Origin of the sequence: Stenotrophomonas sp. Y6, assembly GCF_022436665.1 — a bacterium.
Taxonomy (GTDB): domain Bacteria; phylum Pseudomonadota; class Gammaproteobacteria; order Xanthomonadales; family Xanthomonadaceae; genus Stenotrophomonas; species Stenotrophomonas acidaminiphila_A.
The window spans coordinates 223,789-338,189 of the sequence record NZ_JAKUKB010000004.1 but is presented as its reverse complement, the minus strand read 5'-3'; the positions used below and the strand labels follow the sequence as shown (position 1 = coordinate 338,189).

Below are 114,401 nucleotides of genomic sequence, written 5' to 3'. Positions count from 1 at the left end.
AACGAACTGCGGCTGATGGACCTGCTGGTCAACATCGTGCCGCACAACATCGTCAACGCGATGGGCGACGACAGCAAGAAGCTGGGCATCGTGTTCTTCGCGCTGATGATCGGCATCGGCCTGGTGATGAAGCCGACCGCGGGCACCACCGCGTTCAAGAACGCCGTGCAGGGCCTGTTCGAGGTGTGCATGCACCTGATCGGCATGTTCATCAAGCTGGCGCCGTTCGCGGTGGCGGCCTTCATGTTCAACCTGACCGCGCGGCTCGGCTGGGACGTGATCCAGAGCCTGATGTGGTTCGTGGTGACCGTGCTGCTGGCGATCGCCATCCATGGCTTCATCGTGCTGCCGCTGTGGGTACGGCTGCTGGGCGGCATGTCGGCGCGCAGCTTCTTCCGCGGCACCCAGGAAGCCACGCTGACCGCCTTCGCCACCGCCTCCTCGTCGGCCACGCTGCCGGTGACCCTGCGCGTGGCCGAGGAGAACCTGAAGCTGCCGCGCAAGGTCTCGCGCTTCGTGCTGACCGTCGGCGCCTCCGCCAACCACCACGGCACCGCGCTGTTCGAAGGCATCACCGTGCTGTTCCTGGCGCAGGTCTACGGCCTGCACCTGGGCATGCCGCAGCAGCTGATGGTACTGCTGCTGTGCATCCTCGGCGGCATCGGTACCGCCGGCATCCCGTCCGGTTCGCTGCCGGTGATCGCGATGATCTGCGGCATCATCGGCATCAAGCCCGAGGGCATCGGCATCATCCTGGGCGTCAACACCTTCCTGGACATGTGCCGCACCTCGCTCAACGTCACCGGCGACCTCGCCACCGCGGTGGTGGTCTCGCACCGCAGTGGCGTGACCGACGAGGAAGTGCCGGAAGTGGCGGACAACGCCGGCCGCCACTGAGCCGCCGGCGAAACGGATGCCACGAAGGCCGCCCAAGGGCGGCCTTCGCGTTTTTCCCCGCCTGCCGCAAGCCGGCGCCCGCCGCCGGCACCGGCATGCCGCCCGGGGCCTTGCGCGTGCCCCGCGCCGTGCCGCCGCCGGCCTGACCTGCTCGGTGCTCTGTGGGACAATAGGCCGCCCGCAGCTCCGCGGGAGCCTCCCGACCCGACGAACCATGACGCAGCCCACCCGCCGCCAGTTGGCGAACGCCATCCGTTTCCTCGCCGCCGATGCGGTGCAAGCCGCCAACTCCGGCCACCCCGGCATGCCGATGGGCATGGCCGACATCGCCGAAGTGCTCTGGAACGACTACCTCCGGCACAACCCGAACAACCCGAAGTGGTTCAACCGCGACCGCTTCGTGCTGTCCAACGGCCACGGCTCGATGCTGCAGTACGCGCTGCTGCACCTGAGCGGCTACGACCTGCCGATCGAGCAGCTCAAGGCCTTCCGCCAGCTCGGCAGCAGGACCGCCGGCCACCCGGAGCGCCATGAAACCCCGGGCGTGGAAACCACCACCGGCCCGCTGGGCCAGGGCTTCGCCAATGCCGTGGGCTTCGCGCTCGCCGAAAAGCTGCTGGCGCAGCGCTACAACCGCCCGGAATTCGAAGTCGTCGACCACCGCACCTGGGTGTTCATGGGCGACGGCTGCCTGATGGAAGGCATCTCGCACGAAGCCGCCTCGCTGGCCGGCACCTGGGGCCTGGGCAAGCTGGTCTGCTTCTGGGACGACAACAACATCTCCATCGACGGCGAAGTGGAAGGCTGGTTCACCGACGACACCCCGGCGCGCTTCGAGTCCTACGGCTGGAACGTGGTGCGTGGCGTCGACGGCCACGACCCGGAGAGCATCAAGGCGGGCATCGACGCGGCGCTGTCGCAGTTCGACAGGCCGACCCTGATCTGCTGCAAGACCACCATCGGGTTTGGTTCGCCGAACAAGGCCGGCCAGGAATCCAGCCACGGCGCGCCGCTGGGCAAGGACGAGCTGGACGCCACCCGCAAGGCGCTGGACTGGCCGTATGGCCCGTTCGAGATTCCCGAGGAGATCTACGCCGGCTGGCGCGCGGGCGGCACCGGCACCCTGCGCCAGGCCGAATGGGAGCAGCTGTTCGACAAGTACGCGGCGCAGTTCCCGGCCGAGGCCGAGGAGCTGACCCGCCGCTCGCATGGCGAGCTGCCGGCCGACTTCATCGCCCGCGCCGATGCCTACATCGCCCAGGTGCAGGCCGAGGCGCCGACCATCGCCTCGCGCAAGGCCTCGCAGAACGCGATCCAGGCGTTCGCGCCGCTGCTGCCGGAAATCGTCGGCGGCTCGGCCGACCTGGCCGGCTCCAACCTGACCCTGTGGAAGGGCGCGCATACCGTGGTCGGCGAGGACCCGCAGGCCAACTACGTGCACTACGGCGTGCGTGAGTTCGGCATGAGCGCGATCGCCAACGGCCTGGCGCTGCACGGCGGCTTCCTGCCGTTCGACGCCACCTTCCTGGTGTTCAGCGACTACGCCCGCAACGCGCTGCGCATGAGCGCGCTGATCCCGGCGCAGGTCATCCACGTGTTCACCCACGACTCGATCGGCCTCGGCGAGGACGGCCCGACCCACCAGCCGGTCGAGCACATCGCCTCGTTGCGCTACATCCCCAACAACGACGTCTGGCGCCCGTGCGACGCCACTGAATCGGCGGTGAGCTGGAAGGCGGCGATCGTGCGCCGTGACAACCCCAGCTGCCTGATCTTCAGCCGCCAGAACCTGGCCCCGCAGCCGCGCAGCGCCGAGCAGGTCAAGCTGATCGAACGCGGCGGCTACGTGCTGGCCGATGCCGCCGGCACGCCGGACGTGATCCTGATCGGCACCGGCTCGGAAGTGGGCCTGGCCATGGCCGCCAAGGCCGAGCTGGACGCGGCCGGCATCAAGACCCGCGTGGTGTCGATGCCGTCGACCAACGTGTTCGACCGCCAGGACGCGGCCTACCGCGAGTCGGTGCTGCCGCACGCGGTGCGCGCACGCGTGGCGGTGGAAGCCGGCGTCACCGGTTTCTGGCGCCAGTACGTGGGCCTGGATGGCGCGGTGGTCGGGCTGGACAGCTTCGGTGCCTCGGCCCCGGCCGACAAGCTGTACCAGCACTTCGGCATCACCACCGAGGCGGTGGTCGCCGCGGCCCGGGCGCAGCTGGCGCACTGATGCGTCGCATCGCCGGGCAGTGAGAAAAGGCCGGGATTTCCCGGCCTTTTCTTTTGCGCGCCACCCCGTGCGGCGGTGGCCCCGTACTTCGCCGCCGCCTGGGTCAGCACGTGGGTGCGATGGTCGCGCGGCGTTGTCGGGAGCCCCCTGGATGCGGCGCCACCGGCATGCGAGCATCGGCGCGTGCGCCCCGTCGCGGGTGGCCTCCGGAGAAGCACCATGAAGCGCGTGACCGGTATCGGCGGCATCTTCTTCAAGGCCAGGGACCCGGCCGCGCTGGCAGCCTGGTACCGCGACCACCTCGGGCTCGATGTCGGGGACTGGAACGGTGCGGTCTTCCCGTGGGGCGGCGAGGGCAGTGCGCCGGGCATGACGATCTGGAGCCCGTTCGCGGCCGACACGGCCTATATGGCGCCAGGCACGGCTTCCTTCATGGTCAACTTCCGCGTCGCCGACCTGGACGCGCTGCTGCCGGCGTTGCGTGCCGAGGGCTGCGATGTCGTCGACAGGACCGAAGTCTCCGAGCAGGGCAAGTTCGGCTGGGTCATCGACCCGGAGGGCAACAAGGTCGAACTGTGGGAGCCGCCGGCGGGGCAGTAGCGCGTCGCGGACAAGCCGAGGCAGGCGGCCCCTGGCGTCGCCACCTGCGCAGTGCTCCGCTGGACGCCGCCGACGCGTGCTGCCGCGCGGTTCCAGTGCGGGGGCCGGTCATGGACCACGGCTGGATCCGCACCTGGGCGGCGGCATCGCGCATGGCCACGCGGCAGAGCTTCGCCATCGAAGGCGGATCGGGGGCGCCGGTGCAAACCGATGACCTGGACGAGGCGCTGCGCGGCACCCGTGCCACCGGCATCGCCCTTGAACAAGCGCCGTCGCGCGAACCCCGGGACATGCGCCGGTTCGTCGTACGTGATCCGTCTGGCAAGCGGGTGAACATCCCCGCGGCACCCAACGACCGCCGCGGATGCCTGAGCGCGATGCGCGGTGGTCAGGCCCGTGCGGTGCGCGCCAGCGCCAGCCGCAGCAGGCGCGTGTCCAGCCAGCTGGCCGGACCGTCCGGCCGCTCAAGTCCCATGCGCTGCAGGTACATGGCATCGTTGTCGCCGCGTCGCTGGCGCAGGGCCGCAAGCACGGTGCGCAGCTTGCCACCGGTGCTGCCGGTGTTGCCCTTCAACCACTGCAGGGCGCGCAGCAGGTCCTGCTCGACCGGGGTGAAATCGCTGCCCAGCGGGTAGTCGGGCAGGCTGCCGTCGCGGCGGAACGGCGCCAGCGCCGCGGACAGGACAGCGGCGCGATTGCGCTGCCAGTGCGCGGGCGCGACGAAACCGGCCGCCAGCTTCTTCGCCCGCTTCGCCTGTTGCAGCAGGGGCGCCTGGAAGGCGGCGTCGGTGATGCCGGCCATCGCGACCACGCAGTCCTCGTCGGTGATGCCGCGCAGGTCGGCGATGCCGTACTCGTTGATGAAAATGTCGCGCAGGTGCCGCGGGATGGTGGTGTGGCCGTAGTTCCAGCGCACGTTGCACCGGGCAATCCCCGCATCATCGCGCACGGCGCGGAACATCAACACACTGCGCGCATCGGGCAGCGCGTGCGCCATGGCCACGAAGTTGTACTGGCCGCCGACACCGGACACCACGCGGCCATCCTCCAGCGCATCGGACACCGCCGCGCCGAGCGCGGTGGCCATCATGCAGGAGTTGAAGAAGCGCGCCTGTCGGCGCTGCAGCCGCTGCAGGGTTTCGTCGCCGCCATAGAGCTGGTTGATCTCGCTGATGCGGCGCATGCCGATGGCCCGGCATGCGTCGGCGGGCAGGTGCCGCAGCCAGTCGTAAAACTCCGGCGAGCCCAGATAGAACGCGCCGTGGAGATACTCGCCTTCCTCGGCCAGCCGGGCGTGGTCGGCGGTGTAGGCGCTGCCGTTGGCCATGCGCTGCATCAGCGCCAGGTCGTCGTGCACCTTGCGCCGGATCACGCCGCTCTGCACCAGCTTGCGGAAGCCCTCGTTGAGCATCTCGCTGCACCCGTACAGGCCGGTTTCGAACGGCTCCAGCCCGCCGATCTCGCGCACCAGCGGATGCTCCGCCAGCGTCGGATCGAGCGCGTGCAGCACCCGTCGGTAGCGGGCGTTGTCGGTGTGGCGCAGCACCAGCGCGTGACTGAGCGCGTCGGCCAGCGCGCCGATGCCGATCTGCAGGGTGCCGCCGTCGCGCACCAGCGTGCTGGCATACAGGCCGATGGCGTACTCGGCATCGTTGACCGGCTGCCGCGGCAGGCCGAACAGTTTCGGGTAGGGCCCGGGCGGGGTCAGCACCAGGTCGAAGAACGCCGCGTCGACCGTGGCGCTGCCGCCCAGCCAGGGCAGCTCGGGGTCGATCTCGGCGATCAGCAGCGGACGCGGCAGGCCACGCGCGATGACCGCGTCGATCGTGTCCTGGGTGAGATCGTTGTTGCACGACAGCGACAGCCGGGTGCTGCCCTCGCGCCGCGCGACCTTCTGCACGATGGCATGCGGTGCGCGCTGGGCCAGGGCGGCGGCGACGTGGGTGTAGTTGAGGCTGGTGTAGGCACGTTGTGCCTGCGATGAACCCAGCAGCGCCCCGGACTGCATGTAGAACTCTTCCACCTGCACATGCGCGGGCAGCGCATCACGCGCCATGTCGCGTGCATAGGCCAGGCGCGGGAAGTCCGCGCCGAAATGACGCGCCACGAACGGGCGCAGGAAGCGTGCCTCCAGTCCGTCGCCGGCGGCATGCGGCGGATCGAGCGAGAGCGCGGTGTACAGCTGCAATGGGCGCGACGGGTCCACCCCGACGCGCGCGTAGAGTGCGTTGAGCAGTCGGTGCGGCTTGCCCAGCGCCAGCGGCGCGGCGATGCGCAGCGGCCCTTCGACGCGGGCCAGCAACCACGCCGCGGCGGCATCGGGGTCGGTCACTTGGTGGGGCATGGCGGGGCGCCGTCAGGGGGGAGCCGCATTACAGCATCGGCGCGATGAACCCGTGGTCGGCCTGCTTGACAGGGCATGCGTTTACTCGTGTAATCGATAAAAATTACAGGCGTAAACGATGATTCGGATCAGCGAGGCCGAAGCGGTGGTGATGGAGGCCCTGTGGGAGTCGCACCCGCTTTCCGCCGAGGACGTGGTCGCCCGCCTGGGCGGTCGCAACGGCTGGGCCGAGGCCACCGTCAAGACCCTGCTCAACCGCCTGCTCAACAAGGGCGCGATCAGCGCGACGAAAGAGGGGCGGCGCTATCTGTATGCACCGCAGGTGGCGCGCGAGGCGTGGCTGCTGGAGGAAAGCAGCAGCCTGCTCGAGCGCCTGTTCGACGGGCGCGTGGCGCCGCTGGTGGCGCATTTCAGCCAGCACCGGAAATTGAGCCGCGACGACGTGGCCGAACTGCGCAGGCTGCTGGAGGAGCTCGACGATGATCAGTCTTGAAGGGTTGCGGGCCTTACTGGCCACCGCGCTGGCCGGCAGCGTGGCGATGGTGGCGGTGCTGGCGCTGCGTGGCATGGTGCGGCGCCGGCTGGGCGCCAGCGCGGCCTACCTGCTGTGGCTGGCGGTACCGGTGGCCATGGTTGCCGTGCTGCTGCCGGCACCGCGCGTGGCGGTACTGCCGGTGCACGCTATCGACGCGGTGCTGCCGGCCGCCCGCACCGTCCTGGAGCATTCATCGACGCTGTCGCTGCCCTGGACCTCGACGCTGGGCGGCGCCTGGCTGGCCGGCGCGCTGCTGGCGATGGCCGGATTGCTGCGCCAGCAACGGCGGTTCGTCCGTGGGTTGGGGACGCTGCGCCGACGCGACGATGGCCTGTGGCAGGCGCAGGCAACGGCCGGGCTGCCCGCCGTGCTCGGCCTGTGGCCGCCGCGCATCGTGCTGCCGGCGGATTTCGAACGCCGCTACACCGCGCAGGAGCAGCGGCTGGTGTTGCTGCACGAGCAGGTGCACCTGCGTCGCGGCGACATCGCCGTCAATGCGCTGCTGGCGGCCCTGCAGTGCGTGTATTGGTTCAACCCGCTGCTGCCGCTGGCGCTGCGTCGCTGCCGCGAGGACCAGGAGTTTTCCTGCGACGAACGTGTCATCGCGCGCAGCGACGGCGCGCGCCGCAGCTATGGCAACGCCATGCTCAAGACCGGGCTGGCGCTGTCGTCGTTGCCGCTGGGCTGCCACTGGCAGGACCGCCATCCGCTCAAGGAGCGCATCGCCATGTTGAAGCGTCCGGTACCCGGCAAGGGACAATGGTTCGGCATGCTGCTGTTGGCGGCGGGGGTGTCCCTTGCGCTGGGTTTTGCGGCCTGGGCCGCACAACCGGCGCCGAGCGACGCGCTCGCCACAAGCGCCGCGCCTGCGTTGGCGGCACCGCCGCGCGGTGACACGGAACCGACCGGGGTCCCGGCCGACAACATCGCGTTCGCCCGCCGGTCGCCTCCGCGCTATCCGCCAGGCACGCATGCCGGCAGGCTGCTGCTGCAGATCGACGTGGCGGCCGACGGCACCGCCACCGACGTCAGGATCGAACGTGGTTCGGGGCACGCCGACCTCGACGAAGCGGCGGTGGAAGCCGCGCGCGGATGGCGATTCCTGCCGGTCCGCAAGGACGGCAAGCCGGTGGCCGGCACGGTGCGCGTTCCGGTTCTTTTCGACCGGGGCGCGGGCCGCGCAGCCGGCAAGGGAGGCGTGCAGTGATGTGGTGCATGCGTGTCGGCGTCGTGTCGGCGGGATCGGTGCTGCTGGCCCTGGCCGGTTGCGCGACGCGACCGGCCGCCAGCGAAGACGTGGCGGACAGCAGCTACAGCATCGGCCAGCGCCTGCTGCTGCCGGAGCCGGCGGGCGGGCAGGCCGGGGACGTGCAGCCGTACACGCTGTCCGGGCGCGAGGTGTTCCGCATGCCCCGGCCGCTGCATGCGCCATTGCCGGAACTGCCCGATATGCCAGCGCGGCGATCAGTGCCGCCGGTGACGGTGTGCCTGAATGTCGTCCTTGATGCGCATGGGCAGGTGCAGCGGAGTTTCCCGCTGTTGACGCACAGCCAGTGCGGCGCCGGCAACGACGCGGAGAATGGCCATCTGCTGCAGGCCGCCGACGATGCCGTGCGGCAATGGCGCTTCGCGCCCGCGGCGATCTGCGGTTTCGCCCCCGGCACGGCGCCGGTTGCGCCGGACGACTGCACCGGCGCGGCGCAGGTGGAGGCGGTGCCGGTGACGCTGCCCTATGCGTTCACCTTCGAGATCGTGCAGGGGCAGGCGCGCGTGCGGCTGGGCCAGCCGCCGCAGCCGTAGGTGCCGGGCTCGCCCGGCACACGCTTTCCCGGCCCCCGCCCTGCGGGCAACCCCCCCCATCGACGAAAGGCGGCTGCGGCGGCCCCCGTAGGTGCCGGGCTCGCCCGGCACACGCTTTCCCGACGCCCCCAATGCGGGGCAAGCCCCGCATCGACGAAAGGCGGCTGCGGCGGCCCCGTAGGTGCCGGGCTTGCCCGGCACGCGCTTTCCCGACGCCCCCAATGCGGGGTAAGTCCCGCATCCCCGGAAGGCGGCTGCGGCGTCTCCTGTAGGTGCCGGGCTCGCCCGGCACACGCGTTCCCGGCGGACCCCAATGCGGGGCAAGCCCCGCATCTACGAAAGGCGACTGCGGCGGCCCCCGTAGGTGCCGGGCTTGCCCGGCACGGCTCTCACGACACGCCGCACCGCAGGCCGCTCCATGTGGCTGTGGCGCCTTAATCCAGCAGTTCGTTCAACAGCGCCGCCAGCCGCTCGCCGGCCAGGCGCAGCTGCGCCTCGGCCACCGGGCGCCAGGTGGAGGCGTAGGCGTCGCCGACCTTGCGGTTGCTGGGGTAGATGCCCGGGCGGGTGGCGATGGCGCAGCTCTGTTCGGCCCAGCCGGTGGCATCGCGCTGCAGCTGCGGTGCGCCGACGTCCGTCGGCGCGGGCAGTGCCTGCAGGCGCTGCAGGTAGTGCTCGTCGTCCAGCTGCAGGGCGTAGAACATGCCGCTGTCCCACAGCGAGTGCAGGTTGGTGCCGCGCTCGTTGAACTGCAGCTGGTAGGTGTTGCCGCCCTTGTCGTGGCCGTAGCCGGCGTGCATCGGCTGGTGCAGGTCGCCGGCCAGGTGCACGACGAACTTGAGCGCCTGCAGGCGCTCGGCGTCGCTGAGGCTGCGGTCGGCCAGGCGTGCGCTCTGCGCCTTCAGAGCCTCGACCACGCAGTCGCCGTCGCGGCAGTGTTTGGGCGGATCGTAGGTGCAGCCGTCCTCGGCCATGTTGATGTAGTGCCAGCCGGCCGAGCGCTTGCCCAGGTCCGGGTCGCCTGCCCGCAGCTGGTCGGCCCACGGTGCGATGCTGGCCAGGGTGGCGCCGGGCTCGGTGGCGAGCAGGCGCTGCACTTCCGCTGCCGCGGCCGGGTCCAGGCGGGTTTCGGCGATGCGCGCGACCAGGCGGTGGCCCTGCGCGCCCCAGGCGAAGGCGGGTGTGGAGACCAGGGAGCAGGCGGCCAGGGCGACGCCGGAGAAAAGCAGGGGAATGCGGGCGCGGATTTTCATCCGCCGCATTCTAGCGGCGCATCGGCGGCGGACGTGTGCCGAAAGTGGCGGGCCTGTCCACGACCCCACCGCGCTTGGCTCGCGGCGGGCCATGAACAGGCCCTGGGAACGTCCTTCCCCCTCGGTACCGGGGGAGGGCGGGATCAGAACGAGCGGACGTAGGCCACGCCGTACACCAGCGGGTCGATGTTGGCGGTGCCGAGCTTGTTGCCGTTGACCTTGACCTTGGTGTCGATGTCGGCCCAGCGCAGGTCGACGCGCAGCGCGTCCTTCTTGGTCAGCGCGAAGTCCAGGCCGGCATGCGCGGCCAGGCCCCACGAGTCTTCCAGCTTGAGCCGGGTGCCGGTCAGCGCGCCCTTGCTGTCGGTGCTGAAGAACTTGGTGTAGTTCACGCCCAGGCCGACGAACGGGGTGACCTTGCTGCTGTTGGCGAAGTGGTACTGCAGCGAGACCACCGGCGGCAGCTGCTTGGTGCGGCCCACGGTGCCGACGCCGTCGATGCTGATGTCGTGCTGGAACGGCAGCGCGGCCAGCACTTCAACGCCGACGTTGTTGGCCACGAAGTACTCGAACGTCACGGTCGGGCGCACGCTGCTGTCGACCTTGGTCGGCAGCGCGCCCAGGCCCAGGGCCGAGCCGTTGAGGTCGCCGGCGTTGGACTTCGGATCGACGTTGTGGACGCCGACGCCCAGGGTCCAGTCGCCCTTGGACTGCGCCATGGCGGGGGCGGCGGACAGGGCCAGGGCGGCGGCGAGGCCGGACAGCAGCAGGGCGGGGGTCTTGCGCATGGTGCGTTTCCATTTGCTTGGTGAGGATGGCGCCAGTCTCCGCGCGGCGGCGCATGCCCGCCTTGATCCGGATCAAACCCGTGTCCGCGCTCATGGCGCGTTCACGATGCGTGCTGCCGCGCACCGGTGCCGCCGGCGGTGCGGGCGCGGGCCGCCGCGGCCAGCGGGCGGGGCCCGGCTGCTACAATGAGCCCCCTTTCCACCCCCGCCGCAGCGGTCTGCGGCCGCAGGAGTTCGTGAACATGGCAATCAAGGTCGGCATCAACGGTTTCGGTCGCATCGGGCGCAACGTGCTGCGCTCGGCAGTGTTGAACTTCGGCAACGACATCGAGGTCGTGGCCATCAACGATCTGCTGGAGCCGGATTACCTGGCCTACATGCTCAAGTACGACTCCGTGCACGGCCGCTTCAAGGCCGATGTCGCCATCGAAGGCGGCCACCTGCTGGTCAACGGCAAGAAGATCCGCCTGACCCAGGAGCGCGACCCGGCCAACCTGAAGTGGGACGAGGCGGGCGTGGACGTGGTGATCGAATCCACCGGCCTGTTCCTGACTAAGGAAGCCGCGCAGAAGCACATCGATGCCGGCGCGAAGAAGGTGATCATGTCGGCGCCGTCCAAGGACGACACGCCGATGTTCGTGTTCGGCGTCAACGACAAGACCTATGCCGGCCAGGCGATCATCTCCAACGCCTCGTGCACCACCAACTGCCTGGCGCCGCTGGCCAAGGTCATCAACGACAAGTGGGGCATCAAGCGCGGCCTGATGACCACCGTGCACGCCGCCACCGCCACCCAGAAGACCGTCGACGGCCCGTCCAACAAGGACTGGCGCGGCGGCCGCGGCATCCTCGAGAACATCATTCCCTCGTCCACCGGCGCGGCCAAGGCCGTGGGCGTGGTGATCCCGGAACTCAACAAGAAGCTCACCGGCATGAGCTTCCGCGTGCCGACCTCGGACGTGTCGGTGGTCGACCTGACCGTCGAGCTGGAGAAGCCGGCCACCTACGCCGAGATCTGCGCCGAAGTGAAGGCCCAGAGCGAGGGCCCGCTGAAGGGCGTGCTGGGCTACACCGAGGACAAGGTCGTGGCCACCGATTTCCGCGGCGAGACCCACACCTCGGTGTTCGACGCCGAAGCCGGCATCGCGCTGGACTCCACCTTCGTCAAGCTGGTCAGCTGGTACGACAACGAGTGGGGCTACTCCAACAAGTGCCTGGAGATGGTGCGCGTGGTCGCGGCCTGATCCGCACCGCGGGGGTATGAAGGAAGGGCGCCGCGGGCGCCCTTCTTTTTGCCTGCGGCGGCACGGATGCGGCAGGGCGCAGGGCGCCGCCGTGGCGGTTGTGCGGCTTGCGTTTCGACGGGGCGTGGATGAAGGTGGTGCGGCACCTTCCGGTGACAGGGACGGCGAATGGACGACGAGATCGTGTTGTTGGGGTTGCTGCTGCTGGCGGTGGTGCTGGCGGTGCCGGTGCTGCTGGTCATGGCGCTGGTATCGGTGGCCTCGCTGAAGCGGCGCGTGGCCGCGCTCGAGGACGCGCTGGCGCGCGGGCAGGTCGGCGAAGCCGGCCGCGCCGCCGATCCGGGCGACGCGCGGCATGGGCTGCCGCAGGCGTGGGAGCTCCCGCCCGCGCCGGTCGAACCGGTGCCGGAACCGGTGATGGATGCGCCGCAGCCCCCACCGCCCATGGTTACGCCACCGTTGCCGCCGCTGCGTGAACCCGTCGCGCCGCGGCAGGTCCGCAGCGCGCCCGGTCCAGCGCCCGTGCCGGAAGCGACGGCAGCGCCCGGGCCGAACCTCATCGAGCGCGGCGTCGCGCGCATCAAACAGTGGTTCACCCGCGGCAACGTGCCGGTCAAGGTCGGCATGCTGGTGCTGCTGGCCGGCGTGGCGGCGCTGCTCAAGTACGGCAGCGACGCCGGCTGGTTCAGTTTCCCGCCCGCGTTGCGCCTGGCCAGCATCAGCCTGGTGGCATTGGCCGGGCTGGTGTTCGCCTGGCGCAAGCGCACCAGCCACCGCGCGTTCGCGCTGGCCCTGCAGGGCGGCGCGATAGGCGTGCTGCTGCTGGTGGTGTTCGCCGCGTTCAAGAACCACGGCCTGATCGACGCGCTGCCGGCGTTCGCGATCAGCGTGGTGCTGATCGCCGGGCTGTGCGTGATGGCGGTGCTGCAGGAATCGCGCACGCTGGCCATCCTCGGCGTGCTGGCCGGGTTCATGGCGCCGATCTGGCTGTCCGACGGCAGCGGCAACCATGTCGGCCTGTTCTCGTACTACGCGCTGCTCAATGCCGGCATCTTCGCCATCGCCTGGGTGCGGCCGTGGCGCATCCTCAACCTGCTCGGCTTCGCTTTCACCTGGGGCATCGGCACGCTCTGGGGCGTGCTGGACTACACGCCGGCCAAGTTCGCCAGCACCGAGCCGTTCCTGGTGCTGTTCTTCGCGTTCTACCTGCTGCTGCCGCTGCTGTATGCGCGCCGGGCGGCGACGCCGGGCGGCGCGCGCATCGACGGCTGCCTGCTGTTCGGCACGCCGCTGGTGGCCTTCTCGCTGCAGGCCGGCCTGTTGCAGGGCGAGCGCATGCCGCTGGCCCTGTGCGCGCTCGGCGTGGCGGCGGTCTATGCACTGCTGGCGCGTGCGTCGTGGCATCGCGAGCGGCTGCAACTGCTGGCGCAGGGCCATGCCATCCTGGCGGTGGGTTTCGCCACGCTGGCGGTACCGCTGGCGTTGTCGGCCAAGGCCACCGCCTCGGTGTTCGCGCTGGAAGGCGCCGGCCTGCTCTGGCTGGGCCTGATGCAGCAGCGCCGGCTGGCGCGCTGGACCGGCATCGGCCTGCAGCTGGCGGCGGCGTTCGCGCTGGCGGTGGGCATCGACGGCGCCCACGGCGTGCGCGACGCCGCGGCATCGGCGGTCGCCAACGCCGCCTTCATGGGCGCGCTGCTGATCGCATTGGCCGCCTTCGCCAGCGCCTGGCTGTTGCGTGACGCCGGCAACCGGCTGTTGGCGGCGATCGCCTATGCCTGGGGCCTGGTCTGGTGGATGGGCAACATCGGGACCGAGGTCGCGCGCTTCGTCGAGCCGCGCAGCGTGCTGCATGGCCTGTTGCTGCTGCTGGGCATCAGCGGCTGGCTGGCGGCCGAGGTGCACCGGCGCCGCCCCGCGCTGTCACTGTCGCTGACCACGCTCGGCTGCCTGGTACTGGCGTTCCCGTTGGCGTTCCTGCAGCTCGGCGCGTATGGCCAGCCGTTCGCCGGCCATGGCGCCTGGGCCTGGCCGCTGTTCGCCGCGCTGGGCCTGCGCAGCCTGCTGTGCCTGCGCGCGGCGGGCGACGCCATCGCCGGTGCGGCGCAGTTTGCCTGGTGGCTGCTGTGGCCGACGGTGCTGTCGCTGTTGTCCTGGCACCTGGGTACGCGTTTCGAACTGGCCGGCGGCTGGGTCGGCATGCTGTTGGCGCTGCCGTGGCTGCTGCTGGCGGCGCTGTCGATCCGCCGCTGGCACTGGCTGGCGCAGCCGCTGGGTACCGCGTTCGACCGCTACCGCACGCCGCTGCAGGCGGCGATCTTCGCGGTGCTGGGCCTGTGGTGGCTGGTGTCGCTGGGCAGTGCCGGCGCGTCGGCGCCGTTGCCATGGATCGCGCTGTTCAATCCGCTGGACCTGGCGCAGTGGGCGGTGCTGGTGCTGGCGGCGATGTTGTTGTGGTCCGAGCCGGCGGGGCCGCGCGCGGCCGGACTGCGCCGCGGCCTGCTGCCACTGGCGGGGCTGCTGCTGGTCAGCGTCATCACCCTGCGCGGGGTGCATCACTGGGGCGGCGTCGACTGGAACGGGCGCCTGATCGGTACCAGCCTGGCGCAGACCAGCCTGACCGTGGCCTGGAGCCTGCTGGGCGTGATCGGCTGGGTCAGCGGCTCGCGCCGCGGGCAATGGGGCGTGTGGCTGGCCGGCGCGATCCTGATGGGCGTGGTGCTGGCCAAGCTGCTGTTGATCGACCGCGGCAACCTGGGCGATCTGCTCGGCATCGGCGCCTTCATTGCCTACGGACTGCTGTGCACGCTGGTCGGCTGGCTGGCGCCGGCACCGCCGCGTGGTCGCGGCAACGAACCGCAACCAGAGGAAGCATCCGCATGATCAGGCGTTTGTGGTGGATGGCGCTGCTGCCGCTGGCGGCGCAGGCGGCCGACGATTTCGCCCTGCAGTGGCCGCTGCAGCCGGCCCAGGCCGATGCCGGCGCCTATCGGGTTACGTTGGATGCGGGCGTCTACCGCGCCGCTTACTGGCGCGATCTGCGCGACGTGCAGGTGCTCGACGCCGACGGCAAGCCGATGGCCAGCGCCCTGCAGGCCGCGGCCATCCCGATCGCCGCGCCGGCGCGGCAGGTGCAGCTGGACTGGTTCGCCATGCCCGCCGCCACGGCCACCACGGCGGGCGGCGACCTGAGCGTGGTGGTGCAGCGCGACGCCGGCGGCAACGTGGTGTCGGTGCGCAGCGCGACGGGCGCTGCCGGCGTGTCCGCCGGCGATCCGTCGTGGCTGGTGGACCTGGGCCGGCGGGCAGGGCAGGTGCAGGCGCTGCGCGTGGAATGGGACGACCAGCCACAGCCGCTGGACCTGGGCTATCGGCTGGAAGGCAGCGATGACCTGCGCCGCTGGCAGGTGCTCGACCCGGAAGTGCGGCTGGTACGGCTGCGCAACCAGGGCCGGCAGCTGGACAGCGACCGCGTGGCGCTGTCCACGTCGCTGCGCTACCTGCGGCTGGTACCACTGCAGCGCGAAGGCGCGCCGCCGCTGCGCGCGCTGCGCGGCGAGCTGGCCGGCGACGCGGCGGCGGACGACTGGCAGTGGCTCGAACTGGCCGCCTCGACGCCCGACAACGCCGCGCCGGCCCGTTTCCGTTACCGGCTGCAGGGCCGCTTCCCGGTGCAGCGGGTGGACGTGGCGATGCCGCCCAACACCGCGGTGGCCTGGACCGTGTCCAGCCGCGACGACGACCGCAAGGCGGACGCCGCGGAGCCGGCCTGGCAGGTGCGCGCCACCGGCTGGAACACGTGGACGCTGCAGGAAGGCGGGCGCAGGCAGGCGTCGGCGCCGCTGGAACTCGGCCAGGAAAGCGCCGACCGCGAATGGCAGCTGCAGGCCGAACCGGCCGTGGCCGGCACGCCGGCGCCGGTCCTGAAACTGGGCTATCGGCCGGGCAGCGTGGTGTTCCTCGCCCAGGGCCGGGCGCCGTACCGGCTGGTGGCCGGCAATGCACGCGCGACCGCCCGCGAAAGCCACCTGGAACCGATGCTGGCCGCGCTGCGCGCGCGCAACGGCGCGCAGTGGCAGCCGGCGGCGGCCGCCCTCGGGGAGCCGAGCGTACGCGCGGGCGACGCGGCCTACGTGCCGGCGGCACCGGCGCGCGACTGGAAGAGCCTCCTGCTGTGGGCGGTGCTGGTGGCCGGCGCGCTGGCCGTGGCCGGCTTCGCGCTCAGCCTGCTGCGCGGCCAGCGTCCGGCGGGCGACTGACGCCGTTGCATGGCGGTGGCGCCGGTGGCGGCGATGGGAGTGGCTGGGCGCAGCCGGCCCGCGCGCGGCCGCGGGCAGGCCGGTGCGCCCCGTTGCGCAGGCCGCTGCGCGGCTACGGCGGGTCGATGAAATCGCGGCGCAGCAGCCCGTACAGCGCGCTGTCGGCGAGCTCGCCGTTCACGTCCCAGCGTTCGCGCAGCACGCCTTCACGGACGAAGCCGAGCCTTTCGACCAGCCGGCACGAGGCCTGGTTGCGCGGGTCGATGTCCGCTTCGATCCGGCGCAGTCCCAGGCCGTCGAACAGGTGGCGCAGGATCAGGCGCAGCGCCTCGCTGGCCAGCCCGCGCCCCTGCCAGTCCGGGTGCAGGCTGTAGCCGATCTCCGCGCGGCCCTGCCCACGCTGCATCGCGAACACCGCGCTGGTGCCGATCAGCCGGTCGTCGTGCGCGTCGGCGATCGCCCAGACCAGCATCTCCTGCTCGCGGCGCTGGCGCTGGATGTCGGCCACCTTGCGTTCGGCCTGGGCCAGCTCGGTCCACGCCGGGTAGCTCCAGTAGCGCATCACCCGCCGGTCGCTGTGGATGGCGAACAGCGCGGGCGCATCGTCCGCGCGCACTTCGCGCAGGCGCAGCCGGGGGCTGCACAGCTCGGGTTGTGGCACGTGGGGCGGCATGCGGTGCACCTCGGGTTTGCCCCGCCTGCGGGGGCGGGCGAGAATTGCGGTTTCCCCACAGTCTTCCGGAGCCGACCCCGCCATGTCCATCGTCCGCATGACCGACCTCGACCTCGCCGGCAAGCGCGTGCTGATCCGCCAGGATCTGAACGTGCCGATCGACGAGAACGGCAGGATCACGTCCGAACAGCGCATCACCGCCTCGTTGCCGACGCTGAAGCGGGCACTGGCCCAGGGCGCGGCGGTGATGGTCACCTCGCACCTGGGGCGGCCGAAGGAAGGCACGTGGAGCCAGGCCGATTCGCTGGCGCCGGTGGCCGCGCGCCTGTCCGAACTGCTGGGCGTGGACGTGCCGCTGGTCAGGGACTGGGTGGACGGCGTGGAGGTGGCCCCGGGCAGCCTCGTGCTGCTGGAGAACTGCCGCATGAACGTGGGCGAGGGCAAGGACGATGAAGCCCTGTCGAAGAAGTACGCCGCGCTGTGCGACGTGTTCGTGATGGACGCGTTCGGCACCGCGCACCGCGCGCAGGCCTCGACCCATGGCGTGATCCGCTTCGCCCCGGTCGCCGCCGGCGGGCCGCTGCTCATGGCCGAGCTGGATGCGCTGGACAAGGCCCTGGCCAACCCGGCGCGGCCGCTGCTGGCGATCGTCGCCGGCTCCAAGGTCTCGACCAAGCTCGAACTGCTCTCCAGCCTGGTCGGCAAGGTGGACCAGCTGATCGTCGGCGGTGGCATCGCCAATACCTTCATCGCCGCCGAAGGCCACGGCGTGGGCAAGTCGCTGGTGGAGAACGACCTGCTGGAAACGGCGCGCGGCATCGACGCCGCGGCCAAGGCGCGCGGCGCCGAGATCCCGCTGCCGGTCGACGTGGTGGTGGCGCCGGCCTTTGCCGCCGACGCGCCGGCAACGGTCAAGGCGGTCGATGCGGTGGGCGCCGACGACATGATCCTGGATATCGGCCCGCAGACCGCCGCGCACTACGCCGCGCTGATCGCCAGGGCCGGCACGGTGGTATGGAACGGCCCGGTCGGCGTGTTCGAGTTCGATGCCTTCGGCAAGGGCACCGAAGCGCTGGCCCGCGCCATCGCCGCATCCGACGCGTTCTCCATCGCCGGCGGTGGCGACACCCTGGCCGCGGTGGACAAGTACGGCATCGCCGACAAGGTCAGCTACATCTCCACCGGCGGCGGCGCGTTCCTGGAATTCCTCGAGGGCAAGACCCTGCCGGCCGTGGCCGCGCTGGAGGCCCGCGGGGCGTGAGCCGCGATGTGCTGTTCTTCGATCTCGACGGCACGCTGATCGATTCGGCCGTCGGCATCACCCGCTGCGTGGCCTACGCGCTGGAGCGGATGCAGCAGCCGGTACCGCCGCCGGCCGAGCTGCGCCGCTGGATCGGCCCGGCGCTGCGCACCAGCTTCGCCCCGCTGTTCGGCGACGCGCAGCGGGTCGAACAGGCGGTGGCGCTGTACCGCGAACGCTTCGAACTGCACGGCTGGCAGGAGCATGACGTCTACGCCGGCATCGGCGGGGTGGTGCAGGGGCTGCATGCCGCCGGCCATCGGCTGGCGGTGGTCACCGCCAAGAACGAGCCGCACGCGCGGCGGATCGTCGAGCACCTGCCGTTCGGTGGCTGCTTCGAGGAGGTGATCGGCGCCACCGCCGACGGCGCGCGCAGCCACAAGCCGGAACTGATCGGCGAAGCGCTGCGGCGGCTGTCGCTGGCGCCGGCGCGGTGCTGGATGATCGGCGACCGGCGCATGGATATCGAAGGCGCGCGCCACCATGGCATGCGCAACATCGGCGTGCTGTGGGGCTTCGGTGGCCGCGAGGAACTGACCGCGGCCGGTGCCGGTTCACTGGCCGGCACGCCGGCCGAACTGGAGCAGCTGCTGTCGCGCTGATGCGATGGCGGCGATGCAGGCCGCGCGGCGTGCGTTGAACCCGCGCGCGCCGCGCACGCGTTGCGCTGGGCGCGGTCCACGGGCTGCGCGTCGCAGGTGCCGGTGGTTGCCGGCGCGTTGTCCTGGCTGGCCACCAGGCTGTCCCTTGCTGACAGTCCGCGACCGATCCATGTCCGCTTGTGCATGGGCGGGCGGACAGCGCCGGGCAACGCGCGGGCGATGTCCGGACATGCTGTCCGCCCTGTCTGCGGGACAGCGTTGAAAGTGTCTTCTGAAATCGTATGCGACATCGTTGTCATGCACTGGATATGCTAATTTCGGCGGCCTTTCAGGGAGTTTTCGCACCATGATCGAACGCCAGCGCCGCACCAAGATCCTCGCCACCCTCGGACCGGCCACCGATGCGCCGGGCGTGCTCGACGATCTGTTCCGCGCCGGTGTCAACGTGGTCCGCCTGAACTTCTCGCATGGCGATCCGTCCGGCCAGGCCAAGCGTGCCGCCGAAGTGCGCGCCGCCGCCAACCGGGTCGGCGTGGAAGTCGGCATCCTCGCCGACCTGCCGGGCCCGAAGATCCGCATCGAGCGCTTCGCCGAGGGCAGGGTGCAGCTCAAGGTGGGCGACCGCTTCGACCTCATCGCCAGGGCCGACGCGGCGCCCGGCGACGCCACCCAGGTCGGCGTGAGCTACCTCGGCCTGCCGCAGGACGTGGGCCCCGGCGACGTGCTGCTGCTGGACGACGGCCTGATGCAGCTGCAGGTGGTGGAAGTGCAGGGCGAGCGCATCGTCACCAGCGTGCTCAACGACGGCGTGCTGTCCGACCGCAAGGGCCTGAACAAGCAGGGCGGCGGCCTGTCGCTGGGTGCGCTCACCGAGCGCGACAAGGAACTGATCGGCATCGTGGCGAAGATCGGCGTGGACTTCATCGCTGTCTCGTTCTGCCGCAACGCGCAGGACATGAACGACGCCCGCGCGATCGCCCGCCAGCACGGCTGCGACGCGGCGCTGGTGTCCAAGATCGAACGTACCGAGGCGATCGAGAACCTGGAGGAGATCGTCGAGGCCAGCGACGTGGTGATGGTCGCCCGCGGCGACCTGGGCGTGGAGATCGGCGATGCCGAACTGCCCGGCCTGCAGAAGAAGATCATCAAGGCCGCGCTGGCGCAGAACAAGGTGGTGATCACCGCGACGCAGATGCTGCAGTCCATGGTCGAAAGCCCGATCCCGACCCGTGCCGAAGTGCTGGACGTGGCCAACTCGGTCATCGACGGCACCGACGCGGTGATGCTGTCGGCCGAGACCGCGGCCGGCGCCTACCCGGTCAAGGCGGTCGAGGCGATGGCGCGCATCTGCCTGGGCGCCGAGCGCCAGTTCCAGACCGAGACCGATTTCAATGCCTCGCCGCGCAACCTGGAGCGCGCCGACCAGGCCATCGCCATGGCCACCATGTTCCTGTCCCAGCACGTGGGCGTGCGCGCGATCGTGGCGATGACCGAGTCCGGCGGCACCGCGCGCTACCTGTCGCGGTTCCGGGCCAAGGCACCGATCTATGCGGTCACCCGGCATGACGGTGCGCGCCGGCAGATGGCGCTGATGCGCGATGTGTTCCCGATCAATTTCGACAGCCGCGGCTTTACCCCGCGCGAGGCGGCGCGCGGCAGCATCCGCCTGCTGGTCGAGGCCGGCCTGCTGCAGGCCGGCGACCGCGTGGTGTTCACCAGCGGCGAGCACATGGAAACCCATGGCGCCACCAATACCCTGCGCCTGCTCGAAGTGGGCAGCGACGGCCGCGCCAGCGGGCTGGGCGAGCTCTGACGGATCTGCGTGCACGGGCCACCGCGATGGCCCGTGCATGACTGCAGTGGACAGGATTTGTCCTGGCGGACGGATTGAAACCGGTTCCAGCGCGTCCTCACGGCCGGGCAACGACGGCCGCGGGCTATAATCCGGGTTTTCCCGCACCCCGTCACAGGAACTTCATGAGCATCGAACTGCTGGCTGAAACCGCCCAGGCCATGGTCGCCCCGGGCAAGGGCATCATCGCCATCGACGAATCCACCGGCACGATCGCCAAGCGCTTCGCCAGCGTCGGCATCGAGAACACCGAAGAGAACCGCCGTGCCTACCGCGAGCTGCTGCTGACCACGCCGAAGCTCAACGAACATATTTCCGGCGCGATCCTGTACGACGAAACCATCCGCCAGAGCACCCGCGACGGCGTGCCGTTCGCCAAGTACATGGCCGACCACGGCATGATCCCGGGCATCAAGGTCGACAAGGGCGCGCACCCGCTGGCCGGCTGCCCGGGCGAGCTGGTCACCGAAGGCCTGGACGGCCTGCGCGAGCGCCTGCAGGAGTACTACAAGCTCGGCGCCCGCTTCGCCAAGTGGCGCGCGGTCATCAACATCGGCGAGAGTATCCCGTCGGGCACCTGCATCGAGTCCAACGCGCACGCGCTGGCCCGCTATGCCGCGCTGTGCCAGGAATGCGGCCTGGTGCCGATGGTCGAGCCGGAAGTGATCATGGACGGCGACCACGACATCGAGACCTGCTACGAAGTCACCGAAGCCACCCTGCGCTCGCTGTTCGACGCGCTGTACCAGCAGAACGTGCTGCTGGAAGGCACCATCCTGAAGGCTTCGATGGTCATCTCCGGCAAGGACTGCGACGAGCAGGCCGACGTCGAGGAAGTGGCCGAAGCCACCGTGATGTGCCTGAAGAGCACCGTGCCGGCGATCCTGCCGGGCGTGGTGTTCCTGTCCGGCGGCCAGAGCGACGAACAGTCGACCGCGCACCTGAACGCGATGAACCAGCTCGACAAGCTGCCGTGGCCGCTGAGCTTCTCCTACGGCCGCGCCATGCAGCAGGCCGCGCTGAAGCTGTGGGCCCAGGACATGCAGGGCAACTACGCCGCCGCGCAGAAGACCGTTTACGAGCGCGCCCGCGAGAACGGCCTGGCCGCGCTGGGCAAGTGGGAAGGCTGATCGCCGCCTGACGCTGATGGACGTGGAAACGCCGGCCCTGCGCCGGCGTTTTCCTTTGCGCGCAGGTCCAGGGCCAGACATGACCGATTCGGCGGTGTGCCGATGGCGCAGCTTCTGCGGCCATGCGCCAGCGGCGCACCCGCCCACGTCTCCGCGGGGCGCCGTAGCGCCAGGCAACGCCCAGCGGGCCTTCGCAGGGAAGGCTCCATGCGGGGCAAGCCCCGCATCTACCACACGCGGTTGCAAGGTTCCGCAACGTTGGGGATCGCCCGCGGTGGCGTTGCCGGAAAGGTCCGGCGGGGCGTTGCCTCGCTCTCCAGGAAATGCACTGCAGCGGCGGGCGATGGCATGGGAACGATCCCGCGGCCGGTCAGCGCGCGAACGACGGCAGCGGATCGTCCATCGACGGGAACGCCGGCCCTGCCTGCGCCGCGACCGCCAGCGCCTGCTGGTAGGCCTTGAAGGTGGCGGTGTTGTAGGCCACCAGCACGATGCGCACCGGCCGCGCGTGGCTCTTCTGCCAGGTCACGGTTTCGGTGACGGCGATGGCCGCGGCCTGGTGCATGGGGTAGCCGTAGACGCCGCAGCTGATTGCCGGGAAGGCGATCGATTCCAGCCGCATCTGTTCGGCCAGCCTGAGCGACTGCCAGTAGCAGTTGGCCAGCAGCGCGGCTTCGTCGCGCTGGCCGCCCTGCCAGACCGGGCCGACGGCGTGGAACACATGGCGCGCCGGCAGCGCATGGGCGCCGGTGGCGCGGACTTCGCCGGGCGGGCAGCGCACGCCCGGGCGCAGCTCCGGCAGGCGCGTGCATTCGGCCAGCAGGCCCGGCCCGGCCGCGCGGTGGATCGCGCCGTCGACACCGCCGCCGCCGAGCAGGCTCTCGTTGGCCGCGTTGACGATGGCGTCCACGTCCAGGGTGGTGATGTCGCCGTGCCAGATGTCGATGTTCATGCCCGCGATCTTCCCTTTCCATGTATGAGCAAAACGTGACGGGTGCACGGCTTGCGCCGGCCCGCGGCAAAGTCTGAGGAAAGCCCGTCTCCACGGCTGCGACGCGGCGCCCGCAAGCAGCAAGGCCGCCCGGGGGCGGCCTTGTGCGGGGGGCGGGAGGCGGGGCGCCGGGCTTACGGCAGGCCGGCCAGCCAGTCGTCGTCGCTGCCTTCGTTGATGTCGGCGAACAGCGGGGTGGAGAAGTAGCGCTCGCCGGTGTCGGGCAGCATGGCCAGGATCACCGAGCCGGCCGGTGCCGTGGCGGCCACTTCCAGCGCGGTGGCGGCGGTGGCGCCGGCCGAGATGCCGACGAAAATGCCTTCCTCGGCGGCCAGCCGGCGCGAGGTCTCGATCGCGCGCTCGTCCTGCACCGCATACAGCGCGTCGTGGACGTTGCGGTTGAGCACCGCCGGCAGGAAATCCGGGGTCCAGCCCTGGATCTTGTGCGGCTTCCACTCGTCGCCCTTGAGCAGCGCGGCGCCGGCCGGCTCGGTGGCGATGATGCGGGTGTCCGGGCGCGCCAGCTTCAACACCTCGCCGACGCCGGTGAGGGTGCCGCCGGTGCCCCAGCCGCTCACGAAGTAGTCCAGGCGCCGGCCGGCGAAGTCGCGCAGGATCTCGGCCGCGGTGGTGTTGCGGTGATAGGCCGGGTTGGCCGGGTTGGCGAACTGGCTGGCCAGGAACCAGCCGTGTTTGGCGGCCAGTTCCTTCGCCTTCTCCACCATGCCGGTGCCGCGCGCCGCGGCCGGGGTCAGGATCACCTTGGCGCCGTAGGCGCGCATCGCCTTGCGGCGTTCCACCGAGAACGTCTCGGTCATCACCGCGACGAACTTGTAGCCGCGCGCGGCAGCGACCATGGCCAGGGCGACGCCGGTGTTGCCCGAGGTGGCCTCGACGATGGTGTCGCCGGGCTTGAGCACGCCGCGCTTCTCGGCGTCGAGCACGATCGCCAGTGCCAGGCGGTCCTTGACCGAGCCGCCGGGGTTGAACGACTCGACCTTGACGTAGACGTCCACCCCGGCCGGCGCCAGGCGGTTGAGCTTGACCACCGGGGTGTTGCCGACGGTGTCGAGGATGCTGTTGTAGATGGCCATGGGGATCTCCTGGAAGGGAATCAGGCGGCGTCGGCCAGTGTCGGCGACGCCGCCTTTGCTGAAGGTGAGGGTGCGTGCGGAGTGGCCGGCAATGGCGCCTGGCCGAACCAGTGCAGTTCGTCCGCCAGCGCGGCCACCTCGCCGACGACCAGCAGTGCCGGCGACTGCACCGCATGCGTGGCGGCGGCGTCGGCCAGGTGCCGCAGGTGCCCGCTGACCACGCGCTGGCCGGGGCGCGAGCCGTTTTCCACCAGCGCGAACGGTGTGGCGGCGGGCAGCCCGGCGTCGAGCAGCTGCGCCTGGATCCGCGCCAGCGCGGCCACGCCCATGTAGAACACCAGGGTCTGCCGTGGCGCGGCCAGCGCATGCCAGTCGAGCGTGTCCAGCGATTCGCGGCAATGCGCGGTGACCAGCCGCAGCTGCTGGGCGTGGTCGCGGTGGGTGAGCGGAATGCCGGCGTGCGCGGCGCAGGCCAGCGCGGCGGTGATGCCCGGTACCACCTCGTAGGCGATGCCGTGCGCGCGCAGGAACTGCAGTTCCTCGCCGCCGCGGCCGAACACGAACGCGTCGCCGCCCTTGAGCCGGACCACGCGGCGGCCGGCGCGGGCGTGTTCCAGCATCAGCGCATGGATGTGCTCCTGGCGGGTGCTGTGGCCGCGCGCGGACTTGCCGACTTCGATGCGGTCGGCGTCGCGGCGGGCCAGCTGCAGCACGTCGGCGCTGACCAGCCGGTCGTGCAGGATCACGTCGGCCTGGTTGAGCGCGCGCAGCGCGGCCAGGGTGAGCAGGCCGGGGTCGCCGGAACCGGCGCCGACCAGCACCACCGAGCCGGCCGTTGCCGGCGGTTCGTCGGCCATGGCCTGGCGCAGCGCGGATTCGGCGTCGGCGGGGCGCTGGCGGCGCAGCAGCTCCAGCACCGGGCCATCGAGCAGGCGGTCGAAGAACCGGCGGCGCGCGGCGGTGTCAGGGAAGCGTGCGCGGATCGCCGGGCGGTGGCGCCCGGCCAGTGCGGTCAGCTGGCCCCAGGCGCCATCGAACAGCTCCTCCAGCCGGCGGCGCACATGCCGCGCCACCATCGGCGCGGCGCCGCCGCTGGAAACGGCGATCTGCAGCGCGCCGCGCTCGACCACCGCCGGTACGTGGAAGCGCGACAGCTGGGCGTCGTCGACCACGTTCACGAACAACCGCTGCGCTTCGGCCGCACGCGCGACCGCCTGGTTGACCGCGGCGGTGTCGGTGGCGGCGACCACCAGCCACACGTCTTCGGCCAGCCAGCGCGTGTCGAACAGGCCGGGCAGCCAGTCGATGCGGCCGGCCTCGGCCAGCTCCCGCAGCGGCGGCGACAGGTGCGGTGCGCCGACCCGCGGCCGCGCGCCGGCGTGCAGCAGTGCCTCGACCTTGCGCCCGGCCACCGCGCCACCGCCGACCACCAGCACGGCACGGCCGTTGAGATCGGCAAACAGCGGGAACAGGGGGGCGTCCAAGGCGGGGAAGGGGCGGTCGTGGCAGGGATGCTGACCGTAGTCCCGGCCCGGGCCGCCCGGAAATGACATGCCCCGCCTTGCAGATTACTTTCGGTTATAAGTAGCCCCTGCGATCTGCCCTACAGTGGGTCGGTCCCCGCCGAGCCATCGTCCCGACCCCCGATGACCCTGACCCAACTGCGCTACCTGGTGGCAATCGCCGACGCCGAGCTGAACATCACGCTGGCGGCCACACGGGTGCACGCCACCCAGCCGGGGCTGTCCAAGCAGCTCAAACAGTTGGAGGACGAGCTGGGTTTCCTGCTGTTCGTGCGCAAGGGGCGCAGCCTGGAGTCGGTGACCCCGGCCGGCGGGGAAGTGATCGCGCGGGCGCGGCTGGTACTGGCCGAAGCCAACAACATCCGCACCTATGCCGCCAACCAGCGCCGCGAGAGCCACGGCCAGCTGGTGCTGACCACCACCCATACCCAGGCGCGCTTCGTGCTGCCGCCGGCGGTGGCGCGGATCAAGCAGGCCTACCCGCAGGTCAGCGTGCACCTGCAGCAGGCGGCCGAGAGCGATGCGCTGGACCTGCTCAGCCAGGGCGACGCCGACATCGCCATCGTCAGTACCGCCGGCGGCGAACCGAGCACCGGCATCGCGGTGCCGCTGTACCGCTGGCGGCGGCTGGTGCTGGTGCCGCGTGGGCACGCGCTGGACCGCGCCGGGCGCCAGCCGGACATGGCCGCGCTCGCGGCGCACCCGTTGATCAGCTACGAATCCTCGACCCGGCCCAGTTCCTCGCTGCGTCGCGCCTTCGCCGCGCAGGGGCTGGAACCGGACCTGGCCTTGACCGCGCTCGACGCCGACCTGATCAAGACCTACGTGCGTACCGGCCTGGGCGTGGGCCTGCTGGCGGAAATGGCGGTCAGCGCCGGCGACAGCGACCTGCGCGCCTGGCCGGCGCCGGCGGCGATCCCCGAATGCACCGCCTGGGCGGTACTGCCGCGCGACCGGGTGCTGCGCGACTACGCGCTGGAACTGGTGCACGTGCTGGCGCCGCAGATCGACAAGCGCGACCTGCGGCGCGTGCTGGACGGCAACCAGGAGGCCGACTGGCCGGTGCCACCGAGCTGGGAAGCGCTGACCCAGACCATCACCAACTGACAAGCAGGAACCAGCGCACGCGAACCAGGAACCCGGGAAGGCGGACGCAATCGCCTTTGCCCGTCCGCGCTGCTCCCGGCCGTTGTGGTGGCGGGCTCCCCGCCGCGGGTTGCCCGCTTTTTCCCCTGCGGCGATGTGTCGCACATGGGCCGCGATGACGCGGTCTTAAAATCGGGGCGTGACCCGATCCCCGCTCCTGCACCGCTGGATGTTGCTGCTCGCGCTGGCGGCCGCGCTGCTGATGGCGTTGGCACCGGTGGTGAGCCGCTGGATCCAGTCCGCGCCGGGGACGCATACGGCGATGGCGCACGCGATGGCCCCGATGGCCATGGCCCCCTCGGCGCCGGCGGTACCGCCGATGTCCGATGCACATGCAGCGCACGCCGGGCATGTCGGGCACACGGGTGCGGCCACGGCCACGGATACTGACAAACCGCGCCCGCCAGACCCGCATGCCGCGCACGGCGAGGCCTGCGACTACTGCACCATGGCGTCGCGGTTGCTGCCCTGGCTGGCGCTGCTGCTGGTGCTCGCGCCGGTGCTGTACCGCGTTGCGCCGCAGGCGCCGCGCGCCACCGTGTCCAGCGCCGGCCTGCGCTGGCCGGCGCACCCGGCGCGTGGGCCGCCGTTGTTCTCCTGACGACAGATTCCCTTTTTCCCGCTGCCTGTCGCTTCGTGCGGCACGTGGCATGTCGTACCGGAGAATTCCATGTATCCCGTTTCCCGTATGCCGGGCGCCCCGGCGTGCCTGGCCGCCTGTGTCTGCCTGGCGCTGTTTCCCCTGCTCGCGCACGCCGACGCGCCCGAGTCGATCAAGACCCTGGACACCCTGGTGGTGACCAGCGCGGCGCCGTCCTCGCCGTTGAACTGGGTCACCGATCCGCGCCTGCCGCGGCAGCCGGTGCCCGCCAGCGATGGCGCCGATTACCTCAAGACCGTCCCCGGCTTTTCCGCGATCCGCAACGGCGGCACCAATGGCGACCCGGTGCTGCGCGGCATGTCCGGTTCGCGGCTGAACATCCTCAGCAACGACGGCAGCCTGATCGGTGCCTGTCCCTCGCGCATGGACAACCCGCTGTCCTACATCGCGCCGGAAACCTACGACCGGCTGACCGTCGTCAAGGGGCCGCAGAGCGTGCGCTGGGGCGCCGGTGCCTCGGCCGGCACGGTGCGCTTCGAGCGCGACATGCCGCGTTTCGATGCGCCGGGCATGGAGCTGCAGGCCAGCGCGCTGGGCGGCTCCAACAACCGCAACGACCAGATGCTCGATGCCAGCTTCGGCAGCCGCCCGGGTTATGTGCGGGTGAATGGCAACCGCTCCGAGTCCGGCGACTACCGCGACGGCAACGGCGAGGTGGTGCCGTCGCGCTGGCGCAAATGGAACGCCGACGCCGCGATCGGCTGGACCCCCGATGCCGACACCGTGCTCGAGCTCAATGCCGGTACCGGCGATGCCCTGGCGCGCTATGCCGGCCGTGGCATGGACGGGGCGGCGTTCAAGCGCAGCAGCTACGGCCTGCGTTTCGAGCGCGGCAACCTGCCCGGCGCCTGGGACCGGCTGCAGGCCAACCTGTACTACAACGAGGCCGACCACGTGATGGACAACTACACGCTGCGCACGCCCAACCCGAACGGCAGCATGCCGATGCCGATGGCGTCGAACGTGGCGCGGCGCACCCGCGGCGGCCGCATCGCTTCGGAATGGCGCTGGCAGGACGTGGCCGTGGTCGCCGGCATCGACGCCCAGGACAGCAGTCACCGCAAGCGCAAGGGCATGGGCCGCGGCACCTTCCGGCAGATGCCGTGGACCCGCGACGCCGAACTCGGCAACACGGGCGCGTTCGCCGAACTGACCTTCGGCGAGGACACGCCGCGGCGCTGGGTCAGCGGCCTGCGCGTGGACAAGGCGCGGGCCAAGGACCTGCGCCTGACCAGCGGGATGATGGGCATGCCCAATCCGACCGCCGGGCAGACGCGCGAGGAAACGCTGGGCAGCGGCTTCCTGCGCTATGAGCGCGACCACGGCCAGGCCTGGACCTGGTATGCCGGGCTCGGCCACAGCGAGCGCATGCCCGACTACTGGGAGCTGTTCTCGGCCGACGCCGGCCCGGCCGGCAGCGCCAATGCCTTCGCCGGGGTGACGCCGGAAAAGACCACCCAGCTGGATCTCGGCCTGCAGTTCCGCGGGCGCACGCTCGATGCCTGGGTGTCGGCCTATGCCGGGCATCTGCAGGACTACATCCTGTTCACCTACCGCAGCGGCGGCATGATGGGCAGCAGCACGCGTGCGGGCAATGTCGATGCGCGCATCGCCGGTGCCGAGGCCGGGCTGGAATGGCGCCCGGTGCAGGGCCTGAAGCTGGGCAGCACGCTTGCCTATGCCTGGGGTGAGAACCGCGATGAGCGGCGGCCGCTGCCGCAGATCCCGCCGCTGGAAGGCCGTTTCAACGCCTCCTGGGAGCGTGGCCAATGGTCCACCGGCGCGCTGTTGCGGGTGGTGGCCGGGCAGGACCGGGTGGCGCAGGACGAAGGCAACGTGGTGGCGCGCGATCTCGGGCCGAGCGCCGGTTTCGCCACGCTCTCGCTCAATGCCGCGTACCGCATCAGCGACGGCCTTCGCGCCAGTGCCGGCGTGGACAATGTGTTCGACCGCGCCTATGCCGAACACCTGAACCTGGCCGGCAGCGCCGACTTCGGCTTCCCCGCCGACCCGGTGCGGATCAACGAACCCGGGCGCACGCTCTGGCTGAAGCTGGATTACCGCTACTGACGCGGCGGGTCCCGCTGCCGGGCCACCGGCGGCGGGACGCCTGTGTCATGCTTGCGCACCCAGGGACGAAGCAGGAACCGCAGATGACGCACCGGGCCGTGGCCTATGTCAGCACCGCCGTGGCCGGGCTGACGCCGGCCGATCTCGACCGCCTGCTGATCGACGCGCGCGCACACAACCGCATGGAAGGCGTCACCGGCGTGCTGCTGCACGACGGCCACCGCTTCTTCCAGTATTTCGAAGGGCCGCCGGCCGGGGTGGAGAAGATCTATGCGCGCATCCGCGATTCGCGCATGCACGTCGGGCTGCAAGAGCTGCAGGATGGCCCGGTCGAACAGCTGTATTTCGCGCAGTGGCACATGGGCTGCAGCCGCACCGACGGCAGCGCGCTGCGCGAGCTGAGCAGCCGCCAGTGGCGGCAGGAAGCGCGGTACCTGGGCGAGGACCTGGCGCATGCCGGCGACACGCCGGGGCTGCGTGGACTGCTGGCGTTCTGGGAGCAGCAGCAGGAAGCCGTGGCCAGCTGATCGCGCCGCGCATGCTGCGCTGGTCTCGCCCGGGAAGCTGCTGCCGGGCAAGCCCGGCACTGCGGGGTGCGACGAATCGTCCATGGTGGGCGGCGCCTGCCGCGCAGGCGCCCGCCGCGCAAACGCGGCACGCTGGCCGCCCTAGATGTCCTCGTGCAGGCCGCACTCGCGCTTGAGGCCGAAGAAGCGGGTGTCCTCCTCGCGCATGCCCGGTTCCCAGCGGCGGGTGGTGTGGTAATCGCCGATGGACACATAGCCCTGTTCCCACAGCGGGTGGTAGGGCAGGTCATGTTGCTTGAGGTACTGCCACACGTCGCGGTCGCTCCAGTCGGCGATCGGGTTGACCTTCCAGCGCGCGTCGCGGCGCTGCAGCACCGGCGTGGCGGCGCGGCCGCTCGACTGGCTGCGGCGCAGCCCGGTGAACCAGGTGCCGGCCTGCAGCTCGTCCAGCGCGCGCTTCATCGGCTCGACCTTGCGCAGGTTGTTGTACTGCTCGATGCCGACCAGGCCCTGTTCCCACAGGCGGCCGTGGCGGGCCTCCATCCAGGCGCGGCTGACCAGCGGCCGGTACACCTTCAGGTTCAGGCCCAGGCGCTCGCTGAGGGTGTCGGCGAAGCGGTAGGTTTCCGGGAACAGGTAGCCGGTGTCGATCAGGATCACCGGGATGTCCGGCCGCTCGCGGCTGAGCAGGTGCAGGGTCACCGCCGACTGCGCGCCGAAGCTGGAGGACAGCACGTGGGTGCCGGGCAGGTGCTGCAGCGCCCAGCGCACACGCGCGGTCGCGTCCATCGCCTCGAGCCGCGCGTCGAGCGCGGCGGTTTCCTCGGGGGACGCGGTGTTGCCGGTGTGGCGGGAAGACAGGGGCAGAGCGCTCATGCGTGCAGTTCCACGGCAATCTGGCGGTGGGTCGGGTAGGGCGGCAGTTCGATCAGCCCGCGGCGGTGCAGGAAGTCGCCGAAGCGTTCGTCCGCGTCGCGTTCGGCGGCATAGCGCGCCAGCAGCGGCTCCAGCGCCTGCAGGATCTGCGCCTCGGTGACGTTGTCGCGGTACAGCGTGTTCAGGCGCTGGCCGCGGTGGTCGCCGCCAAGGAACAGGTTGTAGCGGCCCGGCGCCCTGCCGACCAGGGCGATTTCGGCCAGGTACGGGCGCGAGCAGCCGTTGGGGCAGCCGGAGATGCGCAGCAGGATCGGCACCTCGCGCAGGCCGTGCCGGGCCAGCAGCGGTTCCAGCGCGGCGAGGAAGCCGGGCAGGTAGCGTTCGGCCTCGGCCATCGCCAGCGCGCAGGTCGGCAGCGCCACGCACGCCACCGCGCCACGCGCGGTGGCGGTGGGCGCGTTGTTCTCCAGGTCCAGCGCATGCTGCGCGACCAGTGCGTCGATGCGCGCGCGCTGTGCCGCGGGCACGCCGGCGATGATCAGGTTCTGGTTGGCGGTCAGGCGGAACTCGCCGTGATGCACCCGCGCGATCTCGCGCATGCCGGTCAGCAGTGGCCGCCCCGGGGTGTCGGCGATGCGCCCGCTGGGCAGGGACAGGGTGAGGTGCCACAGGTCGTCCGCACCCTCGACCCAGCCGAAGCGGTCGCCGTTGTGCTCGAAGCGGAACGGCCGCGCCGGCTGCAGCACCACCCCGGCGCGTTCCTGCATCAGCGCCACGATGGCGTCGGTGCCGTGGTCGTCGATGGTGTACTTGAAGCGCGCGTGCTTGCGTTCCTCGCGGTCGCCCAGGTCGCGCTGCACGGTGATGGCGGCCTCGGCGATGGCGAACACCTGTTCCGGGGTCACGAAGCCGATCACGTTGCCCAGCCGCGGGTAATGCGCGGCGATGCCATGGCTGGCGCCCATGCCGCCGCCGATGGCGACATTGAAGCCGGCCAGGTTGCCGGCGTCGTCGACGATGGCGACCAGCCCGAGGTCGTTGGCGAACACATCGACGTCGTTGTACGGCGGCACCGCCACGGCGATCTTGAACTTGCGCGGCAGGTAGGTGTCGCCATACAGCGGTTCGTGCTCGACCCCGCTTTCGGCGACCTTTTCCTCGTCCAGCCAGATCTCATAGTAGGCGCGGGTAGCCGGCAGGAAGCGCAGCGACAGCTGCTGCGCCCACGCGTGCACCTGTGCATGCAGGCCCGACAGCAGCGGGCTGCTGGCGCCCAGCACGTTGCGGTTGACGTCGCCGCAGGCCGAGACGGTGTCCAGCGCCGCGGCGTTGATCGCCTGCATCGTCGCCTTCAACTCGCGCTTGATCACGCCGTGGAACTGGAAGGTCTGGCGCGTGGTGACCCGCAGCGAGTGGTTGGCCCAGGTGGTGGCGATGCGGTCGAGCCCGAGCCACTGCTGCGGGGTGAACACGCCGCCCGGCGCGCGGATGCGGATCATGAACTGGTGCGCGGGCTCAAGCTTCTGCCGCCGGCGCTCGTCGCGCAGGTCGCGGTCGTCCTGCTGGTAGCTGCCATGGAACTTGATGGTGCGCTGGTCCTCGAAGCCCAGCGAACCGGTGGTGGCATCGTCCAGGCCCTGGTGGATGGTGCCGCGCAGGCGCCGGCTTTCGCGCTTGATGGTTTCGACGGATGGGTGGCTCATGGTGTGTCCAATGGCGGTGTGGGTGCGCGCAACACGTCAGTACACGTCGCGGGCGTAGCGGCCTTCGCGCTGCAGCGCGGACAGGTACCCGGCGGCGGCCTCGGCATCGCCGCCGTTGTGCGCGGCCACCACGTCCAGCAGCGCGGCATGCACGTCCCTGCCCATGGCGATGGCGCCGCACACGTACAGGTGCGCGCCACCCTGCAGCCAGTCGTACAGGTCGCGGCCGCGCTCGCGCAGGCGCTGCTGCACGTAGATGCGTTGCTGCGAGCCCGCCCGCGCATCCGTGTGCGGGGATTTCAGAGGGTCGCGGGAGAAGGCCAGGTCGAGGCGATGCAGTTCCTTCTTTTGCAGGGCCTCCTGCCACTCGACCTGGTAGAGGAAATCGCTGTTGAAGTGGCGGGCACCGAAGAACAGCCAGTTGCGGCCGCTGGCGCCGGTCTCGGCGCGTTCCTGCACGAAGCCGCGGAACGGCGCCACGCCGGTGCCGGGGCCGATCATGATGATGTCGCGGCTGGCATCGGCGGGAACCCGGAAGCGTTCGTTCGGTTCGACGAACACCGGCACCTGCGCGCCTTCCTGCAGCGCGGCGAGGAACCCGCTGGCGGCGCCGACATGGCCGCGGCCGTGCGCGTCGTAGGCCAGTTCGTCCACGGTCAGGTGCACCTCCTCGCCCACGCGCCTGCGGCTGGAGGCGATGGAGTAGAGCCGGTGCGCGGCCGGGCGCAGCGCGGCGACCAGTGCGGCGGCGTCCCAGTCGGCCGGCCAGCGGTGCAGTACGTCGACCAGCTGGTGATCGGCGAACACGGCGGCCAGTTCACCGCTGCGGGCCGGCTCCAGCAGGCCGGCCAGGTCGGCGCTGCCACTGCGTTCGGCCACGGTCGCCAGCAACGGGCGCGAAATGCGGGTCAGTTCGCGGTGTTCGCCCAGCCATTGCGCCAGCGGGCGCTCATGGCCGCCATGGCTGACGCCGGTGTCGCCGTCCAGCCCGGTGGCGGCGAGGATCGCATCGACCAGCTGCGGCGGGTTGCGGTGGACGATGCCCAGCGCGTCGCCCGGCTCATAGTGCAGGCCGCTGCCCTCCAGCGACAGTTCGAGGTGGTGCACGCGCTTGTCGAAGCGGCCGTAGTGGCCGAAGGCCGGGCCCTTGAAGTCGCGGCCGCTGATCGGTTGCCGCGTCAGCAGTTCGGCCGCGAATGGATGCTGTGCGCTGTATGCCGTGCCGTGGCCGTGGCCGTGGCGCAGCGGAGTGACGTTGCTGGCGGTCGTCGCGGCGGCTTCGCCCAGCACCTGGCGTGCGTCCGCCAGGGCACGGCTGCGCCACGGCGTGGCGACGCTGTCAATGTCGAGGTCGGCCTCGCCCAGCGGCTGCAGGCGCCGCGCGCCCAGTTCGGCTAGGCGTGCGTCCAGCCTGCGGCCGATGCCGCAGAAATCGGCGTAGCTGGAATCGCCCAGGCCGAGTACGGCGTAGCTGAGCTCCGGCAGCTTCGGTGCGCGCCTGCCGGCGATGAACTCGACCAGGCCGATGGCGTCGTCCGGCGGGTCGCCCTCGCCCTGGGTACTGATGACGATGTACAGCAGGCGCTCGCCGGCCAGTTCGCGGGTGGGGTAGGCGTCGGCGCGGAGCAGCCGCACCGCCAGCCCGGCGGCCTCGGCGTCGGCGGCCAGCTGCTCGGCGGCGCGGCGGGCATTGCCGGTCTGGCTGCCATAGACGATGGTCAGGCGGCCGCTGGCCGGCGCCGCCGGCTGGCCGCCGGGAATCACCGCCAGCGACGGCGGCGGATGGCCCTGGGCCAGCCCGGCGGCGAAGCCGGACAGCCACCACAGGCTGTTGCCGTCCAGGCCCTCGACCAGGCGCGCCAGCAGCGCCCTGCGGTCCTCGGGCAGGGGGCTGGGGGGCACGGTGGCAGCGGCGGCGGTCATGTCCGGTCCGGTCGGGGATGGGGTGACCGATGCTAGGGAGCGGCGCGGGGCGCGGGAAAGGATGCGCGGTTATCGGTTCATGCCCTGCGTTCATTTCTGCGCGGGGCGCGCGGACCCCACACTCGCTGCCCTGCCGGGTTGCGTACCGGCCCGCGCTGCTACCCTCCCGTTTCCAGAGCGTCCCAGAACCTGCCGCAATGACCGCTACCGTGACCCTGTCGCACCTGGACCGGCTGGAAGCCGAGAGCATCCACATCCTGCGCGAGGTCGCGGCCGGCTTTGCCAACCCGGTGCTGCTGTATTCGGTCGGCAAGGACAGTTCGGTGCTGCTGCACCTGCTGCTCAAGGCGTTCGCGCCCGGGGTGCCGCCGATCCCGCTGCTGCACGTGGATACGCGCTGGAAGTTCCGCGAGATGATCGCCTTCCGCGACCGTCGCGTGGCCGAAACCGGCGTGGACCTGCGGGTGCACATCAATCCCGATGGCATCGCCCGTGACATCGGCCCGGTCAGCCACGGCGCCGCGGTGCATACCGACGTGATGAAGACCCAGGGCCTGAAGCAGGCGCTGGATAAATGGAAGTTCGACGCGGCGATCGGCGGCGCGCGCCGCGACGAGGAGAAATCCCGGGCCAAGGAGCGCGTGTTCTCGTTCCGCAACGACCGCCACCGCTGGGACCCGAAGAACCAGCGGCCGGAGCTGTGGAACCTGTACAACGCGCGCATCCACCCCGGCGAGAGCGTGCGCGTGTTCCCGCTGTCCAACTGGACCGAGCTGGACATCTGGCTCTACATCTACCGCGAGAAGATCCCGGTGGTGCCGCTGTACTTCGCCGCCGAACGCCCGGTGGTCGAGCGCGACGGCAGCCTGATCATGGTCGACGACGCGCGCCTGCCGCTGCGTCCGGGCGAGGTGCCGCAGCTGCGCCGGGTGCGGTTCCGCACGCTGGGCTGCTACCCGCTGACCGGGGCCATCGAATCGCAGGCCGACACGCTGGAGAAGATCATCGCCGAAATGCTGGTGTCCACCCGTTCCGAGCGGCAGGGCCGGGTGATCGACCACGACCCGTCCGCGTCGATGGAGAAGAAGAAGCTGGAGGGCTATTTCTGATGAATGCACCGGCAACGTCTTCCGATATCGCCACCTACCTGCAGCAGCACGAATCCAAGCCGCTGCTGCGCTTCATCACCTGCGGCAGCGTCGATGACGGCAAAAGCACGCTGATCGGGCGGCTGCTGTACGAAAGCAAGCGCCTGTTCGACGACCAGCTGGCCGCGCTGGAGGCCGACAGCCGCCGCCATGGCACCCAGGGCGAACGCATCGACTATGCGCTGCTGCTGGACGGGCTGGCCGCCGAGCGCGAGCAGGGCATCACCATCGACGTGGCCTACCGCTATTTCGATACCGATCGCCGCAAGTACATCGTCGCCGACTGCCCGGGCCACGAGCAGTACACCCGCAACATGGCCACCGGCGCCTCCACCGCCGATCTGGCGGTGGTGCTGGTGGACGCGCGCAAGGGGCTGCTGCAGCAGACCCGCCGCCACAGCTACATCATCTCGCTGCTGGGCATCGGCCAGGTGGTGCTGGCGGTCAACAAGATGGACCTGGTCGGCTACGACGCGGCGGTGTTCGAACGCATCGCCGCCGAGTACGCGGCACTGGCCGCGCAGATGGGCATCGCCCACGTGCAGGCGATCCCGCTGTCGGCGCTGGAAGGGCAGAACCTGTCGACGCGCTCGGCGTTGATGCCGTGGTACGACGGTCCCACCCTGATCGAGCACCTGGACACGGTGGCCATCGCCGGCCACGACGGCGGCGGCGGCCTGCGCCTGCCGGTGCAGTGGGTGAACCGGCCGCACCAGGATTTCCGCGGCTTCGCCGGCACCCTCGCCGCCGGCCAGGTGCGCGCCGGCGACGCGGTGGTGGTGCTGCCGTCGGCGCGGCGTTCGACGGTGCGCGAGGTGCTCGGCCCGGATGGCCCGCTGGACGTCGCCCGCGCCGGCCAGGCGGTGACCCTGGTCCTGGCCGACGAGATCGACGTCAGTCGCGGCGACGTGATCGCCGCCGCCGGCGACCCGCCGGAAGTGGCCGACCAGTTCGCCGCGCACGTGCTGTGGATGGACGATGCCGCGCTGCTGCCCGGGCGGCCGTACTGGCTGCAGATCGGCAGCCGCAGCGTGGCCGCCAGCGTCAGCGAGATCAAACACCGGATCGACGTGAACACGCAGGACAAGCTGGCCGCCAAGCGGCTGGAGCTGAACGAGGTCGGCTACTGCAACCTGTCCCTCGACGAACCCATCGCCTTCGAACCCTATGCGCGCAACCGCGCGCTGGGCGGCTTCATCCTGATCGACCGCCAGAGCAACGCCACCGTCGCCGCCGGTACCCTGGACTTCGCCCTGCGCCGTGCCGGCAACGTGCACTGGCAGCACCTGGACGTGGATCCGGCCGCGCGCGCGCGGATCAAGGGGCAGACCCCGCGGGTGCTGTGGTTCACCGGCCTGTCCGGCGCGGGCAAGTCCACCATCGCCAACCAGGTGGAGAAGCGCCTGCACGCGCGTGGCTGCCACACGTTCCTGCTTGACGGCGACAACGTCCGCCACGGCCTGAACCGCGACCTGGGCTTCACCGACGAGGACCGGGTGGAGAACATCCGCCGCGTGGCCGAGGTGGCCCGGCTGATGGTCGACGCCGGGCTGATCGTGCTGGTCAGCTTCATCTCGCCGTTCCGTGCCGAGCGGCAGATGGCGCGCGAGCGTTTCGCCCCGGGCGAGTTCGTCGAAATCTTTGTCGACGTGCCGCTGGAGGTCGCCGAATCGCGCGACGTGAAGGGCCTGTACCGCAAGGCGCGGGCCGGGCAGATTCCCAACTTCACCGGCATCGATTCGCCCTACGAGCCGCCGCAAGCGCCGGAACTGCACCTGTACGCCGACGGCGAGGCGCTGGACGCGATGGCCGACCAGGTCGTACGGCTGGCATTGCGCTGAGGCGCGGGCCGCAGAGCACTGCGGCCGCATTGCACGTGCGGCCGATGCTGCCCGCCCCCCGGCCGGCGGCGCGGCGCTGGGCGGCGCACGTCCGCCGCCCGGGGCGGGCGCCCGCTTGCCTGCCGGCAAGGTGAATGCACGGCCGTCCTGCGCCGTCGCAGGGGCGCTTGCCGAAGTACGCGTCCGCGCCGTCCAGGGTCGTCCCCGGGCGCGGTCCGGCACTCGCGGCCGCCCGCCCCCCGGCGCGGCCGGAAGCCATGGCGGCAGGCAATGGGTGACCCCGCCCAGGTTATGGCCCGGCCCCACCCAATGGCACATCCGGCCCTTCACTGGCGGCGGCTAGACTGCGCGATCGTGTAGCGGACGGAACGACGTATGTTGTGGCGTTTTTCGGCCACCCTGGCCGGTGGCATTGTCTTGGCGCTGGGAATGGCCGCCTGCGGCCGTGGGAGCGGCGATGCGCCGCGTGCGCAGGGCGCGCCGGTGCCGGTCACCACCCAGGTGGTCGCGCGTTCGGCCTGGAACGACACCCTGCAGGCCATCGGCACCACCCGGGCGCGCGAGTCGGTGACCGTCACCGCCAAGGTCAGCGAGATCATCGACGCGGTGCATTTCCGCAGCGGCCAGGAAGTGGCCGCCGGGGCACCGCTGGTGACCCTGCGCATCGACGCGCAGCAGGCGGCGCTGGCGCAGGCCCAGGCCACCTTCGACGAAGCCGACCGCCTGTACCGCCGGCAGAGCGAGCTGGCCACCCAGCAGCTGGTCGCCAGTTCCACCCTTGATACCCAGAAGGCGATCCGCGACGCGGCCGAGGCGCGGGTGCGGCAGATGCGCGCCGACGTGGCCGACCGCCAGGTGCGGGCGCCGTTCGCCGGCGTGCTCGGCATCCGCCAGGTCAGCCCCGGTTCGCTGGTCACCCCGACCACGGTGATCGCCACGCTCGACGACATTTCGCGGATGCATGTCGATTTCCAGGTGCCGGAAGCCGAGCTGGCCTCGCTCAAGCCCGGCGACAAGGTCAGCGGCAGCAGCATCGCCTACCCGGGGCGCAGCTTCGAGGGCGAGGTCAGCACCGTCGATGCGCGGGTCGACCCGGGCAGCCGCGCGGTCACCGTGCGCGCCGATTTCGCCAATCCCGACCATGCGCTGCGCCCGGGCATGCTGCTGGACGTGCGCGTGTTCCGCCCCGAGCGGCAGGCGCTGGTGATCCCGGAGATCGCGGTGGTCCAGGTCGGCCGTGACTCCTACGTGTTCCGGGTCCGCGACGACGCCACGGTCGAGCGCGCCGACGTCAGGACCGGCACCCGCCGCGCCGGCGTGGTGGAGATCGTGGAAGGGCTGGAGGCCGGCCAGCGCATCGTCGTCGACGGTACCGGCAAGCTGCGCCCGGGCCTGCGCATCGCCGACGCCAAGGCCGCGCCGGCCGCCGCCGGGGCCAGCGCCGAATGAAGCTGTCGGACCTGTCGATCAAGCGGCCGGTGCTGGCCGTGGTGATGAGCCTGCTGCTGGTGGTGCTGGGGCTGATGTCCTTCAGCCGCCTGACCCTGCGTGAGCTGCCGGCGATCGACCCGCCCATCGTCTCGGTGTCGGTCGACTACACCGGCGCCTCGGCGGCGGTGATCGAAAGCCGCATCACCCAGGTGCTGGAAGACGCGCTGGCCGGCATCGAGGGCATCGATACCATCAATGCGCGCAGCACCAACGGCCGCGCCTCGGTGAGCATCGAGTTCACCGCCAACCGCGACATCGAGGCCGCCGCCAACGACGTGCGCGATGCGGTCAGCCGGGTCGCCGACCGCATGCCCGAGGAAGCGCGCCCGCCGGAGATCGCCAAGGTCGAAAGCGATGCCGACCCGATCATCTGGTTCAACATGAGCTCCTCGACGATGGACACGCTGGAGCTCAGCGATTACGCCGAGCGCTACGTGGTCGACCGCTTCTCCAGCATCGACGGCGTAGCCCAGGTACGCATCGGCGGGCGCCAGCGCTATGCCATGCGCATCTGGCTGGACCGCGACCAGCTGGCCGCGCGCGGGCTGACCGTGGGCGAGGTGGAATCGGCGCTGCGCAACGAGAACGTGGAGCTGCCGGCCGGGCGCATCGAGTCGGCCGACCGCGATTTCACCCTGCGCGTGGAGCGCAGCTACGTGGCCCCGGCCGATTTCGCCAGCATCCCGCTGGGCAAGGGCAGCGACGGCTACGTGGTGCGGCTGGGCGACGTGGCCAAGGTCGAGCTGGCCTCGGCCGAGCGCCGCGCCTATTACCGCAGCAACGGCGAGCCCGGCATCGGCCTGGGCATCGTCAAGACCTCCACCGCCAACGCGCTGGACGTGGCCCGCGCCACCCGCGCCGAGGCCGAGCGCATCGCCAGGACCCTGCCGGCCGGTACCCGGATCTTCGTCGCCTTCGACAACACCACCTTCATCGAGGCGGCGGTGGAGCGCGTCTATGCCACCCTGGTGGAGGCGATGCTCCTGGTGCTGGTGGTGATCTGGCTGTTCCTGGGCAGCCTGCGCGCGGCGCTGATCCCGGCGGTGACGGTGCCGGTATGCCTGGTGGCGGCGTTCATCGCGCTGTTCGCCTTCGGTTTTTCGATCAACCTGTTCACCCTGCTGGCGCTGGTGCTGTGCATCGGCCTGGTGGTGGACGACGCCATCGTGGTGGTGGAGAACGTGCAGCGGCGCATCGACCTGGGCGAACCGCCGCTGGTCGCCGCGCGCCGCGGCACCGCGCAGGTGGCGTTCGCGGTGATCGCCACCACCGCGGTACTGGTGGCGGTGTTCCTGCCGGTCGGCTTCCTGGAGGGCAACACCGGCCGCCTGTTCCGCGAGCTGGCGGTGGCGCTGGCCGCGGCGGTGGCGCTGTCGGCGTTCGTCGCGCTGACCCTGACGCCGATGATGGCGTCCAAGCTGCTCAGGCCGCACAGCGAGCGCCGGCCCAACCGCATCAACCGTTTCATCGACGGCCAGCTGGCGCGGGTGGCGGCCGCCTACGGCCGGGTGCTGGACCGCCACGTGCAGCGCAGCTGGGTGTTCGGCCTGGTGATGCTGGCCGCGCTGGGCGCCAGCTGGGGCCTGTTCCGGCTGCTGCCGTCGGAGCTGGCGCCGGCCGAGGACCGCGGCTCGTTCCAGATCATCATCGACGGCCCGGAGGGCGCCGGCTTCGACTACACCGTCGGCCAGGTGCAGCAGGTCGAGCGCATCGTCGACCGCTTCGTCGGCCCCGAGGAGCCGATCGTGCGCGCCAACCCGCGCGTGCCCGGCGGCTGGGGCAACAGCGAGGAAATGCACACCGGCCGCATCAGCGTGTTCCTGCAGCCCTGGCGCGAACGCCAGGAAGCCACCGCCGACGTCGCCAGCGCGCTGCAGAAGGAACTGGACGGCCTCAGCGGCGTGCGCGTGCGCACCCAGGTCGGCGGCGGCCTGGTGCGCAGTTTCGGGCAGCCGTTCCAGGTGGTGCTAGGCGGGCCGGAATACGCGGAGATCGCGCAGTGGCGCGACCGCCTGCTGGCGCGCATGGCCGACTACCCGGGGCTGGTCGGCGCCGATTCGGACTACAAGGAAACCCGGCCGCAGATGCGGGTCAACATCGACCGCCAGCGTGCGGCCGACCTGGGCGTGAGCGTGACCGACATCGGCCGCGCGCTGGAAACCATGATGGGCTCGCGCCGCGTCACCACCTTCGTCGACAACGGCGAGGAATACGACGTGCTGGTGCAGGCCGGCCGCGAGGGCCGTGCGTCGCCGGCCGACCTGGCCGCGATCCAGGTGCGCGCGCGTTCGGGCGAACTGGTGCCGCTGTCCAACCTGGTCAGCCTCGGCGAGGTGGCCGAGGCCGGCACCCTGAACCGCTTCAACCGGCTGCGCTCGATCACCATCAGCGCCAGCGTGGCCCCCGGCCATACCCTGGGCGAGACCATCGCCTGGGTGCAGCAGGTGGCCCGCGAGGAGCTGCCCGAGTACGCGCAGATCGACTGGAAGGGCGAGTCGCGCGAGTACCAAAGCGCCGGCGGCGCGGTGCTGCTGACCTTCGCCATGGCGCTGCTGGTGGTCTACCTGGTGCTGGCCGCGCAGTTCGAGAGCTTCATCCACCCGCTGGTGATCATGCTCACCGTGCCGCTGGGCGTGCTCGGCGCCTTCGTCGGCCTGTACGTCAGCGGCGGCACGCTCAACCTGTTCAGCCAGATCGGCATCGTCATGCTGGTCGGCCTGGCGGCGAAGAACGGCATCCTGATCGTGGAGTTCGCCAACCAGCTGCGCGACGCGGGCCGCAACGTGCACCAGGCCATCGTCGAGGCCTCGACGGTGCGCCTGCGTCCGATCCTGATGACCTCCATCGCCACCGTGGTCGGCGCGGTGCCGCTGGTGCTGGCCGGCGGCCCGGGTTCGGCCAGCCGCGGCACCATCGGCATCGTGGTGATCTTCGGTGTCGCCGTTTCCACCTTGCTGTCGCTGTTCGTGGTGCCGGCGTTCTACGCGCTGCTGGCGCCGTACACGCAGTCGCCGGAAACGGTGGCCAACGAGCTGGCCAGGCAGGAACGCGACACGCCATCGGTGGGCGGGCATGCGTGAGCCGCCCGCCATCGGCGCGGTGCGGCTGCGCCACTGGCGGGCGGACGACCTGGCGTCGCTGCTGCGGCATGCCGATGACGCGGCGGTGTCGCGCGGGCTGGGCACGCGCTTCCCGTATCCCTACACCCGTGCCGACGGCGAGGCGTTCCTGTCCGGGCAGGTGCTGGACCTGTCCGGGCCGGTGTTCGCGCTGGAGATCGACGGCGAGGCCTGCGGCGGCATCGGCGTGCAGCAGGGCAGCGGCGAGCGCCGCCATGGCGCGACCCTGGGCTACTGGCTGGGGCGGCGCCACTGGGGGCAGGGCATCATGACCACGGTCGTGGACGGTTTCGCGCCGTGGGTGATGGAACAACTGGGCCTGTACCGGCTCGCGGCACAGGTCATGGCCGGCAATCCCGCCTCGGCGCGGGTGCTGCTCAAGACCGGTTTCATCGAGGAAGGCCTGGAGCGCCAGGCCGTGTTCAAGGATGGCGTACTGCACGACATGCGCTGCTTCGCCCGCCTGCGGGCGTGGCCGCCGGGGTCGTGACGGCCCTGCACAGGGCCCTGCAATCGTGGAAGAATCGCCGGTTCCTGAAGCCGGCACCCGCCTACCTTCAGCCATCCGGGGAGATCGTGTGGAATCCATCGTCGAATTCGTAAATGGCATCATCTGGAGCAATGCGCTGATCTTCATGTGTCTGGGCGCAGGGCTGTGGTTCACCCTGCGCACCCGCGTCATGCAGATCCGCGGCTTTGCCGAGATGTGCCGGCTCACCGTGCGCGGGCAGAAGTCCGATGCCGGCGTCTCCTCGTTCCAGGCGCTGGCCATGTCGATGGCCGGGCGCATGGGCATCGGCAACATCGCCGGCGTGGCCACCGCCATCGCCTACGGCGGCCCGGGCGCGATCTTCTGGATGTGGGTGATGGGCTTCCTCGGCGCCTCCACCTCCTACGTCGAGTCGACCCTGGCGCAGATCTACAAGACCAAGGACGCCGAAGGCCGCTACCGCGGCGGCCCGGCCTACTACATCGAAAAGGCCATGGGCCTGAAGTGGTACGCGGCGGTGTTCGCGGTGGCCACGGTCATCGCCGCCGGCTTCCTGCTGCCGGGCGTGCAGGCCAACGCCATCGCCGACAGCGCGGTCAACGTGCTGTGCACCGGTGCCGACGCCTGCGCTTCGCTGGGCGGTGCGGCCAGCATGAAGCTGTGGATCGGCGTCGCGGTCGCGGCGCTGCTGGGTGTGATCATCTTCGGCGGGGTCAAGCGCATCGCCAGCTTCGCCGAGGTGATCGTGCCGTTCATGGCGCTGGGCTTCATCCTGATGGCCATCGTGGTGATGATGCTCAATGCCGGCAAGGTGCCGACGATGTTCGCCGACATCTTCTCCAGCGCCTTCGGCGCGCATGCGGCCTTCGGCGGCATCATCGGCCAGGCCATTGCCTGGGGCGTGAAGCGCGGTATCTACGCCAACGAAGCCGGCCAGGGCACCGGCCCGCACGCGGCCGCCGCGGCCGAAGTCTCGCACCCGGCCAAGCAGGGCTACGTGCAGGCGTTCGCGATCTATTTCGACACCATGCTGGTGTGCACCTCCACGGCTTTCCTGCTGCTGTCCACCGGCATGTACAACGTGTTCCGCGAGGTCACCGAGGGCGGCGTGCAGAAGCTGGAGGCGATCGTCAGCGGCGTGCCCGGCGTGGCGCCCTCCGAGGGCGCGCTGTTCACCCAGGCCGCGGTCGAGTCGGTGCTGCCGGGCTGGGGCGCGGGCTTCGTGGCGCTGGCGCTGTTCTTCTTCGCTTTCACCACGATCATGGCCTACTACTACATGGCCGAGACCAACCTGACCTACCTGGCCGGCAGCAACCGCACCCACCCGGCGGCGACCTTGGTGCTGCGCCTGGGCATCATGGGCATGGTGGTGTTCGGCGCCTTCCACAACGCCAAGATGGCATGGGCGCTGGGCGACATCGGCGTCGGCCTGATGGCATGGCTCAACGTGATCGCCATCCTGATCCTGCAGAAGCCGGCGATGCTGGCGCTGTCCGACTACGAGCGGCAGAAGAAGCAGGGCCTGGACCCGGTGTTCGACCCGGATGCGCTGGGCATCCGCAACGCCGATTTCTGGCGCGGCAACAAGTAAGCGAGTGCAACGGCAGTGAACAGCCCCTGGAACAACCGTCGTCCTTCCGCGCGCCCGCCGCGCGCCACGCCTCTGCCGCCTTCGGGCGCGCGCGGTGACGGCGCCGGCCCGGTACGCGGCAACGACGAACTGCGCCTGTACGGCGTCAACGCGGTACTGGCGATGCACGCGCGGCGCCCGCAGGCGCTGCGCAAGCTGTACCTGGCCGAAGCGCTGATCCCGCGGCTGCAGCCGTTGCTGAAGTGGTGCGTGGGCAACCGCGTCGGTTATCGCGTGGTCGGCGAGGGCGACCTCAACAAGCTCGCCGCCACCACCCACCACGAGGGCGTGGTGGCCGACGTGCTGCGCGCCGAACCGCAGCCGCTGGCCGCCTGGCTGGCGGCGCTGCCTGACGGGCCGGTGCTGGCGCTGTGGCTGGACGGCGTGGGCAACCCGCACAACTTCGGCGCGATCCTGCGCTCGGCCGCACACTTCGGTGCGGCCGGCATCCTGCTGCCGGCCGAGTCGACGCTGAGCCTGTCCGGCGCCGCCGCCCGCGTCGCCGAGGGCGGTGCCGAAGCGGTGCCGCTGGTGCGCCTGCCGGCGCTGCCGCAGGCGCTGTCGCAGCTGCGCGCTGCCGGCTTCGCGCTGGCCGCGACGCTGGTGGAAGGCGGGCAGGACCTGTTCGCCACGCCGCTGCCGCCGCGCATGGTCTACGTGATGGGCGCCGAAGGCGAGGGCATGGACCGCGAGTTCGCGCAGCACTGCGACCTGCGCCTGTCCATTCCCGGCACCGGCGCGGTGGAAAGCCTCAACGTCGCCGCCGCCACCGCGGTGTTCCTGGCGGGCTGGCGCAGCCGCCAGGCCCGGGACTGAGACCACCCCGGGCGACCCCGGCCAGGCGCCGCCGCAAGGCGGTCGGGTTGCCAGGGACAGGCCCGCGCGGGGCTCGTCGCCGCCGGCCTCGCGCCAGCGGTGCGGTGTATCAGGCGCAGGTGGAGATGCCTTTGTCGGCTCCGTGCCTGCGCGGATCACCCGGTGGTGGCCGTCGCCTTCCACAGCCCGGTTCGCCGCTGCGCCGCAGGCCAACCGGGTCGTGCCCGGGCACCCGCGGCGCGCCGGGCATGGGGCGCGCGGTTGGCTGGCATGCCCCGCTGGCCCACCTCCCGTAGCCACGGCCGCGCTCTATTCACTCTGCTGGCACGGATCCGGAAAGCGCTGCACGCATCCCGCCGTTTCCCTGCCGCCGCGGCAGGCACGTGCCTAGCCGCGGTAGCCGTTGCTGATCGGGTAGCGCCGCTCGCGGCCGAACGCGCGGCGTGAGATCTTCGGGCCGGGCGCGGCCTGGTGCCGCTTCCACTCGCTGGTGCGCACCAGCCGCAGCACCTGGGCCACCACCTCCGGCGCATAGCCGGCGGCGATGATGTCCTCGCGCGACTGCTCCTGGTCGATGTAGCGGTACAGAATGCCGTCGAGCACGTCGTAGGCCGGCAGCGAATCCTGGTCGGTCTGGTTCTCGCGCAGCTCGGCCGAAGGCGCGCGCGCGATCACCGCCGGCGGGATCACCGGCGCCCCGCCGACCGTGTTGCGCCACTTCGACAGGCCATACACCTCGGTCTTGTACAGGTCCTTCAGCGGCGCATAGCCGCCGCACATGTCGCCGTAGATGGTGGCGTAGCCGACCGCGTACTCGCTCTTGTTGCCGGTGGTCAGCAGCAGCCCGCCGAACTTGTTGGACAGCGCCATCATGATCACGCCACGGCTGCGCGACTGCAGGTTCTCCTCGGTCACGTCGGCGTCCTTGCCCTGGAACATCGCCGACAGCGACTGCATCAGCCCCTGGAACGCCGGCTCTATCGGGACCGTTTCCAGCTTCACCCCCAGCGCCCGGCACTGCTCGGCGGCCAGGTCGTTGGACAGCCCGGCGGTGTAGCGCGACGGCAATGCCACCGCGGTGACGTTGTCCGCGCCCAGGGCATCCACCGCCAGCGCCAGCACCAGAGCCGAATCGATGCCACCGGACAGGCCCAGCCATACCTTGTCGAAGCCGTTCTTGCGGCAGTAGTCCTGGATGCCGCGGGTGATCGCGCGCCAGGCCAGCGCGTCCATGCTTTCGTCGCCGTCGTCGATCCAGCGCATCGGCAGGAACGACCGCGTATCGGCGTCGTAGTCGACCACCAGCATTTCCTCGGCGAAGGCCAGCGCCGCCGGGTGCACCGTACCGCTGCCGTCGGCCACCACCGAGGCGCCGTCGAACACCAGCGCGTCCTGGCCGCCGACCAGGTTGACGTAGGCGATGGCGGCGCCGCTGTCGCGGCTGCGTTCGGCCAGCAGTGCGTCGCGCTGGGCATGCTTGCCGCGCTCATAGGGCGAGGCATTGGCCACCAGCACCAGTTCGGCGCCCTCGGCCACGGTCGCGGCCAGCGGTTCGGCGAACCACAGGTCCTCGCAGACCAGCAGGCCCAGCGTCACCCCGCCGACCTCGAACACGCAGTTGCCGCCGTCCGGATCGACGTCGAAATAGCGGCGCTCGTCGAACACCGCGTAGTTCGGCAGCTCGCGCTTGCGGTAGGTGGCGGCGACCGCGCCGTCACGCAGCACGCTGGCGGCGTTGTAGACCACCGCGCCGGCGCTCTGCGGCCAGCCCACCACCGCGACGATGCCCTGCACCTGCGCGGCGATGTGGGCGATCGCCTGCTCGCACCCGCGCAGGAACGACGGGCGCAGCAGCAGGTCTTCCGGTGGATAACCGCTGACCGCCAGTTCGGGGAACAGCACCACGTCGGCGCCGTACTCGTCGCGGGCGATCTGCGCCAGTTCGATGATGCGCGCGCTGTTGCCGGCCACGTCGCCGACCGGGAAGTCGTACTGCGCCAGGGCGATGCGGAGGGATCGGGACATGATGTCGGCTGCCTTGTCGTTGCAGGCGTCCACGACGGACGCGGGGTGGGACCAGGACGCCATTATCCCAGATGTGCCGTTGACGCCCGCTGATGTCGGCGATGCCCGGATACGGCAACGCCCCCGGCGGCGGGGGCGTTGCGGCATCGCCCTGGCGTCCGCCCGTTGCCGGGCGGACGCTGCGGGTCATTCCTTGGGCGGCACCACGTCGCGGGCCTCGCTGCCGAAGCTGCCTTCGGCCTCGGCGGCCAGGTAGGCGAACACGGTGTAGGCGGCCACGTTCTGCGCCAGCGCCTTCGGGTCGATCTTGTCCAGGGTGTCGTCGGCGGTGTGGTGCAGGTCGAAATAGTCGGTCCCGTCCTGCGCCAGCCACGCCCAGGCGCCGCCCTTGGCCGCCAGCGGCCCCACGTCCGGGCCGGGGCCGCCTTCGTCCGGGCGGTACGCGATGCCCAGCGGCGCGAGCACCCCGGCGATCTGCGCGGTGGCCTCGCGCGAGCCGGCGGGGTTGCCCGAGCCGGTGTTGAACGCGTAGATGCGGCCGGCTCCGAAGTCGCTCTCGGCGGCGATGTGCTGCAGCGGGATTTCCCCGGCCTTCGCCCGCGCGGCGGCATAGGCGTAGCCGCCGTGCAGGCCCTGTTCTTCGTTGGCGAAGGCGATCACCCGGATGGTGCGCCGTGGCGCCTGCCGCAGCTGGCCGATCAGGTGGCCGGCGGCCATGGTGATGCCGATGCCGGCGCCATCGTCGACCGCGCCGGTGCCCAGGTCCCAGGAATCGAGGTGGCCGCCGATCACCACCACTTCCTTCGGCAGTTCGCGGCCGGTGATTTCCCCGATCACGTTCTGCGAGGTGTAGCTGCCGTCCCAGCCGCAGTCCAGGGCCATGCGGATGCGGGTCGGGCCGCGCGCGACCAGCCGCGCCAGCTGGTCGGCATCGGGCACCGACAGCGCCGCCGACGGCACCGGGGTCAGGCCTTCGTCGAAGCGGGTGATGCCGGTATGCGGCACGCGGTGCGAATCGGTGCCGGCCGAGCGCATGATGTAGCCGATCGCGCCCTTGCGGATCGCCTCGGAGGGGCCGCGGCTGCGGACCGTGCCGCCGATGCCGTAGTCCTCGCCGCTGCGGCTGCGGGTCATCTGGTAGTCGATGAAGGCGATCTTGCCGGCCAGTGAGCCGGCCGGCGCGGCCTTCAGTGCTTCCAGGCTGTCGAAGCGCACTACCTCGCCCTCGGCGCTGCCGGCGGGGCTGCCGCCCAGTGCGGTGATCGCCAGCGGCTGCGCATGCGCGCCCAGCACCTGCGCCTGCTCGCTGCGGCGCTCCCACTTGGGGAAGGTGACCGGTTCGGTCCATACCCGGTCGAAGCCCAGCGCCCTGAACTTGGCCTTGGCCCATTCCACTGCGCGCGCGTCGGCCTCGCTGCCGGCCAGGCGCGGGCCGACTTCGGTGGTCAGCGATTCGACCACCTTCCAGCCGGTATCGTCGGCCAGCGCCTGCTCGCGCAGTTCCACCGCCCGGGCCAGCGCCTGTTCGGGGATGCGGGTGGGGGCGGCGTGCGCAGTGGCGCAGGCAAGCACGGTGGCGATGGCAAGGGCGAGGCGGCGCATGGCGGGCTCCGGGTCGGTTGGGGCGCACCTGGGCGTGCGCGGCCGCTGCGAGGGATTCGCAGACGAAAGAAGCCGCGAGCATACGCCCGCGGCTCCGGCTGCAACCGTGCTGGAGGTCACCGCCGCGCGGCGTTACTTCCTCAGGCTGTCGCGGATCTCGCGCAGCAGCAGCACTTCCTCGCTCGGCGCGGCCGGTGCGGCGGGCGCCGCTTCCTTCTTGCGCGACAGCCGGTTGACCACCTTGACCAGCATGAAAATGGCGAAGGCGACGATGACGAACTGCACCACGGTGTTGATGAAGTCGCCATAGCCGATGACCACCGCGGGGATCTCGGTGCCGTCGGCGGCCACCCGCGCCGGCGCCAGCGTCCAGGCGAGCTTGGAGAAATCGACATTGCCGATCAGCCAGCCGATCGGCGGCATGATCACCTTGTCCACCAGCGAGGTGACGATCTTGCCGAACGCGCCGCCGATCACGACACCGACCGCCAGGTCGATGACGTTGCCGCGCATCGCGAACTCCTTGAACTCACTGATCATTCCCACGGGTTTCTCCTGTATTGCGTGAGGGGTGCGAGGTACAGACTACCCCGACACCGGTCATCCGGCGATCATGCCGTCGCGGCGCGCGATGTCGCCCAGCCGCGCGCTGAAACGGTCGCCGGGCCGCAGCGCGGCCACGCCGGCCGGCGTGCCCATGAACACCAGGTCGCCGGCGCGCAGCGCGTAGAGCCGGGACAGTTCGTGCAGGATTTCGGCCACGTTCCAGATCATGTTGTCCAGCGTGGCGTGCTGCCGGGTCTGGCCGTTGACCTGCAGCGACAGCGCCAGCGGCGCCAGCTCGCCCACCTGCGCGGCGGGCACCAGTTCGCTGACCGGCGCCGAATGATCGAAGCCCTTGGCGATGTCCCAGGGGCCGCCCTTGGCCTTGGCCGCGGCCTGCAGGTCGCGACGGGTCAGGTCCAGGCCGACGCCGTAGCCCAGCACCAGCGACATCGCCTGTTCGACCGGGAGTACACCGTCCGGCGCATCCTGTCCCAGCGCGACCACCAGTTCCACTTCGTGGTGCAGGTCGGCGGTCGCCGGCGGGTAGGGAACCGGTGCGTCGCCGGTGACGATGGCGTCGGCCGGCTTCATGAAGAACATCGGCTGCCCGCGCTCGGCAGCGGAGGCCGGTGCATTGGCGCCCATCTCGCGCGCGTGGTCGGCGAAGTTGCGGCCCACGCAGTAGATGCGGCGCACGGGGAAGGTGCCGCCGCCTGCCACCGGGATGCGGGGAACGGGCGGAGCGGGGATCAGGTCGGTCATGGTCGGTCCGGAAGCGGGAGCTGGCGCCATGATGCCGGACGCCGCCGCCGCGCTGGTAGTACCGCTGGCCATGCGCGCGGGGCAGCGGGCGTCCGCGCATCGCGTGCGCGCGGTGGCGCCGGATGCAACACGCCCGGCAGGAGCCGGGCGCGGGTGTCGAAGCCTGGGGCGGGGACGCCCGGTGTCAGTGGGCGTGCGGCAATGCCGGCTTGCGCACCACGCGGTACTCGCCGTCCATCACGTTGCCGGCGGCCTTGCCCGCGGCACGCGCCTTGCGCGCGGCCAGCAGCTTCCAGCTCAGGCCGACCAGGATCATCGCCGCGCCGACGAACAGCCCGGCCACGACCAGGACCGCGAGGATCGCCAGGCCCAGCAGGCCCAGCGCGATCCGCAGCAACGGGTTGCGTGGCTTGCGCGGCGCGAACAGGTTGCGGAGGGTGGCGAACTGGAAGTAACGGATCTGCATGTCGGCGGTATGACGATTTGGCTGGCCGAAGTATCGGTGGGGAGGCGGGTCAATGAGTGAATTTGTCGTTAAATGCGGTCGCCCATTCATGCTGCCCCCTGGCCGGGCGGGGCGGGCCGGCGTGCGACAATCGGCGCAATTTCCTGCTGTCATGCGGTCCCGCGATGTCCATGTCCGTACCTTCCGCCGTCGAGCTGGCCCGGCTCGACGCCCTGCCCGATCCGGGGTTCCTGCTGGTGGAGGCGGTGGTCGACGGCGATGCCGAGCCGCTGATCCTGTACCGCGAGGGCGCGCAGGTACGGGCGTGGCTCAATGTCTGCCCGCATGCCGGCCGGCCCCTCGACTGGGCGCCGGGGCAGTTCCTGAAGAGTCGCGATGGCCACCTGGTGTGCGCGGTGCATGGCGCCGCGTTCGAGCTGCAGGGCGGGGCCTGCGTGTCCGGGCCATGCAAGGGCGACGCGCTGCGCGCGGTGCCGGTGCGGGTGCAGGACGGCAGGGTGCTGCTGGGCTGATCCCGCCGCCCCCGGCGCGGCTCAGAACATCAGGTTGACCATCACCACCACGACCAGCGTGTAGATCAGCGACAACGGGCCGCCGACGCGCCACATCTCGCGCGGGGTGTACTTGGCCGGGCCCATCACCATCGAGATCACCGGGTTGGACGCGGTCATCAGGTTGTTGGAGGCCGACAGCGCCACGATCAGCGCGAACGCGGTGGGGTTGCCGCCCGCGGCCAGTGCCAGGTTGACCGCGATCGGCACGGTGACGATGGTGGCGCCGACATGGCTGATCACCAGCGAGAACGCGGTGGTCAGCACCGCCAGCGCCAGTTCCAGCACCCAGATCGGGATCCCGGCCGGCAGCTTGTCGATGGTGTGGCCGGCGACCCAGGCCGCCGCGCCGCTGGAATCCATGGCCCAGCCCAGCGGGATCAGCCCGGCCATCATGAAGATGGTCTTCCAGTTGATCGAGGCGTAGGCCTCGTCCATGCGCAGCACGCCGGTGAGCAGCATGCCGGCCACGCCGGTGAGCAGGGTCAGCGCCACCGGCAGGTGCGAGGTCAGCGCGATGATGATGGTGATGGCGAAGATCGCCATGGCGATCTTGAACTTGTGCGGGCGCTGTTCGCCCTTGGGGTAGTCGGTGACCACCACGAAGTCGCGGCTCTCGGCCGCGGCGGCCAGGTCCTGCCAGATGCTGTGGAACACCAGCATGTCGCCGGCGCGCAGCGCCACGTTGCGCACGTCCTCGCGGATCACCTGCTTGTCGCGGTTGATCGCCAGCAGGCTGATGCCGCGTTCCTTGCGCAGCCGCAGCTGGCCGGCGGTCTTGCCGATCAGCTTCGAGGTCGGCGGGACCACCGCCTCGGAGATGCCGGCGCGGCTGGGGTTGAACAGGTCACCCAGGTTGCGCAGGCGCGAGGACATGCGCAGGAACTGGTTCTGCGCGAAGTCGGCCACCAGCTGGCGCGGGCCCATCGCGCCGATCACGCTGCCGACCCAGATGCGCATGTCCGCCGGCGGTGCCAGGCGGGTGTCGTTGCCGGTCTTGAGCGCCAGCAGCAGCGGCGCCTCGAACAGGCTCTCGACCTCGCTCACGGTCATTCCCACCAGCGGGCTCTCGGCGGTGACCGCCAGCTCGAACACCTCGCCCTCGATGCCATAGGCCTTGGCGAAGTAGCTCTCGGTGCGCGCCGGGGTCTGGCCCTCGTCATCCGCGCCTTCGTCGCGCGAGAGCTTGCGGTCGCCGAAGAAGCGGAAGTACAGCAGCGCCGCGGCCAGGAGCGCCACGCCGATCGGCAGCGGCGCGAACATGCGCAGCGGCTCGATGGTGGCGGTGCCGGAGGGCAGGTTGTTGTTGGCCGAGATCAGCAGGTCGTTGAGCAGGATCAGCGGCGAGTTGCCGACCATGGTCAGGCCCCCGCCCATCACGATGGCGGCGGTGATCGGCAGCAGCAGCCGCTTGAGGGTCAGCCCGGTATGCGAGGCCAGGCGCGAGGCCACCGGCAGGTACAGCGCCATCACCGACGGGTTCTGCATGAACGACGAATTGAGGCCGGCGGTGGCGCTGGTCAGCAGCAGCAGGCGCTGTTCCAGCCCGTGCGAGCGGCGCAGCAGCCAGCCGGCCAGCCGGTTCAGCGCGCCGGTGCGGTCGAGCCCGGCGCCGAGGATGGTGGTGGCGATGATGCTCATCACCGCGTTGCCCGAGAAGCCGCCGAAGATCTCCTCCGGCGCGATCAGCCCGGTGACGCCCAGCACCACCATCACCACCAGCGCCACCACGTCGGCGCGGATGCGCTCGAACAGGAACATCGCCATGGTGAAGCCGACCAGCCCGAGGACGAGCTTCATGTCGGTCGTCAGCGTGAGGGCGGTATCCATCAGGGCCGGCAGGCGCGCAGGAGGGGGCGGGAAGCACGCGCGGCGGGTGCGGGCGGCGCAACCCTGCGGCCCGCCCCCGGGGCGGGATGGGGCACCGCATCCGCGATTCCGCGCCGGGTGGCGGCAGCGGTATGCCGGGGGCGGGACGAGGGGCCGGCCTTCCGCACCAGGTGCCTGGCGCTGTCCGCGGATGCGCTGGTGCGTGAAGGCAGCATTCCCTTACCCCTCGGTTCCCGTTCCCTGCCGGTCGTACAGCAGATCCCAGACGCCATGGCCGAGCTTCTGGCCGCGGGTCTCGAAATGCGTCTGCGGGCGCCAGTCCGGGCGCGGCACGCTGCCGCGCGGGCCGGCGCGGTTGACCAGGCCCGGCGTGGCGTCGAGCACGTCCCACATCTGTTCGGCGTAGTCGGCCCAGTCGGTGGCGCAGTGCAGCCGCCCGCCCGGGCGCAGCTTGCGCACCAGCAGCGCGGCGAACGCCGGCTGCACCAGGCGCCGCTTGTTGTGGCGCTTCTTGTGCCACGGGTCGGGGAAGTAGATGCGCACCTCGTCCAGCGCGCCGTCGGCAATCTCCTTCTCCAGCACTTCCACCGCGTCGTGGTGGTAGAGCCTGACGTTGCCGGCGTTGTCGTCGGCCAGTGCGTTGAGCAGGCGGCCCACGCCCGGGGCGTGCACCTCGATGCCGATGTAGTCCCTGGACGGGTCGAATCCGGCGGCGAAACGCAGTGCGGCACCGTTGCCGAAGCCGATCTCCAGCACCTTGGGCGCGTTGCGGCCGAAGGTGGCATCCAGGTCGCGCGGCTGGCCATTGAAGTCGATGCCGAAACGCGGCCAGCGTTCGTCGAACGCGCGCTGCTGCGCGGGAGTGAAACGGCCCTGGCGCAGCACGAAACTGCGGACCTCGCGGCGGCCTTCGGTCACGGTGAAGGGCTTGGGCGGCGCCTTGGAGCCCGCGCTTTCAAAGGGATTGGTCATCAGCCGATCAACCCGTCCACCGGCGAGGACGCGCTGGCATGGCGTTTGCGCGGGATGCGTCCGGCCAGGAAGGCCTCGCGGCCGGCCTCGACCGCCTTGCGCATGGCGCTGGCCATCAGCACCGGATGGCGCGCGCCGGCGATGGCGGTGTTCATCAGCACGCCGTCGCAGCCCAGCTCCATGGCGATGGCGGCGTCCGAGGCGGTGCCGACGCCGGCATCGACGATGATCGGCACCCGCGCGTTCTCGATGATCTCCATCAGGTTGTAGCGGTTCTGGATGCCGAGCCCGGACCCGATCGGCGCGGCCAGCGGCATCACCGCGGCGCAGCCGATCTCCTCCAGGCGCTTGCACAGGATCGGGTCGTCGGAGGTGTAGACCATCACCTCGAAGCCGTCCTTGACCAGCTGCTCGGCGGCCTTGAGGGTCTGCACCACGTCCGGGTACAGGGTCTTCTGGTCGCCCAGCACTTCGAGCTTGGTCAGGTTGTGGCCGTCGAGCAGTTCGCGCGCCAGGCGGCAGGTGCGCACCGCGTCCTCGGCGGTGTAGCAGCCGGCGGTGTTGGGCAGGATGGTGTAGCGGTCGGGCGGCAGCACGTCGAGCAGGTTGGGCTCGCCCGGGTTCTGGCCGATGTTGGTGCGGCGGATGGCCACGGTGACGATCTGGGCGCCGGCGGCCTCGGTGGCCAGGCGGGTTTCTTCCAGATCCTTGAACTTGCCGGTCCCGGTCAACAGCCGGGACGCATAACTCTTGCCGGCGATGACCAGCGGATCGGTGGGGACGTGTGCGTTCATGGGGCGATTATCGCCGATCATGCCAGGCCGCGTGGCGTGGCGTTGTCGCGCAGATGCGGCGCCTGCCGCGCATGCGGCTTGCCCGGTGGGACTGTGTGGGGGAAGCCCCACACCTGCGGCGGCAGAAGATCACCCGCCGCCCAGCGCATGCACGATCTCCACCACGTCGCCGGCGTGCAGTTGCCACTGGCCGTGCCGTCCGCGGGGGACGATTTCGCCGTTGACCTCCACCGCCACGCGGCGTTCCGCCAGGCCTTCGGCGGCCAGCAGCGCGGCCAGGGTGAGGGGCGAGGGGAAGGGGCGGGTTTCGCCATTGAGCTGGATGTCCATGCCGTCATTCTGGCCAGCAGGGCCGGAAAATCCCAGCCCATGCGGCAGTGCAGCGTGAGCCGGCCGTGGGGCGGTGAAAAACTACTTCCATGCGGCGGCGTACGCTGTCGCCTTCCTCGTCCGTCAGGAGTCTCCCCATGCGTGTCGTTTCCCGTCCACTCCGCTCCGCGCTCGCCCTGGCACTGGCCGCCGCCGCCGTCCCGGCCATGGCGCAGTCGCCGTTTTCCAGGACCGTGTTCTTCGGCGACAGCCTGACCGACACCGGCTACTTCCGTCCCATCCTGGTGCAGGCCAATCCCAGCGCCTCGGTGGCGGGCCGCTTCACCACCAACCCCGGCTGGGTCTGGTCCGACTACCTGGCCCGGTACTACGGCACCAATGCCCTGCCCAACGGCAACGGCCAGGTGGGCGACAACTACGCCGCCGGCGGCGCCCGCGTGGGCGTGGATGTGCCCAATCCGCTGAGCCCGCTGCTGCCGCCGACACCGTCGCTCAAGACCCAGCTCAACCATTACCTGGCGGCCAACGGCGGCAAGGCCGATGCCAATGCCCTGTACACCGTGTGGGGTGGCGCCAACGACCTGTTCGCGGTGGCCGGCGGCGCACCGGCGCAGGCCACCATCGGCGCGGCGGTCGCCAGCCAGGTGGGCATGGTCGCCACGCTCAAGGCGGCCGGCGCCCAGTACGTGATGGTGCCGAACCTGCCCGACATCGGCCTGACCCCGTCCTCGCGCGCCGGCGGCCCGGTGGCGATGGCGCAGGGCACCGCGCTGGCCAAGGCGTACAACGATGCGCTGTTCGGCGGGCTCAAGCAGGCCGGCCTGCAGGTGATCCCGGTCGACACCTTCAGCATCCTCCAGGAAATCGTCGCCAACCCCGGCGCCTACGGCTTCAGCAACGTGTCCGGCACTGCGTGCCAGCCGCAGATCACCGCGCAGTCGCTGACCTGCACGCCGCTGAACTATGTCAGCCCGAATGCCGCCGACACCTATGTGTTCGCCGATGGCGTGCATCCGACCACCGCCGCCCACAAGATCCTCGGGCAGTACTCGATTTCGGTGCTCGAGGCGCCGCGCCTGCAGCAGGTGCTGACGCACTCGGCGCAGACCACCGGCCGTGCGCGTGCGGACCAGGTCGGCGGTCACCTGGCGGGCCGTCCGGCCGACGGCATGAGCTGGTGGGGCAACGTGCGCGGCGACATGCAGCGCTACGACCATGGCCGGCTGTACGACGGCATGGCGCCGGCCGGCCTGTTCGGCGTCGACTGGGCGCGTGATGGCAAGGTGTTCGGCGGGTTCGCCGGGTACGGCCGGATGGACGCGGACTTCGGCAACCGCATGGGCGATTTCACCCAGTCCGACACCACCCTGGGCGTATTTGCCGGTTGGTATGGCGAGCGCGCCTGGGTCAACGGGCAGGCCAGCTACAGCTGGCTGGGTTACGACGTCACCCGCAAGGTGCAGCTCGGCCCGGCCACCCGCGAGCACAAGGGATCGCCCGATGGCAGCAACCTGACCGCCGCGCTCAACGCCGGCTACGAGTTCGGCCAGCAGGGCGGCTTCCGCCACGGTCCGGTGGCGGGCGTGGTGTGGCAGAAGGTCAAGCTGGACGGGTACCTGGAGAGCAATCCCGGCGCCACCGCGCTGGGCTACGGCAACCAGGACGTGGACTCCACCGTTGGCCGCCTCGGCTGGCAGGCGCGCTTCGACGGTGGCAGCGTCCGTCCCTACGTGCAGGTCACCTACGACCACGAGTTCGAGGACGGCGGCAAGCAGGCCAGCGCCTGGCTGCAGACCATGGCCGACGTCGGCGCCTACAGGGTTCCCGGGTTGCAGTTCGACCGCAACTACGCCACCGCCGTGCTGGGCGCGCGGATGAGCCTGTGGGGGCTGCAGAGCAACATCGGCCTGAGCGCCACCACCGCGCAGAAGTCGGCGCGCGACGCCACCCTGTTCGCCACGTTCAGCGGCGGGTTCTGAGCCGGACGCGGGCGGCTGTGGACGGTGTCGTGTCGCGGCACCGTCCCTGCCCGGGGCTCCCGTCGAGGTAACGCGCTGCACGTTGGCATTGCGCGGCAGGCCCCGCTCCACATAGACTGCGCATCGCCGCGCGGGTGTAGCTCAATGGTAGAGCAGAAGCTTCCCAAGCTTACGACGAGGGTTCGATTCCCTTCACCCGCTCCATCTTCCAGGTGCCGCGCAGGCACCGAGGCGCCAGCCCAGGGCAGGGCGTGATGTGCCCGGCCTGACTTCCAGGCCCCGCGATGAAGCTCGCCATCCTCTCCCGCAACAGCAAGCTCTACTCGACCCGGCGTCTGGTCGAGGCCGCGCGCGCGCGTGGCCACACCGTGCGCATCCTCGACCCGCTGCGCTGCTACATGCGCATCAACGCGGGTGATTTCAGCATGCACTACAAGGGCCGGCCGCTGTCCGGCTTCGACGCGGTGATTCCGCGCATCGGTGCCTCCATCACCCGCTACGGCACCGCGGTGCTGCGCCAGTTCGAGATGATGGGCACGCGCACGCCCAACCCCTCCGACGCGATCCTGCGCGCGCGCGACAAACTGCGTGCGCACCAGCTGCTGGCCGCCAAGGGCATCGACATGCCGGTGACGGTGTTCGGCGACAACCCGGACGACACCCATGACCTGCTGTCCATGCTGGGGCCGCCGCCGCACGTGGTGAAGCTCAGCGAGGGCACCCAGGGGCGCGGGGTGATCCTCACCGAGAAGCTCAGTGCGTCCAAGGGCACGGTCGAGGCGCTGCGCGGCCTGTATGCCAATTTCCTGGTGCAGGAATTCATTGCCGAGGCCCAGGGCGCGGACCTGCGTTGCCTGGTGGTGGGCGACCAGGTGGTCGCGACCATGCGCCGGCAGGCCCAGGACGGCGACTTCCGCTCCAACCTGCATGCCGGCGGCAGCGCCGGCCCGGCGGTCTGCAGCCGGGCCGAGCAGCAGGTGGCGGTGCGCTCGGCCAAGGCCCTGGGGCTGGGTATCGCCGGGGTGGACATGATCCGCTCCCGGCGCGGGCCGCTGGTGCTCGAAGTCAACTCCACGCCCGGGCTGGAGGGCATCGAGAGCGTTTCCGGTGGCGATGTCGCCGGGCGGATGATCGACTACGTGGTCAACCTCAGGCGCTGAGCCCGGATTCCGAATTGCTTGCACCGTTTTAACGGGTCTTTAATTCCCCCGGCCCTACGCTGGCCCCACTGTGACCAGCCCTCCTCAGCGGGTCCGGTGATCGGGAATCTTCAGGCCCTGGCGGTGCTCGCCGGGGCCTTGTTTTTTGACTTGTTGCCGTCGGTGAGGCGCGCTACAGTCGAACGAATTACCAGACAGGAGGTTGGGGTATGAATCGGATGCTGTTTTTGGCTGCCTTGCTCGTGTTCCCTGCGATGTCCGCAATGGCGGCGCCCGTGGCGGAGAAGCCGTTGATGGAAGGGAAGCCTTATGCCGAGCAGCGCCTGCGCATCATGAGCGACCTGCAGGGAGGCGAGGTATACAGTGAGATCAGCGCGGAGAACCGTGCCCGCGTGGTTGACGCGCTCGGCCGCATCGATGCCCTGCTGGGAACGGGGGGGCATGCCAATCTTCCCGAGAAGGACAAGATAGCGGTTTTCAACGATCAGGATCTGGTCAATACCCTGCTGACCCAGGCGCGCGAAGACAGTCGCCTTGTCTGCCGCCGTGAACGCCCGGTCGGCAGCAACCGGCCACAGAACATCTGCATCACGGTGGCGGCCCGTCGGCAGGCGCGCGAGAACGGGGCTGATGCCCTGCGCGACCTGCGGATTTCGACGCAGAAGGTCGAAACCCCGTGACCGAAGGTCTGTCTTGCCCGGCAGCTTGATAGCCGGGCAACGGCAGGCGGCATGGTTGTTGCCGGCGTGCCGGCGCCACGCCCTTTCCGTGCGCTGAACGGTTTTAATGAAGCTGGAGCCACGGGCCGGGTATGCTCTGCTCTTCGGTAAATGACTGAGGTTCCCAGTGCGCATTCTCGTAATCGAAGACAACAGCGACATCGCGGCCAACCTCGGGGACTACCTCGAGGACCGCGGGCATACGGTGGATTTCGCGGCCGACGGCGTCACCGGCCTGCACCTGGCGGTCGTGCACGATTTCGATGCGATCGTGCTCGATCTGAACCTGCCGGGCATGGATGGCATCGAGGTCTGCCGCAAGCTGCGCAACGACGCGCGCAAGCAGACCCCGGTGCTGATGCTCACCGCGCGCGATTCGCTGGACAACAAGCTGGCCGGGTTCGACTCCGGTGCCGACGACTACCTGATCAAGCCGTTCGCGCTGCAGGAAGTCGAGGTACGGCTCAACGCGCTGTCGCGCCGCGGCAAGGGGGGGCACACCCGGGTGCTGGAAACCGGCGACCTGGAGTACAACCTGGACACGCTGGAAGTGCGCCGCCAGGGCAAGCTGCTGCAGCTCAACCCGACCGCGCTCAAGATCCTGCAGGCATTGATGGAAGCCTCGCCGGCGGTGGTTACCCGGCAGGAGCTGGAAACCCGGGTATGGGGCGAGGAGTTGCCTGACTCGGACTCGTTGCGCGTGCATATCCACGGCCTGCGTGCGGTGGTGGACAAGCCGTTCAACGCACCCATGATCCAGACCCGCCATGGCATCGGATACCGGATCGCCGCACCCGATGCCTGAAGCCGCATCGTCGGCGGTCGTCCACAGGCAGGGGCGCTATCGCCGCCGCCTGCGCAGCCGCATCATCGTTTCGTTCGTGCTGCTGGGCTTCTGCCTGACGGCGCTGTTCGCGTTCGCCACCAACTGGGCGCGCATGCGCGTGGAAAACCAGTTGGTCGAAGATGTGATGAACCGAAATCTGGACGCCTCCTGGCAGAGCTACATCCAGAGCGGTGGCCGCGAAGTGGTGGCGCCGGTGCAGCAGATGCGCGCGTTCCTCTATCGCCCTGACAAACTGGAAGGGTTGCGTCGCGATTATCCCGAATGGGAACACCTGCAGGACGGCATCCATAATTTCAGTGGTCAGGATGCCGACGGCAAGGCGTTTTCCTACAAGGTCGGTGTGCGCAAGACGGACGATGCCTGGTTTTTCGTCGCCTACGACATGAGCCAGTCGATGCGCGGCGAACAGCAGTTGAAGCGCGCGCTGGTCCTGTCCGTGCTGGTGTTCAGCCTGTTGTCCTGGGTGCTGGGTTGGTGGTCTGCTTCGCGGGTGATGCGCCCGGTGTCGGATCTCGCCGCCCGCCTGCAGGCCTACCGTGGCGGCAGCACTCATCCCGAACCCCTTGCACCGCGTTTCCCCGACGATGAGGTGGGGCAGCTGGCCGTGGCGCTGGACGACTATTCCGCGCGCCTGACCGAAGTGGTGCAGCGCGACCGTGAGTTCAATGCGGACGTGAGCCACGAACTGCGCACGCCGCTGGCGGTGATCCGTGGCGCGACCGAGCTGCTGCTCGCGCGTCCGGGCCTGGACGAGAAGGTGCTGCAGCGCCTGCAGCGCATCCAGCGTGCCGAGCAGCAGTGCAGCGATCTGATCGGCTCGCTGCTGCTGCTGTCGCGCAACGAGCGCGGGCAGGGCAGCAGCAACGTCGCCAAGGTCGCCGAGCAGCTGCTTGATGCGCACCGTGCGCAGCTCGGTGGCAAGCCGCTGGAGCTGGTGCTGGAGGGCGGTCGTGACCTGGTCATCGATGCGCCGGAAGCGGCGCTGTCGGTGGCGCTGGGCAACCTGATCGGCAACGCGGTGAAGTACACCCAGCAAGGCCAGGTCCGGGTCCGGGTGCTGGATGACGCGGTCGAAGTGATCGACACCGGCCCCGGGCTGAGCGAGAAGGATGCCGCGAGCCTGTTCCAGCGTGGCTACCGCGGTACCCACGCCGGCCATTCGCAGGGCGGCGGCATCGGCCTGTCCATCGTCAGCCGGCTGTGTGCGCTGTACGGCTGGCAGGTCAGCATCCGGCCGGGCGCCGAGCGCGGCGTGGTCGGCCGGCTGATTTTCGCCCCGGCGGGCTGACCGCCGCGGTGGCGGTGGGCGCTGGACGCGTCAGGGCGGCGTATTGCCGGCAGCCAGGCCCCGGTACAGGCGATCCAGTGCTTCCACCTGCGGCTGCAGGTGCTCCGGGTGCCCGTCATTGACGATCACGTCGTCGGCCAGCGCCAGCCGCTGCGCGCGGCTGGCCTGTGCCTGGATCATGCGCGTCGCCAGGGCGGCATCGATGCTGTCGCGCTGGAGCAGGCGGGCGTGGCGCACCGGCTCGGCGGCGTCGACCACCACGATCCGATCCAGCCAGGGATAGGCTGCGCGACCGCCGGCTTCAGCCAACAGCGGCACCGCGGCGATGGCATAGGGGCTGTCCGCGGCTTCGCAGATTTCTCGCACGCGGGCGCGGATGGCCGGGTGGGTGATGGCTTCCAGTGCCCGGCGTTCGGCGTCGTTGCCGAACACATGCTCGCGCAGCCGCGCCCGGTCGAGGGTGCTGTCGGCCAGCAGCATCGCGCTGCCGAAGCGGCGGCTGATCTGTGCCAGGGCGGGGCTGCCCGGCGCCACCACTTCGCGTGCGGCGATGTCCGCGTCGGCCACCGCGATGCCGAGTCCTTCGAAGCGCTTCGTGACCTCGCTCTTGCCCGAGGCGATGCCGCCGGTAAGCCCGACGATGAAGCGGCTCATGGGCCGTGGCCCGTGCCCAGCGGGTGGGCGGGACCGCGGGCCCGGATCACGCCAGGCCGGCCCACTGCCGGTAGGCGGCGATCATCGGATCGCCCCACATGAAGACCAGCCAGCCGGCGATGGCCAGGTAGGGGCCGAACGGAATGGGCGTGGCACGGTCGCGCCCGCGCGCGTACAGCCAGATCGAGCCGACGATGGCGCCCACCAGCGAGGACAGCAGGATGATCGGCAGGATGCCCTTCAATCCGCACCATGCGCCTAGTGCCGCCAGCAGCTTGAAATCGCCGTGGCCCATGCCTTCCTTGCCGGTGATCTGCTTGAACAGCCACCACACGGTCCACAGCGACAGGTAGCCAACCGCGGCACCGATCAACGCCGGTTTGGTGGGCATGTACAGATTGTCCATGCTGCCGATCAGGCCCAGCCACATCAGCGGCAGGGTCAACTGGTCGGGCAGCAGCTGGGTACGCAGGTCGATGCCGGACAACGCGATCAGGAAACAGGTCAGGACGATCGCGCCGAAACCCTGCCAGCCGAAGCCGAACTGCCACACGCTGGCCAGCACCAGCACCGCTGTCAACAACTCCACCAGCGGGTACTGGATGGAGATCGGCGCCTGGCAATGGCGGCAGCGCCCGCGCTGCAGCAGCCAGCTGAACAGCGGGATGTTCTCGTACCAGCTCAGTTTGTGCTTGCAGTGCGGGCAATGCGAAGGCTCCACCACCACGCCCGGCGGCGGCGGCTCGTAGATGTCCGGCTCGCCCAGGATCTCGCGCGCATCGCGCTTCCACTGCCACTCCATGCGCCTAGGCAGGCGCAGGATCACCACGTTAAGGAAGCTGCCGATCAGCAACCCCAGTCCGGCAGCGGCCGGGTAGCCGATGCCGGGATGCTGGTCGAGAAATGCCATGGGTCAATTATCCAACGACGGAAGCGAGCTTGAAGATCGGCAGATACATGCCAATGACCATGCCGCCGACGATCACGCCGATGAACACCATGATCATCGGTTCGATCAGGCTGCTCAAGGCATCCACGGCATTGTTCACTTCCTGCTCGAAGTACTCGGCGACCTTGAACAGCATGGTATCCAGCGCGCCCGCTTCCTCGCCGATGGCGGTCATCTGGATCACCATGTGCGGAAATACATTGACCTGCTTCATTGCCATGTTCACCGGGTAGCCCACCGCCACATCGTCGCGCATGTGCAGGACGGCTTCCTCATAGACCTTGTTACCGGTGGCGCCGGCGACGATGCCCAGCGCCTCGACCAGCGGTACGCCTGCCCGGAAGGTCACGCCGGTCGTGCGGGAGAATCGCGCAATGGCGCTGTTGTGCATGATCTGGCCGATCACCGGTACCTTGAGGATCAGCCGGTCCATGGTGTGCTGCATCCTGGGCGAGCGCTTGAGGGCGAAGACGAAGCCCACGACGGCGCCCACGGTCACGAGCAATATCAGCCACCACCAGCTGACCATGAAGCGGGATGCTGCCACGATCATCTGCGTAAAAATAGGAAGGTCGGCGCCGAAGCTGCTGAATACCTGTTCGAACTGCGGCACGACAAAAACCAGCAGGACCGCGCTGACGATCAGGGCTACGGCAATGGTCATGGCCGGGTAGAACAGGGCCTTCTTGATCTTGCCCTTTAGCGTTTCGATGTTCTCCTGGTAGTTGGCGATGGTCTCCAGCACGGTTTCCAGGACGCCTGCGCCCTCGCCGGCGCGCACCAGGTTGCGGTACAGCTCGTCGAACTGCACGGGATGCTTGCTGATGGCCTCGTACAGCGACGAGCCCCCTTCCAGGTCGGCACGGATCTGCCCCACGAGTTTGGCCATGCGCGGGTTCTTGTGGCCGCTGCTAATGATGTCCAGGGCGGTCACGATGGGCACGCCGGACTTCATCATCGTCGCCATCTGGCGACTGAAGAAGGCGATGTCCTTGGGTTTGATCGCTTTGCCGGATGCGCCGAACAGGGGCTTGGGCTTGGGTTTGACCACGGTCGGGGTGATGCCCTGCTTGCGCAGCTCGGCGCGGAGCATGTTGGCATTGCGGGCATCCTGTTCGCCCTTCATTTTGGCGCCGCGCTTGTCGGTCCCCTCCCAGACAAACGGCTGCATCTGGCTGGTGTTGCGTTCCACCGGCGGCTTGTTCACTGCGCTACGGGTCACGGACATCGTTCTTCTCCCCGTCCGGCCACTCCCCGGGCCGGACAATTCCTGCATGGTAGCGGGTCTGCGTGGGCGTGGCATCTCGCCCGTCGGCAAGCGTGGCCGCCGTCACGCTCCGGCGATACTTGTGGGCGAAGCAACAAGGAGCTGGCGGATTGGTGATGAAGTGTCGAGATGTGACGCGGCGCGTCACCCTGTTGTCTGGATCGCAGAATCATCATCCGGGGCTTTCCTTCTTCATGGATGCTGCCATCATGCGTACCGGGGACATGGCATGTGGCAGGCCATTGGCACGCAACCTGCTTTTCGACCCTTACGGGGGGCGACGGCCCTTCCGGTGCTCACAATCCAAACCTCTAGGGGATGTACAGATGAAGAAGATGCAGCAGGGCTTCACCCTGATCGAACTGATGATCGTGGTCGCGATCATCGCCATTCTGGCCGCCATCGCGCTGCCGCAGTACCGCAATTACACCCAGAAGTCTGCCAACGGCGCCTGCCTGGCGGAAGCGAAGGCTTACATGGGCACCGCTGTGGCCAACCTGGCCAACAGTTCGGCTGCCCCGGCTTTTAACGCCAAGGCATGTGCTGGCGGTACTGTGCCGACCGATGCCGATTACAATGGTGGCAGCAGCATTACCTTTACCAGCCAGACCAAGGGCAACGCGACCCTGAAGAAGGACGTGGAGTGCAATGCCGGTAGCGGTTCCTGCGACTACCAGTAAGCAATACTGGTTTTGCTTGAATTCGAAAAGCGCCGAAAGGCGCTTTTCGTTTGTTCAGATATTGAATCACTGGAACTGCATGCTGCCCATCACCCGTCGCTTCGTTGTTCTTTCGCTTCTGCCGGCGATACTCGCTTGTGGCGTGCTGCTGCCCGGTCTGGGCGGTGGTTTCATCTTCGACGACCTGCCCAACATCGTACGCAATGCAAACCTGCGCTTCACGGGAGGGGGGGTGGAGGATGTGCTGTACGCGGCGTACAGCTACAACGCCGGGCATTCGCGGGCGCTGTCGATGCTGAGCCTGGCGCTGGATCTCTGGCGCGGCGGGCCTGATCCCCAGGTCTTCAAATCCACCAACCTGTTCATCCATGCCCTGACGACGGTGGTGCTGGCGGTATTCCTGCGGCGGCTGTTGACGCTGGCGCAGTGGCCCGCCCGTCGTGCACTGGCTGGGGCCCTGATCATGGCCACCGTGTGGGCCATCCATCCCCTGCAGGTGTCCTCCGTGCTGTATGTGGTACAGCGGATGCAAACCCTGTGCACCTTGTTCGTGCTCGCCGCGCTGTGGGCCTATCTGGCCATGCGCCAGGCACAGATCCAAGGGGAGCGCAGTCGCCACTTCGGTCTGATGGCGCTGTTCTTCGGTGTTCTTGCCTTTGCCAGCAAGGAGGATGCCGTACTGTTGCCCGTCTACACGTTGGCATTGGAGTTGACGGTGCTGCGCATGCGGGCGGCATCGCCCGTGACCGCAAAGGTGTTGCGCGTCGGCTATGCCGGCTTTGCAGTGGTGGGGTTGGTGGCCTACCTGCTGGTCATCGTTCCACATTATTGGCATTGGGATGCCTACCCGGGCCGCGATTTCAGCAGCAGCGAACGCCTGCTCACCCAAGGCCGGGTGCTGGTGATGTATCTGTGCCAGATCGTATTGCCCTTGCCGCAGCTGCTTCCCTTCTACTACGACGACCTGGTCGTTTCGCGCGGCTGGCTGCAACCCGCCACCACATTGCCGGCCTGGCTCCTGTTGCTGGCCCTGTTGGCGTGGGCATGGCGCTGGCGCACCCGCGCCCCGGTGTTCTCCCTGGGCGTGTTGTTGTTCTTTGCCGGCCATTTCCTGACGAGCAATGTCATCAATGTGGAACTGGCGTTCGAGCACCGCAATCATTTCCCGCTGATCGGCGTGGTGCTCGCTGTCGGTGGGCTTTTCGTCATCGCATGCCAGCGTTGGGCGGTCCGCCCAATGATCATCGCCTTCATGCTGGGTCTGCTTCTCACGCTTGAGGCGGCGGCGACGTTGACGCGGGCTCATTCCTGGGGTGAGCCCATGCGGTTCGCACGTACCAGTGTGGCGATCAGCCCGGACTCCGCCCGCGCCTGGCTCGCGCTGTGTGGGGCCTATTTGGAGCGCACCGGCGGCAAGCAACATGCAGCGGGGATGCGGGAAGCAATCCAGGTCTGTGAGCGGGGGGGCGACCGGACCGGGTCGGCGCAGCTGCTCTCGAATGTGGTGATCTTCAAGACCCTGGAGGGAACCGTTGTGCCTGCCGACTGGGCGCGCTTCCTGGAGGCGCTGCGCAAAGGGGCGGCATATTCAAGCAATCAGGGAATTGCCCTTATAACGCTGGACAACCTGGATCGTGGCATCCCTCTTGATGAAGACGGTGTCATCCAGACGTTCGACCTTATCACCGAACATGCCATATTCCCGTCCGAGGCCTACCTGCGCATGGGGGGCTACATCTACAGCAAGAGCGCGCGGCCCGAGCATGCATTGCACTATCTGCGGCTTGCCGTGGAGGAATCCGAGCCGGACGATCCGCGTATCGACCTGATGCTCGCCCAGCTTGAGCAGGCCGGCCGGAAGGAGTGGGTCGAGCAGTTGGTCCGCGTTCGAGGGCAGAAAGAGTGATCCGGCCGGTACGTGGCTCCGGCCATGTTGGTACGGAATTTGCTTCATTTTCGGATGGGCGGGATGTTGTATGCGCATCCCATGCAGGGGACATACGAGAGAGACGGATGCATGAACAATCCACAGCGCGGTTTCACCCTGATCGAGCTGATGATCGTGGTCGCGATCATCGCGATTCTTGCCGCCATTGCTCTTCCGCAGTATCGCAACTACACACAGAAGTCTGCGAACACTGCTTGCCTTGCCGAGGCAAAGGCTTACATGACCACAGCCGTGGTGGAGCTGGCCGATTACACGTTGCCTGTGGCCTTCGTGCCCAAGGCGTGTGGCGCGGACACCAGCCTGGGGCTTGGGGTGGGCGATTTCGCCACGCCGCGCTCGGTGACGTTCAGGGCGCGTGCCAAGGGCAACAGCGCCGTGAAGGTCGACACCGAGTGCAATACGGGCAGCGGGCAGTGTGCGCTCAAGCCGTGACGCGTTGGCGCCGTGCCATTGCCTGAGCGCGGGCCAGCGGGGGTACTGGGTTGCGGAGTGTCATCCCCCGCTGGGCTGCCGTTTGCCGCCTCCGGCAAGCAGCCGTTCCCAGCATGCCGCCAATGCGGTGGCTGACAGATAGCGCTCGAAGTAGTCGTGCGACTGGCGTGCCAACTGGGCGCGCTTCTCCGGATCCTGTGCAAGCCGGGTGATCGCTTCGGCCAGCGCCTCCGGCGTCGCGTCGCAGGTGATGGCCGGGATCGGCGGACACCCGTCGGGGGTGCTGTAGGCGCGCTGGGTAATGATCGCCTTGCCCGCGGCCAGTGCCATGTAAAGTTTGAACGGCAATACGCGCGCGGCCTTGCCGTCGCCACCGAAGACGCCGAGACATATATCCGCGCGTGCCAGGTGCGTGGCGATTATGCCGGGGGGCTGCCATCCTCGCAGCCATGTCACAGCCGGGTTGTCCTGCAACCAGCGGGACGCTTCGTCGGCCTGCTGTCCATCGCCGATCAGGGTGAATTCAAGGGAGTCCTGCCTGCGCAGCTTGTCGATGGCTTGTGCGATGACCGTGGTGCCCTGGAGGGGCACGAACGTGCCGATGAAGACCACGTGGGTATTGTTGCCCGTTCCGCGCGCACCGTCACCGGCTGGCAGCAGCGCCGTGTCCAGTGCCAGCGGGAAGGCGTGGATACGTTCGAGCGGAACGCCGAACAGCCTGTGAATGTGCTGCGCATTGGCCTGCGTGTCGACGATGACGTGGGTCGCCGCCCCTAGTGCGCGAATCTCGGCGCGGAGCAGCAAGCGTGAGAGCCGTCCGCCGGCCACGCCCATGCCTCTGTCCTGGAAGAGCGAGTCCCAGAGGGTGATGTACGCATCGCAGACGCATCGCGGTCGCCAGCGGCGTGGCAGCCAGGAAAGCAGCCACAGCAGAAAAGCGCTGGGATAGGGAACATAGACCCAGTCGCCCGCTCTGTGCTGCAAGAGCAGCCGGCAGAGTGATGAGGCTGTGCTCCAAGTAATTCTTGCCAGCCCCGCAACCTTCTGCACATGCGTGCCGCGCGCCAATTTCCAGAGATGGAAGTCCGGCCGCAACCAATACGCGATTTCCTCGACCTGGACACCAAGGTGCGATTCGAGCATACGGATGGTTGCACGTGCATTGGGATATCCAGGGCCGTTAAGCGCAACGCCTGCAACCCACATGATGGAGCTTCTGCTCGAGCGTGACGAGAACGTCATGGTTTACGCCGCGCGGCAAGTCCGGCCACGGTGATCAGCACTTCAATGCCGATCGTGATCAAGCGAACCACCATCATTGCCGTCAGCAGCGATATATGCGTGTTCGCGGCCAGCAGGGAAATCACGGATTCCCGTACGCCGAGCCCGCCTGGCACAAGGAATGCGAGCATGCCCGCGAAAGTGCCGGTGAACAGATAAGCGCACAGCTCCAGTAGTGGTAGCTGCCGGACAACGCATGCGTAGGCGGCCAAGTAAAAGGGCATCGCGGCGGCGTAGAGGATCGCCGCACGTCGTAGGGCCGCGGGTTGCTTCACCCAGGCTGTCAGGCGAGCAACAAGCCAGACGGTGAGGACGGGCAGGAGAATAGTCGCTATTCCCAGTGCGTGATAACGGGACAACAACAAGTGCGCGCTGACGGCGATGGTCAGGCACAAGAGCATGGATAGAGCCTGCTCCAGTATTCCACTGTAGACGGCACTGTTGTGCAGACTGCCGAGCTGGCGCATCTGCAACCCGCGGCCGACGAGCTGCCAGATGCCCCCAGGTACGTACTTGGCCAACAGGCTTCGCCCCCAGATGCGCCGTGTGGTGGCTGGTGGCAAACCGCTGTCCAACGCTTCGCATAGTGCAACAAATCCTTCCCGATTGAGCAGGGTGTGGCACGCCATCAGCAGGGCACAGGCAATCAGTGCCATGGGCTCCAAGGCGATGGGTGCCGCATTCACTTGCGATAGTCCGCTGTTCAAGCTCCGCGCGGTGAAGGCTAGCGTGGCTATGGCGAGGCCATAACCAAGCAAGAGTCTCGCCCATGATCTCGGTCGCAAATCAGTCATCCGTCCTGTGCCAGCGGTGGAGATACTGGAAGGTGAAAAGCCCGCGGAAAGGCCAGAAATCAAGTGCTTTTGCGGGCACCATGGACCATGGGTGCGCCTCGAAAAGGCGTAGATTGCGCCGCTCCTGACGCATGTGCAGGCCCGCGGAGCGGCCGAGTTCGATTATGTTGGGGCGGGCGTAGAAGTGCAGGTGGGTCCGGTCATGAATACCGCGATCACGTTGCGGCCAGTATCCGAAGAAGTACAGGTCCACCAATGTCGAAAGATGGCGTACGTTGGGCAGGCTGGTTATGAGTTGCCCATTCCTTGCCAGCATCCTCGCAAGTTTCTTCAACGTACTTGCAGGATCGACCAAATGCTCAAGGACATCCGCGCAGATGATGAGATCAAAGGGGGGTTCGCTTGCAAGCGTTTCCAAGGTCTGGGGGTCATCCACAGATCCTTGGATGACCCGCGGGAAGTAGGTGCGTGCCAACGATGCCCGATCCGGGTCGGGTTCGATTCCCAAGGCATCGCAATGGGGGAAGCTGTCGCGGAGTTGCCTCCCCAGTAATCCAGCGCCGCAGCCAACGTCCAGTATCCGTGTTGGGGAGCCGGTAACGAGCCTCATTACGTCTGGGCGTCCTCCCGAGTAGCCCTGCATGCGCTCGCGCAAAGTTGCGACCGATAGTACGGACATGATCAGTCGTCACGCCGATAGGTAAGGTTGGTGATCTGCTCGGAGATCAGCCCGATCAGGAAGATGATGACCGCCGCGCTGAACAGCAGCGTGCTCATGTTGGTCAGCCGGTGCATCGTGGCGAAGGTATAGCCGTAATACCCGAGTCCGGTGAGGAAAAAGCAGACGGCGATCGGTGCGAACAGCTTCAGTGGCGAGTACAGCGTGGCGATCTTGAAGATGATCAGCAGGAAGCGGATGCCGTCCTTGATCGGGCGGATATGGCTGCTGGTGCCCACGCGCCGTGCGACCGGAATCGGCACGTAGGCCACCGGGTAGGCGCTGCGGAAAAACGCCATGGTGCTGGTGGTGGGGTAGCTGAAGCCATTGGGCAACAGGTGCAGGAATTCGCGGAAGCGCTCGGCCCTCACGGCCCGGAAGCCGGACGTGAGATCGTCGATGCGATGGCCGGTCATGTGGCTGGCGAGGCGATTGTAGAAGCCGTTGGCCAGGCCGCGGTGCAGGTTGGCCTGGCCGCTGCGGTCGCGAGCCCCGACCACCATGTCGTAGCCCTCGTCCAGCTTGGCCAGCAGGGCGCCGATGTGCTCGGCGCTGTGCTGGCCATCGGCGTCCATGAACACCAGTATCTCGCCACTGGCGGTGCGTGCGCCGCGCTTGATCGCCGCGCCATTGCCCATGGAGTAGGGGTGGCTGACCACCCGGGCGCCGTGGCCGGCCGCAATGGTGGCGGTGGCGTCGGTGGAGCCATCGTCGACCACGATGACCTCCGCCAGCGGCCAGGCCTGGCGCAGTGCCGGCAGGGTGCGCTGCAGCCCCTCGGCCTCGTTCTTCGCCGGCAATATGATGCTCAATCGCTGCACGTTCTTTACCCGTCGTTCTCCCCGGCGGACATGGTAGCGGGAACCTGCCGCCCTGGGATGGAGCGGGTTCTCATTCCTTGTGCTGGGGCCATCGGCATAGAATTGTGTCCTTGCCGTTGCCATCCACCGGGGTGCCCGTTGAAAGCTCTTGTCTGCGGCGGCGCCGGCTATATCGGCAGCCACATGGCACGGTTGCTGGCGGCGCATGGCCACGAGGTGGTGGTGCTGGACGACCTGTCCACCGGGCACGCAGAGGCGGTGCAATGGGGGCGGTTGATCCAGGCCGACGTGCTGCACCCGCCGTCGCTGGAGGCCGCATTCGCCGGGCAGCGGTTCGACGCCGTGTTCCATTTCTGCGCGCGCTCGCTGGTCGCCGAGTCGATGGTCCGGCCCTATGACTACTACGCCAGCAACGTGGTCGGCACCCTCAACCTGCTTGAGACGATGCGCCGGCACGGGGTGCGGCGGCTGGTGTTCTCCTCGAGCGCGTCGGTGTTCGGTCACCCGGTCGCCGGCATGGTCGACGAGGACCATCCCGCCCGGCCGATCAACCCGTACGGGGCGAGCAAGCTGATGGTCGAACGCATCCTGGCCGACGCGGCGACGGCCTACGGGCTGGATTCGGTGGCATTGCGCTACTTCAACGCGGCCGGCGCGACGGCCGATGCGTGCATCGGCGAGTCGCACGCCTGCGAGACCCACCTGATTCCCAACGTGCTGCGTTCGGTGCTCGGGAGCGGGCCGGCGCTGAAGATATTCGGCGGCGACTATCCCACGCCCGATGGCACCTGCATCCGTGATTACGTGCATGTCGAGGATCTGGCGCAGGCGCACCTGCTGGCGCTGGATTACCTGGATGCCCATCCGGGCGCGCATGCGTTCAACCTCGGCAACGGGCGCGGCTTTTCCGTGCGCGAGGTCATCGCCGCAGCGTCGGCGGTCACCGGGCGCGCCGTGCCCTGGGAGATGGCGCCGCGCCGTGCCGGCGATCCGGCGGTGCTGGTCGCTTCAAGCCGGCGGGCGCAGGCGGAACTGGGCTGGTCGCCGGCCTGGACCGACCTGGAGGCCATCATCGACAGTGCCTGGCGCTGGCATCGCACGCAGCCCTGGTGAGCCGGCGTTGCGGCGCGTTGGTCAATAGGTGACCACCCGCACCGGCTGCAGGCTGCCGGCGTCGAGCACCACGCGGCCGGCACCGTGCCGGGCCACGATCGGCAGGCTGCGGAACGGGGTGTCTGCCGGGTTGGCAGCGGGCTGGCCGTCGGCGGTGCTGGGCGTGGCGTTGAAGGCCAGCCGCGGTACGACGTCGGCGTAGGGCACGTACCACGCCGGCTTCCGCTCCCGTTCCCTCCCGGTATCGAGGAAGGCGGCGAGCGCGGAGTCGTGGCCGCTGCGTGACGTTCCCGGTCGCAGGCCCACCAGCCGTGGCGCGCCCCATGCCAGCCGCGACCAGCGGGGATCGCTGGCCCGGCCCAGGTCGGATGCCTCCACCTCATTGGCCAGGACCACGGCCAGGCGCATGTCGCTGGCGACCACGAATGCCGGCCGGGTCTGCCACAGCATGTGCAGCCCGAAGAGCAGGAACGCCAGCTGCAGCAGGCCGATGATGGCCAGATCCAGGCGCAGGCTTGCCTTGCCGGGCTTGAATGCGACCAGGGTCAGCAACGGCCCGGCGGCCATCTGCGCACCCAGCAGCAACCCCAGCAGCGGCAGCACCCCCGAGATGCGGTACAGCCCCCAGGGGTGCCATAGCGGCACGATGATGGCGGCGATCGCGGCGACCAGCACCAGGCTGGCCAGGGCATGCACGGCGGCGGCTTTCCAGCGGGTCATGGAAGAATGGGGGCAGGGGGAAGGCGCCATGTCCAATGGCGGGGGGGTCTGGACGGACGTGTTGGATGGCGTCCGGTGTTGCGGCTTTCCTGCCCTATGCCTGGGAGATCAGCATATCGATCGCGCCGATCAGCGTGTTGGCGTGAGCCGACAACGAGTGCACGGGTTTGCCCAGTTTGCTGGCCGGCACCGACACCATCTCAAGTGGGTGCAATACGCATTGCTTGTGCTCGATCACGAAGATCGGGTTCAAGGTGGCGTGGTGGATGTCCGGGAGCGCTGTACGCAGTACCAGCGGAACCACCATCCTTCGGTGATATCCGCCCAAGGAGGGCGATTGCACATCCACCACGTAGGGAATCGCCGGGTTCCTGCCTGGATTCTCGAAGACGTCGTACTGGGCCATCAGAGCGTGGAGAACTCGTCGGCGATGGAGCCGTGGCGGTTGTTGAAGTCGTTCCAGACATCCGTCGATTTCTTCAGGCGCTCACGGTCGTTGCGCAATTCAAGGGTCTTTCGTTCGACAAAACTTGCCAGCATGGCTTCCACCTCGGCGGACAGGTTCGTGGTCAGGTTGCGGGCCTGGGCGACCAGATCCTGATTCAGGGACAGATTGACCGGGCGTTTGGGGGCAGTGGTGTCGTAGAGGGCAAGCATTGGAATTTTCTCCGGCCTCATGCGCATTATATGCGCATCGGCGTTGTGGGCAACGCATCGCGCCTTACCCAAGGCGTCCGCCATCCCGCTTCCCCCCGTACAATCGCCCAACTGTCGTCCATGCCGGGGAACACCATGAATACAGCCGTCGCCGCCAATCTCGTGGGCATCACCGGGATCGCCCGCCGCCTGGTGCAGGACGGTGCACTGGACGAGACCGCGGCGCGCAACGCGATGGCGCAGGCGGCGGCGGCCAAGGTGCCGCTGGCGCAGTGGCTGGCCGAGAAGAAGCTGGTCAACGCCGCGCAGCTGGCCGCGGCCAATGCGGTCGAGTTCGGCATGCCGCTGCTGGATGCCTCGGTGTTCGACGCCAACCACAACGCGATGAAGCTGGTCAGCGAGGAGCTGCTGCGCAAGCACAACGTGCTGCCGCTGTTCAGGCGTGGCGGCAAGCTGTTCATCGGCACCAGCAACCCGACCCAGTCGCTGGACGAGATCAAGTTCCATACCAACCTGGTGGTCGAACCGATCCTGGTCGATGAGGACCAGATCCGGCGCACGCTCGACCTGTGGGTGGCGAGCAACGAAAGCCTGACCGGCGGGCTGGGCGACGACGAAGAGGGCATGGGCGACCTGGACGTCGCCGCCGGCGACGAGGACATGGGGGGCGGTGGCGATACCGGCATCGACGCCAAGGGCGACGACACCCCGGTGGTCAAGTTCGTCAACAAGGTGCTGGTGGACGCGATCCGCCGTGGCGCCTCGGACATCCACTTCGAGCCGTACGAAGACGACTACCGGGTGCGGTTCCGCATCGACGGCCTGCTCAAGACCGTGGCCCGGGCGCCGGTGAAGCTGCGCGAGCGCATTGCCGCGCGCCTGAAGGTGATGTCGCAGCTGGACATCGCCGAGAAGCGGGTGCCGCAGGACGGCCGCATCAAGCTCAACCTGTCCAAGACCAAGCAGATCGACTTCCGCGTGAGCACGCTGCCGACGCTGTTCGGCGAGAAGATCGTGCTGCGTATCCTCGACGGCAGCGCGGCCAAGCTGGGCATCGACAAACTGGGTTACGAGCCGGTGCAGCAGAAGCTGTTCCTGGACGCCATCCACAAGCCGTACGGCATGGTGCTGGTGACCGGCCCCACCGGTTCGGGCAAAACGGTGTCGCTGTACACCGCGCTGGGCATCCTCAACGACGAGACCCGCAACATCTCCACCGCCGAGGACCCGGTTGAAATCCGCCTGCCGGGCGTGAACCAGGTGCAGCAGAACAACAAGCGCGGCATGACCTTCGCCGCGGCGCTGCGCTCGTTCCTGCGCCAGGATCCGGACGTGATCATGGTCGGCGAAATCCGTGACCTGGAGACCGCGGAGATCGCCATCAAGGCGGCGCAGACCGGCCACATGGTGCTGTCCACCCTGCATACCAACGACGCGCCGCAGACCATCGCGCGCCTGATGAACATGGGCATCGCCCCGTACAACATCACCTCTTCGGTCACCCTGGTCATCGCCCAGCGCCTGGCGCGACGCCTGTGCGCCAACTGCAAGAAGCCGGCGCACCTGCCGGACAATGCGCTGCTGGCCGAGGGGTTCACCCAGGAGCAGATCGACAAGGGCATCCAGCTCTACGAGCCGGTCGGCTGCGATGAGTGCACCGAGGGCTACAAGGGCCGTACCGGTATCTACCAGGTGATGCCGATGACGGACGAGATCGCCACCATCGTGCTGCAGGGTGGCAACGCGCTGGACATCGCCGAGGCCGCGCAGAAGATCGGGGTCAACGACCTGCGCCAGTCGGCCCTGCTCAAGGCCGCGCAGGGGATCACCAGCCTGACCGAGATCAACCGCGTCACCAAGGACTGACCCGCCCCGGGCGCCCCCCTTCCGTCCACGGAAGCCGGCGCCAGTTGCGAGGCCAGGCGGCCGGTCGGGGGGTGTTTCCGGGCTTGGCCCGGGCAGCCCGGGCCGCTGCTGCCGGCCTGTCCCGGGACAGCCACCGGCCACCCCGGTGACGGGTGCCCGGAAGCCCGCCGGGGCGGCCCTCCCGGGGCCCTCGAAGGCAGTTCCACCGCCGGCCATGATTGCGCTACGCTGGCGCGGCACGTGTCGGTCCAGGGCAGCCAGGTCTGGGGGGAAGGGGCATGAGCGGTAGCGCATGGTCGGGCGAAGACAGGATGTTCGAGTTCCGCCAGGAACTGGTCGATGGTGGCCAGCCGCCGGACAGTCCTCCTTTCACCGTGTTGAGCGTCGATGACGATCCCGGTTTCCAGCAGTCGCTGCGCATGGCGCTGTCCGATTTCCGTTTCAACGAAAGCCCGCTGCGGCTGCTGACGGCGTCATCGTCCAGCGAAGCGCGCGACGTGATGGCCGCCAACCCGGGCATCTCCGCGATCCTGCTCGACGTGGTGATGGAGACCGACGACGCCGGCCTGCAGCTGGTGCGCGCGGTACGCGAGCAGCTGGGCAACTCCGAAGTACGCATCGTGCTGATCACTGGGCAGCCGGGCATGGCGCCGCTGCGCAAGACCCTGCAGCAGCTGGACATCAGCGAGTACTGGCTCAAGACCGATCTGTACCGCGAGCGGCTGCAGGGCATCGTCACCGGCTCGCTGCGGACCTGGAGCGAGATCCACGCGCTGGCGCGGGCCAAGCGCGGCCTGAAGCACATCGTGCAGGCCGGCAGCCGCCTGGCCGGGCTGCGCGACCCCGACGATTTTTCGCGCCAGCTGCTGTGCGAACTGGCGGCATTGCTGGAAGTGCCGCTCGATGGCCTGGTGTGCGTGCACGACGGTTCGGCCGACCTGCCGGTGTCCGAGGCGATGGTGACCGCAGCCGATGGCGGCTTCGCGACGCTGCAGGGGTGCCGCGTGCAGGACATCGCCGACCCCATGGTCCGCGACCTGCTGCTGGACGCGTTCACCCGCCGCTGCAGCATCGGCATGCCGTCCAGCCAGGTGCTGTTCCTGGATGGCGGCGGCACGGTGGCGCCGATGGCCATCTACCTGGCGACCGAGCGTTCGCTCGACGCCGAGGAGCACGAACTGCTGCAGGTGTTCGTCACCCATGCCAATGCCGGCCTGGTCAATGTCGACCTGGCGGCGCGGCTGGAGCGCGTCGCCTATCGCGACAGCCTGCTGGACATCCCCAACGGCAATGCCCTGCGCCGTGACCTGCGGCAGGTGCTGGAGCAGCCCGGGCGCTGTGGGCAGAGCCTGCTGGTGGTCGACCTGGGGCAGTACAGCGACGGCAGCCTGGCACTGGGGCCGGAGCAGGGCGACCTGCTGCTGCAGCGCATGGCCGACCGCCTGGCACAGATGTATCCGCCGCCGTGCAGCATCGCGCGGCTGCACGAAGGCACCTTCGCGGTACTGGGCCCGTCCGCGCACCTGGCCTCCGATCCCGTCGATGCGCTGGAACAGAGCGAAGACACCGGTGAGCTGCCGTTCCTGCGGGTCGATGCGGCACGGGTGGATCTGGACCAGTACCGCGGCGGCGCGGGCGGCGCGGTGGCCGCCGGCCTGCTGCTGGTCACCCGGATCCGTGCCAATGGCGGGCACGGCGTGGCCGAATACCAGGTCGAGAGCGAGCAGGAGAACCTGTGCCGCTTCATGGAGTCGCGCGCGCTCTACCGGGCGCTGCGCGAGGACCGCGTCGGCATTGCGCTGCAGGCACAGGTGGATCTCGAGACCGGGGCCATCGTCGGCGCCGAGGCGCTGGCCCGCTGGACCGAGGACGGACGCCCGCAATCGCCGGCCAGCTTCATTCCGGTAGCCGAGGCCAGTGGCCTGATCGTGCCGCTGGGCGGGCGCGTGATCGAACTGGTCTGCGAGGCCCTGCGGGCGATGGAGCAGGCGGGTTTCCCGGACATCCCGCTGTCGGTCAACGTGTCGCCGCTGCAGCTGGGCCGTCGCGAGTTCATCGAGGAACTGGCCGCCATGGTGGCGCGCCACGGGATCGAGCCGCGGCGGATGGAGATCGAGATCACCGAGGGCGCGGTGATGAGCGATTACCAGGATGGTCGCGAGCTGCTGGCGCGCCTGCGCCGGCTCGGCTTCGGCATCGCGGTGGACGATTTCGGGACCGGCTATTCGTCGCTGCGCTACGTGCATTCGCTGCCGGTCACCCGGCTCAAGCTGGACCGGCAGTTCACCGCCGGCGTCGGCGAACAGGGCGAGCAGGGCGAGGGCGCCAACGTGGCGGACATGATCATCACCCTGGGCCACCGGCTGGGCCTGGACATCGTCGCCGAGGGCGTGGAAACCCCCGCCCAGGTCGAATGGCTGCGCCGCCACGGGTGCCCCTGCGCGCAGGGGTTCCTGTTCGCGCATCCCGAACCGGTGGGGGACTTCATCGCGCGCCTGCGCGGCCAGGGCTGAGCCATGCGCCGCCTCTGGCAGTGGCCGCGGCTGCGTTGGCAGGAAGCATGGGCCGCGATGCGCGCGCATCCGTGGCGGGTGACGCTGATCGCCGCCCCCTGGCTGCTGGGCCTGCTGACCGTGGTGCCGATGCTCTGGTACGAAATGGACCGGGCCTTGCGCCTGCCCGAACGCCAGGCCGCGCAGGATGCGCTGGAGAATGCCGCGCAGTCGATGCTGCGCCGGCTGGGCCGGTTGCGCGACGACACGCGCTTCATCGCCTTCCTGACCCCGCGGCTGCTGGAAACCGGGTCGGAGGCGCAGTTGCTGGAAACCTACACCAGCTTCCTGATGGCCGGGCGCGATTACCACAAGGTGCGCTGGATGGACGCGACCGGGCAGGAGCGCCTGCGCGTGGACCAGGAGGGCGGCAGCATCCTGCGCGTGCCGGGCGGCGCGCTGCAGGACAAGCGCGGCCGGCCGTTCTTCGAGAATGCGCTGCTGCTGCAGCCGGGCGAGATCCATCTTTCCCCGCTGGACCTGAATTTCGAGAATGGCCGCATCGAGCAGCCGTTGCGGCCGACGCTGCGCGCCTCCTCGCCGTTCCTGATGGCCGATGGCAGCGTCGGCGTGGCCGTGGTGAACCTGCACGGCAGCGTGCTGCTCAAGCGCCTGCGCGACCGTGCGTCGCAGTCGGGTTTCAGCCTGTACCTGGTCCATCCCGACGGCTATTGGCTGCTGGGCCCCACCCCGGGCGAGGCCTGGGGGTGGCAGCTGGGCCACGCCGAGCACACCGTGGCGACATTCGATCCGGCGCTGTGGGCCGCCATGCAGCGACGGTCCGCCGGCAGCTGGCGCGACTGGAGCTTCACCACCCTGCAGGCGGCCTGGCGTGGTACCGAGGGCGACCTGCTCGCACACGCCGACCCGACGGTGGGGCAGCTGCGCCTGCTGGTGCACCGCTCGCGCCCGCCGACCGCGCGCTGGAAGGCGGTGCTCGGCGGCCTGGCGCTGCTGGGCGGCGTGCTGGTGCTGTGGCTGCTGCTGGCGCAGGCGCGCGGCATGGCGCGCGAACTGGCGTACATGCAGCGTCTGCGCGACAGCAATGCCGCGCTGGAGCTGGCCAACGAACACCTGCAGGCGGCGCAGCAGGAACTGGCGCGTGCCGAGCGCCTGTCGTCGCTGGGGCTGATGGTGGCGGGCGTCGCGCACGAAATGAACACCCCGCTGGCCAGTGCGCAGCTGGCACTGGGCACATTGCGTGGCGGCATCGCCCGCCTGCAGGCGCAGGTCATGGCGGGTCTGCGCCGGTCCGAGCTGGAGAGCTTCCTGGACGAGGCCACGGAGGCCTGTACCCTGGCCGACGGCGAGCTGCGGCGCACGTCGGCGCTGGTGCAGCGGTTCAAGCAGGTGGCAGTGGACCGCGCATCGCTGGAGCGGCGCGATTTCGATCTGGCGGAGGTCCTGCTGGATGCCGACCCGCGGCTGCGCCGCGGCAGCCTGGACGAGGGCATCGCGCTGGAGCTGGACCTGGAGCCGGGCATCACCCTGCACAGTTACCCGGGGCCGCTGGAACAGGTGGTCGCCAACCTGCTCAACAATGCGCTGCTGCACGCCTATCCGCAGGCACGGCAGGGCCGCATCCGGCTGTCCGCGCATCGCGACGGGGACGCGCTGGTGCGGATCGAGATCGCCGATGATGGCCGCGGCATCGCGCCGGAGCACCTGTCGCGCATCTTCGAGCCGTTCTTCACCACCGCGCGGAACCGCGGCGGGACCGGGCTGGGGCTGCACATCGTCCACCAGATCGTGACCGAGGTACTGGGCGGGCGGATCGAGGTCAGCAGCCACCGCGCGGGCGATCCGGGCGGCCTGCCGGCGGGGACCTGCTTCACCCTGATCATCCCGCGCGAAGCCCCCGAGCGCCCGCAGGGCGAGCCGCGCTAGCCGGAAACGCGGCGTACCGGCGCAAGCCCGGCCCGCCAGCCGTAGCCCTGGCATGCGCTTGCGCGCGGTGCGCGCGGGGATCGCCGGCGGACACGAGGGGCGCGCGGGCGCAGCGGAGGGGCGGAGGGCGCCTCGCGGGCGCGGGGGGTGTTCCTGCTGGAAGGGCGCGCCCGTCCGCGCGGCGGCGCGCGCCGGGTCAGTCCATGCCCAGCTTTTTGAGCTTGTAGCGCAGCGCGCGGAAGGTGATGCCCAGCTGCGCCGCGGTACGGGTCCGGTTCCAGCGGTTTTCTTCCAGCGCCTTCTGGATGGCCGCGCGCTCCATCTGTTCGATGTACGAGGGAAGGGCTGCATTGCCGGCATCGACCTCGACCGCGGCGTCTTCGGCCGCGCAGCCGGCATCGCCGCGCGCGGCGGGCAGGCGCAGGTCGCTGGCGCCGATGCTGTCGCCATCGGCCAGGGCAAGCGCGCGCTCCAGCACGTTCTCCAGCTCGCGTACGTTGCCGGGGAAGGCGTAACCGGCCAGCGCGTCCAGCGCCGACGGCGACAACAGCGGCGTGGGCAGCTGCTGCGAGCGCGCCAGCCGGCTGAGGATGGCCGCCGCCAGCTGCGGCAGGTCGCCGCGGCGCTCGCGCAGCGGCGGCACGCGCAGTTCGATCACGTTGATGCGGTAGTACAGGTCGTGGCGGAAACGGCCGTCCTGCACCAGCGCCGCCAGGTCCTTGTGCGTGGCCGACAGGATGCGCACGTCCACCGGTACTTCGGTGGCCGAGCCGACCGGGCGCACTGATTTCTCCTGGATCGCGCGCAGCAGCTTGACCTGCATCTGCAGCGGCAATTCGGCCACTTCGTCCAGGAACAGGGTGCCCCCGTGTGCGGCCTGGAACAGCCCGGGCTTGTCCGCATGCGCGCCGGTGAAGCTGCCCTTCTTGTGGCCGAAGAACTCGCTTTCCATCAGTTCGCCGGGGATGGCGCCGCAGTTGACCGGGATGAACGGCCCGGCCGCGCGCGCGCCCTGGTCGTGGATGGTGCGCGCCACCAGTTCCTTGCCGACGCCGGACTCGCCGACGATGTAGACCGGCGCCTGGCTGCGCGCGACCTTGGCGATGGTGGTGCGCAGGTCGGCCATCGCCTGCGACTCGCCGAGCAGGCGCGAGGCGCTTTCCGGTGGCGGCGACGGCGCTGCCCGCTCGCTGTTGTTGAGTTCCAGCGCGTGCTTGACCATGCCGCGCAGCACGCCGATGTCCACCGGCTTGCTGACGAAGTCGAAGGCGCCGGCCTTCAGCGCCTCCACCGCCAGGTCCATGCTGCCGAACGCGGTGATCATCGCCACCGGGGTGCGCGGGTGGTCGCGCGCGATCTCGGTGACCAGCTCGATGCCGTTGCCGTCGGGCAGGCGCATGTCGGTCAGGCACAGGTCGAAGCTGTTGCTGGCGAGCAGTTCGCGGGCTTCGGCCAGGTTGGCGGCGGTGCTGATGCGCAGCCCCATCCTGCCGAGGGTGAGGACCAGGAGTTCGCGGATGTCCCGTTCGTCGTCGACGACCAGCGCGCTATGCGTCACGTTCATGTTGAAAACGATAGCCGAGAGCGGCACTGGACGTCATCTTCCTGTCTCCGCGGCGGTGCTGGATCAGGCGGCGAAAGCGCCGTGCGGGGCGGGCATGACGATGCGGAAGCAGGCGCCGCGGGTCGGGATCGGGATGTATTCCAGCCGCGCCTGGCTGGCCCGGCACAGCTCCTGCGCGATGTACAGGCCCAGTCCGGTGCCGTGCTCGGAGGTGGTGTAGAACGGCCGGAACAGCTGTGCGGCGACCGCCTCGGGGATGCCGGGGCCGCGGTCGATCACGTCGATCACCGCGTGCCGGCCGGCGGACGCGACGCGGATCCGCACCTGTGCCGGCTCGTCGCCGGCGCGCCCGTACTTGAGCGCGTTGTGCACGAGTGCGGTCAGGATCTGGTGCAGGTGGCGCGGGTCCATCAGTGCCGGCACCGAGGACTCGCGGATGATGGATTCGACGTTGTCGGTCTCGGTGGACAGGGTCTGCCGGTACTCCAGCACGAAGCGCCGCACGAAGCTGGCCAGGTCCAGGTTTTCCGGGCTGGCGCGTTCGCGGCGGGCCAGCGCCAGCACGCTCTCGACGATGCCGTTGGTACGCTGGCACTGCTGGTGGATGATCTGCAGCAGGCGCCGGTCCGCTTCGCCCAGGTCGCTGGATTCCTCCAGCAGCTGCGTGGCGTAGTTGATCGCCGCCAGCGGGTTGCGGATCTCGTGCGCCAGGCTGGCCGAGAAGCGGCCCAGGGTGGACAGGGTGAGCGACTCGGCGCGGCGCGAGACCACGCTGGTGTCGTCCAGGAACAGCAGGGTCTGGTCGCTGTCGGCCAGCAGGCGCGCGAAGCGCGGCTGCACCTCGGCCTGGCCGCCGGCCAGTTGCAGCGGCTGCTCCTCGCCGGTCGAGCCGTTGCGCCAGCGCTGCAGGCGCCGCGCCAGCTCCGGTGCCACCTGGCTCAGCCGCGCCTCGCCGCCGGCCAGGCCATCGCCGGCCTCGCCAAGCAGCGCGGTGGCGGCCTCGTTGGCCAGGGCGATGCGGCCGCCGCCGTCCACCACCAGCACGCCGGTGCGCATGCGGCGGATGATCAGCTCGTTGATCTCGAACAGGTTGGCCACTTCGGCGCCACGCTGCTCGGCCAACTGCTGGTTGCGCCGGGCGCGGTTGCCGATCTGGTAGCTGATCCAGGCCAGGGCCAGGTAGCTGGTGACGAACATCGCCAGCTCGGCCACCGTGCGGGTGCTGTCGCCGCCTTCCAGTTCGCGCCAGCCGAACTCGGCCACGGTGGCGATGCTGGCCACCATGGCCAGCAGCATGCCGCCGGACAGCGGCAGCATCATCGCCGCGGCGGAAATGTTGAACAGCAGGGTCATGGAGATGCCGGCGCTGGCGCCGGGCAGGGCGTGGATGAGCAGGGTGGCGGCGAGGATGTCGCTCACCGCGCCCCAGAACACCAGCGGCCGCAGCCAGCGCTCGTTGCGGCCCCACGCCAGCAGGCCCAGCGCGACCGGCAGGTAGCCGATGCTCACCGCGCGTGCCAGCGCCGGGTGGTGCGCCTCGCTCATCAGCGCGCTCAGCGGGCTGAACACCAGCGCCGCGATCAGGCTGGCGATCAGCACCCGGTACAGCGCGAAGAAATACAGCTCGCGCCGCGGTATCGATTCGATGCGGTCGATGAGCGAGGACGGGGAGGTCAAGCGCGGGGCTCCGGCGACGGGCGGCAGCACGGAGTATAGGTGCGGGCCGGGATCGCGGTGACGGCCACCGCGACAATCCAGCGGCAGCCGGCAAGTGACTGAAATCCCGCCCGATTCCGCTCCCCGGGCGGCGCCGGGGATGGCGTTCTTTGCGCCACGGGCCGTGGTCGGCGACAATGGTGGGCCCGCCCGCCCTGCAGGAAGGCCATCCCTTGGCCCTGTGGACTCGTGGCGGTTGTTCCCATTCCCACGGTGACACATGAATTTCCACGAATACCAGGCAAAACAACTGCTTGCCGAGTACGGCATCCCCGTCCCGGCCGGCAAGGTCGCGGCTACCCCGGACGAGGCGGTCGCCGTTGCCCAGTCGCTGGGCCAGGGCCCCTGGATGGTCAAGGCGCAGATCCACGCGGGCGGCCGCGGCAAGGCCGGCGGCGTCAAGTTCTGCAAGACCGTCGAAGACGTGAAGGCGGCCGCGGCCAAGATGCTTGGCACCAAGATGGCGACCTACCAGACCGCCGGCGTCGAGTTGCCGATCAACCTGGTGCTGGTCACCACCGCCGGTGAGATCGTCAAGGAGCTGTACCTGTCGGTGCTGGTCGACCGTGGCACCCGTACCATCAGCTTCATCGCCTCTTCGGAAGGCGGCATGGAGATCGAGCAGGTCGCCGCCGAGACCCCGGACAAGATCCACACCCTGAACGTGGACTTCGTCGAGGGCGTGCAGGGTTACCACGGCCGCGACATCGGCTTCAAGATGGGCCTGACCGCCAAGCAGGCCGGCCAGTTCGCCAACATCATGGTGAACCTGTACCGCATCTTCAACGAGAAGGACCTGGCGCTGGTCGAGATCAACCCGCTGGCGATCCTGGACGACGGCAACCTGTACGCGCTGGACGGCAAGTTCAACAGCGACGACAACGCCAGCTTCCGCCACAAGGAACTGGTCGCCATGCGCGACAAGTCCCAGGAAGACGAAACCGAAGTGACCGCTTCGGAGCTGGACATCAACTACGTCACCATGGACGGCAACATCGGCTGCATGGTGAACGGTGCCGGCCTGGCCATGGCCACCATGGACGTCATCAAGCTCAACGGCGGCGAGCCGGCGAACTTCCTGGACGTGGGCGGCGGCGCCAACAAGCAGCGCGTGATCGAGGCGTTCAAGCTGATCCTGTCCTCGGACAAGGTCGAAGGCATCTTCGTCAACATCTTCGGCGGCATCGTCCGCTGCGACATGATTGCCGAAGGCATCATCGCCGCCGTGAAGGAAGTGGGCGTCAAGGTTCCGGTCGTGGTGCGCCTGGAAGGCACCAACGTGGAAGAAGGCAAGCAGCTGCTGCGCGACAGCGGCATGGCGATCATCCCGGCCGACAACATCAACGACGGCGCCAAGAAGGTCGTTGAAGCGGTCAAGAACGCCGCCGCCTGATCATTCCCTGTTTCGGGGCACCGGGCTGCGTTCCTCCAGCCCCCTTGAGTCAAGGGGGCGGCATTGCCGCGAAGCGGTGATGCGGGGGATGGGGTGGCATGCCTGAGTGATGTTCCGCATGGCGGAACATCACGTGGTTCCGAAGCCGACAAACAGCAAGAGATTCAGAGGACTCAAACGAATGTCCGTTTTGATTAACAAGAACACCAAGGTGATCGTGCAGGGCTTCACCGGCCAGCAGGGCACCTTCCACGCCACCCAGATGATCGAGTACGGCACCCAAGTCGTCGGCGGCGTCACCCCGGGCAAGGGCGGCACCACCCACATCGACCTGCCGGTGTTCAACACCGTGGCCGATGCCGTGGCCAGCACCGGCGCCGATGCGTCGGTCATCTACGTGCCGCCACCGTTCGCCGCCGATGCGATCCTGGAAGCCGCTGCCGCGGGCATCAAGGTCATCGTCTGCATCACCGAGGGCATCCCGGTGCTGGACATGCTGCGGGTCAAGAACGTGCTGACCCGCACCTACCCGGAGACCGTGCTGATCGGGCCGAACTGCCCCGGCGTGATCACCCCGGGCGAGTGCAAGATCGGCATCATGCCGGGCCACATCCACAAGCCGGGCAAGATCGGCATCGTGTCGCGTTCGGGCACCCTGACCTATGAAGCGGTCAAGCAGACCACCGAAGTCGGCCTGGGCCAGTCCACCTGCATCGGCATCGGCGGCGACCCGATCAACGGCCTGAACTTCGTCGACTGCCTGAAGCTGTTCAACGAAGACCCGCAGACCGAAGGCATCATCATGGTCGGCGAGATCGGCGGCGACGCCGAGGAAGCCGGTGCCGAGTACATCAAGGCACACGTGAAGAAGCCGGTCGTCGGTTTCATCGCCGGTGCGTCGGCGCCGGCCGGCAAGCGCATGGGCCACGCGGGCGCGATCGCCTCGGGTGGCAAGGGCACCGCCGAGGGCAAGTTCGCGGCGATGGAAGCCGCTGGCGTGGTCACCGTGCGTTCGCCGGGCGACCTGGGCGCCGCCATCGCCAAGCTGGTCAAGTAAGACCGGCCGCGATGCACAACGAAAAGGCCGCCTGCGGGCGGCCTTTTCGCGTTCCGGGTGCGGGATTCAGCGCAGCGACTTGATCGTCAGGTCCAGGGCATCGCGGCCGCCCTCGCGCTGCAGCAGGCGCACCGGCACCGGCATGCCCGGGGCGATCCAGGCGATCTGTTCCTTGTTGCCGTCCACGCGCGCGACCTTGGTGGCCTCCACGGTCTTGCCGTCGACGGTCATGTTTTCCTTGCCGACCACGCGGTAGGTCAGGGTCTTGACCCGGCCGTCGTCCACCATGCGGTAGTTGAGCGGCTTGCCGGCGGCGACGTCGCGGGCGATGGCCAGGTTGATCAGCAGGCCGTCCATGTCGCCGTTCTGCAGCGCCACCGGCCCGCGCCGTTCCGGCTTCACATCGCCGCTCCAGGTGGCCTGGCTGCTGCCCCAGTCGTAGCGCGCATCGACCGCGCGGCGCTTGAACGGAATCACCGAGGCGTCATGGCTGCTCAGCGGTCGCAGGCGGCCGTTCTGCTCGTCGAACAGCGTGCTCTGGCTCAACTCGGCCAGCTGGTTCTTGACCTGCAGCGTGTAGCGCCACTTGCCGCCGTTCTCCGCGGCCAGGGTCATCACCCCGTTGGCCTGCAGGCCCATGTAGCTGGCCTGGTAGTTGGCGGTGAACGGCTGCATGGCCAGTGCGGGCGTGCTGGCCAGCGCGGCGAGGGCGGCGGCGGCCAGCGGGAGATGGCGCAGAGAGGGCTTCATGCTCAGGCTCCTTGGTATTCGGTCAGGCGCAGGTCGATGGCGTCCTCGCCATCCTCGCGCTGCAGGATGCGTACGGGCGTGGGCACGCCATTGGCGATCCACAGGATGGTCTCGTCGTTGCCGCCGTTGGTGCGGTAGACCCGCAGCGCGTCGTAGCTGAGGTCGCCGACCTGCACGGTCTCGGTGCTGGTGGCCGCCTGGTATTCGTACTGGCGGACCCGGCCCACGTCGACGTAGCGGTAACGCAGCGGCTGGCCGGGGCGGGCGTCGCGCATCAGCGACAGATTGAGCAGCAGGGCGCTCTGGTCGCCCGGCTGCAGCGGAATCGGGCGCTGGCGTTCCTTCTTGAGGTCGCCGTGCCACTGCGCGGTGCCATCGCGCCAGTCGTAGGTGCCGGTGACCTTCTTGCCCAGGAACAGCGCCTTCTTCACCGTGCTCTGGCTGAGCGGCACGTACACCGTGCCCTGGTTGTCGAACACCGTGCTCTGCTCCAGGTTCAGGCCCAGCACCCCGGCGAACCCGCGGCGCCCGCGCACGGCCATGTCCACGCGCCAGCGGGCACCGTCGTCATGGACCACGCGCATGGTCGCATCGCCGGCTTCCTTGCCCTTGTAGAAGGCCTGGTAGGTGGCGACGAACGGTTCCAGCGCCGGCGGGTCCCACTCGGCCGGCGGCAGCGCCGCGGCCGTCGCGGGGGCGGTTTCCTGGGCCACGACCGGCAGGGTCGTCAGCAGGCTGGCCAGCACTACCGGTTTGAGGAAGGCGAGGGTCATGCTCGGATCTGGGCGGGAGGGATGGTCATCATGCCAGCCGGCGCATCAGCGGCATGTGCGGATCAGCGCCGGAGGGTGCCGTCGGAATCTAGGCGCAGGGGATTAAACAGGGACTGACCATCGAACAGGACCGTGCCATCCTGTTCAGCTACGCGCCCATCGACCAGCAGGCGTACCGTTGCCAGCAGCAGCGGGTGCTCGACCGCCAGCACCCGCGCGGCCAGCGCATCGGCGTCGTCGCCGGCCAGCACCGGCACCCGTGCCTGTGCGATCACCGCGCCGGCATCCAGTTCCGGCACCACGAAATGGACGCTGGCGCCATGCTCGGCGTCACCGGCCTCGATGGCGCGGGCGTGGGTGTGCAGGCCCTTGTGCCGCGGCAGCAGCGACGGATGGATGTTGACCAGGCGGCCGCCGAAGCGCTGCACGAAGCCGGCGCCGAGGATGCGCATGTAGCCGGCGCAGACGATCCAGTCCGGGGTGCTGGCGGCCACGGCGTCGCCGAGCGCGGCGTCGAACGCATCGCGGCCGGCGAACTCCCGCGGCGAACGTGCCCAGCGCAGCGCCGGGGCGACCTTGTCCAGCGCCGCGGCGCCGGGCTTGTCGGAGAACACGCCGACGATGCGCGCGTGCAGCTGCCCGCTACCGATGCCGTCCAGCAGGCACTGCAGGTTGCTGCCGCGGCCGGAGGCGAGCACGGCGATGCGTGCGGGGGCGCTCATCGGGCCACCCGCCGCGCCAGCGGCCAGGCCAGCAGGCTGCCGACAGTGGCCAGCAGCATGTCGGCATGCGCATCCCAGACATCGCCCTGCTGGCCGTTGTAGGCTTCGGCGGCTTCCGGCGACAGCGCCAGCGCGATGCCCCATTCCAGCCATTCGTACACCAGGCTGGAACACATGACCGCCATCACCGCCAGCACGAACGCCTGGCCACCGCGCAGCGCCGGCCACGCGTGCCGGGCCAGCTGCGCCAGCGCCGGGGTGAAGCAGGCGCCATACAACAGGTGGATCAGCCGGTCGAAATGGTTGCGCTGCCAGCCGAAGGCCGCGCCGGGCGACCAGCCGGCCAGCGCCTGCAGCCATGCCTCGTACGGCACGTTGGAATACAGCCAGCGCGCACCGATGCAATGCAGCGCGACGAACCCGCAGATGGCGGCAAACGCGCCGCCATCCAGCGGCCAGCGCCGGTCCACCCACCACAGCGCCGCCAGCCCGACCACGGTCAGCGAGCTGTGCAGGGCCTGCTCCAGTGGCCACAGTGGCTTGATCCACGTGAGCAGGAACACGGCGAGCACGCCGGCGAACGCGGCCTTCTTGGCAGGGCTCATGCGGCGTGGCCCGGAGGAGGGGTGAAGGGCGGTGACGTACCGTTCAAGCGAAGGCCGCCTTGACCGAAGGGCGCATCAGCACGATCAGGGTGAACACGCCCAGTACCGTGCCGAAAGGCATCATCATGCAGGAGATGGCGGCGACCACCAGGCACAGCGTGTAACGCCGGCGCTGCCGCAGGCAGCGGCCGGCATGGGCCATGAAACCCGCCAGGGCCAGGCCGCAGGCAATGAAGACGCCGGCGAAGGCAACGAAGAACCAGCCGAACAATCGCGGATCGATGGCCTGCGCACCGGAAGTGCCCGTCTCCACCGGCAGCCTGCCGGTGGCCATGGCCAGCCCCATCACCAGGTGCAGCACGGGGATCAGCGAAAACAGCCCGGTGATCGCCGCCACCACGTAATGGAAGATCGACAGCAGGCGCAGCTGGCTGGCGTCCTCGTCGGTCAGCCTGGGCGGCGGGGCGGGGGCGGTCACCGGGTCCATGGGGCAGCGTGCGGTCCGGAAACCTCAGCCGATGCGCACGCGCTCGCCGCCCTCGGCCGCGACCACCTGGCCGATCTGCCAGTGCGCCAGCTGCAGCGTGTCGAGCGAGGCGCCGATGGCGGCGGCCTGGTCGGCCGGCACCAGCAGCACGAAGCCGATGCCGCAGTTGAAGGTGCGCCACATCTCGCTGTCGGCGACGTTGCCTTCGCGCTGCAGCCACTGGAACACCGGCGGCAGGGTCCAGCTGCCGGCATCGATGTCCAGGCCCAGGCCGTCGGGCACCACGCGGATGATGTTTTCGGTCAGGCCGCCGCCGGTGATATGCGCCATGCCGTGGATCGTGGCGCCGTGTTCCTTCAGCAGCGACAGGATCGGCTTGACGTACAGGCGGGTCGGTGCCATCAGCGCGTCCACCAGCTTGACGCCGTCCTCCAGCACCAGGTCGGCCGGCTGGCCGGCGCGGTCGTAGATGCGGCGCACCAGCGAGTAGCCGTTGGAATGCGGGCCGGAGGAAGCGATGCCGATCAGCACGTCACCCTGGCGCACGCTGGAGCCGTCCTTCAGCTCGCTCTTCTCCACCGCGGCCACGGTGAAGCCAGCCAGGTCGTACTCGCCCGGGGCGTACATGTCGGGCATCTCGGCGGTTTCGCCACCGATCAGCGCGCAGCCGGCCTCGGTGCAGCCGTTGGCGATGCCGCCCACGACCGCGGCGGCGGTGTCGATGTCGAGCTTGCCGGTGGCGAAGTAATCCAGGAAGAACAGCGGTTCGGCGCCCTGCACCAGCACGTCGTTCACGCACATGGCGACCAGGTCGATGCCGATGGTGTCGTGGCGGCCGAGCTGCTGGGCCAGCTTGAGCTTGGTGCCGACGCCATCGGTACCCGAGACCAGCACCGGCTCGCGGTACTTGCCGGACAGGTCGAACAGCGCGCCGAAGCCGCCCAGCCCGCCCATCACCTCGGGACGGAAGCTGCGCTTGACCAGCGGCTTGATGCGCTCGACCAGTTCGTTGCCCGCGTCGATGTCCACGCCGGCGTCACGGTAGGTCAGGGGAGAGTTGGCGGAAGTCGGGGAACTGGTCACGGGCGGCTGCACTGGCGGGGTGAACGGGCGATTTTAACAGGCCACGTTGGCGCCAAGGCCGCATTCGGGCAACAATTCCCACCGGAACCGTCGAGCAATGGAACCCTCAATGCGTCGCAGCCTGGCCTTTTTCCTGTTTATGGCGCTCTGCCTGTCCGTCCCGGCGGCGCTTGCGCAGTCCGGCCTGCGTACCGAGGGCGACATCGCCAGCGCCCAGAATGCCTACGAGGCGGAGGTGCCGGTCAACAGCCAGGGCGACGCCGACCGCAACGGCGCCCTGGCGCGCGCGCTGGGCGCGGTACTGGGCAAGCTGTCCGGCGACCGCAGCGCAATGACCCGCCCGGGCGTCGCCCAGGCGCTGCGCAGTGCCAGGGACATGGTCGAGAGCTACGACTACCGCCAGGACCAGAGCGTGTCGGCCTCCGGCGCACCCAGCTTCCGGACCATGCTGGTGGCGCGTTTCCGCCAGGACGACGTGGACGGGCTGGTCGCGGCGCTGGGGCTGCCGGTATGGCCGCAGCCGCGGCCCAAGCCGGTGGTGTGGATGGCGATCGACGACGGCAGCGGCCCGCGCCTGGTGGGCGTGCAGCAGGCCAATGCGGCGCGTCCGCTGCTGGACCGCGCCGTCGAGCGCGGTTTCCGCCTGGGCCTGCCCGGTGGCGGCGCCGCCGAGCAGGCGCTGGTCGGCGCGATCTGGCGCCAGGACACCGCCGCCATCGCCCGCGCCTCGACGCGCTATGCCCCGCCGATGCAACTGATCGGCAAGCTGTACCGCGCCAGCGGCGGTGGCTGGATGGCCGACTGGGTGTTCGTCGATGACGGGCGCGAGCTGGCGCGCTGGAGCACCCGCGACGGCGATGCCCGCCGCGCCATGGCCGGTGGCGCCGACGGTGCCGCGGACGCGCTGGTCAAGCGCTACGCCAAGGCGCCGGTGACCGGTGCCGCCGGCACCTACCGCATTCGCGTCAGCGGGCTGCGCACCGCGGCCGATTACCTGCGCGTGGCCGCCACCCTGCAGTCGGTGCCGGTGGTGCGTTCGGTCGTGCCGGTACACGCGTCCGGCGATCGCCTGGAGCTGGACCTGGAGCTGATGAGCGGCCTGCAGGGCCTGAACCGCATGCTCGGCGCCGATGCCGCGCTGCAGCCGGTGGCACCGCCTGCCGAAGGCGCGCCGGCGTCCACCACGGCCGAGTACCGCGTCCGATGAACAGTAGCGCCGATACCGAAATCGCGCTGTTCCTGCGCCGCGTGAAGTGGGCGGTGCTGGGGGCCTTCGCCATGTGGGTGCTGTGGCTGCTGGCGCCGATCCTGACCCCGTTCGTGGTGGCGCTGATGCTGGCCTGGCTGGGCGATCCGCTGGTGGACCGGCTGGAGGCGCGCGGCCGGTCGCGCAATACCGCGGTGATCTTGGTGTTCGCGCTGATGATCCTGCTGCTGGCGCTGGCGCTGCTGATCCTGGTGCCGATGATCCAGCGCCAGATCACCACCCTGGTGGCCGCGCTGCCGCAGGCCCAGGAATGGCTGATGGGCACCGCGCTGCCGTGGATCGAACGGCGTACCGGGGTGGAGATCCTCGGCTGGCTGGAACCCGAACGCCTGTTCGAGTGGGTGCGCACCCATTGGCAGCAGGCCGGTGGCGCGGCCAGCACCCTGTTCGGCTACCTGTCGCGCTCGGGCTTCGCGATGGTGGCCTGGGTGGTGAACCTGGCGCTGCTGCCGATCCTGGCGTACTACTTCCTGCGCGACTGGGACCGCCTGGTCGAGCGCGTCGCCTCGGTGATCCCGCGCAACCATATCGAAACCGTGTCGCGGCTGGCGCGCGAATCCAACGACGTGCTGGGTGCCTTCATCCGTGGGCAGATCGCGGTGATGATCGCGCTGGGCGTGGTGTACGCGGTGGGCCTGTCGGTGGTCGGACTCAACCTCGGCCTGCTGATCGGACTGGTCGCCGGGCTGATCAGCTTCATTCCCTACCTGGGCGCCACCACCGGCGTGGTGCTGGCGGTGCTGGCGGCGCTGGTGCAGGCGCAGGGCTTCGACCTGAAGCTGCTGGCGCTGGTCGGCGTGGTGTTCACCGTCGGCCAGTTGCTGGAGAGCTACGTGCTCACCCCGCGCATCGTCGGCGACAAGATCGGCCTGCATCCGGTGGCGGTGATCTTCGCGGTGATGGCCGGCGGCCAGTTGTTCGGTTTCCTCGGCATGCTGCTGGCGCTGCCGGCGGCGGCGGTGATCAACGTGCTGCTGCGCTACGCGCATGAGCGTTACCGGCAGAGCGAACTGTATGCCGGGCACGGCCCGACCATCGTGCTGCAGTCCAGCGGCGAGCCCGCCCCGGGCATGGGCATCGTGCCGAAGGACGTGGAACCGAAGTGAGCGTGCCGCAGTTGCCGCTGGCCCTGCGCTATCCGCCGGACCAGCGATTGGAGACCTTCATCGGTGCCCCGGACGGGGCGCTGGCGCAGTTGCGCGCCGCCGCCACCGGCGACAGCCGCGACTGGGTGTATCTGGTCGGCCCCGCGGGCAGCGGCAAGACCCACCTGGCGCTGGCCGTGTGCGCGGCCGCCGAGCAGGCCGGGCGCGGTTCGGCCTACCTGCCGCTGCAGGCCGCCGCCGGGCGCCTGCGCGATGCGCTGGAGGCGCTGGAGGGGCGCGACGTGGTCGCGCTGGATGGCCTGAATGCCATCGCCGGCCAGCGCGAGGACGAGGTGGCGCTGTTCGATTTCCACAACCGTGCGCGTGCCGCCGGCGTGACCCTGCTCTACACCGCCAGCGCCGCACCCGACGCGCTGGGGCTGGTGCTGCCGGACCTGCGTTCGCGGCTGTCGCAGTGCGGGCGCATCCTGCTGGACGCGCTCGACGACGCCGGCCGCGGTGCGGTGCTGCGCGAGCGCGCGATCCGTCGCGGGCTGGCACTGGACCAGGCCGCGATCGACTGGCTGCTCACCCGCACCGGGCGCGACCTCGGTGGCCTGGTGGTGTTGCTGGACCGGCTCGACCGCGAGTCGCTCGCGGCCAAGCGGCGGATCACCGTGCCGTTCCTGCGCCAGGTGCTGGACGGATCCTGAGCAACACGGCGATCACCTGGCCGGGGGGGGGGGCCGGGAACGTTCCAGGCGAGGCAGGTGGGTTGCATGGGTGCGGGGCTTGCCCCCGCACGAAGCCTTGCCGGGAATGCACGAGGCTTCACCGGGAAAGCGCCGTACGGGGCAAGCCCCGTACCTACGACAGATTTGTTCGTTCACGGGAGGAACCCGCTCCGGTGAATCGACCAGGGCAGGGTCGCCGCTGGTGCTCTGGATGCGGGCGCGGAGGATGTAAGCCCCGACCCGTGATTGAACGGCGCGTTGGCGCAATGCTCTCCGTAGGTGCGGGGCTTGCCCCGCACGATGCCTCGCCGGGAATGCACGAGGCTTCACCGGGAAAGCGCCCTACGGCGCAAGCCCCGTACCTACGATGAGAGGGCTTCTTCCAGCGCCTGCAGCCGCTGCGGGGTGCCGACGTCGGTCCACCGGCCGCGGTAGTGCTGGCCGGTCATGCGGCCCTGCGCCATGAAGTGCTTCTGCAGCGGCACCACGCTGAAACGCGGCGGGGTGCGCTCGCTGCCGGGGGCATCGCCGATCACCGCGCGCCAGCCCTGCAGGATCGACGGGCGATACACGCCGATGCCGGCATACGTCAGGCACGGTGCGTCGCGGTCGTCATGCAGCACGCCGTGCGCGTCCAGGTGGTAGTCACCGCGCGGGTGCTGCGGTGGATTGTCCACCAGCAGCAGGTGCGCCTCGCCGGCCGGCTCGCGCGGCAGCAGCGAAAAGTCGAAGTCGGTCCAGATGTCGCCATTGACCACCAGGAACGGCGCCTCGCCCAGCAGCGGCAGCGCGTTGAGCATGCCGCCGCCGGTCTCCAGCGGGGTCGGCCCTTCGTGGGCGTAGTGCAGGCGCAGGTTCCAGCGGCTGCCGTCGCCCAGCGCCCGGGGGAACTGCTCGGCCAGCCACGAGGTGTTGATCACCACGTCGTGCACGCCGAGCGCGGCCAGCTTTTCCAGGTGCCATGCGATCAGCGGCTTGCCGCCGGCCGGCAGCAGCGGCTTGGGCGTGTGCTCGGTCAGCGGGCGCATGCGCTCGCCCAGGCCGGCGGCGAAAACCAGTGCCTTCATCGGGTGGCCCGCGCGGCGAGCGCCGGCTTGATCCGCCGCTGCAGCAGCGACTGCAGCGCCGACAGCTGTGGGTGGCGCTGCAGGACCTCGTCCAGGTAGGCGATGAAGCGCGGCACGTCTTCCAGGTAATGGCTCTTGCCGTCGCGGTAATGCAGGCGCGAGAAGATGCCGAGGATCTTCAGGTGGCGCTGCACGCCCATCCAGTCGGCGTCGCGCAGGAAGGTGGCGCGGTCGGGCACCGGCAGGCCGGCGCCGAGCGCACGCGCGTGGTAGCGCGCCAGCCAGTCGTCCACGCGCGGCAGCGGCCAGCTGAGGAAGGCATCCTTGAACAGGCTCACCGGGTCGTAGGCGATCGGCCCGCGCACCATGTCCTGGAAATCCAGGACCGCCGGGCCGTCGGCCACCGGCATCAGGTTGCGCGGCATGAAGTCGCGGTGGGTCATCACCTGCGGCTGCCCCAGCGCGTTGTCCATCAGCCGCCGCTGTACCAGTTGCAGGCCCTCGACCTCGCCGCAGTCCAGCTGCAGGCCGAGATGGCGCTGCAGGAACCATTCGTCGAACAGGCCGGCATCGCGCTGCAGCAGCGCCTCGCCGAACTCGCCGAAGCCGTCGGGCACCGGGATCGACTGCAACCGGACCAGCTGCTCCATGGCGCGGTCGAACCACGCATCGGCATTGCCGTCGTCCAGCAGCCGCGCCAGGGTCGGCGCGCCAAGGTCCTCCAGCAGCAGGAAGCCGGCATCCAGGTCCTGCGCGAGCAGCGCGGGCACGCGCAGCCCATGCGCCAGCAGCAGCTCGCGCATGCGCAGCCAGGGCCGCGGATCCTCCAGCCCGGGCGGTGCGTCCATGACGATATGGCTGCCCGCATCACCGGTGACGCGCCAGTAGCTGCGGAAGCCGGCATCCACCGAGGCGCGCTCGATGCTGGCGGTGGCGTCGGCCAGGCGTTCACGTGCCCACTCCAGGCGGTGCCGCGCGCGCTGCGGTTCGAGGGAAATGTCCGGGTTCATCGGTGGAGCGTGCTCGCAGGTGCCAATGGCCCCGCCGCCGGGGCGCTGCGCTCCGGGGACGTGCCGTGTTGGAAGGGAAATCCGGGATGGGCTTCAGCGCTTGCCGCTGACCAGCCGCAGCAGCGCCAGCAGGGCGATGGCGCCGATGATGGCGCCGACGAAGCCGGCCGGCTGCCCGGCGGCATACCAGCCCATCTCGCGGCCGAACCAGCCGGCGAACACCGCGCCGGCGATGCCCAGCACGATGGTGAGCAGGCAGCCCATGCGGTTGTTGCCGGGCATGAAGAAGCGCCCGAGCAGGCCGACCACGAAGCCGACCAGGATGATGTACAGCCAGCTGTCGCTGCCAAACAGTCCGCTCATGTGCGCGCCCGCTCCAGGAAAAAACGCAGCCTAGCAAGGCCAGGCTGCGTCGTCATCGCGCCGCTCAGCAGCAGCCGTGGCCGCCGTGGCGGGTGCCGCTGTCGGCGGCCACCGGCGAGCCGCTGGTCTCGCCGCGCAGGCTGGCTGCGTGGTGGTCGAACAGCACCTTGGAGACGCAGGCGGTGACCCGCTTGCCCATCGGGATGTGCAGGAACTCGTTCGGGCCGTGCGCATTGGAGTGCGGGCCGAGCACGCCGGTGATCATGAACTGCGCGCCGGGGAACTTCTCGCCCAGCATGCCCATGAACGGGATCGAGCCGCCTTCACCCATGTACATGGCCGGCTTGCCGAAGAAGGCCTGGCTGGCGTCGTCGATCGACTTCTCCAGCCACGGCGCCATGGCCGGCGCGTTCCAGCCGGTGGAGGCCTTTTCCAGTTCCAGGCTGACATGGGCGCCGTTCGGCGGGTCGCGCAGCAGCGCTTCCTTCAGCAGCTCGCCGCAGGCCTTGCCGTTGGCGGTCGGCGGCAGCCGCAGCGACAGCTTCACCGAGGTTTCCGGGCGCAGCACGTTGCCGGCCGACTCCAGCGGCGGCATGCCGCCGATGCCGGTGACCGACAGCGCCGGGCGCCAGGTGCGGTTGAGCACCAGCTCGGTCAGGTCCTCGTTCATCGGCTTGAGGCCGTCGACCAGCGGGAACTTGTCGAAGATGGCGGTATCGACCACTTCGGCCGCGCGCCGGGCCTGTTCCAGGCGCTCGGCCGGGATTTCGGTGTGCAGGCCGTCGAGCAGGATACGGCCGGTGTTCTCGTCCTCGATGCGCGAGAGCAGCTGGCGCAGCAGGCGGAAGCTGGACGGCACCACGCCGGAGGCGTCGCCGGAGTGCACGCCCTCGTTGAGCACCTTGACGGTGAAGTTGCCGCCGGTCAGGCCGCGCAGCGAGGTGGTGCACCACAGCTGGTCGTAGTTGGCGCAGCCCGAGTCCAGGCACACCACCAGCGACGGCTGGCCGATGTGCCCGGCCAGGTGGTCGACGTAGGCCGGCAGGTCGTAGGAGCCGGATTCCTCGCAGGCCTCGATCAGGATCACGCAGCGGGCGTGCGGCAGGCCCTGTTCCTGCAGGGCGAGCACCGCGGCCAGCGAGCCGAACAGGGCATAGCCGTCGTCGGCGCCGCCGCGGCCGTACAGCTTGTCGCCGCGCAGCACCGGCTTCCACGGGCCCAGGTCGGGATCCCAGCCGGTCATTTCCGGCTGCTTGTCCAGGTGGCCGTAAAGCAGCACGGTGTCGTCGCCGGTCTCCGGGCCGGAGGCCGGGATTTCCAGGAAGATCAGCGGGGTGCGGCCTTCCAGGCGGACCACCTCGACCTGCAGGCCCGGGATCTTCTGCGCCCTGGCCCAGCCCTCCATCAGCGCCACGGCCTGGTCCATGTAGCCATTGGCAACCCAGTTCGCGTCGAACATCGGCGACTTGTTGGGGATGCGGATGTAGTCGACCAGCTGCGGGACGATGTCGCTGTCCCACTTGTCACTGAGAAATTGGCCGAGCTTGGCGCTGTCCATTCGGGAACTCCGGTTGCGAAGGTTTCAGATGCGCCCATTCTACGCCGTCCGTCTTGTAGGAATTTTCCTACAAGGAATCGGGCGGTTTGCCGGCTGCGGTGTGAAGGCGCGGCGGATAGGCTGTGTTCATGTGGCGCGGAACACTGGACTGGCCGGCGGGACTGCCGGCATTCCAGTCCAAGCCACAAGGAGTTGCAGCGATGAAGCGTTTCACCGTGATGCTGAAGTCACTGGTTCTGGCGTTGTTGTTGACCGCATCGGCGCATGCCACGGACAAGGTCGACATCAACACCGCCACCGCGGCGGAGCTGGACCAGGTATTGGTGAATGTCGGCGCCGCCAAGGCGCAGGCGATCGTCGAATACCGGCAGGCGAACGGCCCTTTCAAGAGTGTCGAGGAACTGGCACTGGTGAAAGGCATCGGTTTGAAGACGGTCGAACGGAATCGTGACCTGATCGGCGTGGGCGCAGGAACCGCCTCCGCCGCCAGGCCTGCCAAGCCGGCAGCGGCCAAACCGGTCGAAAGACGCTGAGCGGAAAGGAATCGCGGTTATGTGCGCCGTCTGGACGACGGCCACACGGAGAACCCCGCATAGCCAGGAGGCAGGGGAGAGGCAGGAAGCCTACAAGGACGTGAATATCGCCCGGTGTTGCACAGTGACGTGCAGCCGGGCGATTCTTTTTGCGGCCGTGGCGGACCACCGAGGCTTGGCATTGGCCGCGGCATTCCCGGTCACCGCCCGCCGCCAGCCGCCCGCCCGGACAGGGCGTCCTGCCGGCCATGCAATCCAGCTCGATGCCCGCGTCCCGCGCACTGCAACCGGCCGCGTTCGGCGCCCACGCAGTGGCTGCGGCCTCCCCGCAGTGGCCGGAAATGCCGGACCGCCCCGATTCATGCCCGACCAGCGGTCGCCCTGTCCCGCTGCGGCAGGCCCGCCGCGCAGCGCGACCGGCGCGGGGCCTGCGCGATGTGGCGCGACCCCACCGGCTTGATGCTGTCCCTTGGGGGACGAGGGGCGGTTGACTGCCCAAACCCGCTGGTGAGCGCCCGCGCGGCGCGCGTGCCCCTGTCTTCAGACCACGCCGGTGGCGTAGTACACGCCGATGATCGCGAACACGGCCAGGGTCTTGATGATCGTGATGGCGAAGATGTCCTTGTAGGACTGGCGGTGGGTCAGGCCGGTCACGGCCAGCACGGTGATGACCGCGCCGTTGTGCGGCAGGGTGTCCATGCCGCCGGACGCCATCGCCGCCACCCGGTGCAGCACGTCCATGGGAATGCCGGCGGTCTGCGCGTTGGCGATGAAGCTGTCGGCCATGGCCGCCAGGGCGATGCTCATGCCGCCCGACGCCGAGCCGGTGATGCCGGCCATGGCGGTGACGGAAATGGCCTCGTTGACCAGCGGGTTGGGGATCGACCCCAGTGCGTTGGCCACGACCAGGAAGCCGGGCAGGGCGGCGATCACCGCGCCGAAGCCGTACTCGGAGGCGGTGTTCATCGACGCCAGCATGGCGCCGCCGATCGCCGATTTAGTGCCCTCGGCGAAGGCCGCCACCACCGGCTTCCAGGCAAGCACGACGACGCTGAGGATGCCCAGCAGCAGCGCCCCCTGCACCGCCCAGATGGCGGCGACCTTGGACACCTCCTGCACCACCGGCGCGGGGTTGCCGATCACCGCGGGCACGAACGACTGGCTTTCGCCGTAGAAGCCGGGGATCCAGCGGGTGAACAGGAAATTGGCCACGCCCACCAGCAGCAGCGGCAGCACCGCCAGCAGCGGGTGCGCCAGGCGGTCGCCCCTGAAGGGCTCGGGCTCGTTGCGCAGCGCTTCGTCGGTACCGGCGTAGCCCTCGCCGCGGGCGATGGCGACCCGCCGGCGCCATTCCAGGTAGCTCATGCCCAGCACCAGGATCACGACCGTGCCGATCACCCCCAGCCAGGGCGCGGCCCAGCCGGTGGTGCCGAAGAACGAGGCCGGGATGATGTTCTGGATCTGCGGCGTGCCCGGCAGCGCGTCCATGGTGAATGTGAACGCCCCCAGGGCGATGGTGCCCGGGATCAGCCGTTTGGGAATGTTGCTCTGGCGGAACAGCTCGGCGGCGAACGGGTAGACCGCGAACACCACCACGAACAGCGACACCCCGCCGTAGGTCAGCAGCGCGCAGACCAGCACGATGGACAGCATCGCGCGCTGTGCGCCGACCAGGCGGATGGTGGCGGTGACGATCGACTTGGAGAAGCCGGAGATCTCGATCAGCTTGCCGAACACCGCGCCGAGCAGGAACACCGGGAAATACAGCTTCAGGAAGCCGACCATCTTGTCCATGAACAGGCCGGTGAACATCGGCTGCACCAGCGTCGGGTCGGTCAGCAGCACCGCGCCCAGCGCCGCCACCGGCGCGAACAGGATCACGCTGTAGCCGCGGTAGGCCACGAACATCAGGAAGCACAGCGCCGCCAGTACGATCAGAAACGACATCCACGGCTCCCCGGCCAGACACGATGCCGGCGAGTATCGGGAGCCGGCCCGGCCCGGCCCACTGTACGAACGGACGATACGCCCGCTCCTAACGCCCCGTTAACGTGCGCTACGTGGGCGGCATCCGTGTGCCGCCGTGTCATACCCGGGAGGAGGGAGACCAATGAAGCGCAAGTATCTGAGCATGGCCGTGGGCTGTGCACTGCTGGCCCCGGCCGCATTCGTGCAGGCCCAGGAACAGCAGCCGGCGGCCGGCCAGCAGGCCACCCAGCTGGACGAAGTCACCGTGACCGCGCGGCGTCGCGCCGAGTCCATCCAGGACGTGCCGGTGGCGGTGTCGGCGTTCGGCGAGGAGCAGATCAAGGACCTGCAGGCCTCCACCGTGGAAGGCCTGCAGGGCGCGGTGCCGAACATGAACATCGCCCAGGGCCGCGGCTCGGCCAACAGCGTCAACGTGTTCATCCGCGGCATCGGCCAGCCGGACGCGCTGCAGACGTTCGACCCGGGCGTGGGCATGTACGTCGACGACGTCTACTACTCGCGCATCAACGGCGCGCTGTTCTCGCTGTTCGACATCCAGCAGCTGGAAGTGCTGCGCGGCCCGCAGGGCACGCTGTATGGCAAGAACTCCACCGGCGGCGCGATCAAGCTGACCACCAAGAATCCGTTCGACAACGAGGGCGGCGCGGTGGAAGTCACCGCGGGTGACTACGGCCGCCTGGAAGGCCGCTTCTACGTTTCGGGCAAGCTCAGCGACACCATCGCCGCCAGCATCGCCGGTGCCAAGATCACCAACGACGGTTACGTCAAGGACGCCGAGACCGGCAAGCGCTACAACGACGACGACACCGAGGCGCTGCGCTTCAAGATGGCCTTCAACCCCACCGACAGCTTCCGTGCCACGCTGTCGCTGGACACCACCAAGCAGGACGCCGCGCTGACCCTGGGCCGGCCGATGGCCGACCTGCGCCAGACCAGCCTCGCGCCGGCCGGCGTGATCGTGCTGCAGCCCGGCGAGACCGGCGAGTGGAACCGCCGCGCCCTGACCTCGTTCAAGAACGGCGAGGGCCAGTACCTGAAGCACTCCGGTGCATCGCTGGCGATGGACTGGGACATCAACGCGCAGTGGACGCTGAAGAGCATCAGCTCCTACCGCAAGCTCAAGACCAAGTCTTACATCGACATCGACGCCTCCGAGTACGAGCTGGGCGACGTGCTGGTCGCGTTGAACCAGGACCAGAAGAGCCAGGAATTCCAGCTGCACTACGACAACGGCTCCAACCTGCACGCCACCTTCGGCGCGTACTACATGAAGGAGAACGTCCCGTCCTACCAGGAGGCCTATGCCGACGACCTGTTCTCGTTCCTGGGGGCGAAGGTGCCGTTCCTGCGCACCATCAACGATGACCTGACCACCACCTCCAACGCCGCCTTCGCCCACCTCAACTGGGAGTTCGTGCCGAGCTGGACCGTGGCCGCGGGCGTGCGCTGGACCAAGGACAAGAAGGATTACGCCCGTTCCACCAGCACCTTCTGGGGCGCACCGTTCACCGCCCTGAACGAAACCGTGGCCTTTGCCGCCAACGCCTCGTGGACCGCGGTCACCCCGTCGATCAGCCTGCAGAAGGCGTTCGGCGACAACCTGATGGGCTACGTGTCGGCCAACCGCGGCTTCAAGTCCGGCGGCTTCAACGGCCGCGCCAACACCCGCTACGACACCCAGCACGCCAAGTTCGATCCGGAATACGTGTGGACCTACGAGCTCGGCCTGAAGGGCAGCTCGGCCGACCGCCGCTTCCGCGGCAGCGCGGCGGCGTTCTACAGCAACTACAGCGACTTCCAGGCGCGCGTCTCGCAGGACGTGGGCACCTTCCCGGTGCTCAACGCGGCCAAGCTCAACATCAAGGGCATCGAGCTGGAGGGCAGTGCGCTGCTGGGCGAGGCCACCACGCTGAGCGCACAGATCGGCTGGATGGACGCCAAGTACGACAAGTTCGAGGACTTCCGCCTGGATCCCTCGTACCCGGGCTTCGATCCGAACGTGAACCATGACCACGTGCCGTTCTCGCCGGACTGGACCGCGCGCGTGGCCCTGCAGCACGTGTTCTCGCTGGGCGACAACGGCAACCTGACCTTCGGTGGCGATGTCTCCTACCGCGGCAAGACCTGGCTGAGCGTGGACAACCGCGCGGTGCTGAGCCAGGACGCCTACACCCTGCTCGGCGTCTACGGCGTGTGGGATTCGCCGCAGATGGCCTGGCAGGTGCGTGCCGGCGTGCGCAACCTGACCGACAGGGAATACAAGACCGAAGGCCAGGAGTTCGCCAGCGTGGGCAACATCCAGACCGCCTACTACGGCCTGCCGCGCAACTGGTACATGTCGCTGCGCTACAACTTCTGAGGCGCGTGCCGCAGTTCCGCAACCCGGCCCTCCCTGCGCCCGCAGGGAGGGCTTTTTCGTGCGCGGGCCCGCAGCCGCGGCGTGGCGGTGGCGGGGCGCGGCCGCATGCCGCGCACGGGGCCGGCGCGCGGCGCGCGGGGCGCCGGCCACCATGCCGCGGCCGGGCCGGGGTCCGCGCGGTTCCGCCACGCGGGGCGTGCGCCGTATCCTGCCCGCCATGCATACGGGGACTGCTTGCGCATGTTGAGTCTGGTGACGGTGGCATTGGCCGGAGTGGCCTGGCTGGTGCTGATGTTCGGCGTCGCGCTCTATGGCGAACGCCGGCCCACCGTGTTCGCGCGCCACTGGCGCCATGTCTACGCGCTGTCGCTGGCGGTGCACTGCACCTCGTGGACGTTCTACGGCACGGTCACCCAGGCCGCGCGCTATGGCTGGCCGCTGCCGCCGACCTTCGTCGGCGCGATCCTGTTCTACGCGCTGGGCATCGGCATGATGGTGCGCCTGGTGCGGCTGGCGCGCGAGACCAACGCGACCTCGCTGGCCGACCTGATCGCTGCGCGGCTGGGGCGCGACGCCTGGCTGGCGGCGACGGTGACGCTGATCGCCGCGCTCGGGCTCATTCCCTACATCGCGCTGCAGCTCAAGGCGGTGGCGATGAGCTTTGCCATGCTCACCCTGCGCTCGGCCGATGCGGTGGACGCCGCGCCCTGGCGCGACAGCGCGCTGTACGTGGCGCTGGCGATGGCGCTGTTCGCGATGCTGTTCGGCGCGCGCCGCGCCGACGTGTCCGAGCACAACCGCGGGCTGGTGCTGGCGATGGCCGCCGAGTCGCTGTTCAAGCTGGGCGCGATGCTGGCGCTGGGCGCCTTCGTCTGGTTCGGGCTGGATGCGGTGGCGGTGCCGCCGCCCGCGCCGGTGGCGGATGCGCCGGCCGGCGGCTTCATGCCGCTGGTGCTGCTTGGCGCGCTGGCGATGTTCCTGCTGCCGCACCAGTTCCACGTCGGCGTGGTCGAGTGCCGCGACCCGGCCGACATCCGCACCTCGCGCTGGCTGTTCCCGCTGTACCTGCTGCTGATCGCGCTGCCGATCCTGCCGCTGGCGCGCGCCGGCACCGCGTTGCTGGGCGACAGCGTGCCCAGCGACATGTACACCCTGGCCCTGCCGTTCTCCGCCGGGCACACCGGGGTGGCGCTGTTCGCCTTCCTCGGCGGGCTCAGCGCGGCCACCGGCATGGTGGTGGTCAGCACGTTGACCCTGAGCCTGATGATCGGCAACCACTGGTTCGCGCCGGGCCTGCTGCGCAGTACCTGGGCCCGCGCCGGCGGCGACCACCGCCGCGAACTGGTGTGGCTGCGGCGCGCCGGCATCTGCGTGATCATGCTGCTGGCCTGGGGCTACAGCCGTTCGATCGGCGGCGGCAACGTACTGGCCGACATCGGCGCGATCTCGTTCTCGGCGATGGCCACGCTGGTGCCGGTGCTGGGGTTCGCGATCTGGCGGCCGCAGACGCCGCCGCGCGCGGCCATCGCCGGGGTGCTGGCCGGTTTCGCCACCTGGGCCTGGGTGCTGCTGCTGCCGACCCTGCTGGAGAGCAGCGGCAGGGTGCCGGCCTGGCTTGCCGACGGGCCGCTGGGCTGGCGCTGGCTGGCGCCCGAGGCGCTGTTCGGGCTGACCGGCTGGAGCCCGCTGGGACGCGCGGTCGGCGCCAGCCTGTTCGTCGGCACCGCGGTGACGCTGCTGGTGATGGCCTGGCGCCGCGACACGCCCGACCGCACCCGGCGCAACCTCGACGCGGACGCACTGCGCGACGCCGGCCGCCGCTTCCTGCCGTGGGAGAAGGTGCAGCGGCTGCTGGCCGACGCGCCGCGGCAGGGGCCGGTGCCGGCGGCGACCGAGGCCAGCATCGAGCGCGAATTGTCCGCGGTGCTCGGCGCGGCGTCGGCGCGGCTGCTGCTCGACGCCGCGCGCCGCGAGAGCGGCGAACTGGCCACGGTCGCGGCCATCGTCAGCGAGGCCTCGCTGGACCTGCGCTTCAACCAGCAGGTATTGCAGGCGGCATTGCAGAACATGAGCCAGGGCATCAGCGTGATCGACCGCGAGCAGCGGCTGGTGGCCTGGAACCGCCCGTATGCGCAGTTGTTCGGCTTCCCCGATGAACTGCTGCAGGTGGGCCGGCCGATCGTCGACCTGACCCGCTGGGCGCTGCAGGCGCTGCCGCAGCGTGGCAGCGACGAGCGTGCGGTGGACCGGCGCCTGGCGTTCATGCGCGCCGGCACCGCGCATCTCACCGAGCGGGTGTTCCCGGACGGCCGCATCGTCGAGATCCGCGGCAATCCGATGCCCGGCGGCGGCTTCGTGGCCACCTTCACCGACGTCACCGAGTTCCGCCGCACCGAACAGGAACTGATGCGCAGCAACGAGACCCTGGAGCAGCGGGTGGGCGAGCGCACCGCGCTGCTGGAGTCGGCCAAGCGCGAGGCCGAGCGCGCCAACGACGCCAAGAGCCGGTTCCTGGCCGCCATCGGCCATGACCTGCTGCAGCCGCTGCATGCCGCGCACCTGTTCACCGACACCCTGGCGCAGCAGGTGGAGGCGCCGTCGCAGCGGCAGGCGGTGGCGCAGATCCGCGGCGCGCTGGATTCGACCACGCAGCTGCTCACCGGCCTGTTCGACATGTCGCGGCTGGAGGCCGGCGGGCTGGTGCCGCAGCCGCGCGGGATGCCGCTGGCCGAGGTGCTCGACCCGCTGGCTTCCGAGTTCCGTGCACTGGCCGCGGCGCGTGGGCTGGGCTTCCGCTACGTGCCGACCCGGGCCTGGGTGAACAGCGACCCGCAGCTGCTGCGGCGGGTGCTGCAGAACTTCCTGGCCAATGCGGTGCGCTATACCGCGCGCGGCGGCGTGCTGCTGGGCGTGCGCCGCGAGGGCGGACGGCTGCGCATCGAGGTGCACGACACCGGGCCGGGCATCGCCGCGACCGAGCAGCGGCGCATCTTCGAGGAGTTCCGCCGTGGCGAGGACAGCGGCGGTCAGGGGCTGGGCCTGGGCCTGGCCATCGCCGACCGCATCGCCGGCCTGCTGCAGGCGCCACTGAGGCTGCGCAGCACGCTCGGCCGGGGCACGGTGTTCTCGGTGGCGGTGGATGCGTTGCCGGTATCCACGCCGGCGGCGCCGCCGCCGGGACCGGCGGAGCCGGCGGCGCGCGGTGCGGTCCGGGTGCTGGTGGTGGACAACGACCCGGCGGCGCTGGCCGGGCTGGCGGCGCTGCTGCGCGGCTGGGGCTACGACGTGGCCGAGGCGTCGGCCGAGGCCGCTGCGGTCGCGGCGATGCAGGCCGCGCCAGCGGCGTTGTGGCTGTTCGACTACAACCTGGACGACGGCGACACCGGCACCGCGCTGCAGGCGCGGCTGGGGGCGTGCTTCGGCACCCGGCCGACCCTGATCCTCAGCGCCGACGACAGCCTGGCCACCCGCCGCGAGGTGCTGGAGCAGGGCCTGACCCTGCTGCACAAGCCGGTGCGGCCGCTCGCGCTGAAATCGATCATGGACCGGCTGCTGGCCGCGCGCGCGCTGGCCCGGCCATAGCGCGCGCGGTGAGACGTGCTCAGCCCTGCGCGGTGCTGAATTCCTCGAACGCCGCCAGCGCGTTGGCCGCGTACATCAACGACGGGCCGCCGCCCATGTAGACCGCCACGCCGAGCATCTCGCGGAACTCCTCCGGGGTGGCGCCCAGCCGGACCAGCGCCTTGGCATGGAAGCCGAGGCAGCCGTCGCAGCGGTTGGCTACGCCGATCGCCATGGCGATCAGTTCCTTGGTCTTCTCATCCAGCGCGCCGGCCGCCATTGCCGCCTTGCTGAGTGCGCCGAAGCCCTGCATCACATCGGCGTTGTGGGTGCGCAGCGGGGTGAGGTTGCGCGAGATGTCGCGGGTCAGGTCGGTGTAGGACGGGGTGGCGCTCATGGATTTGCTCCTCGGGAAGGGAAGGGGAACGGTGCCCGGCGATTGCCGGCGTGGTGGGAACAGGCATCGGCGCCGGGCGCCGCTGTGCAGGAAGGGCCGGTAACGCGTGGTCAGCCCTGCGGTGGTGTGGTCGGCAGGCCCGCGGCGGCCCAGGCCTGCATGCCGCCGGCGACGTTGACGCAGCGCACGCGCGGGTGCCCTGCCAGCGCCGCCTGGGCGATGCGCGAGCGCATGCCGCTGTGGCAGATCAGCAGCAGTTCGTGGGGGGTGTCGGGCAGGTCCAGCGTCTCCAGCGCGCCGGCCGCGCCCGCGCGGATGCGCGACAGCGGCAGCAGGCGTGCGCCGGGCGCGTGGCCGCGGGCGAACTCGGCCGGTTCGCGCACGTCCACCAGCACCGCGCCACGCTGCATGCGCGCACGCGCTTCATGCGCCGTGAGCTGCGCGCCGCGACCGCCGAACAGGGCCCGCAGCAGCGCGATCATCGCCTGGCCGCCCGGCTGCGGGCGGCGGGGGCGCCGCAGTAGATGCCGTGCAGGGTGTGCATCACCGCCGCCGCCGGGCCGTCGGCCAGCGCGTAGACGATGGTCTGCGCCTCGCGCCGGGTCAGCACCAGGCCTTCCTCGCGCAGCACCGCCAGGTGCTGCGACAGCGCCGACTGGCTCAGGTCCAGCAGGGCGTTGATCTCGCCCACCGAACGCTCGCCCTCGGCCAGCAGGCACAGCACCTGCAGCCGGTTCTCGTTGGCCAGCGCCTTGAGCAGCTGCGCGGCGTCGCCGGCATGCGCGCGCATCGCGGTCACGTCGAACGGCGGGCGGGAAGCGGTATCGGCCATCATCATTCCTGTTCCAGCGGGAGGGCTTCATTGCGCCACGCGGCAACGCCGCCGGCAAGCGAACGCACGTCGCTGAAGCCGAGCTGGCGCAGGCTGTCGGCGGCCAGTGCCGAGCGGCCGCCGGTCAGGCAGTACAGCAGCAGCGGACGGTCGGGGCGGGCCAGTTCCTGACTGGTGGAACACGCCAGCGCCGGGTGGGCGTGGATGCGGAACTCCAGCACCCCGCGCGGGATGTTGACCGCGCCGGGCAGGTGGCCGGCGGCATATTCGTCCGCTTCGCGCACGTCGATGATCGCGACGCTGCCGGCCGGCCAGGCGGCGACTTGCTGCGGGGAAACCTCGCGGATGCGGGCGCGGGCGGCGGCGACCAGGTCGTTGATGGAGGCAGGCATGGCGGTTCCTTATATCAGTTGACGCTAATATTAGTAGATGCTAATGTTTAGTGCAACCCGGCATCCGTGCCGTCCCGTGCAGCCCAGGAGAATCCGTATGAACCTCGACCGTGCCGTCCTTGCCTTCGCCGGCGTGATGGTCCTCGCCAGCGTCGCCCTTGCGCATTTCGTATCGCCGCTGTGGCTGTGGCTCACCGTGTTCGTCGGCGCCAACCTGCTGCAGGCCAGCGTCACCGGCTTCTGCCCGGCCGCCATCGTGTTCCGCAGGCTGGGCGTGCCCGGCGGCTGCGCGTTCAAGTAAGGCGGCGCCGTGGAACAGAACACCCTGCGCCCGCGCCATGCCCTGGCCCTGCTGCTGGCCGCCTCTTTGGCGGCCTGCGGCGGGGGCCAGCCGCAGCCTGCCCCGATCAAGGTCGAGGGCCTGTCCAGCATCGAAGTGCGGGCCGCCGACGCCAGCGAAGGGCGCGGCTGGGATGGCGTAGTGGAGGCCGTGCGCCAGGCCACGCTGTCGGCGCAGACCAGCGGGCGGGTGGCGCAGGTGGAGGCCGATGTCGACGACCGGGTGGCCGCCGGGCAGGTGCTGTTGCGGCTGACCGCGGTCGAACAGCAGGCGGGGGTGGACGCGGCGCGTGCGCAGGTGCGCGCCGCCGAGGCCGCCGCGCGCGAGGCCGAGCTCGACTATCGCCGCCATGCCGACCTGGCGCAGGGCCAGTACGTGTCGCGGGCGCAGCTGGACCGTGCCCGCGCCGCGCGCGACACCGCGGTGGCCGCGCGCGATGCGGCCCGCGCGCAACTGGCCAGCGCCGGCCAGCAGGGCAGCTACACCCTGGTGCGCGCACCGTATGCCGGCATCGTCAGCAGCCGCGACGTCGAGCCCGGCGAGAGCGTGAACCCGGGCCAGCCGCTGATGACGGTGTTCGCGCCCGATGCGCTGCGCGTGGAAGTCAGCGTGCCGCAGTCCGAGGCCGATGCGATCCGTGCCGATGCCGTGGCCCGGCTGCAGCTGGACGACGGGCGCCAGGTCGACGCGGCGCAGGTGACGGTATTCCCGGCCGCCGATGCCGCGACCCATGCGGTGAAGGTGCGGGTGCTGCTGCCGGTGCTGGAGGCAGCGCCGGTGCCCGGCAATACGGTGCGGGTGGTGTTCCCGGCGGTGAAGGGCGGCGCGTATCCGCAGATACCGGTCTCGGCGCTGCTGCGGCGGGGCGAGGTCGATGCCGTCTACGTGCTGGCCGATGGCCGGCCGTCGCTGCGGCAGCTGCGCCTGGGCGAACGTCGCGGCGACCAGGTGGAGGTAATCGCCGGGCTCGCGGCGGGCGAGCGCATCGCTGCCGATCCACTGGCGGCGATGCAGGCGCTGGCCGCCGCCCGCGGGGAGCGTTGACATGGCGCCGCACGATACGCCGCGGCTGGGTGTTTCCGGCCGCCTGGCCCGCATTTTCCAGGACAACCCGCTGACCCCGATCCTGGCGTTGCTGGGGTTGCTGCTGGGCCTGGTCGCGGTGGCGATCACCCCGCGTGAGGAAGAGCCGCAGATCGACGTGACCATGGCCAACGTCATCGTGCCGTTCCCCGGCGCCGACGCGCGCCAGGTGGAGCAGCTGGTGGCCTATCCGCTGGAGCGCCGGCTGGCCGGGATCGAGCAGGTCAAGCACACCTATTCGGTCAGCCGCCCGGGGCTGGCGGTGCTGACCGTGGAGTTCGACGTCGGCGTGCCGCGGCAGGCGGCGCTGGTGCGCCTGTACGACAAGGTGTTCTCGAACATGGACTGGATGCCGCCGGACGTGGGCGTCGGCCAGCCGGTCATCAAGCCCCGCGGCATCGACGACGTACCGGTGATGGCGCTGACGCTGTGGGCCGATGCGCCCGCGCCGACGGCGGCGGACCGCGGTGCCGGCGGGCGTGGCGCGCTGGAACTGTCCCAGGTCGCGCATACCCTGGAAACCGAGCTCAAGCACCTGCCCGGCACCCGTGACGTCTACACCATCGGCGCGCCCGAGCGGGCGATGATGGTGACGCTGGATCCGGCGCGCCTGGCCGCCCATGGCCTGGCGGTGAACGACCTGGCCGCGGCGCTGCAGGCGGCGAACCTGGCGCGCCAGGCGGGCGAACGCATCGGTGGCGACGGCGTGGTGCAGGTCAGCGCCGGGCGCTTCCTGGCCGACCGCGCCGACGTGGCCGGGCTGGTGCTGGGGGTGGACGGCGGGCAGCCGGTGCGGCTGGCCGACGTGGCCACGGTGAGCGATGCCACCGACCTGCCGTCGCGTTATGTCTGGCACGGCGCGCCGCCCGGGCGCGCCGGCCCGCGCACCGGCGTGGCGCCGGCGGTGACCCTGGCCATCACCAAGCAGCCGGGCAGCAACGCGGCCGACATCACCGGCGCGGTGCTGGAGCGGATCGAGGCGCTGCGCGGGCAGGTCATTCCCGAGGGCGTGGAGGTAGCCGTCACCCGCGACTACGGCGCGACCGCCAGCGACAAGGCGCAGACCCTGATCAAGAAGCTGGTGTTCGCGACCGGTTCGGTGGTGCTGCTGGTGCTGTTCGCGCTGGGTCGCCGCGAGGCGCTGGTGATCGGTTCGGCGGTGGTGCTGACCCTGGCGGTGACGCTGTTCGCGTCCTGGGCCATGGGCTTTACCCTCAACCGGGTGTCGCTGTTCGCGCTGATCTTCTCGATCGGCATCCTCGTCGACGATGCCATCGTGGTGGTGGAGAACATCCACCGGCACATGGCCCAAGGCGGAAAGACCCTGCGCGAGGCGATCCCGCCGGCGGTCGACGAAGTGGGCGGGCCGACCATCCTGGCGACCTTCACCGTGATCGCCGCGCTGATGCCGATGGCCTTCGTCAGCGGCCTGATGGGGCCGTACATGCGGCCGATCCCGATCAATGCCTCGGTCGGCATGGTGCTGTCGCTGCTGATCGCGCTGGTGGTCACGCCGTGGCTGTCGCTGAAGCTGCTGCGCCGCCATGCGGGCGCAGCGGTGGCCGGCGCCCACGGCCATGTCGAAGGCGGCATGGCCGCGCGCCTGCACCACGTGTTCGCGCGGGTGATGACGCCGTTCCTGGCCGGTGACGGCGCCGCGCGCCGGCGGCGCTGGCTGTTCCTGGCCATGGCCGTGCTGGTGGCGCTGGCCGCGAGCCTGGCGGTGTTCCGCCTGGTGGTGCTGAAGATGCTGCCGTTCGACAACAAGTCTGAACTGCAGCTGGTGGTGGACATGCCCGAAGGCAGCACCCTGGAGGCCACCAACGCGGTGCTCGCCGAACTGGCCGGCGTGCTCGACCGTACCCCGGAGGTGCTGCACTACCAGGGCTACGCCGGTACCGCCGCGCCGATCAGTTTCAACGGGCTGGTGCGCCAGTACTACCTGCGCGAGGGCGCCAACGCCGGCGACCTGCAGGTCAACCTGGTCGACCGCCACGCGCGCAGCCGCAAGAGCCACGACATCGCCGTGGCGCTGCGCCCGGAGGTGGCGCGGATCGGACGCCGCCATGGCGCCTCGGTGAAGGTGGTGGAAGTGCCGCCGGGACCGCCGGTGCTGTCGCCGATCGTGGCCGAGCTGTACGGCCCGGACCATGCGCGCCTGCGCCAGATCGGGCGCGCGCTGACCCGGCGCTTCCTCGACACCGACGGCATCGTCGACGTCGACAGCAGCGTCGAGGCCGATGCCGCGCGCGAGGTGCTGGTGGTGGACCGCGAGCGCGCGGCGCGGCTGGGCGTGTCGCAGGCGGACATCGTGCAGACCATCGCCGCCGGGCTGGCGGGCAGCGACGCCAGCCATGTCATCGACAGCGGCTCGCTGTACCCGCGCCCGATCCGGCTGCGGCTGCCGGCCAGCGGCCAGGCCACGCTCGACGGCGTGCTGGCGCTGCGGGTACGCGGCGGCAACGGCCAGCTGGTGCCGTTGTCGGAACTGGTGACGGTGCGGCGCGCGCCCTGGGATGGCGCGATCCAGCACAAGGACCTGCTGCCGGTGGTGTACGTGATGGGCGACGAAAGCGGCAGCATCGACAGCCCGCTGTACGGCATGTTCGACCTGGTCGGCCAGGTCGGCGACCACGCCATCGACGGCCAGCGCCTGGCGCAGTTCTTCGTGCGCCAGCCGACCGACGGCGCCGGCTTCGGCATCAAGTGGGACGGCGAATGGCAGATCACCTACGAGACCTTCCGCGACATGGGCATCGCCTATGTCGCCGGCATGGTGCTGATCTACCTGCTGGTGGTGGCGTACTTCCGCAACTACGCGGTGCCGCTGGTGATCATGGCGCCGATCCCGCTGACCGTGATCGGGGTGATGCCGGGCCATGCGCTGCTCGGGGCGCAGTTCACCGCGACCAGCATGATCGGCATGATCGCGCTGGCCGGCATCATCGTGCGCAATTCGATCCTGCTGGTGGATTTCATCAACCACCTGGTCGAACGCGGGCAGACCCTGGAGCAGGCGGTTATCGATGCCTGCGCGGTGCGCGCGCAGCCGATCGCGCTCACCGCGCTGGCGGCGATGGCCGGTGCGTTCTTCATCCTCGACGACCCGATCTTCAACGGCCTGGCGATCGCGCTGATCTTCGGCATCCTGGTGTCGACCGTGCTCACCCTGGTGGTGATCCCGCTGCTGTACTACGCGCTGCTGTCGCGGCGGCGCCAGCGCCAGGCAGCGGCATGACCGGTGGCGCGGCGCGTCCCGGCGCGCCGCGCGTTACAGGTCGCTCTGGCGGCTGGGGTCGCTCAGTTCCAGTTCGCGCAGCACCACGCTGGCCTGGGTGCGGTTGCGCACTCCCAGGCGCTCGAAGATCGCCGACAGGTGCGCCTTGACCGTGCGTTCCTGCACGTCCAGGCGGTCGGCGATCTGCTTGTTGAGCAGGCCCTCGGCGACCAGCGCCAGTACCCGGAACTGCTGCGGCGACAGGCTGGCCAGGCGTGCGGCCAGTTCGCTGTCGTGGCTGGAGGACTGCGCCCGCGCCACCGCCGCGCGCAGCGACGCCGGCAGCCATTGCTCGCAGGCCATGACGCTGCGGATCGCCTCGCGCAGTTCGTTCAGCCCCGAGCTCTTGGGCAGGTAGCCGGCGGCGCCGTGGTCGAGCGCCCGTCGCACCACGCGCGGGTCGTCGTTGGCCGACACCACGATCACCGCCACCCCCGGGTGCTGGGCGCGGATCGCCGCCAGCCCGGCCAGCCCGTGGTTGCCGGGCATGTGCAGGTCGAGCAGGATCAGGTCGGTGTCGGGCGCGGCGTCCAGCGCCGCCAGCACGCCCTCGAGCGATTCGGCCTCGCGCACCTGCAGGTCGGCCACCGCCTCGCCCGCGGCCTGGCGCAGTGCGGCGCGGAACAGCGGGTGGTCGTCGGCGATCAGCAGGCTGGGCATGGGGCAGGAAGGGGCGGGTGATGCCTGCATTGTCGGCCAATGTGTGGCGGTGGCGCACCCCGGCCGGCAGCGGCGCCGTCGGCGCGGCCGCGGTGCCCGGCAGGTTGCGCCGCCATGCGCTTACTGCGCGGTCCAGGCACCGTCCATCGGCAGCGCCGCGCCGGTGAGGTTGTGCGCTTCGCGGCGGCACAGCCACACCACCATCGCGGCGATGTCCTCGGGCAGCGACATGCGCAGGCTGGGCTGCTTCTCCTCGAGCAGGGCGCGCACGCCGTCGTCGCGGCTGCCACCGTGGCGGTGGGCCTGGATCTGCGGCTCGATCAGCGGCGTTTCCACCCAGCCCGGGCACACGCAGTTGACGGTGACCCCGCCGCTATCGCGGCTGCCGGCGGCGGCGTATTCCAGCGCGGCCACCTTGCTCAGGCCGACGATGCCGAATTTGCTGGCCACGTAGGGCGCCTTGTTCTTCGATGCCACCAGCCCGTGCACCGAGGCGATGTTGACCACCCGGCCGTAGCCCCGCGCGGCCATGCCCGGCAGCGCCTGCTGCATGGTGTGGAAGGCGGCACTGAGGTTGATGGCGATGATGTCGTCCCACTTGCCGGCGGGCTGCTCGGCCAGTGGCGCGGCATGCTGGATGCCGGCGCAGTTGACCAGCACGTCGAGCGCGCCCCAGTCCTGCACCGCGGCCATCATCGCCTCGATCTCGGCCGGATTGCGCAGGTCGGCGCCGAAATGGCGCGACTGCCCGCCGGCCGCGGCGACGCCGGCCAGCGCGGCGTCGATCTGTTCGGCCGTGCCCAGGCCGTTGATCGCCACGCGCGCGCCGGCGGCGGACAGTGCCTGGGCGATGGCCAGGCCGATGCCCGACGTGCTGCCGGTGACCAGCGCGGTGCGACCCTGCAGGAAGCGGTCCATGGGAACTCCGTCAAACAGTGGGGGAAGGCTGCAGAACGTAGCAGCCGGAACGTAAGCGCCGCGTGGTACGAAAGTACGATGGGCCGGGCGGGGCGCTCTGCTAGTGTGGGGACATGACTACTTCCCTCCTGCGCGCCGCCTGCGGCCTCATCGTCGGATTCGGCCTGGCGTCGTGCGCCAGCGGCCCTGCGTCCAAGTCCGTGGAGTCTTCCATGTTCAGCAACGAACTGCGCAGCGAGCATCGCGGCAACGACGACCTGTTGACCGCCGGGCTCGGCCTGGCCGGGCTGCGCAGCCTGGCGCCGCCGGCATTCGCCGATGCCGGCGCGCCGACCGTGGAGGAACTGCGCCGGCGCGCGCTGTGGGGCAGTTGGCGCGGCATCGCCGACCTGGCCCCGGGCGGTGGCTATGGCGATCTGTTCGGCGACCTGGCCCCGGTGCCGGGGCGCGAGTACTCGGCCTATGCGCGCCTGCCTGGCGCGCACCAGCCGCACCGCGTGCTGGCGCAGGTGCCGGACAACTTCGACAGCGGCCGGCGCTGCGTGCTGGTGGCGCCGGCGTCGGGTTCGCGCGGCATCTACGGCGCGGTGTCGGTGGCGGCGGCCTGGGGCCTGCCGCGCGGCTGCGCGGTGGTCTACACCGACAAGGGCGCGGGCAGCGACTATTTCGACCTGGATGCGCAGATGGGCGTGCGTGCCAACGGCATGGTCGGCGCGCTCGGCGAGGCCGCCGACCTGGCCTTCGTGCCGGATGCGCCGGTCAATGCGTCCGGCGTGGCGTTCAAGCACGCCCATTCGCGGGACAACCCGGAAGCGGACTGGGGCCGTCACGTGAAGCAGGCGGCCGAGTTCGCGCTGCTGGCGCTGGACCAGGCCTTCCCGCAGGCCGCGCCGTTCACCTTCGCCAACACCCGCGTGATCGCGGTGGGCATCTCCAACGGCGGCGGCGCGGTGCTGCGCGCGGCGGAGATGGAGGGCGACTGGCTGGACGCGGTGGTTGCCGGCGAACCGAGCGTGCTGTCCAGTGGCCCCGGTGCACGCGCGCTGTACGACTACGCTACCGAGGCGGCGCTGCTGATGCCGTGCGCGCAACTGAACATGACCGACCTGCCGCAGCCGCCGCTGACCGCCGCGCTGCAGGCCGCTGCCACGGTGCGCTGCGCCACGCTGGCGGCTGAAGGCGTCATCGCCGGCGCCACGCCGGCGGCGCAGGCCCGGTCGGCTTACGAACTGATGCTGGGCAAGGGCTGGACCGACGCTGCGTTGCGTGCCGGCGCGTTGTCCACCGGCTTCGACCTGTGGCGCGCGGTCGCCGCCGGCTATGCCTCGGCCTATGGCCGCTATGGCGTGGGTGAGCATCCGTGCGGCTTCAGCTTCGCCGCGCAGAACCCGGATTTTTCGCCGCGTGCGGCCACCGCCGCCGAACGCGCGGCGTGGATCGCCGATGGCAGCGGCATCCCGCCGGGGGCCGGGGTCGGCCTGCTCGACAGCAAGGTGCGGCTGCCGGACCTGACCTATCCCGGGTTGAAGTGCCTGCGCGCCCTGTGGGACGGGCAGGGCGAGGATGCCCGCCGGGTGCAGGCCGGGATCGAGGCCACCCGCGCCGGGCTGCCGCGCAGCGGCCTGCCGGTGATGGTGGTGCACGGCACCGACGACGGCCTGATCCCGCCGGCGTTCAGCAGCGCGCCATATGTGGCCGCGGCCAAGGCCGCCGGGCGCGAGGTGAACTACTGGCAGGTACGCCATGTGCAGCACTTCGACGGCTTCCTCGGGCTGCCCGACTACGGCGCGCGCTACCTGCCGCTGCTGCCCTACGTGCATGCCGCGCTTGACCGCGTGCAGGCGCGTCTGGACAAGGGCACGCCACTGCCGGCCGACGCGGTGATCCAGACCACGCCGCGCATGGGCAAGCCGCTGTCCGCGGAGAACCTGGCGCTGCCGAAGTAGGCGACGCGCACGCAGGCGTGGGCATCGCCGCGTCGGTCCTGCGCGGCACGCAGCATGCGGATCGCCGCCGCTGTCGTGGCGGCGCCATCGTCGCGGCGTGGCATCATGCGCCGATGGATATCCTGA

At 69.8% G+C, this 114,401-nt stretch carries 97 protein-coding genes, 1 tRNA gene and 1 pseudogene (2 of these 99 only partly in view); 51 read left to right on the top strand and 48 right to left on the bottom strand.

Annotation, left to right across the window (positions count from 1 at the left end):
• The 3 genes from MKP15_RS07280 to MKP15_RS07270 all read left to right on the top strand — a co-directional run.
• Positions 1-897, top strand: partial view of a dicarboxylate/amino acid:cation symporter gene (locus tag MKP15_RS07280; RefSeq protein WP_345778722.1) — the 3' portion only. Its footprint begins 393 nt before the window's first position; 897 of the gene's 1,290 nt are visible here — the last part of the coding sequence; its start codon lies off the left edge, out of view; it ends in the stop codon at positions 895-897.
• Between the two features lie 214 nt (positions 898-1,111).
• Positions 1,112-3,118, top strand: coding sequence for a transketolase (gene tkt, locus MKP15_RS07275; protein WP_240212253.1), 2,007 nt, complete (start codon positions 1,112-1,114; stop codon positions 3,116-3,118).
• A gap of 219 nt (positions 3,119-3,337) precedes the next feature.
• Positions 3,338-3,718 (top strand): VOC family protein, encoded by a 381-nt coding sequence (locus tag MKP15_RS07270; protein WP_240212252.1) that lies wholly within the window; start codon positions 3,338-3,340, stop codon positions 3,716-3,718.
• A 388-nt stretch (positions 3,719-4,106) separates the two neighbouring features.
• Here the strand turns inward: MKP15_RS07270 and MKP15_RS07265 are convergent, their stop codons facing one another.
• On the bottom strand, positions 4,107-6,062 hold the full coding sequence (locus MKP15_RS07265; protein WP_240212251.1) for an acetyl-CoA hydrolase/transferase C-terminal domain-containing protein: 1,956 nt from the start codon (positions 6,060-6,062) through the stop codon (positions 4,107-4,109).
• A gap of 121 nt (positions 6,063-6,183) precedes the next feature.
• On the opposite strand from MKP15_RS07265, the gene MKP15_RS07260 reads away from it, so the two are divergent.
• From MKP15_RS07260 to MKP15_RS07250, 3 genes are read left to right on the top strand one after another with little or no spacing between them, the layout of a single operon-like run.
• Positions 6,184-6,555, top strand: coding sequence for a BlaI/MecI/CopY family transcriptional regulator (locus tag MKP15_RS07260; RefSeq protein WP_240212311.1), 372 nt, complete (start codon positions 6,184-6,186; stop codon positions 6,553-6,555).
• Positions 6,542-7,804 carry a TonB family protein gene (locus tag MKP15_RS07255; protein ID WP_240212250.1) on the top strand — a complete coding sequence of 421 codons (1,263 nt, stop codon included), beginning with the start codon at positions 6,542-6,544 and terminating at the stop codon, positions 7,802-7,804. Before MKP15_RS07260 ends, MKP15_RS07255 begins: the two co-directional genes overlap by 14 nt.
• Before the next feature lie 8 nt (positions 7,805-7,812).
• Positions 7,813-8,397: a hypothetical protein gene (locus MKP15_RS07250; RefSeq protein WP_161615031.1), complete on the top strand. Its 585-nt coding sequence runs from the start codon at positions 7,813-7,815 to the stop codon at positions 8,395-8,397.
• A gap of 434 nt (positions 8,398-8,831) precedes the next feature.
• Here the strand turns inward: MKP15_RS07250 and MKP15_RS07245 are convergent, their stop codons facing one another.
• Both MKP15_RS07245 and MKP15_RS07240 read right to left on the bottom strand, forming a co-directional pair.
• The gene (locus MKP15_RS07245; RefSeq protein WP_240212249.1) at positions 8,832-9,659 is read right to left on the bottom strand and encodes a S1/P1 nuclease; all 828 of its coding nucleotides are present in this window, start codon (positions 9,657-9,659) and stop codon (positions 8,832-8,834) included.
• A 134-nt stretch (positions 9,660-9,793) separates the two neighbouring features.
• Positions 9,794-10,438, bottom strand: coding sequence for an OmpW family outer membrane protein (locus MKP15_RS07240; protein WP_240212248.1), 645 nt, complete (start codon positions 10,436-10,438; stop codon positions 9,794-9,796).
• A 242-nt stretch (positions 10,439-10,680) separates the two neighbouring features.
• Here MKP15_RS07240 and gap point away from each other — a divergent pair, with 242 nt between their 5' ends.
• The 3 genes from gap (at position 10,681) to MKP15_RS07225 (ending at position 15,938) form a co-directional block, all read left to right on the top strand.
• Complete coding sequence (gene gap, locus MKP15_RS07235) at positions 10,681-11,682, top strand: type I glyceraldehyde-3-phosphate dehydrogenase (protein ID WP_104940251.1); 1,002 nt, start codon at positions 10,681-10,683, stop codon at positions 11,680-11,682.
• A 168-nt stretch (positions 11,683-11,850) separates the two neighbouring features.
• Complete coding sequence (locus MKP15_RS07230; protein WP_240212247.1) at positions 11,851-14,562, top strand: DUF2339 domain-containing protein; 2,712 nt, start codon at positions 11,851-11,853, stop codon at positions 14,560-14,562.
• The gene (locus MKP15_RS07225; RefSeq protein ID WP_240212246.1) at positions 14,559-15,938 is read left to right on the top strand and encodes a DUF3999 domain-containing protein; all 1,380 of its coding nucleotides are present in this window, start codon (positions 14,559-14,561) and stop codon (positions 15,936-15,938) included. The genes MKP15_RS07230 and MKP15_RS07225 overlap by 4 nt, the downstream gene beginning before the upstream one ends.
• Positions 15,939-16,050: 112 nt before the next feature.
• On the opposite strand, the gene MKP15_RS07220 is transcribed toward MKP15_RS07225, so the two are convergent.
• Positions 16,051-16,611: a GNAT family protein gene (locus MKP15_RS07220; protein WP_240212245.1), complete on the bottom strand. Its 561-nt coding sequence runs from the start codon at positions 16,609-16,611 to the stop codon at positions 16,051-16,053.
• An 82-nt stretch (positions 16,612-16,693) separates the two neighbouring features.
• Between MKP15_RS07220 and MKP15_RS07215 the strand changes: the two genes are divergently transcribed.
• The 4 genes from MKP15_RS07215 to MKP15_RS07200 all read left to right on the top strand — a co-directional run bounded on the left by MKP15_RS07215 (position 16,694) and on the right by MKP15_RS07200 (position 21,495).
• Positions 16,694-17,872 carry a phosphoglycerate kinase gene (locus tag MKP15_RS07215; protein ID WP_233996216.1) on the top strand — a complete coding sequence of 393 codons (1,179 nt, stop codon included), beginning with the start codon at positions 16,694-16,696 and terminating at the stop codon, positions 17,870-17,872.
• On the top strand, positions 17,869-18,513 hold the full coding sequence (locus MKP15_RS07210) for an HAD hydrolase-like protein (RefSeq protein ID WP_240212244.1): 645 nt from the start codon (positions 17,869-17,871) through the stop codon (positions 18,511-18,513). The genes MKP15_RS07215 and MKP15_RS07210 overlap by 4 nt, the downstream gene beginning before the upstream one ends.
• Positions 18,514-18,859: 346 nt before the next feature.
• Complete coding sequence (pyk, locus tag MKP15_RS07205; protein ID WP_104939444.1) at positions 18,860-20,326, top strand: pyruvate kinase; 1,467 nt, start codon at positions 18,860-18,862, stop codon at positions 20,324-20,326.
• A 164-nt stretch (positions 20,327-20,490) separates the two neighbouring features.
• Positions 20,491-21,495 carry a class I fructose-bisphosphate aldolase gene (locus MKP15_RS07200; protein ID WP_104939443.1) on the top strand — a complete coding sequence of 335 codons (1,005 nt, stop codon included), beginning with the start codon at positions 20,491-20,493 and terminating at the stop codon, positions 21,493-21,495.
• A gap of 370 nt (positions 21,496-21,865) precedes the next feature.
• On the opposite strand, the gene MKP15_RS07195 is transcribed toward MKP15_RS07200, so the two are convergent.
• The 3 genes from MKP15_RS07195 to cysG form a co-directional block, all read right to left on the bottom strand.
• Positions 21,866-22,447, bottom strand: a complete 582-nt coding sequence (locus MKP15_RS07195) for an O-acetyl-ADP-ribose deacetylase (protein ID WP_240212243.1) — start codon at positions 22,445-22,447, stop codon at positions 21,866-21,868.
• 173 nt (positions 22,448-22,620) lie between these two features.
• Positions 22,621-23,580, bottom strand: a complete 960-nt coding sequence (gene cysK / locus MKP15_RS07190; RefSeq protein WP_104939441.1) for a cysteine synthase A — start codon at positions 23,578-23,580, stop codon at positions 22,621-22,623.
• Positions 23,581-23,600: 20 nt separating this feature from the next.
• Positions 23,601-25,064: a siroheme synthase CysG gene (cysG, locus tag MKP15_RS07185; protein ID WP_240212242.1), complete on the bottom strand. Its 1,464-nt coding sequence runs from the start codon at positions 25,062-25,064 to the stop codon at positions 23,601-23,603.
• A gap of 162 nt (positions 25,065-25,226) precedes the next feature.
• On the opposite strand from cysG, the gene MKP15_RS07180 reads away from it, so the two are divergent.
• From MKP15_RS07180 to MKP15_RS07165, 4 genes are all read left to right on the top strand, one after another.
• A complete protein-coding gene (locus tag MKP15_RS07180) occupies positions 25,227-26,210 on the top strand; it encodes a LysR family transcriptional regulator (RefSeq protein ID WP_161615023.1) in 984 nt (327 codons plus the stop codon).
• 208 nt (positions 26,211-26,418) lie between these two features.
• Entirely contained in the window at positions 26,419-26,850 is a 432-nt protein-coding gene (locus tag MKP15_RS07175; RefSeq protein ID WP_343236711.1) for a DUF2946 family protein, read from the top strand.
• Positions 26,851-26,919: 69 nt separating this feature from the next.
• Positions 26,920-28,980: a TonB-dependent copper receptor gene (locus MKP15_RS07170; protein ID WP_240212241.1), complete on the top strand. Its 2,061-nt coding sequence runs from the start codon at positions 26,920-26,922 to the stop codon at positions 28,978-28,980.
• 83 nt (positions 28,981-29,063) lie between these two features.
• Positions 29,064-29,507, top strand: a complete 444-nt coding sequence (locus MKP15_RS07165; protein WP_240212240.1) for a BLUF domain-containing protein — start codon at positions 29,064-29,066, stop codon at positions 29,505-29,507.
• A gap of 141 nt (positions 29,508-29,648) precedes the next feature.
• Here the strand turns inward: MKP15_RS07165 and MKP15_RS07160 are convergent, their stop codons facing one another.
• Genes MKP15_RS07160 through MKP15_RS07150 form a run of 3 tightly spaced genes read right to left on the bottom strand, consistent with a single transcriptional unit; the run spans position 29,649 to position 34,009 of the window.
• Complete coding sequence (locus tag MKP15_RS07160) at positions 29,649-30,383, bottom strand: phosphoadenylyl-sulfate reductase (protein WP_240212239.1); 735 nt, start codon at positions 30,381-30,383, stop codon at positions 29,649-29,651.
• Entirely contained in the window at positions 30,380-32,086 is a 1,707-nt protein-coding gene (cysI, locus tag MKP15_RS07155; protein WP_240212238.1) for an assimilatory sulfite reductase (NADPH) hemoprotein subunit, read from the bottom strand. The genes MKP15_RS07160 and cysI overlap by 4 nt, the downstream gene beginning before the upstream one ends.
• 36 nt (positions 32,087-32,122) lie before the next feature.
• Positions 32,123-34,009, bottom strand: a complete 1,887-nt coding sequence (locus tag MKP15_RS07150; RefSeq protein ID WP_240212237.1) for an assimilatory sulfite reductase (NADPH) flavoprotein subunit — start codon at positions 34,007-34,009, stop codon at positions 32,123-32,125.
• 155 nt (positions 34,010-34,164) lie between these two features.
• Here MKP15_RS07150 and cysD point away from each other — a divergent pair, with 155 nt between their 5' ends.
• The 7 genes from cysD to MKP15_RS07115 all read left to right on the top strand — a co-directional run bounded on the left by cysD (position 34,165) and on the right by MKP15_RS07115 (position 44,544).
• Positions 34,165-35,118 (top strand): sulfate adenylyltransferase subunit CysD, encoded by a 954-nt coding sequence (gene cysD / locus MKP15_RS07145; RefSeq protein WP_275692509.1) that lies wholly within the window; start codon positions 34,165-34,167, stop codon positions 35,116-35,118.
• On the top strand, positions 35,115-36,998 hold the full coding sequence (cysN, locus tag MKP15_RS07140) for a sulfate adenylyltransferase subunit CysN (protein WP_345778723.1): 1,884 nt from the start codon (positions 35,115-35,117) through the stop codon (positions 36,996-36,998). Before cysD ends, cysN begins: the two co-directional genes overlap by 4 nt.
• A 375-nt stretch (positions 36,999-37,373) precedes the next feature.
• Positions 37,374-38,447: an efflux RND transporter periplasmic adaptor subunit gene (locus MKP15_RS07135; RefSeq protein ID WP_104939432.1), complete on the top strand. Its 1,074-nt coding sequence runs from the start codon at positions 37,374-37,376 to the stop codon at positions 38,445-38,447.
• Complete coding sequence (locus MKP15_RS07130; protein WP_161613313.1) at positions 38,444-41,569, top strand: efflux RND transporter permease subunit; 3,126 nt, start codon at positions 38,444-38,446, stop codon at positions 41,567-41,569. The genes MKP15_RS07135 and MKP15_RS07130 overlap by 4 nt, the downstream gene beginning before the upstream one ends.
• Positions 41,562-42,098: a GNAT family protein gene (locus MKP15_RS07125; protein WP_104939430.1), complete on the top strand. Its 537-nt coding sequence runs from the start codon at positions 41,562-41,564 to the stop codon at positions 42,096-42,098. Before MKP15_RS07130 ends, MKP15_RS07125 begins: the two co-directional genes overlap by 8 nt.
• Positions 42,099-42,186: 88 nt before the next feature.
• Complete coding sequence (locus MKP15_RS07120) at positions 42,187-43,689, top strand: alanine/glycine:cation symporter family protein (protein ID WP_161613315.1); 1,503 nt, start codon at positions 42,187-42,189, stop codon at positions 43,687-43,689.
• 72 nt (positions 43,690-43,761) lie between these two features.
• The gene (locus MKP15_RS07115) at positions 43,762-44,544 is read left to right on the top strand and encodes a TrmH family RNA methyltransferase (RefSeq protein WP_240212309.1); all 783 of its coding nucleotides are present in this window, start codon (positions 43,762-43,764) and stop codon (positions 44,542-44,544) included.
• Between the two features lie 387 nt (positions 44,545-44,931).
• Here MKP15_RS07115 and MKP15_RS07110 read toward each other — a convergent pair whose 3' ends face one another.
• From MKP15_RS07110 to MKP15_RS07090, 5 genes are all read right to left on the bottom strand, one after another.
• The gene (locus MKP15_RS07110) at positions 44,932-46,569 is read right to left on the bottom strand and encodes an NAD+ synthase (protein WP_240212234.1); all 1,638 of its coding nucleotides are present in this window, start codon (positions 46,567-46,569) and stop codon (positions 44,932-44,934) included.
• Between the two features lie 186 nt (positions 46,570-46,755).
• Positions 46,756-48,171, bottom strand: coding sequence for a M28 family peptidase (locus MKP15_RS07105; protein ID WP_104939427.1), 1,416 nt, complete (start codon positions 48,169-48,171; stop codon positions 46,756-46,758).
• A gap of 132 nt (positions 48,172-48,303) precedes the next feature.
• Positions 48,304-48,717: a large-conductance mechanosensitive channel protein MscL gene (gene mscL / locus MKP15_RS07100; RefSeq protein WP_104939426.1), complete on the bottom strand. Its 414-nt coding sequence runs from the start codon at positions 48,715-48,717 to the stop codon at positions 48,304-48,306.
• Positions 48,718-48,771: 54 nt separating this feature from the next.
• On the bottom strand, positions 48,772-49,479 hold the full coding sequence (locus tag MKP15_RS07095; RefSeq protein ID WP_104939425.1) for a fumarylacetoacetate hydrolase family protein: 708 nt from the start codon (positions 49,477-49,479) through the stop codon (positions 48,772-48,774).
• A gap of 184 nt (positions 49,480-49,663) precedes the next feature.
• Positions 49,664-49,945: a hypothetical protein gene (locus tag MKP15_RS07090; protein ID WP_161613320.1), complete on the bottom strand. Its 282-nt coding sequence runs from the start codon at positions 49,943-49,945 to the stop codon at positions 49,664-49,666.
• A gap of 170 nt (positions 49,946-50,115) precedes the next feature.
• On the opposite strand from MKP15_RS07090, the gene MKP15_RS07085 reads away from it, so the two are divergent.
• Positions 50,116-50,457: a Rieske (2Fe-2S) protein gene (locus MKP15_RS07085; RefSeq protein ID WP_161613321.1), complete on the top strand. Its 342-nt coding sequence runs from the start codon at positions 50,116-50,118 to the stop codon at positions 50,455-50,457.
• 21 nt (positions 50,458-50,478) lie between these two features.
• Here the strand turns inward: MKP15_RS07085 and MKP15_RS07080 are convergent, their stop codons facing one another.
• The 4 genes from MKP15_RS07080 to thiS all read right to left on the bottom strand — a co-directional run bounded on the left by MKP15_RS07080 (position 50,479) and on the right by thiS (position 54,422).
• Positions 50,479-52,326, bottom strand: coding sequence for an SLC13 family permease (locus MKP15_RS07080; protein ID WP_240212233.1), 1,848 nt, complete (start codon positions 52,324-52,326; stop codon positions 50,479-50,481).
• A gap of 219 nt (positions 52,327-52,545) precedes the next feature.
• Positions 52,546-53,298, bottom strand: a complete 753-nt coding sequence (trmB, locus tag MKP15_RS07075; protein ID WP_161613323.1) for a tRNA (guanosine(46)-N7)-methyltransferase TrmB — start codon at positions 53,296-53,298, stop codon at positions 52,546-52,548.
• Positions 53,298-54,092 carry a thiazole synthase gene (locus MKP15_RS07070; RefSeq protein ID WP_240212232.1) on the bottom strand — a complete coding sequence of 265 codons (795 nt, stop codon included), beginning with the start codon at positions 54,090-54,092 and terminating at the stop codon, positions 53,298-53,300. Before MKP15_RS07070 ends, trmB begins: the two co-directional genes overlap by 1 nt.
• A 129-nt stretch (positions 54,093-54,221) precedes the next feature.
• Positions 54,222-54,422 (bottom strand): sulfur carrier protein ThiS, encoded by a 201-nt coding sequence (gene thiS / locus MKP15_RS07065; RefSeq protein ID WP_104939420.1) that lies wholly within the window; start codon positions 54,420-54,422, stop codon positions 54,222-54,224.
• Between the two features lie 137 nt (positions 54,423-54,559).
• Between thiS and MKP15_RS07060 the strand changes: the two genes are divergently transcribed.
• The 6 genes from MKP15_RS07060 (at position 54,560) to MKP15_RS07035 (ending at position 60,415) form a co-directional block, all read left to right on the top strand.
• A complete protein-coding gene (locus MKP15_RS07060) occupies positions 54,560-56,401 on the top strand; it encodes an autotransporter domain-containing protein (protein ID WP_240212231.1) in 1,842 nt (613 codons plus the stop codon).
• A 130-nt stretch (positions 56,402-56,531) separates the two neighbouring features.
• Positions 56,532-56,605 (top strand) — tRNA-Gly (locus MKP15_RS07055).
• Between the two features lie 80 nt (positions 56,606-56,685).
• Complete coding sequence (gene rimK, locus MKP15_RS07050) at positions 56,686-57,561, top strand: 30S ribosomal protein S6--L-glutamate ligase (RefSeq protein ID WP_161613382.1); 876 nt, start codon at positions 56,686-56,688, stop codon at positions 57,559-57,561.
• Between the two features lie 209 nt (positions 57,562-57,770).
• Complete coding sequence (locus MKP15_RS07045) at positions 57,771-58,241, top strand: hypothetical protein (RefSeq protein WP_240212230.1); 471 nt, start codon at positions 57,771-57,773, stop codon at positions 58,239-58,241.
• Between the two features lie 166 nt (positions 58,242-58,407).
• Positions 58,408-59,085, top strand: a complete 678-nt coding sequence (locus tag MKP15_RS07040; protein WP_054667261.1) for a response regulator transcription factor — start codon at positions 58,408-58,410, stop codon at positions 59,083-59,085.
• Entirely contained in the window at positions 59,078-60,415 is a 1,338-nt protein-coding gene (locus MKP15_RS07035; protein WP_240212229.1) for a HAMP domain-containing sensor histidine kinase, read from the top strand. Before MKP15_RS07040 ends, MKP15_RS07035 begins: the two co-directional genes overlap by 8 nt.
• A gap of 30 nt (positions 60,416-60,445) precedes the next feature.
• Here MKP15_RS07035 and coaE read toward each other — a convergent pair whose 3' ends face one another.
• The 3 genes from coaE to MKP15_RS07020 are packed head-to-tail and all read right to left on the bottom strand — an operon-like array spanning position 60,446 to position 63,246.
• Positions 60,446-61,069, bottom strand: coding sequence for a dephospho-CoA kinase (coaE, locus tag MKP15_RS07030; RefSeq protein WP_240212228.1), 624 nt, complete (start codon positions 61,067-61,069; stop codon positions 60,446-60,448).
• A 46-nt stretch (positions 61,070-61,115) separates the two neighbouring features.
• A complete protein-coding gene (locus MKP15_RS07025) occupies positions 61,116-61,979 on the bottom strand; it encodes an A24 family peptidase (protein WP_104939414.1) in 864 nt (287 codons plus the stop codon).
• 7 nt (positions 61,980-61,986) lie between these two features.
• Entirely contained in the window at positions 61,987-63,246 is a 1,260-nt protein-coding gene (locus MKP15_RS07020; RefSeq protein WP_240212227.1) for a type II secretion system F family protein, read from the bottom strand.
• 365 nt (positions 63,247-63,611) lie between these two features.
• Between MKP15_RS07020 and MKP15_RS07015 the strand changes: the two are divergent.
• The 3 genes and pseudogenes from MKP15_RS07015 to MKP15_RS16970 form a co-directional block, all read left to right on the top strand.
• A pseudogene (locus MKP15_RS07015) lies at positions 63,612-63,722 on the top strand (prepilin-type N-terminal cleavage/methylation domain-containing protein); the annotation flags it as partial.
• A 322-nt stretch (positions 63,723-64,044) separates the two neighbouring features.
• A complete protein-coding gene (locus MKP15_RS07010) occupies positions 64,045-65,871 on the top strand; it encodes a hypothetical protein (RefSeq protein ID WP_240212226.1) in 1,827 nt (608 codons plus the stop codon).
• Positions 65,872-65,982: 111 nt separating this feature from the next.
• Positions 65,983-66,345 carry a prepilin-type N-terminal cleavage/methylation domain-containing protein gene (locus tag MKP15_RS16970; protein ID WP_104940248.1) on the top strand — a complete coding sequence of 121 codons (363 nt, stop codon included), beginning with the start codon at positions 65,983-65,985 and terminating at the stop codon, positions 66,343-66,345.
• Positions 66,346-66,405: 60 nt separating this feature from the next.
• Here the strand turns inward: MKP15_RS16970 and MKP15_RS07000 are convergent, their stop codons facing one another.
• The 4 genes from MKP15_RS07000 to MKP15_RS06985 all read right to left on the bottom strand — a co-directional run bounded on the left by MKP15_RS07000 (position 66,406) and on the right by MKP15_RS06985 (position 69,959).
• Positions 66,406-67,551 carry a glycosyltransferase gene (locus tag MKP15_RS07000; RefSeq protein WP_158681882.1) on the bottom strand — a complete coding sequence of 382 codons (1,146 nt, stop codon included), beginning with the start codon at positions 67,549-67,551 and terminating at the stop codon, positions 66,406-66,408.
• 32 nt (positions 67,552-67,583) lie between these two features.
• The gene (locus MKP15_RS06995; RefSeq protein ID WP_240212225.1) at positions 67,584-68,282 is read right to left on the bottom strand and encodes a hypothetical protein; all 699 of its coding nucleotides are present in this window, start codon (positions 68,280-68,282) and stop codon (positions 67,584-67,586) included.
• Positions 68,283-68,412: 130 nt separating this feature from the next.
• Entirely contained in the window at positions 68,413-69,030 is a 618-nt protein-coding gene (locus tag MKP15_RS06990; RefSeq protein WP_158681881.1) for a class I SAM-dependent methyltransferase, read from the bottom strand.
• 71 nt (positions 69,031-69,101) lie between these two features.
• Positions 69,102-69,959, bottom strand: a complete 858-nt coding sequence (locus MKP15_RS06985) for a glycosyltransferase family 2 protein (RefSeq protein WP_240212224.1) — start codon at positions 69,957-69,959, stop codon at positions 69,102-69,104.
• Between the two features lie 138 nt (positions 69,960-70,097).
• Between MKP15_RS06985 and galE the strand changes: the two genes are divergently transcribed.
• On the top strand, positions 70,098-71,072 hold the full coding sequence (galE, locus tag MKP15_RS06980; protein WP_240212223.1) for a UDP-glucose 4-epimerase GalE: 975 nt from the start codon (positions 70,098-70,100) through the stop codon (positions 71,070-71,072).
• A gap of 21 nt (positions 71,073-71,093) precedes the next feature.
• Here the strand turns inward: galE and MKP15_RS06975 are convergent, their stop codons facing one another.
• The 3 genes from MKP15_RS06975 to MKP15_RS06965 form a co-directional block, all read right to left on the bottom strand.
• Positions 71,094-71,792 (bottom strand): hypothetical protein, encoded by a 699-nt coding sequence (locus MKP15_RS06975; protein ID WP_240212222.1) that lies wholly within the window; start codon positions 71,790-71,792, stop codon positions 71,094-71,096.
• Between the two features lie 94 nt (positions 71,793-71,886).
• Positions 71,887-72,198: a CcdB family protein gene (locus MKP15_RS06970; protein WP_240212221.1), complete on the bottom strand. Its 312-nt coding sequence runs from the start codon at positions 72,196-72,198 to the stop codon at positions 71,887-71,889.
• Complete coding sequence (locus MKP15_RS06965) at positions 72,198-72,449, bottom strand: type II toxin-antitoxin system CcdA family antitoxin (protein WP_240212220.1); 252 nt, start codon at positions 72,447-72,449, stop codon at positions 72,198-72,200. The genes MKP15_RS06970 and MKP15_RS06965 overlap by 1 nt, the downstream gene beginning before the upstream one ends.
• 135 nt (positions 72,450-72,584) lie before the next feature.
• Here MKP15_RS06965 and pilB point away from each other — a divergent pair, with 135 nt between their 5' ends.
• From pilB to MKP15_RS06950, 3 genes are all read left to right on the top strand, one after another.
• Positions 72,585-74,315 carry a type IV-A pilus assembly ATPase PilB gene (gene pilB / locus MKP15_RS06960; RefSeq protein WP_104940247.1) on the top strand — a complete coding sequence of 577 codons (1,731 nt, stop codon included), beginning with the start codon at positions 72,585-72,587 and terminating at the stop codon, positions 74,313-74,315.
• Between the two features lie 278 nt (positions 74,316-74,593).
• On the top strand, positions 74,594-76,828 hold the full coding sequence (locus MKP15_RS06955) for an EAL domain-containing protein (protein ID WP_240212219.1): 2,235 nt from the start codon (positions 74,594-74,596) through the stop codon (positions 76,826-76,828).
• Between the two features lie 3 nt (positions 76,829-76,831).
• Positions 76,832-78,754, top strand: a complete 1,923-nt coding sequence (locus tag MKP15_RS06950) for a sensor histidine kinase (protein WP_237723401.1) — start codon at positions 76,832-76,834, stop codon at positions 78,752-78,754.
• Positions 78,755-78,950: 196 nt separating this feature from the next.
• On the opposite strand, the gene MKP15_RS06945 is transcribed toward MKP15_RS06950, so the two are convergent.
• On the bottom strand, positions 78,951-80,318 hold the full coding sequence (locus MKP15_RS06945) for a sigma-54 dependent transcriptional regulator (RefSeq protein ID WP_240212218.1): 1,368 nt from the start codon (positions 80,316-80,318) through the stop codon (positions 78,951-78,953).
• A gap of 63 nt (positions 80,319-80,381) precedes the next feature.
• Positions 80,382-81,995, bottom strand: coding sequence for an ATP-binding protein (locus MKP15_RS06940; protein ID WP_240212217.1), 1,614 nt, complete (start codon positions 81,993-81,995; stop codon positions 80,382-80,384).
• Positions 81,996-82,254: 259 nt separating this feature from the next.
• Here MKP15_RS06940 and sucC point away from each other — a divergent pair, with 259 nt between their 5' ends.
• Together sucC and sucD are read left to right on the top strand one after the other, a co-directional pair.
• Positions 82,255-83,427: an ADP-forming succinate--CoA ligase subunit beta gene (sucC, locus tag MKP15_RS06935; protein WP_054667218.1), complete on the top strand. Its 1,173-nt coding sequence runs from the start codon at positions 82,255-82,257 to the stop codon at positions 83,425-83,427.
• Between the two features lie 181 nt (positions 83,428-83,608).
• On the top strand, positions 83,609-84,484 hold the full coding sequence (gene sucD, locus MKP15_RS06930) for a succinate--CoA ligase subunit alpha (RefSeq protein WP_054667217.1): 876 nt from the start codon (positions 83,609-83,611) through the stop codon (positions 84,482-84,484).
• A gap of 66 nt (positions 84,485-84,550) precedes the next feature.
• On the opposite strand, the gene MKP15_RS06925 is transcribed toward sucD, so the two are convergent.
• The 6 genes from MKP15_RS06925 to purM form a co-directional block, all read right to left on the bottom strand.
• On the bottom strand, positions 84,551-85,234 hold the full coding sequence (locus MKP15_RS06925; RefSeq protein ID WP_240212216.1) for a DUF3108 domain-containing protein: 684 nt from the start codon (positions 85,232-85,234) through the stop codon (positions 84,551-84,553).
• Between the two features lie 2 nt (positions 85,235-85,236).
• Positions 85,237-86,007 carry a DUF3108 domain-containing protein gene (locus MKP15_RS06920; protein ID WP_240212215.1) on the bottom strand — a complete coding sequence of 257 codons (771 nt, stop codon included), beginning with the start codon at positions 86,005-86,007 and terminating at the stop codon, positions 85,237-85,239.
• Between the two features lie 62 nt (positions 86,008-86,069).
• The gene (purN, locus tag MKP15_RS06915) at positions 86,070-86,729 is read right to left on the bottom strand and encodes a phosphoribosylglycinamide formyltransferase (RefSeq protein ID WP_240212214.1); all 660 of its coding nucleotides are present in this window, start codon (positions 86,727-86,729) and stop codon (positions 86,070-86,072) included.
• Positions 86,726-87,334 (bottom strand): DUF2238 domain-containing protein, encoded by a 609-nt coding sequence (locus MKP15_RS06910; RefSeq protein WP_240212213.1) that lies wholly within the window; start codon positions 87,332-87,334, stop codon positions 86,726-86,728. Before MKP15_RS06910 ends, purN begins: the two co-directional genes overlap by 4 nt.
• Before the next feature lie 43 nt (positions 87,335-87,377).
• Positions 87,378-87,821: a hypothetical protein gene (locus MKP15_RS06905; protein WP_104939393.1), complete on the bottom strand. Its 444-nt coding sequence runs from the start codon at positions 87,819-87,821 to the stop codon at positions 87,378-87,380.
• A 24-nt stretch (positions 87,822-87,845) separates the two neighbouring features.
• Positions 87,846-88,904: a phosphoribosylformylglycinamidine cyclo-ligase gene (gene purM, locus MKP15_RS06900; RefSeq protein ID WP_240212212.1), complete on the bottom strand. Its 1,059-nt coding sequence runs from the start codon at positions 88,902-88,904 to the stop codon at positions 87,846-87,848.
• 46 nt (positions 88,905-88,950) lie between these two features.
• Between purM and MKP15_RS06895 the strand changes: the two genes are divergently transcribed.
• The 3 genes from MKP15_RS06895 to hda are packed head-to-tail and all read left to right on the top strand — an operon-like array spanning position 88,951 to position 91,969.
• On the top strand, positions 88,951-90,111 hold the full coding sequence (locus MKP15_RS06895) for a DUF2066 domain-containing protein (protein ID WP_237723402.1): 1,161 nt from the start codon (positions 88,951-88,953) through the stop codon (positions 90,109-90,111).
• The gene (locus MKP15_RS06890) at positions 90,108-91,277 is read left to right on the top strand and encodes an AI-2E family transporter (protein WP_161613411.1); all 1,170 of its coding nucleotides are present in this window, start codon (positions 90,108-90,110) and stop codon (positions 91,275-91,277) included. The genes MKP15_RS06895 and MKP15_RS06890 overlap by 4 nt, the downstream gene beginning before the upstream one ends.
• A complete protein-coding gene (gene hda, locus MKP15_RS06885; protein WP_240212211.1) occupies positions 91,274-91,969 on the top strand; it encodes a DnaA regulatory inactivator Hda in 696 nt (231 codons plus the stop codon). Before MKP15_RS06890 ends, hda begins: the two co-directional genes overlap by 4 nt.
• 383 nt (positions 91,970-92,352) lie before the next feature.
• Here hda and murU read toward each other — a convergent pair whose 3' ends face one another.
• From murU to MKP15_RS06865, 4 genes are all read right to left on the bottom strand, one after another.
• Complete coding sequence (gene murU / locus MKP15_RS06880; RefSeq protein WP_240212210.1) at positions 92,353-93,057, bottom strand: N-acetylmuramate alpha-1-phosphate uridylyltransferase MurU; 705 nt, start codon at positions 93,055-93,057, stop codon at positions 92,353-92,355.
• Positions 93,054-94,067, bottom strand: a complete 1,014-nt coding sequence (locus MKP15_RS06875) for a phosphotransferase (RefSeq protein ID WP_240212209.1) — start codon at positions 94,065-94,067, stop codon at positions 93,054-93,056. Before MKP15_RS06875 ends, murU begins: the two co-directional genes overlap by 4 nt.
• A gap of 93 nt (positions 94,068-94,160) precedes the next feature.
• A complete protein-coding gene (locus MKP15_RS06870) occupies positions 94,161-94,430 on the bottom strand; it encodes a GlsB/YeaQ/YmgE family stress response membrane protein (protein ID WP_054667206.1) in 270 nt (89 codons plus the stop codon).
• Between the two features lie 64 nt (positions 94,431-94,494).
• On the bottom strand, positions 94,495-95,988 hold the full coding sequence (locus MKP15_RS06865) for a M20 family metallopeptidase (RefSeq protein ID WP_240212208.1): 1,494 nt from the start codon (positions 95,986-95,988) through the stop codon (positions 94,495-94,497).
• A gap of 128 nt (positions 95,989-96,116) precedes the next feature.
• Between MKP15_RS06865 and MKP15_RS06860 the strand changes: the two genes are divergently transcribed.
• Entirely contained in the window at positions 96,117-96,521 is a 405-nt protein-coding gene (locus MKP15_RS06860) for a ComEA family DNA-binding protein (protein ID WP_199776828.1), read from the top strand.
• A gap of 540 nt (positions 96,522-97,061) precedes the next feature.
• Here MKP15_RS06860 and MKP15_RS06855 read toward each other — a convergent pair.
• Positions 97,062-98,468: a GntP family permease gene (locus MKP15_RS06855; protein WP_240212207.1), complete on the bottom strand. Its 1,407-nt coding sequence runs from the start codon at positions 98,466-98,468 to the stop codon at positions 97,062-97,064.
• A 163-nt stretch (positions 98,469-98,631) separates the two neighbouring features.
• On the opposite strand from MKP15_RS06855, the gene MKP15_RS06850 reads away from it, so the two are divergent.
• Positions 98,632-100,869, top strand: coding sequence for a TonB-dependent receptor (locus MKP15_RS06850; protein ID WP_240212206.1), 2,238 nt, complete (start codon positions 98,632-98,634; stop codon positions 100,867-100,869).
• Between the two features lie 240 nt (positions 100,870-101,109).
• Positions 101,110-104,451: a PAS-domain containing protein gene (locus MKP15_RS06845; RefSeq protein WP_240212205.1), complete on the top strand. Its 3,342-nt coding sequence runs from the start codon at positions 101,110-101,112 to the stop codon at positions 104,449-104,451.
• 19 nt (positions 104,452-104,470) lie between these two features.
• Here MKP15_RS06845 and MKP15_RS06840 read toward each other — a convergent pair whose 3' ends face one another.
• The 4 genes from MKP15_RS06840 to MKP15_RS06825 all read right to left on the bottom strand — a co-directional run bounded on the left by MKP15_RS06840 (position 104,471) and on the right by MKP15_RS06825 (position 106,051).
• The gene (locus MKP15_RS06840) at positions 104,471-104,827 is read right to left on the bottom strand and encodes a carboxymuconolactone decarboxylase family protein (protein WP_161613419.1); all 357 of its coding nucleotides are present in this window, start codon (positions 104,825-104,827) and stop codon (positions 104,471-104,473) included.
• Positions 104,828-104,937: 110 nt separating this feature from the next.
• On the bottom strand, positions 104,938-105,309 hold the full coding sequence (locus tag MKP15_RS06835) for a rhodanese-like domain-containing protein (RefSeq protein WP_240212204.1): 372 nt from the start codon (positions 105,307-105,309) through the stop codon (positions 104,938-104,940).
• Positions 105,306-105,659: a metalloregulator ArsR/SmtB family transcription factor gene (locus MKP15_RS06830; RefSeq protein WP_240212203.1), complete on the bottom strand. Its 354-nt coding sequence runs from the start codon at positions 105,657-105,659 to the stop codon at positions 105,306-105,308. The genes MKP15_RS06835 and MKP15_RS06830 overlap by 4 nt, the downstream gene beginning before the upstream one ends.
• A 2-nt stretch (positions 105,660-105,661) precedes the next feature.
• Complete coding sequence (locus MKP15_RS06825; protein WP_240212202.1) at positions 105,662-106,051, bottom strand: rhodanese-like domain-containing protein; 390 nt, start codon at positions 106,049-106,051, stop codon at positions 105,662-105,664.
• Between the two features lie 97 nt (positions 106,052-106,148).
• Between MKP15_RS06825 and MKP15_RS06820 the strand changes: the two genes are divergently transcribed.
• From MKP15_RS06820 to MKP15_RS06810, 3 genes are read left to right on the top strand one after another with little or no spacing between them, the layout of a single operon-like run.
• Complete coding sequence (locus MKP15_RS06820; protein WP_104939381.1) at positions 106,149-106,352, top strand: DUF2892 domain-containing protein; 204 nt, start codon at positions 106,149-106,151, stop codon at positions 106,350-106,352.
• 9 nt (positions 106,353-106,361) lie between these two features.
• Positions 106,362-107,435 (top strand): efflux RND transporter periplasmic adaptor subunit, encoded by a 1,074-nt coding sequence (locus MKP15_RS06815; protein WP_240212201.1) that lies wholly within the window; start codon positions 106,362-106,364, stop codon positions 107,433-107,435.
• A gap of 1 nt (position 107,436) precedes the next feature.
• Positions 107,437-110,712 carry an efflux RND transporter permease subunit gene (locus MKP15_RS06810; protein WP_240212200.1) on the top strand — a complete coding sequence of 1,092 codons (3,276 nt, stop codon included), beginning with the start codon at positions 107,437-107,439 and terminating at the stop codon, positions 110,710-110,712.
• A 33-nt stretch (positions 110,713-110,745) separates the two neighbouring features.
• Here MKP15_RS06810 and MKP15_RS06805 read toward each other — a convergent pair whose 3' ends face one another.
• Both MKP15_RS06805 and MKP15_RS06800 read right to left on the bottom strand, forming a co-directional pair.
• Positions 110,746-111,411, bottom strand: a complete 666-nt coding sequence (locus tag MKP15_RS06805) for a response regulator transcription factor (protein WP_054667194.1) — start codon at positions 111,409-111,411, stop codon at positions 110,746-110,748.
• 120 nt (positions 111,412-111,531) lie between these two features.
• Entirely contained in the window at positions 111,532-112,329 is a 798-nt protein-coding gene (locus tag MKP15_RS06800; RefSeq protein WP_104939378.1) for a 3-hydroxybutyrate dehydrogenase, read from the bottom strand.
• A 113-nt stretch (positions 112,330-112,442) separates the two neighbouring features.
• On the opposite strand from MKP15_RS06800, the gene MKP15_RS06795 reads away from it, so the two are divergent.
• Both MKP15_RS06795 and MKP15_RS06790 read left to right on the top strand, forming a co-directional pair.
• Positions 112,443-114,275, top strand: a complete 1,833-nt coding sequence (locus MKP15_RS06795) for a D-(-)-3-hydroxybutyrate oligomer hydrolase (RefSeq protein WP_240212199.1) — start codon at positions 112,443-112,445, stop codon at positions 114,273-114,275.
• Between the two features lie 113 nt (positions 114,276-114,388).
• A protein-coding gene (locus MKP15_RS06790) for a HutD family protein (RefSeq protein WP_240212198.1) crosses the window boundary here: on the top strand, positions 114,389-114,401 show its 5' end (the start). Its footprint extends 587 nt past the window's final position; only the first 13 of its 600 coding nucleotides appear in the window; it begins with the start codon at positions 114,389-114,391; its stop codon lies beyond the right edge, outside the window.

Coding starts and splice junctions, on each gene's coding strand:
- tkt (WP_240212253.1), top strand. CDS start 1,112: ATGACGCAGCCCACCCGCCGCCAGTTGGCGAACGCCATCCGTTTCCTC.
- MKP15_RS07270 (WP_240212252.1), top strand. CDS start 3,338: ATGAAGCGCGTGACCGGTATCGGCGGCATCTTCTTCAAGGCCAGGGAC.
- MKP15_RS07265 (WP_240212251.1), bottom strand. CDS start 6,062: ATGCCCCACCAAGTGACCGACCCCGATGCCGCCGCGGCGTGGTTGCTG.
- MKP15_RS07255 (WP_240212250.1), top strand. CDS start 6,542: ATGATCAGTCTTGAAGGGTTGCGGGCCTTACTGGCCACCGCGCTGGCC.
- MKP15_RS07250 (WP_161615031.1), top strand. CDS start 7,813: ATGCGTGTCGGCGTCGTGTCGGCGGGATCGGTGCTGCTGGCCCTGGCC.
- MKP15_RS07245 (WP_240212249.1), bottom strand. CDS start 9,659: ATGCGGCGGATGAAAATCCGCGCCCGCATTCCCCTGCTTTTCTCCGGC.
- MKP15_RS07240 (WP_240212248.1), bottom strand. CDS start 10,438: ATGCGCAAGACCCCCGCCCTGCTGCTGTCCGGCCTCGCCGCCGCCCTG.
- gap (WP_104940251.1), top strand. CDS start 10,681: ATGGCAATCAAGGTCGGCATCAACGGTTTCGGTCGCATCGGGCGCAAC.
- MKP15_RS07230 (WP_240212247.1), top strand. CDS start 11,851: ATGGACGACGAGATCGTGTTGTTGGGGTTGCTGCTGCTGGCGGTGGTG.
- MKP15_RS07225 (WP_240212246.1), top strand. CDS start 14,559: ATGATCAGGCGTTTGTGGTGGATGGCGCTGCTGCCGCTGGCGGCGCAG.
- MKP15_RS07220 (WP_240212245.1), bottom strand. CDS start 16,611: ATGCCGCCCCACGTGCCACAACCCGAGCTGTGCAGCCCCCGGCTGCGC.
- MKP15_RS07215 (WP_233996216.1), top strand. CDS start 16,694: ATGTCCATCGTCCGCATGACCGACCTCGACCTCGCCGGCAAGCGCGTG.
- pyk (WP_104939444.1), top strand. CDS start 18,860: ATGATCGAACGCCAGCGCCGCACCAAGATCCTCGCCACCCTCGGACCG.
- MKP15_RS07200 (WP_104939443.1), top strand. CDS start 20,491: ATGAGCATCGAACTGCTGGCTGAAACCGCCCAGGCCATGGTCGCCCCG.
- MKP15_RS07195 (WP_240212243.1), bottom strand. CDS start 22,447: ATGAACATCGACATCTGGCACGGCGACATCACCACCCTGGACGTGGAC.
- cysK (WP_104939441.1), bottom strand. CDS start 23,580: ATGGCCATCTACAACAGCATCCTCGACACCGTCGGCAACACCCCGGTG.
- MKP15_RS07180 (WP_161615023.1), top strand. CDS start 25,227: ATGACCCTGACCCAACTGCGCTACCTGGTGGCAATCGCCGACGCCGAG.
- MKP15_RS07175 (WP_343236711.1), top strand. CDS start 26,419: ATGTTGCTGCTCGCGCTGGCGGCCGCGCTGCTGATGGCGTTGGCACCG.
- MKP15_RS07170 (WP_240212241.1), top strand. CDS start 26,920: ATGTATCCCGTTTCCCGTATGCCGGGCGCCCCGGCGTGCCTGGCCGCC.
- MKP15_RS07165 (WP_240212240.1), top strand. CDS start 29,064: ATGACGCACCGGGCCGTGGCCTATGTCAGCACCGCCGTGGCCGGGCTG.
- MKP15_RS07160 (WP_240212239.1), bottom strand. CDS start 30,383: ATGAGCGCTCTGCCCCTGTCTTCCCGCCACACCGGCAACACCGCGTCC.
- cysI (WP_240212238.1), bottom strand. CDS start 32,086: ATGAGCCACCCATCCGTCGAAACCATCAAGCGCGAAAGCCGGCGCCTG.
- MKP15_RS07150 (WP_240212237.1), bottom strand. CDS start 34,009: ATGACCGCCGCCGCTGCCACCGTGCCCCCCAGCCCCCTGCCCGAGGAC.
- MKP15_RS07135 (WP_104939432.1), top strand. CDS start 37,374: ATGTTGTGGCGTTTTTCGGCCACCCTGGCCGGTGGCATTGTCTTGGCG.
- MKP15_RS07130 (WP_161613313.1), top strand. CDS start 38,444: ATGAAGCTGTCGGACCTGTCGATCAAGCGGCCGGTGCTGGCCGTGGTG.
- MKP15_RS07125 (WP_104939430.1), top strand. CDS start 41,562: ATGCGTGAGCCGCCCGCCATCGGCGCGGTGCGGCTGCGCCACTGGCGG.
- MKP15_RS07110 (WP_240212234.1), bottom strand. CDS start 46,569: ATGTCCCGATCCCTCCGCATCGCCCTGGCGCAGTACGACTTCCCGGTC.
- MKP15_RS07105 (WP_104939427.1), bottom strand. CDS start 48,171: ATGCGCCGCCTCGCCCTTGCCATCGCCACCGTGCTTGCCTGCGCCACT.
- MKP15_RS07095 (WP_104939425.1), bottom strand. CDS start 49,479: ATGACCGACCTGATCCCCGCTCCGCCCGTTCCCCGCATCCCGGTGGCA.
- MKP15_RS07090 (WP_161613320.1), bottom strand. CDS start 49,945: ATGCAGATCCGTTACTTCCAGTTCGCCACCCTCCGCAACCTGTTCGCG.
- MKP15_RS07085 (WP_161613321.1), top strand. CDS start 50,116: ATGTCCGTACCTTCCGCCGTCGAGCTGGCCCGGCTCGACGCCCTGCCC.
- MKP15_RS07080 (WP_240212233.1), bottom strand. CDS start 52,326: ATGGATACCGCCCTCACGCTGACGACCGACATGAAGCTCGTCCTCGGG.
- trmB (WP_161613323.1), bottom strand. CDS start 53,298: ATGACCAATCCCTTTGAAAGCGCGGGCTCCAAGGCGCCGCCCAAGCCC.
- MKP15_RS07070 (WP_240212232.1), bottom strand. CDS start 54,092: ATGAACGCACACGTCCCCACCGATCCGCTGGTCATCGCCGGCAAGAGT.
- thiS (WP_104939420.1), bottom strand. CDS start 54,422: ATGGACATCCAGCTCAATGGCGAAACCCGCCCCTTCCCCTCGCCCCTC.
- MKP15_RS07060 (WP_240212231.1), top strand. CDS start 54,560: ATGCGTGTCGTTTCCCGTCCACTCCGCTCCGCGCTCGCCCTGGCACTG.
- rimK (WP_161613382.1), top strand. CDS start 56,686: ATGAAGCTCGCCATCCTCTCCCGCAACAGCAAGCTCTACTCGACCCGG.
- MKP15_RS07045 (WP_240212230.1), top strand. CDS start 57,771: ATGAATCGGATGCTGTTTTTGGCTGCCTTGCTCGTGTTCCCTGCGATG.
- MKP15_RS07035 (WP_240212229.1), top strand. CDS start 59,078: ATGCCTGAAGCCGCATCGTCGGCGGTCGTCCACAGGCAGGGGCGCTAT.
- coaE (WP_240212228.1), bottom strand. CDS start 61,069: ATGAGCCGCTTCATCGTCGGGCTTACCGGCGGCATCGCCTCGGGCAAG.
- MKP15_RS07025 (WP_104939414.1), bottom strand. CDS start 61,979: ATGGCATTTCTCGACCAGCATCCCGGCATCGGCTACCCGGCCGCTGCC.
- MKP15_RS07020 (WP_240212227.1), bottom strand. CDS start 63,246: ATGTCCGTGACCCGTAGCGCAGTGAACAAGCCGCCGGTGGAACGCAAC.
- MKP15_RS07010 (WP_240212226.1), top strand. CDS start 64,045: ATGCTGCCCATCACCCGTCGCTTCGTTGTTCTTTCGCTTCTGCCGGCG.
- MKP15_RS16970 (WP_104940248.1), top strand. CDS start 65,983: ATGAACAATCCACAGCGCGGTTTCACCCTGATCGAGCTGATGATCGTG.
- MKP15_RS07000 (WP_158681882.1), bottom strand. CDS start 67,551: ATGTGGGTTGCAGGCGTTGCGCTTAACGGCCCTGGATATCCCAATGCA.
- MKP15_RS06995 (WP_240212225.1), bottom strand. CDS start 68,282: ATGGCACTGATTGCCTGTGCCCTGCTGATGGCGTGCCACACCCTGCTC.
- MKP15_RS06990 (WP_158681881.1), bottom strand. CDS start 69,030: ATGAGGCTCGTTACCGGCTCCCCAACACGGATACTGGACGTTGGCTGC.
- MKP15_RS06975 (WP_240212222.1), bottom strand. CDS start 71,792: ATGACCCGCTGGAAAGCCGCCGCCGTGCATGCCCTGGCCAGCCTGGTG.
- MKP15_RS06970 (WP_240212221.1), bottom strand. CDS start 72,198: ATGGCCCAGTACGACGTCTTCGAGAATCCAGGCAGGAACCCGGCGATT.
- MKP15_RS06965 (WP_240212220.1), bottom strand. CDS start 72,449: ATGCTTGCCCTCTACGACACCACTGCCCCCAAACGCCCGGTCAATCTG.
- pilB (WP_104940247.1), top strand. CDS start 72,585: ATGAATACAGCCGTCGCCGCCAATCTCGTGGGCATCACCGGGATCGCC.
- MKP15_RS06955 (WP_240212219.1), top strand. CDS start 74,594: ATGAGCGGTAGCGCATGGTCGGGCGAAGACAGGATGTTCGAGTTCCGC.
- MKP15_RS06950 (WP_237723401.1), top strand. CDS start 76,832: ATGCGCCGCCTCTGGCAGTGGCCGCGGCTGCGTTGGCAGGAAGCATGG.
- MKP15_RS06945 (WP_240212218.1), bottom strand. CDS start 80,318: ATGAACGTGACGCATAGCGCGCTGGTCGTCGACGACGAACGGGACATC.
- sucC (WP_054667218.1), top strand. CDS start 82,255: ATGAATTTCCACGAATACCAGGCAAAACAACTGCTTGCCGAGTACGGC.
- sucD (WP_054667217.1), top strand. CDS start 83,609: ATGTCCGTTTTGATTAACAAGAACACCAAGGTGATCGTGCAGGGCTTC.
- MKP15_RS06925 (WP_240212216.1), bottom strand. CDS start 85,234: ATGAAGCCCTCTCTGCGCCATCTCCCGCTGGCCGCCGCCGCCCTCGCC.
- MKP15_RS06920 (WP_240212215.1), bottom strand. CDS start 86,007: ATGACCCTCGCCTTCCTCAAACCGGTAGTGCTGGCCAGCCTGCTGACG.
- purN (WP_240212214.1), bottom strand. CDS start 86,729: ATGAGCGCCCCCGCACGCATCGCCGTGCTCGCCTCCGGCCGCGGCAGC.
- MKP15_RS06910 (WP_240212213.1), bottom strand. CDS start 87,334: ATGAGCCCTGCCAAGAAGGCCGCGTTCGCCGGCGTGCTCGCCGTGTTC.
- MKP15_RS06905 (WP_104939393.1), bottom strand. CDS start 87,821: ATGGACCCGGTGACCGCCCCCGCCCCGCCGCCCAGGCTGACCGACGAG.
- MKP15_RS06890 (WP_161613411.1), top strand. CDS start 90,108: ATGAACAGTAGCGCCGATACCGAAATCGCGCTGTTCCTGCGCCGCGTG.
- murU (WP_240212210.1), bottom strand. CDS start 93,057: ATGAAGGCACTGGTTTTCGCCGCCGGCCTGGGCGAGCGCATGCGCCCG.
- MKP15_RS06875 (WP_240212209.1), bottom strand. CDS start 94,067: ATGAACCCGGACATTTCCCTCGAACCGCAGCGCGCGCGGCACCGCCTG.
- MKP15_RS06870 (WP_054667206.1), bottom strand. CDS start 94,430: ATGAGCGGACTGTTTGGCAGCGACAGCTGGCTGTACATCATCCTGGTC.
- MKP15_RS06865 (WP_240212208.1), bottom strand. CDS start 95,988: ATGGACAGCGCCAAGCTCGGCCAATTTCTCAGTGACAAGTGGGACAGC.
- MKP15_RS06860 (WP_199776828.1), top strand. CDS start 96,117: ATGTGGCGCGGAACACTGGACTGGCCGGCGGGACTGCCGGCATTCCAG.
- MKP15_RS06855 (WP_240212207.1), bottom strand. CDS start 98,468: ATGTCGTTTCTGATCGTACTGGCGGCGCTGTGCTTCCTGATGTTCGTG.
- MKP15_RS06850 (WP_240212206.1), top strand. CDS start 98,632: ATGAAGCGCAAGTATCTGAGCATGGCCGTGGGCTGTGCACTGCTGGCC.
- MKP15_RS06845 (WP_240212205.1), top strand. CDS start 101,110: ATGTTGAGTCTGGTGACGGTGGCATTGGCCGGAGTGGCCTGGCTGGTG.
- MKP15_RS06840 (WP_161613419.1), bottom strand. CDS start 104,827: ATGAGCGCCACCCCGTCCTACACCGACCTGACCCGCGACATCTCGCGC.
- MKP15_RS06835 (WP_240212204.1), bottom strand. CDS start 105,309: ATGATCGCGCTGCTGCGGGCCCTGTTCGGCGGTCGCGGCGCGCAGCTC.
- MKP15_RS06830 (WP_240212203.1), bottom strand. CDS start 105,659: ATGGCCGATACCGCTTCCCGCCCGCCGTTCGACGTGACCGCGATGCGC.
- MKP15_RS06825 (WP_240212202.1), bottom strand. CDS start 106,051: ATGCCTGCCTCCATCAACGACCTGGTCGCCGCCGCCCGCGCCCGCATC.
- MKP15_RS06820 (WP_104939381.1), top strand. CDS start 106,149: ATGAACCTCGACCGTGCCGTCCTTGCCTTCGCCGGCGTGATGGTCCTC.
- MKP15_RS06810 (WP_240212200.1), top strand. CDS start 107,437: ATGGCGCCGCACGATACGCCGCGGCTGGGTGTTTCCGGCCGCCTGGCC.
- MKP15_RS06805 (WP_054667194.1), bottom strand. CDS start 111,411: ATGCCCAGCCTGCTGATCGCCGACGACCACCCGCTGTTCCGCGCCGCA.
- MKP15_RS06800 (WP_104939378.1), bottom strand. CDS start 112,329: ATGGACCGCTTCCTGCAGGGTCGCACCGCGCTGGTCACCGGCAGCACG.
- MKP15_RS06795 (WP_240212199.1), top strand. CDS start 112,443: ATGACTACTTCCCTCCTGCGCGCCGCCTGCGGCCTCATCGTCGGATTC.